This window comes from Rhodococcus sp. SGAir0479, assembly GCF_005484805.1.
GTDB lineage: Bacteria > Actinomycetota > Actinomycetes > Mycobacteriales > Mycobacteriaceae > Prescottella.
The window spans coordinates 3951646-4066564 of the sequence record NZ_CP039432.1 but is presented as its reverse complement, the minus strand read 5'-3'; the positions used below and the strand labels follow the sequence as shown (position 1 = coordinate 4066564).

Genomic DNA, 114919 nt, shown 5'->3' with positions numbered 1-114919 from the left:
CCAAGCCGGCACCGAGCAAGGCCGCGAAGGACACCGACGACGTCGTGGTGAGCGCACCGACGCCTGCGCCGCCCGTCCGCACCGACGAGGAACCCCTCTCCCCCACCGGCGCGGTCTACCACGAGATCCCGCCGGACCTCATCGAGCCGAACCCGAAGCAGCCGCGCTCGGTGTTCGACGAGGAGGCGCTGAGCGAGCTGGTGCACTCCATCCGCGAGTTCGGATTGATGCAGCCGATCGTGGTCCGCCGCGTCGGACCCGAGCAGTACCAACTCGTCATGGGCGAGCGACGCTGGCGGGCCAGCCAGATCGCCGGGCTCGACACGATTCCGGCGATCGTCCGTGAGACGACCGACGAGTCGATGCTGCGGGACGCCCTGCTGGAGAACATCCACCGGGTGCAGCTCAACCCGCTCGAAGAGGCCGCCGCGTACCAGCAGCTGCTCGAGGAGTTCGAGGTCACCCACGAGGAGCTGGCGGCTCGGATCGGCCGCTCGCGTCCGGTCGTGACCAACATGATCCGTCTGCTCAAGCTGCCCATCCCCGTGCAGCGTCGGGTGGCCGCGGGGGTGTTGTCGGCCGGGCACGCGCGGGCACTGCTGTCGCTCGAGGCCGGCGCCGACGCGCAGGAGGTCCTGGCGGCCCGCATCGTCGCCGAGGGCATGTCGGTGCGCGCCACCGAGGAGGCCGTCATGCTCGCCAACCGCGAGGGCCCCTCCCCTACCCCACCGGCGAAGCGCAGGCCGATCCAGATGCCCGGTCTCCAGGACGTTGCCGAGCGGCTGTCGAATTCGTTCGACACCCGCGTGACGGTGAGCCTGGGCAAGCGCAAGGGCAAGATCGTCGTGGAGTTCGGTTCGGTCGACGACCTCGAGCGCATCGTGAAGATGATGGAGCAGCAGGCCGAGGCCTGATCGCTCAGCGACGATCCGGCTACGATTCGTCACCGTGACGTTACGTCCCCCGGTGGCCCGTCGGCATCCCCAGGGGGCTGCGGCGATCTCGAACCGCCGGCGGGCCGAACGGGGCGGGTGTCGCCGACGCGCCGACGACGGAACTATCCCCTATTCTGAAGGGGATAGTTCCGTCGCGGCGGGTGAGATCTCCCCCGAGTTGTCTGGAGGCTGGGGGCATGGAGGCTGGCGTTCACGGTGTCGACTAGCGTCACGTCCCTCGCCCTGGACGGTCTCGACAAGCTCTCCTCGCACGCCCGGCGATGTGTCTTCTGGGAGATCGATCCTGCGGCAGTCCGCGCGGCACGCGAGGGCGGCAACTTCTACGATCCCGAGTTCGAGAAGGAAGCATGGCTGTCGATGGTCATGCTCCAGTGGGGCTCGTGTGGTCAGGTCGCACTGGTCGACGACAAGCCGGCCGGCTGTGCGCTGTACGCACCGCCGAGCATGGTGCCGCGGGCCGACCTGTTCCCCACCTCCCCCGTCAGCGCCGACGCCGTACTGCTGACCACGATGCGCCTCGAGCCCATCGGCGACGAGCACGGTCTCGGGTCGACGTTGATCCAGGCCGCGGTCGGGGATCTCGTCCGTCGTGGTGTCCGGGCGCTCGAGGCGTTCGGGATCCGCGGCGACGAGACGCCCAGCGACGTCCCGTCCGCGACCGCGGCCCGGGAATGCTCCCCCCAGGAATGCATGATCAGCGCCGACTTCCTCGAGGACGTCGGATTCGAGGTGGTGGCCCCCCATCACCGGTTCCCGCGACTGCGGCTCGAACTCGACCGCGACCACCTGTGGAAGGCGGACGTCGAGGCGGCCCTGGATCGGCTGCTGGAGGCCGCGTCGCTGTCCGTGCTCGATCTGGGCCAACGAAGCCCTGTGGGAGCCTGCTAGGGCCCGTTACGGGGCCCGTCCGCTGCTGCGGTCGGTGGGCCCTGCGGGGCGACGCTGTCCCTACCGGGCGCGGTCGGCGTCCGCGAGTTCCTCGGCCAGCAGTTCCGCGAACGTGAACGTGCCGGTGGGTGCGTCGTCCTGACCCAGCAGGTACAGGCGCTTGACCGCGATGAGAATGGCCTCGGCGATGACGTCACGCTGACGGGGATCGGTGAGCACCGCGACGTCGGAATCGTTTGTGAGATAACCGATGTCGACCTGAACCGTCGGCATCTTGGTGAGGCGCAACAGATCCCACGTGCGTCCGTGAGTCCTGCAGTCCCGCAAGGGAGTTCGCGCAACTACCTCGCGCTGGATGAACCCCGTGAGGATCTGGCCGATCATCGACGTGGAACCGTGCGAGTTCCCGAAGTGGAAGCTGGCGACACCGCTGGCAGCCGGGCTGGCGTGAGCGTCGCAGCGCAGCGCGATCATCATGTCGGCGTCGAACCCGTTGGCCGTCTCGGCGCGTTCGGCCTCGGTGGGGTTGGCGTGCTGCGGACGCGACAGGAACGTCTCCATACCCGTCGCCGCCATGCGACCCTCGAGCCGGCTCGCGAGGTCCCACAGGATCTCGGCCTCGCTCACCGGTCCCCCGGGGGTCTGCACGATCCGGCCGGTGTCGGCACCGCCGAGTCCCGGGTCGATCACGATCCGCTTGCCGCTCAGCTGCGGGCCGGACCGCCGGACCAGCTCCTCCTCGCTGATGGCGTGCGGGGAGCCGCCCGAGACCCGGGTCCCGAGCAGCTCGAGCGACCGCAGGGTCGCCGGGCCGCAGATGCCGTCGGCGGCGATGCCGATCTCGCGCTGGAACGAACTCAGCGCCTCGTGCGTCTTGGGACCGAAGTAGCCGTCGACGCGGCCGATGTAGAAGCCGAGGTCCTGCAGCCGGGTCTGCAGATGGGCGACGTCGTCGCCGTACAGCGGCGCGGACAGCTGGTAGATCAGCGTCCGGGCGCCGAGGCGGTACGACGCCTCCTTGAGGGAGCGGTAGGTCGCCGGGCCGACGATGCCGTCGACGAGCAGCCCACGCTGCTGCTGGAAGGCGCGGACCGCGGAGTCGAGGTGGTGGTCGAAGACGGCATCGGGTGAGACCCAGTGCGAGCCGTTCACGGTCTCGCGGTGGGTGTCGGCTGCCCCGTTGTGGAGGAAGCCCAGGCCGGTCAAAGTACCCCGAATCTCGGCGACGGCGGGGCCGTGATCGCCGTGACGGAGTAGCTGCATGCTCGCGGGCCTTTCGTTGCGGACGTCGATCGATTCTCTCAGACGGCTCCGGAGGGTCGGCAATCCAGTAGGCCACAGTGTGACGAGGCTGTTGTGGCAGCCGCGCCACACTGTGGCCGGAAATCCGGGTTTACCGGGCCGAACGGAGCGCGCCGGGGTCAGAGGACGTCGGCGAGGTCCTGGAGAAGAGCGGCCTTGCCCTTGGCGCCGACGATCGTCTTCACGGCCTTGCCGCCCTGGAAGAGGATCATCGTCGGGATCGACATGACCTGGAAATCGCGCGCGGCGCCCGGGTTCTGGTCGATGTCCAGCTTGGCGACGGTGAGCTTGTCCGCGTGCTCACCTGCGATCTCGTCGAGCACCGGGGCGACCATCTTGCACGGGCCGCACCACGTGGCCCAGAAGTCGACGAGCACGGGCTTGTCGGAGTCGAGAACCTCCTGCTTGAACGAGTCGTCGTTGATGGTGATCGTGTTCGCCACGTGATCCTCCTGGGATCTTGTCCGTCGGGTTCGGGTTTCGGTGGAGCGGGTCAGGCGTCGACGGCGACGGGTTCGCCCGCCGCGGCCAGGGTGTTGTCGGTGATGTCACCCTGGTCGGCCAGCCAGCGCTCGGCGTCGATCGCCGCGGAACAGCCGGTGCCGGCCGCGGTGATCGCCTGGCGGTAGGTGTGGTCGACGAGGTCGCCGGCGGCGAAGACGCCCTCGGCGGACGTCGAGGTGGTCGGCGACTGCACCTTCACGTAGCCGGCGGCGTCGACCTCCACCTGGCCCTTGACGAGTTCGCTGCGCGGATCGTGGCCGATCGCGACGAACATGCCGGTGACGTCGAGCGTGGACTGCTCGCCGGTGACGGTGTCGCGCACGACCAGACCGGTGACGCTGTTCTCGCCCAGCACCTCGACCGGCGCGGCGTTGGTGACGAAGCGGATCTTCTCGTTCGCCTTGGCGCGCTCGAGCATGATGCGGGAGGCGCGGAACTCCTCGCGGCGGTGCACGATCGTGACGCTGCGCGCGAACTTGGTCAGGAAGGTGGCCTCCTCCATCGCGGAGTCGCCACCGCCGACCACGACGATGTCCTGGTCGCGGAAGAAGAAGCCGTCACAGGTCGCACACGCGCTCACGCCGCGGCCGAGGAGCTTCTCCTCGCCGGGGACGCCGAGGTAGCGGGCCGCGGCACCCATCGCCAGGATGACGGCGCGGGCGTAGTAGGTCTCACCGTTCGCGACGACCTTCTTGACCGGGCCGTCGAGCTCGATCTCCTCGACGTCCTCGGTGCGGATGTCGGCACCGAAACGCTTGGCCTGCTCGCGCATCTCGTCCATCAGGTCCGGGCCCATGATGCCCTCCCGGAAGCCCGGGAAGTTCTCGACCTCGGTGGTGGTCATCAGCGAGCCGCCGAACTGGGTGCCCTCGAACAGGAGGGGCTCGAGTTCCGCGCGAGCGGCGTACACACCGGCGGTGTAACCGGCCGGTCCCGAGCCGACGATGATGAGGTCACGGACCGTGGTCGGAGTAGTCATGCGGGCCTTTCCTGTCCTGTGGTGCTGTCCTGCGAGCGTTCGTTTCACCGTTGCTCACGCGATGTCGCCGGTGACGGCGCGGCTCACGGAGTCGGTCAGGTCAACAACAGATTAGTGGGTGTTGTTCCCGGGACGCGGGTGCCGCACGGGGCGGGCACTGTCTGACGTTTCACGTGGAACATCCGATGTGCGCCACCTCATTCGCGCCCGCGCGGTCGGCACCTCGGGCGCGCCGGTCAACCGCGACGGGCGGCGAGTTCGGTCACGAAGGGCCCGACGAGATCGGCCGCGTTCCGGCGCACCGACTCGAGGTCTTCGCCGCGCTCGACCTGCCGGCTGGCCGCGTGCAGGACGGCGTTGACGAGTTCCGACATCGCCGCCACGTCCCGCACCCCCAGCTCGCGCAGGGCGTCCGACAGCGGGGTGTACAGGTCTTCGTGCATCGCGCGGCTCTTGGCGTCGAGCTCGGGTCCGGGCGCGATCTGCGCGAGGGCGGTCGCGATGGCGTGCTCCCCCTCCGCGACCAGCGTGAGGTTCGCGTCGATGTAGGCCAGCACCCGCTGCTCGGGGCTGTCCGCGTCGGCCATGGCCGCGGCGACCCGCGTGGACCAGCGCGGGAACGCGTCCTCGATCAGGGCGTCGAGCAGGTGCTGACGGGACTTGAAGTACTGGTACATGCTCGAGCGGGCCAGCCCGGCCCGGGCGGCGACCTCCCCGAACGACGGGATGTCGGTGGCGCCCTCGGCGAGCACCTCGCGGGCAGCGTCGAGAAGGGCGCGCTGCTGCGCGGCGCGGTGCTCACCGACCGTCGGCGCATTGATCCGCGGCACGTGCCCTCCTCGACTGCTGATCTCGTCTAGCTGCTGCTCTCGCTCCGGCGGGGCGTGAGCCGTCCGTCCGTCATCTCCACCACCCGGTCGCAATAGTCGAGCACATCGTAGTCATGGGTCACCATGACGGTGCCGACGCTCGATTCGCGGGTCTCGCGCGCGAGCAACTGCACGATCTCGTGGCTGCGCGCGCGGTCGAGCGCCGCGGTCGGCTCGTCCACCAGCAACAGTGACGGCGTCGACGCCAGTGCGCGGGCGATACCCACGCGCTGCCGCTCACCGCCGGAGAGCTGGTCGGGTCGGCGGTCGGTCTTGTGGCCCAGGCCCACCTGTTCGAGCAACTCGATCGGGTCGCGGAAAGTGCGGCCCTTGCGGTGGCCGAGGCGGGAGACCAGGCGCAGCTGGTCGGCCGCGGTGAGCGACGGGATGAGATTGCCGCTCTGGAACACGAACCCGATGTGTTCGAGGCGGAACCTCGCCGCCTCGGCGCGCTTCATCGCCAGCAGGTCGTGCCCGCCCACGCGCACACTGCCCGAGTCGGGGGCGGTGAGGGCTCCGGCGACGGCCAGCAGACTCGACTTGCCCGAGCCCGACGGCCCGACGACCGCCACCATCTCGCCCGGGCGGACGCTCAGGCTCACCGCGTCCAGTGCGGTCACGGTCTGTTCGCCGTCACCGAGGCGCAGGTGCGCGTCGACGATCTCGAGGGCGGCGGTCTCGACACGGCTGTCGGTCGCGGTGCTCACGGCAGTTGTCCTTCCTGGTTCGTTCCGGGGGCTCATCGCTGTCCTCCCAGCGCGTTCAACGGATTGACCGATGCGATGCGGACGATCGCGACCGCCGCCCCGATCAGACCCAGGACGATCAGCAGCACCGCCGCGACCGCCACCGCGGCGGGCTCGAGCAGGAACGGCACTCCCCCGCCGATCAGCGACCCGAATCCGTAGCCCACGGCGGCGCCGACGGTCACCGAACCGAGCAGCAGGATCAGCGCCTGTGCCAGGCCGTCGCGCAACAGGTAGCCGGTGGAGGCGCCCATCGCCCGCATCACGGCGATCTCGTGCTTGCGCTGGATCGTCCACACGGTGAAGAACGCGCCGACGACGAGCGCGGAGATCGCGTAGAGGAATACCTTGATCAGGTCGAGCGTCATCGTCTCGGCACTGAAGCCCGGCGACGCGGCGAACGAGTCCTCGAGGGACACCGTCGACGTCCGCGCCGCGGCGTCCCCGGCGGTGTAGTCGAGCTTCACGCCGGGCTGTGCCTTCAGCGCGACCGCGGTGGACTCCGTCAGCGCCTGCGCCGGAACGGTCTCGCCGGGACGCACCCCGGCATGCAGCTCGCGCCACGTGTCGATCGGCAGATACGCGACGTCGACGTGACCGAACGTGCGCTTGTCGTCGGTGACCCCGACGATCTTCAGTTCGGTCCCGAGCCGGTCCACGGTGACGGTGTCACCGAGTTCGACGCCGGTGTCGAGGGCGCTCCTGCCGATGACGATGCCGTTCGGCTCGCCCAGCGTGGTGCCGTCGGCGACGGCGGGCGCGAGGAACGAGTCCACCGGGACGCCGAACAGGGCGAGGTCGACCGGCACGTCCTTGTCGTTGTGCGCGTTGACGAGCATGTTGCCGAACGGCTGCGCCTCCGCGACGCCGGGCTGCTCGCGCCACGCCTGCACCTGCGTGTCGGTGACGACGCTGCGCGAGAACGCGGAGTCGGTCTTGGTGCCCTCGTTGAAGGCGAACCCGTCGACCGGCGTGGCCTTCAGGCCCGAGACGCCGTCCTCGACGAGGCCGGAGGACAGCCCGGACAGCAGCACCATCAACACGGAGATGAGGGCGATGACGCCACCCATGAGGCCGAATCTGGATCGCGCGAACCGAAGTTCGCGCAGGGCGAGGAACATCTTGAACTCCTGGTCGGTGTGGGGTGTCGATGTGACCGACGAGGGATGAGTCCAGCACTCGATGTTCCCGACGGCCTGTCGGTAAATATACCAACGCGGTGTCGGGAACTTTTCCGGCGGCCGTCCGGTGGGGTGGAGTTACCGCGCCACCCGGGCGGCGCCGTCCGGTCCGGGGGCCGTCACCGACGCGGCCACCGCCGCCCGGGCCGGACGCCAGGCCAGCCCGAGATCGGACAGCGTGCACGCGTCGTCGGTAGGGGTGGCCGCGGTGAGCAGCCACGCCGCCTCGTAGCTGAAGCCGGCGCTCACCGGAGTCACGGCACCGAGGACGTCGGCGATCCGGCCCATTGCCCGGAAGAGGCTGGGCTGCAGCGGGATACGGCGGATCCTTTGACCCGAAGCGGTCTCGAGGATGTCGACGATCTCGTCGAACGCGATCAGCTCGCCGCCGCACATGTACCGACGCGGACCGCGCCCCGGCCGCATCGCGGCCGCGTGCACGTCGGCGACGTCGCGCACGTCGATCATCTGCATGCCGCCGCGCAGTCTCGGCGCCACCCCCGCCGCGATCATGGGCGCCCACCCGGTCGCGGTCACCCCGCGCATGCCGCCGAGTCCCGGACCCACCACGCTGGACGGGTACGTGATGACCACCGGCGCGCCCGCGTCCTGCAGTGCGCGGGCGATGCGGTCGGCGGCGGCCTTGGTGCGCCCGTACGCGCTGCGGCCGGGTGCGGTGGGGCTGTCCGGTCCGATCACGGGGTCCGGGGACGGGAACAGCGCGCTGTAGCTCGCGACGTGCACGATCGGATCGAGCCCGAGGAACGCCGCCCGCGTCAGCAGGGATGCCGTCGCGGCGGTGTTGACCTCCCACATGAGGGTCTCGCGGCGGTTGTCGGTCCCCACCACGCCGGCGGCGTGCAGGACCGCGTCGCAACCGCCCAGCAGGGCCGCGATCACCGCGGCGTCGCGGATGTCGCCGCGCAGCACCTCGACCCGCCCGGTTCCGTCGTCGAGGACGGCGAGCGCGTCGGCTGCGGACTCGTCGGGATGGACCAGCAGGCGGATGTCGTGGCCGTCGCCGAGCAGCGCCCGCGTGGTGTGGGCGCCGAGGTAACCGGTGCCGCCGGTGACTGCGATCTTCATATTCGACCTCCCCAGGAGCGCATTACGGTACCACTGGACCCGTAACGGGGGAATGGCGCGAGGGAACGGTCGTGTCCGACAATGCGAGGCGATGAACGCACACGCAACCGGAACCGGGCGGCCGCGCGACCCCCGCATCGACGCCGACGTCCTCGCGACCACCCGGCAGATGCTGGTCGAGGTCGGCTGGGAACAGTTGAGCATGCGCGGGATCGCGGCGCGCGCCGGAGTGAGCCGGGCGGCGCTGTCCCGCCGGTGGGTGTCCAAGGCCCACCTCGTGCTCGACGCATTGCTCGGTGCCACACCCGATCTGGAGCCGTTCGAGGGCACCGACCGGACGGGCTGGATCGACTGGGTGATCACGGGCAGTGGGCAGCTGTTCTCCCGCCCCGACGTCCGGGAGGCGCTACCGGGGCTCCTGGCCGCGCTCCGCGACCACGAGGACCTGCGTACCGCGTTGTGGCAGGGATTCAGTGGGCCGGCCGCGGAACTGTTCGCCGCCCACGGCGCCGCCGACGGTTCGGACGCGGCCGCCACCCGCGAGCGGGACCTGTTGGATGCCAAGGCAATTCTCGTCCTGGCTGCGGGATCGGCGTTGTTCTCGAGCCTCATCGCCGAGGCGGACGACACCCCGGCCCTCCGGGCGCGGATCCGGGAGCTGCTGATGCCGGTCGCTGAGCGCCCGCTCCCCCCGAGCACGGAGAAGTGAAGCCGCTCAGCCGATCACGGTCCGAGCGAGCAGATCCGGGCTCCCCGCGGCGCAGGCCCCGCCGACGACCAACGCGGTGAGCGCGGGCGGCCTCGGTCCGGCAACGAGCAACAGGACGGCCTCCGTCCCCCGGAACTCCACGGCGCGCGTTCCCAACACCGGCAGCGACGGCTCGATTCCGTTGGCCTGCAGACAGGCCGCGCGGGTCTGCGGGTCGGTGAGTCGTCCGGCACCGTCGGCGCCCGGCGCATCCGGGCCGCCCATGAGCGCCAGGACCGTGGGGCCGTCGAGATGGTCGCCCAGGTCGGTGACCGCAGGTTCGGTCGGTTCGGGTGTGGGCGTCGCGAGTGCCGACGGCACCGCCCGTTCCGGTCCGTCGACGGCCGAGAGTGTGAACACGACGCCGATCGCCGCGGCGGTCGAGGCGACGGCGATCGAGATCCAGGTGCGCGCGCGTCGTCGGGACCGGGCGTCCGCGAGCGCCGACACGGGCGCCGTGGTGTGGACGAGAGGTGAATTCTCCCGTGCCAGAGCCACTTCGATCCGCGCCGCGACCGCCGGCGGCACGGGTGTCTCCACGGTGTGGTCGCGTCCGACCGCGCGCAGTTCGGCGGACACGCCGTCGAGGGCGGCGAGCACGTCGAGGGCCGCGGGATCCCGGCGCACGCGCGGCCACAGGCGGGCACTGACGTCCTCGGGAAGGGCACCGGCGTGCAGGTCGGCGAGCAGCTCCGTCGAGAACGGTGGGCCCAGCTCCTCTCCGCCGTCGTAGACCGCCATCCCACCTCCTACCCTGCCGGTTCCGAAGGCACGGTTGTGCCTTCAATTAGTTCAGACGCGGGGCGATCACGATCGGTTCCCCACATCGCGCAAGTATTCCAAATGCGTTGCCAGCTTGGCCCGTGCTCGCGCACAGCGGCTCTTGACCGTTCCCTCCGGGACACCGAGGCGGCGGGCGGCATCGGCCACCGAATACCCCTCCATGTCCACGGCGACGATCGCGGCGCGCTGATCGGCGGGCAACAGTTGCAGGGCGCGATCGACGAGCAGTGCGGTCTCGCGTTCGGCGATGTGATCGCGCTCGTCGTGCGGATCGACCGTCTCGTCCGCCGACAGCGACACCGTCGGTCGGGCCCGGTTGCGCCGGATCCGATCCAGGCACGCGTTCACCACGAACGCGTACCTGGGCGTTTGTCGCTGTTGACTTTTTGAGGTCTCGTACGAATACCACTGCGTGACAGCATTTTTCTACGTTGGCCGCGTTGGCTATCATTGGCATGTTGCGAGAGGACTGCGGACGCACTGCGGACGGAATCCTGGGATACTCGTCGCATGAAGTCGTGCGCGATGACGTGGTGGGAGAAGCCAGCAGAGCATCGTTCTAAGCGGATGCAGCGCGAGGACGAGGAATGGGCTTCGAAGAACGGCCCGGTAATGGTTCGCCGAACCGGTGAGCCGAGAGAAGCAGCGGTGATCGCCGAGGCGTGATCGGCCGGCGGACCGGCCCGAGCTATTGCCGAGCCACGAAGTCTGCGACCGGCCGGGAGAAGAACTTCTGAACTTCCCCTGCGGGGCTCGTTCGGATACGCATCCCCATCAGCAGCGCGCCGATCTGTTCGACGCGAGGGAGCAGCGCTGGGGGGATGGGACCGTACGGATCTCGCTTTAACTCTGCCTGCTGCTCTGGGGACAGGCGCGACCACGCTGCGGCGAAGTCTTCGGTCATTGCAGAAAGGTACCGCGGCGCACCGACAGACTGCTTTCCCGTGCTAGACGGTGCTCGACACATAAGATTTTCGCATGAGCGCCCAAGGAGTCGACACCTTCATCAGTGAGCCCCAGCGGCCCCGCCAGTGGGGGCCGTGGCGGCTGGAAGCCGCCACGTACCAACTCGTAAACGTCGATTCCGACGCGGGCGAGTACAGGGTGGACCTCCTTTCCTGTACCGACTCGGCGGAGGTTCTGGACTGGATTGCTCAGATTGCAGGGAAGGGCTGGGGTTCTAAGCCAGAAACGATTGCTGGCCTGGTTCTTGCCATCGATGACCTGATCCACATGCAAGCCACAATCTGTGGGTCCGGCGTGGGTAAGGAAATCGCGAAGGATGAGGTGGTGAAGCGCGTCGACGGATTCGCCGCCTCCCCGAACTTTGAACAGGTCTTGTTCAGGGCCGCGGAGGAGGACGAGGGCTAGGTCTCAACCGTGGTTGAGCGACTTGCCCGGTGTGCCCCTTTTTGGTGATTTCACCGAAAAGGGGCGTGCGTCAACCCAAGAAGTGCTAGTGCCAGACTTGCGTCGTGAACGCGTCCTCGCAGCAATCCCTACCGGCCCACGACGTCTCATCAGTCCGCTACATGTCCGCCAAGCAACTCGCTGAACGCTGGGCAACGAACACGATGGCCGTATACAGGCAGATCGAGAGCGGGCGCCTTTCCGTTCTTCGCCTCGGACGATCCGTCAGGATCCCCATCGAGGAGGTAGAGCGCTTCGAAGCGAAGAACACCTTCACGCGCGAACGTTGGGTGGATTGATGGCAAGCAGGCATCGGCCTGAGAGCGAGACGGTCAGCGCTGCGACCCTCGTCGCGATGGAAGCTTTTTACCGCGCCGGAGGGCAGTCCGCGCTGCGCGACGGCGACATGCCCAAGGTCATCGACGCTTTCCGGGCGGTGGTAGAAGTCATCCTGCGCGGCAGCGGACCTGCAGCCTCGGCTACAACGACGACTCAGGCCAAGGCGCTGCTGTCAGCTGACCAGGCGGCCGAGGTCCTCGGACTCGGCACATCGACCGTGCGGGCCATGATGGCGTCCGGACGCCTTAAGTACGTGCGTGTCGGCAAGGGTCGAAAGATCTCGCCACAGGAGATCGACAGGTTTATCAGTCAGCACGAGAAGTTCGCTGGCGAAGAGGAATGACTCAGTGAGCAGCCACGGCGCGTGGTGCTACAAAGTCGCGCGTGGTCATTTTGACTACGCGCGTGGAGGCCGAACCCGCCACATAGCGGATTTAATCCCCGCAGACAGGCTGGTGAGAAAACAAGGGGAGGCACCATGCGGTTCCAAGGACTTCGAACCGTGTCGTCGTGTGACGATGCGGAACGGGCCCCGAGCGGTGGGTGCTCGGGAATTTAGCCAAAGATCGTCTTCGCTGCCACTCCAACCGCGATCGAGATGATGACTAGGCAGCAAAGAGAGACGAGTATCAAGTCGAGCACCAGGCAGGTGTTGTATGTCCTGGGATGCGCGGCCATGTGCACTTGGCACCGCTCCCGCTGCGTCTTGTCGTCCGCGCCCACACGGTCTGCCACCCAGAAAAATGTCTTTAGGAACGGCCGCATTCCGAGAAATGTGACCAGAGTCGCTGAACCTGCGTCGAGACCGCCGCCTCCGGGCAGTCGTACGTCATTCGCGCCCACAGCGTCGTCATCGGTCTTAAGCGGTTTGCGGTCGCCTCCGACCCGACCCAGATTTCTGAGCGCGACTACCCTGTCTTCCTTAGCCTCATCGGCCCGTCGTGCCGGCGGGATCTCCGTTTCAGGATCGCGTGCTTCGTCCTGGCTAGCGCCCCCGCCGTTGGTCGAGGAGACGTCTGTTTTCTCGACCAACGGTGCCGAGTCATCCATTCTTGAGGAGGTTCAGTCGATAGCGCATAGCATCAAGTGACACCTCAAACTTCGCCGCGAGCTCCATCGGAGTCATCGACGGGTTACGTTCCAACTCTCGACTGATCTGATCCGCAGGCATCAGCAGGCTTCCCGCGAACTCGTTTGCGTACACTTCCGGCGCCGTTCCACGTCCCGCGTCACTCCTGCGGTCAACGAACGCGAGCTCGGTCCCATCGATCTTCGATGTGTTGTCTACGTAGTGACCGATCTCGTGAGCACAGGTAAACCTCAGGCGATTGAGCGGCTGGTCCGCGTCGAGGTAGATGTCAGCAGAGCCATCGGGCGCGCCGATGATCATGCCGAAGCAGTCGCTTTCGAGAGAGGCAGAGTAGACCTTGATCCCCATCGCGCCAGCCACCTTGATGGGGTCAACAGGGAACACACCATCGTCCCAGTACTGGTCGAGCACAGCCCAGGCATCGTTACGTGCTCGCTCGCGGATCTGAGCGACTGTTTCTACGCTCATCGTTGTGGTCCCCCTTCCATCATCGGGTGCTTTATCGAAACGCTCCATCCACAAGAACGCTGAGTTATCCCCAGGAGCTTCCTTCGGCTTCAGCTTGACTGTAGCGACAATGTATGACATGGCGTCGGATTTGGGTAATTGGCAGGTCACGTGGTTGGCGACGGCCACCCTGTAAGGGCGGCAGATGCGTGGTTGTGATGACCATGCAGAACACCCCCGGGTGATGAGGGCCGGAGGTGTTCTAGTTGCTCAATCCTGCGGCGGGTACGTGGTGTGTTCGACGATGTGCATGCCATCGAGGCTCGGGTTCTTGAGTTGAAAATGGATGTGGTGCATGCACTTGACGACGTCTTCGAGGGAGACGCTCGGCAAGTCGATCTGACGAACGGGCAGTGAGCCAGGATCGATCCCCTGCTCCATCATCTCCTCGTATTTGCGGACATCGCCGCGAGCCCGGTCGACGACGAAGACGCTGACGTTCCAGTCGGGCTCGGCTCCATGGCTGGTGGCCCACATGTCGACTGCAACGATGGTCGAGTCAGTGCCGTCGACGCCGGCTAGCTCGCTCAGGCTTCCACTGGCCGCGATCTTGCTGTCCTCGGCAGCAGATGTTCCAGTCCAGTCCCTATACGGCGTCGTCGCTGGTTCCACCTGATTCCCGGTCATTCGCTGCACCCCTTGCGCGTGTTGATCTTGGTGATGAGCGGCCAGTCTAGGGGTGCATCCTGACGTAGACGGCAAAGCAACGGCCGAAGCGCTGACCGTATTTCAGTTCCGGTCGGGTCCGTCGACGGGAGAGCAGTTGGTCGTCGGTGGTGAGTTCGACCAGGATCGAGCCAAGCCGACCTGCCTGGTCCGCTTCGTCTGATATGAATCCCGGCATGAATGCATCGATTCGTGGGGCGGCAGCGGTTGGTCTGCTGGCGATTTTCGTGGCGGGGTGTGGATCGTCCACTGCGGACAACGTTGACCGTCACACCGCGAGCGCGACGGTGCCAACATCTGCAATGGTGGGTACACCGGAACCCACCGCTGCCGAAGCAGCGGATCCGATGAGTGAGGCCGCGCTCCGCGAGACACTTGACCGGCAGTACGGCACGGTTCAGCGAAGCGACTGGCAGGGTATGCATTCCTTCTACTCGCCGCGGTGCCAGCTGGCGTGGCCGAGCGATCGGGTTGCGGCTGCGGCCGAGTCTGAGTATCGGGGTCGAGACTTCAGCGGTCCAGAGCAGTACCTGATCACGATGAATGGGTCGGTAGCCACAGTCGTGGTGAAGTCCTTTGACGGCAAGGGGACGATGGAGCCCATGACTTGGTCATTTATCAACGGCTCTTGGGTGTACGACGCCTGCTGACCGGGGAGAATCATCTCGGTACAGGACCCCACGTCACGGAGCCGGATCAAACCTTTCCTGCTCTTCGATATAGCGATCGGAGATGCGTCCACGTGGCCCCACGGCCCGCATCGCCCCGGAATCCGTTGTGCCGACACCCTCTAGAACGGCTCCCCTGGGTGGCGTCGAAAATTTTTGAACCCTCCGCGCGGATTTGCGCCCTCCCCCGAGGCGGCGTGAAAGAAGGCGCCGAGGTGGGGGCCCCTGGGGGTGGGTGCATCACTCTCAGCGGGCGGGCGTAACGGAGGATTCGGGCGTGGCGATGAGCACTTGACTTTGATTCGATGCGAGCCAGCCTGGGGGATTCTTGATCGACGAAACGCGCGCCAAGGCGGGGAAGTCGCGGTTGTACTTCGTCTTGGGCGGGGTCGCGGTTGCGCTTCTGGTGGCGGGTCTGCTGATTGGTCTGTTGGCGGGATCGCGTGGCGGCGACGAGCCGGAGTCGCAGCCTGCGCAGCCGCCAGTGGAGTTGGCTCCGTCTGGGGAGGCTCAGTTCCTGGCGTTTCTTGCGAAGGGTGGTTTCACCTACGACAACCCTCGTCCGATCCTCGCGGCTGGGTGGTATGTCTGTGCGAGTGTCTCTGATTTCGGAGACGCGAGTGGCAATCCTTCGCAGCAGGAACGGAGGGCGAAGCTGGAGGTTCGCGACTTGTACCACCTTGAGAACGTTGAGTCTTCGCGTGTTGTAGTGGGCGCAGGCCTTTATCTGTGTTGACGGCAATTAGGCCGCGCGGAGACTGAGACCCCGCCGGCCCTCATATCTGGCTGGGTCCGCGTTCGGCCCGGGCCCTCGGCCGTCTGACACGAACGGAGCGCCCGCCAGGTGTGTAATGGCGGGCGCTCCGATGTCTAGCTGGCTCGGTTCCGTTTGCGTTCGAGGTATGTCATGCGTCCGGACTCGACAGACCCGCCGGCCGCCTCGCGCTGCCCTCCACCCTGGCGGCGGTCTGGAAGTGGCATCCGGCGCTTGGCCCAGCCTGGGTGGTCGGCGACCACTCGGGTCGTGGCTTCTGCCACCTTGTCGGGGTCGATGGTGCCGTCTTCTCCGCGGAGCTCGTCGAGCTTGATGCCGGCCACCCAGAGGTCCTTCGGGTCTGCGAGCTTGGTCGCGGCCTGTTCAGCTTCTCTGCGTTCGTAGATGTCGAGGCGTCCGCGGAGGGTGTCGAGTTCCTCGGTGGTGGTGCGCAGTTGTGTCTCGAGTTCGTCGTTGCTGGCGCGGGGGCTGTCGAGGGTGTCGGTGTCAGTGTCGGTGTCCGAGGTTTCGGCATCTGCATCGCTGTCGTCGACTGTCTCGGAGGTTTCGCGGTCGTCCTCGTCGCCTCCATTGTCAGCGTCGGCGTCCTCACCAGCGGTGGGGCCGACGCCGCCGGGGCCAGCTCCCACGAGGAAGCGGAGCGAGTCGAGGGCACAGGGTTCGGGGAGCATCAGAACATTCCTTTCAAGTGGTCGCGGGTAGCGGTGACGTGGGGGCAGTTGCGGGTGCGTCCGTGTTCGTCGCAGAGCCATGCCCAGTGGCGCCGGCTGCTGCCGTAGACGCGGTGGCCGCGGACGCGGACCTCGTTGTCTCCGACGAAGGAGAGGACTCGCCACTGCTGGGCTTTGTGGACTCGGACCTTGGTGGTCTCCGGACCGCCTGCTGCGGTGGTTGTGGTCATGCAGTCCCCCGCGTCTTGGTGGCGTGGCCTTGGATGACTCGTGCTCCCTTGCGGGCGTTGCAGGAGACGCAGAGGACTCCGAGGGGCCCGTCTGGTGCGCCTCCGAGGGCGATGGGGGTCAGGTGGTCGGCGGTGAGGCGGTCGCTCGGATGGGCCGGCACCTCGAAGCCGGGGCACCAATCGCCGTGGACGGCTCGGTGCGCGTCGACCGCGGTCTTGCGTCGTTTCCGTTCGGCTGCGGTGCGGGTGACCTTGGTTGGGGTGGTGGCGCGCTGGTGGGCGTCGCGGGCCCGCTGATGCTCGGAGCAGCGGTTCCCCTTTCGGATGATGGCTGGGCAGCCGGGTTCGAGGCAGACGCGGGCGGTGGCTCTCGGCATGGTGGTTTCTCCTCGTGGTCTGTGGGTGGGGGTAGAGCGGGGCCCGACTGTGGATGGACTACGGTCAGGCCCCGCCCGGGTGGTGGGGGCGCACTACTGCGCTCCCCTGTTCGCATGTGCGGTTAGCGATCGGGGTTATCCCCAACCTCCGATCGTGGACTCGGCTCGGACGAGCCTGCGTGCTTCGCGGCCGGCCTCGTCCATCGCCTCTCGAAGGTCACTTCCATTGATGTTCTCCACGTGCAGCACAGGCCCGCGGGGGGTATCGACGATGCGATCAAGTCGGGTGAGCATCGAGTCCAGCTGTCCCGGCGAAACTCCGGAGCTCGATGCCTGCGCCCGCAGGGCAGCGAGATCACGCATGTCGACCTCATACCGCCGCCGATCCGCCGCGGTCTGCACCCACTCCGTTTCACCGGACAGGTTCAGCGCCGCAGCGCCACTCGGGAGAGCGCCACCCATGTCCCTCAAGAACGTCGGGACCGTGCGGGCCATGATGTCCTCGACCCACTCAGGTGTGCCCGGCGTCGCGGCGGGCGTCAACAACTCCTGCGGTGGCGTGTTGGCCGGCAGAGGCAGATTGAACTGCTTGATCATCGCCTGCACCCAATCCTGCGTGCCCGGAACTTCTGGGCCTTGGCGTGCGATCTCCGCGTCGGAGAACGACATCGGTGTCGGGAGGATGCCGCCGAGGTCCGAGGCGGTGAACTCCAGTACTCGCCCGCTGGGTACGCCGAAGAAGTCGAGAGTGTCGCTGAGCGTTTCGGTGACCGCCCCCTTGGCGGCGTTGCCGATGATGTCGCGGATGGTGCTCGAGTCGCCACGCTGCTGCTTCTGCTCGGCCGCGAGGGCGTTCATCGCCTTCTGCAGGTCGGTGTCTGCCCGATCGCGATCCTTGTCGGTCGCGTCCGGATCGTCATACACCTCGTTGCGCTTCTGCTCAGCCTCGTCGATCGACCACTGCAGTTCCTTCAACCGGATCTGCTCGTCCGTGAACGAGGTGGTCAGATCCGGTGCCGGAGGGGCGGGGGTGGCGTTCGCGCCAGCCTCGGCTGCGCGCTTCTTCGCCTCGAGGTCGCGCACCCGCTGCTCAGCGCGAGCGACCTTGCTGTCCGCCTGGTCGCGGTCAGCCTGCGACTTCTTGCCGTTCGCGAACGTCTTGTCGCGCGCTTCCCTCGCCTGCGTGATCGCGATTCGAGCCGACTCGAGTGACAGCTCGTCCTTCTCCGTCCAGGTCGCCTTCTTCTCCTGACGGCCGTACACCCCGAACCCGACACCGGATCCAGAGCTATCGCCGGGAGGGTTGAACTGCGACGCCGGCAGGTGGTACTGCTTCTCGAACTGCGAGTCTGTCGGCCGGGCAGCGTTGCCGCCGTACTGGACACCATCGGAACTCGACTCGAACGGGACACCGTCGAGCATTGATGTCATGTGCGAGTTGGGTCCGCCTCCACCGTTGTGGACGCCGATGTTCAGCGCCGACGACGGGCCCATGCCGGGGCGGAAACCAAGAGACGGGAAATCTGACTCGGTGGTGTACCAGCGGGCGAACTTGTCGAGGCCCTTCAGCAGCGCGTAAGCCAGGCCTGAGTAGCTCGAGCAATCCCACGACGGGTTACCGACCTGCCCGTACCCATACGGCTTGCCGGCCTCGGCTGCGAGCCCGGCATGAGCTCGCTGGGCGGCGATTCGGCCGCCGTTCTCGAAGCCGGGGAGCTTCGGGAACGTGCCCGCGTTGATCATCGCCAACTCGCGATCGTACTTCTCCGACATCGCCGAGCGGATGACCCACTCTTCGCCGTTCACCTTCGCGATCGGCACACCGAGCGGGTTCACCGCGAAGATGTCGTCGACCGCGGAACGGGCCGGCATCCGCCCGCCACCCGCGAAGCCCGGCAGACGACCACCCGACTGTTGACCGGGGAGAAGAAGCCCGGCGAGGTCCGACGGCCCCGAGGCAGGTGCCGGCCCAATCGCCTGAGCGTAGATGCCGACAGCGACACTCTTCGACGAGTTGTTTGCGATCCACTCGTCGAGCTTCAGAGTTGCGGGATCGGTATTGGCGTCGACGGTGACCGACCGTGGGTTCGCAGTCAGGTCCCGCAGGCTGGCGTCGACGGTATTGATGTTCGTCAGCGCCTCGGTGATCAGGGCGATCACCTTCGGGTCCGATGTAGTTCGTGACAGCTCCTCGAGATCGGCCAGCGTGATCCGTTTGCCCTCGGTGAGCTTGTCGCGGATGAGGGTGACACCCGGCGTCGCCTCGGCACCGGAGAGCTTGTCGAGCAACTCGCGGGTCTGCTGCTCAGTCATGTCGAACTCGGTCTTGTCGGCGCTGATCCCCGGCTGTGCCTTCGCGTGCGACAGCAACTCGACGAGCCCGATCATCTCGTGCAGCTTGGCCTTCGCCTCATCGGTGTTGGCGGTGACCTTGAAGGTGCCGTCCTTCATGTCCTCCACAGTCATGTGGTGGATTTCCTCAAGACGCTTCTTCGCGTCGGCGGTCAGCCCCTTCACGACGACGGTCTTGTCGTCCGGGACGGACTCGACAGTCGCGCCGAACTGCGACATAGCATCCCGCAGATGCTGCGTAATGGGAATCTGCTCGTTCAGGGCCGCATTCGTCCCGAGGACGGCCTCCCGTGCGGCGTCGAGACTGCCGCGCTTCTCGTTGATGTGCTGAGTCAGGGTGATCGCCGACTCGTCGACCGCATCCATCCCGGTCTTCAGCTTCTCGAGATCAGGCAGCGTGGCACTGAACGGAAGCTTCGCCGACGCGAGAGCCGCCTGCCGATCGTTGTACGTCTCGATCCGCTTGTTCAGCTCGTCGAACGCATTACCTTCACGGAGGAGCCCGGACATCAACTCATCGCGGCTGATCCCCGCTTCCTGGAAAGCGTTCAACCGCGCCGATCCGACACCCTGGGTCGCGTGCTCGCGGGCTGTACGGGCGATCCTTTCGTAGGCCGCCTTGTCGCCCTCGATCGACTGGACGTAGTCGCCGGGCGCGAGCCCATACGACGTCAGCCGGTCGAGGTAGCCGCCTTCCTGCCCTTCCTTCGCGATGCTCGTCCGGGTGGCCTCGGTGATCTTGCCGGTCTGTGCGTCCAGAGTTTCCGCGAGTGCCTTCTCGGCGGCTTCCTGCTCGCGTGCCTTCTGCGCTGCGTTCGCATGGTCCTGCGCCAGATTCCCCAGCGCGATGCCGGCAGCTGCAGCGGTCAGCGACAGGCCAATACCGACCGGGCCGCCGAGCGCGCCCGTGATGCCGGACAGGATGCCCTTGACGCCGCCGGACTTGGAGTTGAGGGTGCCGAACGCGCCGCCCAGGTACCCGACTTCCTTGCCCGCCAGCGAAGCGAGTCCCTGCTGGAGTCGCACCTCGTCGTTGAAGCTGCGAAGGTTGGTCAGCAAGGTGCCGCCCGTCGACTTCGCAAGCCCTTCGAATCCGCTTACCTTCAGCATTCCGATTGCGCCGGCCGCGGCGAGTACCGGGACGGGTAGCCCTGCGATCGCCGACGCCACGTCACCGACGAATCCGGCGACAGGCTTGAGCTCGCCACCGAAGTCGGCGGCTACCGCACCGGCGTTCTTCAGGCCGTCAATCATCCCCGGGGTGACGTCGCTGATCGTGTCGGCGGCGCCCTTTGCGAACGATTCGAGTGGTCCGTCGATCAGGTCGTACAGCTCGAGCGCGAGCGTCTCTGCCGAGTTCTGCACCGATGCAAGGGCACCCGGAAGGCCTTGCGTCTTCGCAGCGGCAACGTCAGCGGCCGCACCTTGGCGGTCGATCGCCTCCCGCATCGCATCCCAGTTGGCGACGCCGTCCTTGGCCGCGATCGACGCCATACGCATCGCGTCCGAACCGAACAGGGTCGCGGTCGCCGCCTGGTACTGCTCCTCGGTCATCTTCCCCGAGGCGGTCTTCAGTTGCTCCAGCAGAGAGCGCATCCCGACGAACTTGCCGGTCGTGTCGTAGACCTTGAGGCCGAGCTCTTCGATCGCCCCCTGAGCGGGGTTGCCCTGGTCAGTCAACGCCTGGAGCGACGTCTTCAATAGGGTGCCAGCATCAGATCCCATGATGCCCGCCTTCGCGAGCATGCCCAACGTCGCGCTGGTGTCCTCGGCTGAAACACCGAATCCGTGAGCTACGGTGGCTGCTTGCTGCATACCGTTGGCGAAGTCGGTCATCTCGCCCGATGCGGCGTTCGAGACATTCGCCAGCACGTCAGCGATATGGCCTGCATTGCTGGCATCGAGACTGAACGCCTGCAAAGTCTGGGACTGAATCTCCGCAGCTGTCGCGGCGTCGATCTGTGCGGCAGCAGCGAGCTGCAATGTGCCCTTCGCGGCGTCCATTGCCTGAGCGACAGTGAACCCACCCTTAGCAAGTTCGGTCATCGCGGCGGCAGCATCCGACGCCGACGTATTCGGCAGCGACGCATCGTTACCGAGTTGCTTAGCCCGCTCACTGACCTGGGCCATCTGGTCGGCCGTAGCCTGCGAGACAGCCTGCATCGTGTTCAGGGTGTTGGTGTAGTCGTTGCCGAGGGCGATGACCTTCTGGAACGCCGCACCAGCTCCGATAGCGACACCGATCAACCCGCCGATCTTGGACGCTGTGCCGACCGCGCCGCGTAGTCCAGTTTCGAGTTTCGTGTTGAAGCCCCGGGTATCCGGGGCGACCTCGATGTCAATTCTTCCGCCCGGCATCATTCACCTCCCGGCTTGTTGGGCATCGCTCGTCGGGCGCGCCGCTTCTCGATCTCGACTGCCGTGTCCTCCGCGGAGACCCCGACCCTGCGCAACTGTGCTGCCATCGCCTGGACTGCGTCGTGGCCGAGGAAGACGAGCGCTTCCATCGCGACGACGGGAAACACGGGACCCAGTCGGGCTTGGATCTCGCCGACTCTCCTCTTGACTTCCTGCCGGGTGCCCTCCCCAGCCGCGGCCGCAACCAACTCCGACACAGCCGCCGCATGTGACTGCACATCGGTTGTCGCGATGGGCATACCGTCCGCACCCACGATCAGAAGCGGGTCAGACGGGACCGCGCTCACGCCAGCACCTCACGGGCCGTGCGCTTCCGCTTACGCTTGGCGACCTTCTCAGCGGCCGATCGGGCTTCTGCCTGCCGGCGTTCGGCGATGGCGCGCCGCTCGGTGAGTGCTTCGTCGACGAGCTCCTCGGCGCGTCGACGGGCCTCCTCGGGGGTCAGGTAGGGGTGCTCGTTTTCCACCGCGACAGCGACAGCGGCAACCGGGTTCGGCATCTTCCACAGCGGCTTCGTCGTCTTCGCCTTCGCGGCTTCGGCAACACGCGCGTCGTAGAGCTCCTCGACAGGCTTCCACAGGGAGTCGACGAGCCGCTTGGAGGAAGAGTTCAACCCGAACGGGAATTGCGCGAATCGAGCCAACTGCACGGCGTCCGCGTAGCTGATCTCCTCCGGCGCCGGAAGGCGTTGCAGCCAGGCAAGGTCGGGGGCTTCGAGCGCGGTGACCGTGGGCGGATAGACCGGCGCCGACCGGGCGGCGTCGTCACGCGGATGCCGCACCGTCGCTCTGTCCGGGTCCTGTGCCTCCATGGCGGCCAGGACACCGTCCAGCCACTCCTTCACGGGAGCGGGATACGGGGGTGCGTTCAGTCGGGTGGGCTTGCCGGCGTCAACCAGCCTCTTCACACGCCCGCGATTCATCTCCGTGTTGTCGAGAGTCAGGAGGCTCAGGAGGGTCTGGGATGATGGAATTTTCGTCATGGTGGGTTGTCCTTTCGTCGTTGTTGTCTGGAGAGGTGAGGCGTTCGAGTTCGGCGACCGGGATTCGCTTTGTGTTCCCAAGCGACACCGCTTTCAGGTCACCGCGGCGAACCATCCGCTTCACGGTGCTCAGCGACACCGACAAAGCCTGTGCTGCATCGGTATACGTCACTGCCACCACCTCCGAGTTCTGATCGTGCTGCCCCCGCAAGTCCGCGTCACCTTGTGAACCTCTCTGACCTCTCAGGGCACTCGAAGTAGCTAAGGACTCGATGGCCTGTAGCTCGGGAGGCAGTGCCAGACCAACCGATCGGGACCAGGCCGCGTAGCGGCGAAGCGCGTGCGCAAGGTGTCCAGCCACAACCGAATCGAGGGAGAGAAGCACCAGAGCGGCGCCCGGTCGCGCTGGTCGAGGCATGGGTCGGTCACGCATGAAAGACGTCCTTTCAGGGAGTTTTTCGGGGCCCTGGCTCGCGCGCGTGACAACATTTCAGGTCCGCGAACTGCGAGTGCCCTCCCCCAAGGCGCACAGAATCAGGCCGGCGAGGGGGGTGGGGGTGGGTGGGGAGGCATCGGAGTGAGCCTCCCCACCCGGACAGGCGGTGGCCGCCCTAGGGGCGTGCGGGAGCGTTCGCACTCAGGGGGATTCGATGGTCGGGGCATCGCTGGCTGCGGTGCCGCGTGAGTTGTGGGCAGTTCAGCCGGACGCGGCGCCGGCCGGGACTCTTACGGCGGGCGCGGTACGTGGGTGCGAAGTTAGTCATCGGATTCCCGTCACGAGTTGCGGGCGTCGACGGTGGCAGCGAGGTCGAGAAGCGCGGCGGCGAGCTGCCGGGCCTCCCGAGTGGTCATGGACCAAGGGCCGAGCTCGATCTGCTCACCCAGGCCGTTGACGTATGTTGCCGCGGTCGTCACGCGCTCGTACTTGTCGTCGACGTCGTGGTGCAGATCGAGGGTGTGACGCGCGATCAGGAAGCGGGTGACGTCACCGGGCGTCGGGTGCGCGGGATCGTCGGGTAGTTCGCCCCAGCTGCCAGTGGCTGCACTCGGTGCGGGCGCGTCCACGGCCTCGGGTGTCACCGCGGTGGCAGTGGCCGCGTTGCGGTAGGCGTCGTCGAGCATCTGTCGATAGCCCAGTCCGGGGGCGAGTTTTTCGACCGTCGCGAGGGTCGGGTCGAGGATGTAGTGCGTCATCGTGCGCAGTGCCCCTGCTGCGACGTAGCCGAATGCGTCGGCACCAATCTTGTTGAGCCACCGAACAGATGACTCGTCTAGTGCCTGCTCGTCGTGGCTGTTGCGTGCCATGTCATAGGCGAGGGCGATGGAGTCAGATTGCATCTGGTCGATGTTCATCATGGCGATAGGCGCGCCGGTGGCGTCGACGAGCATGGCGTTCTCGGGCAGCGGATTCGGGGTCTGGTGGTTGGTCATGTCGTGGCCTTTCGGGTGTGGGGGCTGTTCGGTGTTGAAACCCGATCAGCTCGGTTGGTGAAGCGGTCGGGACAGCTGGTGTGTGGGCAGCTGCGGCAAAGTGTTTCGGCGGCAGCTCGGTGCCGGGGTGTGGCGGTGCCGTCAGCGATGGCGTCGTAGAGCGCCCAGCGGCCGATGCATGGGGCGCCTGCACGGTTCGGTAGGTCGGTGAGGATTTTTGCGAGCAGGGTGACGCAGTCGGGGTCAGGTTTTCGTGGGGTCATTGGTAGGCCCGTGGCTGCTGATCTGGCGTGCGTGCCAGGTGGGGGCGGCAGCGCAGGCATGGAATGGGTCGACCATCTAGGTCCTCACCCAGCCATCCGCTGCGGCATCGGGGGTCGTGGGCTGGTGTGACGGCATTCGTCACGGCTGCCTCGTTGTCGACGGGTTCTCCAGTCCGATCGAGGGTCATGCTGCATCACCTCCAAGGGGTGCAGTGGCGGGTTGTGTACGGCGCTCGCAGTCGGGGTGCATCGCCTTGCCGGCAGCGGCTCCGTCGAGCGGGAAGGTGCAGACCGGGCACCGTGCCGGGCCAGTCGGATCGCCGGTTGGGCCATTCACGCGAGCGTGGCCCGACTGTGAATCCGCGCCAGTTGGGCCAGCGTGTTTCCGCTGGTCACGCCCAGTTGGGCCAGTTGGGCCACTCTGTCGTGCATGAGGGGCTGTCGTGTCGGCGGTGGCCCGACTGGGAAGCGACCAAGTTGCGGTGCGCGGGAAGCCGGACATCTCCGAGTGCACGCCGATCTTTTTGGCGGCTCGCTTGACGGTCCGCTCGGCGAACTTGAGCTTGGTCGCTTCGATGAACACGTCCTTGCGGGGTGCCGATCCCTGCTCGGTGAGGTAGTCCTCGAGCCACTTCTCGACTTCGGTCCGGTCGTCGTCTTCGTCCTCGGCTCCAGTGAGCAGTTCGCGGGCGTCGCGGTCGGTCTCGCCCAGCCAGTGCAGCGCGCCGACTTCGGTCGGGCCGTCGTCGGTCGGCACGGTCGTCGAGATGATTTCGGCCTCCATGGATCGTGTGCGCGGGGCCAGGTTGCCCTTGGTGTTGGTAACGATCAGATGCCCGCTGTCGTCATCGAGGGCGACGGAGAGCACCGAGCGGGCGACCTGAGACCAGGCGATCGACCCGAGGATCAACTTTCCTGTGTCGGCACCGTCGCGCTTGCCGAAGTGGCACAGCCCGAACACCACACACCCCTGCCGGGCTGCGAGCTGCGCGAGCGGTTCGAGGTACTGGCGGACCGCGCGGTCGTCCTTGCCGGACAGCTCAGACGACATGCTCGAGGTGGCCGCGTCGAGGACCACGAAAGCCACCTGGTGCTGCGCGATGACTTCCTCGAGCGCGAGGGTGTCCAACGGCAGGACCAGAGTTCCCGAGTCGGTGTGCGAGGTCTCGACGTCAACGAAGATCACTCGCTCCATGTCGGCCCCGGCCGCGAGTAGGCGCGGGGCGACGGTGAACTCTCGTGAGTCCTCGGAGTGGACATAGAGCACGGTGTGCGGGGTGCCCCTCAGTTCGCCGTCGAGCTGACCGCGCGTGATCTGGGCGCACAGGGCCGCGGCAATAGTGGACTTGCCCAGGCCTTCCCGGCCTGCGAGCAGGGTGAGCGATCCGGCGGGAATCCAGTCGTCCATGACCCATCGGACGCGCTGCATCTTCACGTCGGATCCACGGGTAACCTTGAGTCGCCGGCCGTTGCCGTTGCCCTGGTCGAGGATCTGGAACTCGTCGATACCGTGACCGGCCGCGATGTGGTCGGCGGCGTCCTTCCCGCTGGCGGCGGTGACCACGACGACACCACCCGCGATCGGGTCCAGTAGTTCCCGGACCTGCGCGGCGTGCCGATGCCCGGGCTGGTCGTCGTCGGCGACGATGACAACTGTGTGCCCGGTCAGTGGTGTCCAGTCGAACAGGTTCGCCTTGCCCGCCCCCATCGCGTTGCAGATGGCGACCGCGCCCACTGACTCGAGCGCAAGGACATCCTTTTCGCCCTCGACTACATAGACCGGGGTGCCGGTCGGGTGCTCGTCGAGGCGCTCGGCACGGAACAGGTCGCGTCCCTTGGTATTTCCGGTCTGACGGAACGCCTTGCGTCCGTTGTCCTTGTAGCTGCGGCGCACCCGGCGTCCGTCACGGTAGGAGTAGGTGGCGCCGTTCGCGTCGTCGAACAGGTCCCGCATCGACAGCCCGACCGCGTCGAGTACCGCGGCCTTGTCGTCGGCGTGGGAGTTCATGAGGACCTGTCCGTCGATCTGACGGAACGTCACAGACCGGTCAGCGGGCGAGTGGCCGGGCGCCTGCGCCGACGCCGTGTCTCCTGCACCGTCTTTCCATACAAGCCCATGGGATTGCCAATGGTGTCTGAGTCTTTCGAGTGCGGTAGTCGTGGTGGGCACCATGTGCGCCTCTTTCGGTAGGCCGGGCAGGTGCGAAGTTTTCGCACCTGCCCGGTAGGTCAGTCCTGTGCGGCGCGACGAAAATCCGCAATGATCCAGGCGACTGACTGCATGGCAAGGAGTGCGGCAAGTGCGAGCTCGGTGGTGGTCATGCACTCACCGCCCCCTCGTCGCAAACCCGAATGTCGAGGCCGTCTGTCTCAATGACGTACTCGGCTTCGCTGCGCTCATTCGTCACGAACCACAGTCGCCAGCCGGGGACGTCAGCGACATAGACGCTGCCGACCGCGCGGCCTCGTAGCCCACCCGACGCGAACTTTCTCGCGACGTCCTGGTCAGCAGTCCACGCCCATCCATCGCGGAACTCTCGTGGGGCACCGCGGTACAGCCGGACTACTTCGGGGCGCTCTGCTTGCCGACCGTCGATGGTGAAGACGGTGTCTTCGAGGATCGCCCGCCAGGTTTCCTCGTCGAGCGCGCCCTGCGGGTATTCGGCGGACGTCCAGACCTTCGGAACGATGACGCTGAGGGTCTCGTGGTCCAACTCGTTGTCTACCCATGCGTCATAGAGGAGTTCGGGGCCGTGTACGCGCCCTGCGCGGGTGACCTGAGTCATGAACGCCTCTACCGCCGGGGAGAGAGACAGATTCGTGGACATCACTCGTCCTCCGAGGTAGTCATGGACTCGCGCGCCGTTGCCACGGCCAGGAGGATCGTGCGTGCGAGTTCCTCGGCTTCATCAAGGGTGAGCGAGTACTCCGAACCCGCGATCTTTTGGCGGCTGCCGTCGGCTGCCGCCCACCGCTCGAGACCGATGTGGGGCTCACGCGCGGTGAGGCACTGACGGATGTCGACGTATGCAACGGCGAGCTCGAGGTGCCCTCGCCCCTTCCCTGGAATGCCTGGGTGCCGGCGAAGAGCCACACTCGCAGGTGCCGAGATCATGGTTGCAGAGTGGGCGGTTGCGCCGCGGTAGGCGACCTCCTCACACCACGCGGGTTTCCGGTCTTCGGGAACGAGGCTGTCTGCTGTGGCAGCCGTGATGCCATCGTTACTGGCGTGCCACTGGTCGAGTGCTGGGGTATTCGATACAGTCGTCATCGTTGAATCCGTTCCTTCTTGGGTGTTGGCGCGGTTCTCGTTGCCCTCGTTCCCGGTTGCAGCCGGGGCGGGGGTTTCTTTCTCGGTGATTTGGCGGGGCACTACGCGACACCGCCGCGGACGTTGTTCGATTCCTGCGCTGCGAGCCAGTCGTTCAGACCTGAGAGCGGGTAGACGACCCTCTTGCGCCCAAGCGTGTGCGATCTCGGGCCATCCCCCGTGTGTCGCCAGAATCTAAGGGTCCCCTCAGGGATCCCGGTCATCGTGCTGACCTGCTTGGTTGTCAGGTAGGTCTCGCGGCGTTCTGTCTTTCCGGCGCTGCTGCGGTCCATGAAAACCTCTCTGGGGTTCAGTTCCAATTCAGAACTGAACAACAGATATCACGCATCGCCAACAGGTGCAACCTCCTGCGGGTACGATCCCCTCATGGGTTTTAGCGAAGAGGGCTTCCGAAGGCGGGTCAAGTTTGAGCGGGAACGACGTGAGTGGACGCAAGCCGAACTCGCGGACCAGCTCAATGCCCGTGGAGGCACGTTCGGCAAGTTCTATCCCTCCACGATCGCGAAAATAGAGAACCCGGCCGGAGACAAGCCTCGAGCGATTCGGCTTGACGAGGCTGCGGCCCTAGCTGACGTCTTTGGGGTGGGCATCGACGAGATGCTAGGCGCGAGAAAGTCGTTCGATCGAAAGGCTGCTCTTGAGCACCTCGGCGACGTTGCTGCGCGAAGCTACTCCCAAATCTCCGGTGCCACAGCTGCCGTCATGGAGGCCGTGGCAGGACTGCGCCTCTCGCCGGATGATCTCGAGGAGTTGGCCGTGCTTCTAGAGAATGATCTTCTGCGCCAAGATGATCCGGCAACAGACAAAAAAGCGATCCTCGCGCAACACACGGCCCTGCTCTTCCGGCAGGAAAGCAAGGACGCACTTCGCACCCTCAGCGGCGTCACAGCCCTCGCTCGTCTTCCCGAATCTGAAGTGGACAGGTACTGGAAGACTCACAACGAAGCTGTTGAGAAGGCGTACGCGGCTGAACAAGGTATCGACGTGCCGCACAACGAGGACGACTGTTTGAAAGCGGTTTCTGATGACCTCGACTCCTCGTCGTAATCGCCGTGCCGGGGTCGAGGACCGGTGGTTCAAGACCGCCCGCCTCGAGGGCGGAGAGTCAGCGAAGGTTGAGTCGGCGAACCACGGCAAGGGCAAGCGTTGGCGCGCCAGGTACGTCGACGACGAGGGCCGCGAGCACGTCAAAGGTTTCGAGCGGAAGATCGAGGCGCAGAAGTGGCTCGACGAGATCACCGCCGCGCAGGTCACCGGCAGCTACGTGGACCCCGTCAGAGGACAGGTGACGTTCGGATCGTTCTACCGCGAGTGGTCGCAACGCCAGGTGTGGGAGACGAACACACGACGGAACATGGACCTCACCGAACGCAGCGTGCCGTTCTCGAACATCGCAATCGGAGAGCTGCGCGCCAGCCACTTCGAGGCGTGGGTGAAAGCGATGCGCGACCAGCCACTCGCCGCCCAGACGATCAAGGCCCGCATGATGAACGTGCGCAGCGTCCTGAAAGCTGCGATCCGCGACCAGGTCCTCGCCAAGGATCCCAGTGCCGGCGTCTCACTCCCCCGCCTCCGCCGTGCTGAGGCCGCGATGGTCATCCCGACGAGCGAACAGGTCGGAGCGCTCGTCCGGTCGGCGCCAGAGGGCTTCGAGGCGTTCATCGCGTTGTGCGCTTTCGCCGGCACGCGCGCGGGCGAGACAGCGGCGTTCCGCGTCTCCGACTTCGACTTCCTGCGCCGCGAGATCGCGGTCTCCCGGCAGGTGCAGCGAGTGAGCAGCGGTGTCGTCGAGCTGCGCCCGCCGAAATACGGCAGCGAGCGCGTCGTGGCCGCGCCAGCCGCGCTCCTCGATCTGGTGGCTGAACACATCCGCGTGCATCGTCCCAGCGGTGCGCCCGATCGCTGGCTGTTCCCAGGGCTCGGCGAGAACCCCCTCGAGAGCAACATGGTCGGCACCCGATGGCGGAAGACGAAGAAGGCGGCCAGCGTCGAGCTGAAGCTGCACTCGCTTCGCCACTACTTCGCCTCCGGGCTGATCGCCGCGGGATGCGACGTGGTGACTGTGCAGCGGGCGTTGGGGCACTCGTCGGCGTCGGTCACGCTCGACACCTACAGCCACCTGTGGCCGAAGGCGCAGGATCGCACCCGCAAGGCTGCCGAGGGCTTGTTCGGGGAGGCGTTGGGACCTACTGCGGACGGTCTGCGGACGGAGCAGGGTTCTTAGGCCGCTGACCTGCATTCGCAGCCATTCACCACGATGGTGTGCAGCCAGCTGCGCACCGCCGCATCCGCCCGGAACGATCCCGCCGTCCGATGCGCCGACAGCAGCGCCTCCTGCAGCGCGTCGGCCGCGTCCTCGACGGTGTAGCTCGTTCTTCTCGCAACGTGCCAGAGATGGTCGTAGTGCCGGCTCAGCAACTCGGCAAACGCGCTTCCGTCCCCCTGCGCGTGCGCTGCCAAGAGTTCTGCATCCGACAGACCAGCTTTGGCGATCCCCCTGAAGATTCGCACCGGCGGATGTTAGCCGATCGATTGCCTGCCGTCGCGGCACGGGCGGCGGCCGCCGCTCCGGTGGCTCCCCGGTCAGGAGGCTGCGGTGAAGGACACCTCGGCGATCCCCGACTGGTTCTTGCCACCGGACGTGCTCAGATCGGTGATCCACACCAGGACGTTCTTGGTGGCGCTGTCCGACTTCAACGGGACCTCGGTCACCCCGTCCTGCAGGGTGGCGTTACCGATCACCCGCGTCTGGTCGAGCGAGGTGTTGGTCGACGGCGCCGTGCGGATCTCCACCTGCGTGCCCGGCGTCGACGACGTGATCTTCATGCTCGTCAGCTTGGCGGCGTCCGGCAACGTCACCATCAGCCCCACTCCGGACTTGAGCGCCGGGAACGGCTGGTAGTACGCGTCGGTGTTCCACGCCGTGGCCGGGTTGCCGTCGATCGCCAGGCCCGCGTTGGCGGCGTTGTCGGGCGTGCCCTGCGGCGAGAACACCGCCGCGGACGCCGGGACGACGGCCGCCGCCGCGGCGGACGGTGCCGCCGACGACGACGCCGCCGAGGACTGCGGCGCCTCCGAGGTGGTGGTCAGCCCGAAGTTCTGGTTGGTCAGCGGCTCGTCGGAACTGCCACCCGTCAACAGGTTCGCCAGCCACCAGCCGATGAGGGCGAGCACCAGCACCGTCAGCGCGCCGAGCGAGACGAGCGCGATCAACGTGCGGTTCGACTTCTGCTTCTCCGCGGCGACGGCCTCCGGGTCGGCCAGGGCATGCCCCTCGCTGCCCGGCACCCGCTGCCCCAGCCGCAAGGCCGGCATGAGGTCCGTCTTCTGGTCCACCACCGTCGCCTGGTCGAGGATGTGCTGCACGGTCGCGGCGGCGCGGATGCCGCTGTCGCCGCCCAGCGCCCGCACCGCTACCGCGGAGATCTCGAACGGAACCTCGGGCCGGACGGCCCGGGGTTCCACCGGTCGGCCCGACTCGTCGCGGTCGGCGGGCGGCATGCCGGCGGCCGACTCCGACCCCGGGTCGCCGAGCGGCCAACGATTGGTGATGAGCGCGTAGAGCATCGCGCCGAGACCCTTGACGTCCGCGGCCGGGTCGGCGTCGGACAGCGTGCCCGGGAAGGCCAGGACGGCGTCACCGGCCGTGCTGATCCGGATGCGGTCGGGATCGTCGATCGACAGTGCACTGCCGCCGCGGTGCGCGGCCTCGGCGGCGGCCGCGAGTGCCCGCACCGCCCGCGCGGCGCCGACGGGCGACGGATCCGTCTCGGCCATCTCCTTCAGCGACCGGCCCGGCGTCCACTCGGCGACCACGATGCCGCCCGAGCTGCCCCGGACGACGTCGAGGACGCGGGCGAGACCGGGCGAGTTGATGCGGCCCAGCCGCAGCGTGCGCGACAGGATCGCCTGCGGGCCGTCGGGTCCGGACGCGGCCGGACCCTCGACGCGCTGGTCGGCATCGACGAACGTGAGCGCGACCTCGCGGTCGAGCTTGATGTCGAGGGCCTGCCAGAACTGGAGGCCGCGGGCACCGCCGTGCGGCGCGAGCAGCCGGTACCGGCCACCGGCCACGGAGGCGCCGGGCACCAGCTGCGGACCGCGCAGCGGGCGGCGTGGTTCGGGAGCAGCTCCGGTGACGCGCAGAGGCGGCAACTGCGGCGACCCGATGGGGAACACACCGGTGTCGACGTTCAGGTCCCGGCGCCGACGGCGCTCGGTCGGTCGTTCACCTTCGATATCGGAAGATGCTGCGGCAGAATCGTGTTCGTCCGACTCGTTCGACGGGGCGGTCTGCTCGTCCGTCGATCCCCCACCCGCGACGTCCGCAACCTTCGTGGTGCCGTCCTCGACGGCGGTGACGTCTGTGCCGGGCTTCTTGTCGGCACCGTCGTCGTCGCTCACCCGTGCTCCTTCTATGAACTCGTCGGGGATGTAGTCCTCACCGACGTATGCCTCGCTGCGACCAGCGTACGGGAGACCATCAGGTCTATCGAGGGCGCGCGGCAGGTCGCGGATCACCGGAATCAACTCGGTATCAGGGTCGTACGCCGCCGTCGTGGACGCGTCGGCGGGCTCGGCGGCGGTGCGGCTCCGCAGGCCCGGGATCCGGCGTTGCACCGCCACGGTGATCGCCAGGATCTCCGGAATCTTCGCGAGCCACATCAGGACGAACGTGACAGTCAGCATCAGGGCACCGGTGACCGCGACACGGATCATCGCGCCCGGGCCGCCGAAGTTGTCCGACAGCCGGTCCAACCCCAGCAGTCTGTCCGCCGCGAACATCGCCACGGCGCCGGCGCCGGACGCCAGCAGCACCACCCACACGGTCTTGCCGACGTTCGCCATCCTCAGGTCGCCGAGGCTGCGGTGCAGCAGGAAGCCGCCGATGCAGGCGCCTGCGACGAACGCGAGACCGTTCGCGGCACCGAGCAGCACGACCACCTGTTGATTGTTCGACGCGACCAGCGGGGTCAGCGCCGACAGGCCGATCTTGACCCCGGTGATGCCGAGGATGATCCAGGTGGGGGTCCACGCCTGCTCGCGGGCGTAGAACACCCGCAGGTGGATGAGCACCAGTGAGTACGGGATGAGCGTGAACGCCGACCAGCTCACGGCCTCGCCGAGACGTTCGGCGTTCCCGGCCCCGAAGTTGCCGTAGCCGTACAGCGCCTGCCCCACCTGCGGGCCGGCGAAGGTGAGGAACGCGATCACCGGGATGAGCGCGATCATCGTCAGGCGGGTCGCGACCGACAGGTCGTCCACCACGGCCGGGGTGTCGTCCGCGGCGGCGTTGCGGCTCAGTCGCGGCATGATGGCCGTCAGCACGGTGACACCCAGGACGCCGTACGGCAGCTGCAGCAGCAGCCACGCGTTGTTGTAGATCGCCGGTCCGGCCTCGTCGGCGTGCGCCGAGATGCGGGTTGCGAACACCATGCCGGCCTGGCTGATCAACACGTACAGCACGATCGCGACGGCCATGCCGCCGAACTGCTTGAGACGGTCGTCGATCCCCCACAGCGGGCGCAGCGAGATGCCCTGCCGCCGGATCGCCGGGATCAGGCTCGTCGCCTGCGTCACGACGCCGGCCGTCACACCCAGGCCGAGCAACAGCAGGTGCGGATCGCTGATGCGAACCGGATCGAGCGAGATCTCCCCCGGCACCAGCCAGTACGCGGCCAGGATCGAGAGCACGACGACGTTGTTGAGCACCGGGGCCCACGCGCCCGGCTTGAACTCCTGCCGGGTGTTGAGGATCGCGGTGAGCAGCGCCGAGAGCCCGTAGAACAGGATCGCCGGCAGCAGCAGGAAGCACAGCGCCGTGGTGAGCGCGGTGTTGACCTCGCCGTCGTCCGGCAGGAAGACGTGGGTGGTCAGCAGCGGTGCGGCCGCCGTCGCGAACAGCGCGGCGGTCCCCAGCAGCGCCAGCGCGGCGGTGAAGAGTCTTCGTACGAACGCCGCACCCTGGTCGGGGTCCTCGCGTTCGGCGCGGACCAGCACCGGGACCACGATCGCGGTGAGCACGGCGCCGAGCACCAGCTCGGAGATCATGTTCGGGATCTGGCTGGCCACGGTGAAGGCACTGGCGACGGCCGGACCCAGCGCCGTCAGCAGCAGCAGCTGCTTGAGGAAACCGGTCATGCGGCTGATCAGCGTCGCGAAGGCGATCGATCCGGTCGCGGCGAGCAGACTCTTCTTCTTGTCCGGCTCGGCCACCGGTTCGGCCGCCGGCTCGGCCACCGCCGTCGGTGTAGGCGCGGGACGCCCCGGCGCGGGGCGGGGCGGCAGCGGGCGCTGCTGCCCGGGCGGACCCGTGCGCGTCGGCATCGGGCGCGGGACGCCGGGACCGGCGGGAGGAAGGGGACGGGCGCCCGGCGGCATCGGACGCGCACCGTACGGCGGCGGGCCCGGGCGCGGCGGCAGCCGGCGCGGATCGACCTGCTGCGGTGGCCGGGGTCCACCCTGCGGCGGACGGGGGCCGCCCTGGCGCGGTGGGCGGGGAACGTTCGGGGGCACGGCGCGCGGCGGGCCGGGCTGCGGCTGTTGCTGCTGCGGCCGGCCGGTGGGCGCGGGACGCGGTCCGTCGTGCTGGTCGGGCCGTCGGGGTCCGTCCTGCCGGTCGGGGCGAGGCGGCTGCGCGGGGCCGGGCCCGCGTTCCCAGGGCGCCGGACGAGCCGACGACCGATAGCCCTCGCCGGGAGAGTTGTCGGTCATGGACGTTCATACCCTTCGTCGGCTCTGTCGGGCTGGCCGCGGAACCGGTGCCACAGTCGGCGTCCGGCAAGGAACAACAGGAGCGCGCCAGCACCCGCGGTAATTATCGCCAAAGCCTGTCCGTACGCGTTCGACCGCACCGTGACGGACGTCTGTTCGCCCAGGCTCTGGCCGCTTTCGGTGGTGAGGGAGAGATCGACCACCATCGTGCGCGAATCGGAGACCTCGGCCGGTACCTGCAGCGAGCGACTGCCGCGGGGCGGCAGTTGCTGCGGCCCGATGTCGGTGATGTGCATCTCCGGCGGCGCGTCCACCTGCAGGCGGACGTCGACGGCCACCGGCAGGTCGTTGCGGGCCACCAGCAGCAGCGGACTCTGCTCCGACGCGAGGGTGTAGACGCCGCCCGGGGCGAGGATCGTGACCGCGCGGTACATGCCGTCGATCGCGACCGCGACGTTGCCCACCCGCACGTGCGCGGCCTGCTCGGCCGCCGTCGTGGTCGCGGTGTTCTCGTCGCGGCGCCCGGACAGACTCATCGCCCGCAGCAGATCCTCGCGCAGCGGCGCCATGAACCGGGTCGGGGTCAGCGGCACCTGCGGGTCGTCGACCAGCGCCGCCTTCATTTCGTCGATGCGCGGGGCCTGCACCTGCACCCCCTCCTCGATGGAGTCGGGGGTGCCGTCGACGATCGCCCGCTGCGGGTACACCAGTTCCGCCGGCTGAGCGGTGGTGGGCCGCTGCTCGACGACCCGGCCGAGGGGGCGGGCCGTGGCCAGACCGGAGCGCAGCAGCGTCGAGACCGTCGACAGCACCGCGGCCGCCTCGTCGCCGTCGGCCGACCACCGCTGCGGGGGCGCGATCAGCATCGACCGATCCGACGCCCGGTTCGCCGCGGAGGTGTCGTCCCGCTTCTGCAGTGACATCCAGGTCACGGCGCCCAACGCGTCCTGCAGGCGGGCGGTGCGCGAGTCCCGGTCGAGGTTGTAGCGGGCCCGCTCGGGGACGTACGAGGGGGTGTGGGGGTCCGCGCCGACGGCGGCCAGCGCGGCCGCGGCGGAGACGTCGAACAGCGCGGCGTCGACGGCGTCCGTGCCGTCGAGCGCGACCTTCCGGCCCGCGCCGGGCGGGGTCTCGACGGCGTTGGCCGCGAGCAGCGTCGTGGTGCGCCCGAGTCCCTGCAGCATCCGGGCCGAGCCCTCGTCGAGTACGCCGGCGTCGGGCCAGGTGATGTTGCGCTGCGAGGTCACACCCAGGATGGAGTCGACGATGTCCGCCGGCGACAGCAGCGCGCTGGAGGTGAGGGAATCGTCGCCCACCCGGGCGAGCGCCGACAGGTCGACCTGCGCGAACGGCACGGCCGTGATGCACATGCCGCGGGCCAGCGTCTCCAGCCGGTCGAGCCAGGCCGCGGCGGCGTCCCGGCCGGACCCCTCGCGCGCCGGGCCGCCGGGCTGCGCCGGATCGTCGACGACGAGGTAGCCGCGCGTCATGTTGCTGACCGTGATCAGCAGGTCCGGGTCGACGGCCAGGCACATGCTGTCCGCGAGTTTGCGGTCCCGGTCCACCTCGGGCCCGGTCGCGAACTCGGCCGCGGCCAGCAGCCGGTCCAGCCGACCGCCCTGGGAGAGCGAGCCGGCGAGGTCGTCGTCCGCCAGTCGCACCTTCTCGGTGACGGATCCCGGAACTCCTGCGGCCAGCTGGGGCTCGTCCGCGAGCGGCCACAGCATCGTGACCGCGAGCGGGTCGGACGTGTCGGGCGGCACCGGGGCCGTCGCGGACGCGGAATCCGTACCCTGCGGCGCGGTGTCGTCCGAACCGGCGGCCTGCGGCAGCCCCAGCACCGGGAGCAGGAATCGGGCGTCGTCGAGCCGGGCCTGACCGCCGTACGCGGGGCTGCCGTTGACGTTGACGAGCAGGGGGTAGACGCCCGGCTCGGTGATGTCGAGGGACCACCCGGTCTGCGAACGCAGCGGCAGCGACAGCGTGAACTGCCTGCCCTCACCCTCGTCGAGACTCTCCGCGACCTGGACGAACGGTCCCACCGTGTCGAACTCGCCCTGGTCGAGGTCCAGCGACGTGCGCAGCTCCTCGCTCGAGTCCACCGCGACGGCACGCTGCAACCGGACCCCGATGTCGGTGACCGGACGGTCGCCGACGTTCGTGACGGTGCCGGTGACCGTGACGTCGGGTTCGGTCGTGGTGGTCACCGCGGTCGGGGTGACGTCGTCGATGCGCAGTTCGAGGAACTCGGGTGGGGTCCGGGACTTCGTGACCGGTGCCCGGGTCGTCGACGTCGGCGTGGACGTCTGCCCGGCCGCGGGGCTCGTCGTGGTCTGGGCCGCGGCCGCGGCGGTCCCGAACGACAGCGCACCGACGGACACGGTGCCGAGCAGCATCAGGACGAGGGTCAGCGCCGTGAGGATCGAGGCACCGGGTCGTCGCCATGCCGGACGCGATGCCACTGTCATTCCGCGTCGGACCCCCCGGCGCGTGTGGGTTCCATCTCCGCGATGAGTTGCCCGGCGATCTCCGCGAGTTTGCGTTCGTCGGCGTACGCGAGGCGGGAGTCCAACTCCGACAGCGGCACCCAGGCCACCTCGGTGACTTCGATGTCGGCGTCCGACAACTCACCCCCGAGCGAACGCATCAGGTAGTGGTGCACGGTCTTGTGGACGCGTCGGCCCTCGGTGACGAACCAGTAGTCGATGCTGCCCAGCGAGGCGACCACGGCGCCGCGGATGCCGGTCTCCTCGGCCACCTCGCGCATCGCGGTCTGCTCGGCGGTCTCGCCCTGCTCGATGTGTCCCTTCGGCAGCGACCACAGCAGCCGTCCGCGCCGGTCGGTGCGGCCGATGAGCGCCGCGCACAACTTGTCCCGGGGACCGCCCAGACCGTCCACGACGAGCCCGCCGGCGGAGGTCTCGCGCACCGTCCGCATGTGCGGCGTGGCCGACCCGGTGCCTGCGCCGCGCCGCCGCGAGGAGCGGCGGTTACGGTTGGCACGTTCGGCGGCGGACACCTCATCGATCGTAGTTGACAGAATGCACACGGCCGGACTCCCACGCCAGCGTGAGTGGGGCGTCACTTGGACGTGCGGTTCGCCGTTTGCCGACCTCGGTAAGGTTTGCTGACGTGAATGCCCCCACCCCCGACGCCGACCGGCGTGCCCGACTGCTCCGCGGTGCGCACGAGACCCTGAGCGCCTTGTCGGACGTGCTGACCCCGCTGGGGGCGCGGTTCGCCGCGGCCGGACACGAGCTGTACCTGGTGGGCGGCAGCGTGCGCGACGCCGTTCTGGGGCGGCTGGGAACCGACCTCGACTTCACCACCGATGCGCGGCCCGAGCAGGTGCAGCAGATCCTGCGCGGCTGGGCCGACAACCAGTGGGACACCGGCATCGCCTTCGGCACGATCAGCGCCGCCAAGGGCGACGACCAGATCGAGATCACGACGTACCGCACCGACACCTACGACGGTGTCACCCGCAACCCCGAGGTGCAGTACGGCACCACGCTCGAGGAGGACCTGGTCCGCCGCGACTTCACGGTCAACGCGATGGCGGTGCGCGTCGACGGCAGCGGGACGTTCGAGTTCGTCGACCCGCTGAACGGCATCGACGCGCTGCTCGCGGGTGTCCTCGACACCCCGGCCGCCCCCGAGATCTCCTTCAACGACGATCCGCTGCGGATGCTGCGCGCGTGCCGGTTCGTCTCGCAGCTGGGGTTCACGCTCGCGCCGCGGGTGCAGCAGGCGATCGTCGACATGGCCGGGCAGATCGACCGCATCACCGCGGAGCGGGTGCGCGCCGAGCTCGACAAGTTGATTCTGGGCGAGTACCCGATCGACGGCATCAACGTCATGTGCGAGACCGGGCTGGCCGACCGGGTGCTCCCCGAGATCCCGGCGATGAAGCTCGAGATCGACGAGCACCACCAGCACAAGGACGTGTACTGGCACTCGCTGACCGTGCTCAAGCAGGCGATCGACCTCGAGGACGGTGACCCGGATCTGGTCCTGCGCTGGGCCGCCCTGCTGCACGACATCGGCAAGCCCGACACCAAGCGCAACGAGGCCGGTGGCGGCGTGAGCTTCCACCACCACGAGGTGGTGGGCGCCAAGCTGGTCCGCAAGCGGATGCGCGCGCTCAAGTACTCCAAGCAGATGGTCGACGACGTGGGCCAGCTGGTGTTCCTGCACCTGCGGTTCCACGGCTACGGCAAGGGGCAGTGGACGGACTCGGCGGTGCGCCGCTACGCCACCGATGCCGGGGACCTGCTGCCGCGGCTGCACAAACTCGTCCGCGCCGACTGCACCACCCGCAACAAGCGGCGGGCCGCCGCTCTGCAGGCCACGTACGACGACCTCGAGGTGCGCATCGCCCGGCTGGCCGAGCAGGAGGACCTCGCACGCGTGCGCCCGGATCTGGACGGCAACGCGATCATGGAGTTGCTCGGTATCCCGGCCGGACCCCAGGTGGGCAAGGCGTGGAAGTACCTCAAGGAGCTGCGGCTCGACCGCGGACCGCTCGACCGCGACGAGGCCGAAGCCGAACTGCTGAAGTGGTGGGCCGAACAAGCCGAGGGGTGATTCGTCGCATCTGCGGGCACACATGTTTGAGAAAGCCGCAGATGCGGACCTACACTTCGGCAATGCCTGACATCCGGATCCGTGACGCGGCCCAGCTCCTCGGTGTCAGCGACGACACCGTCCGGCGGTGGGTCGACGCCGGCACCCTCGACGCGCACAAGGACGACGCCGGTCGGATGGTCGTCGACGGTGGTCGGCTGGCCGAGTTCGCCCGCGCCAACGCCGCCCCGTCCCCCGAGAACCCGCTCCCGGTGGGCAGCTCGGCCCGCAACCGGTTCGTCGGACTGGTCACCCGGGTGGTCGTCGACGGCGTGATGGCGCAGGTCGAGATGCAGTGCGGCCCGTTCTCGGTCGTCTCGCTCATGAGTGCCGAGTCGGCGCGGGAGCTGAAGCTCGAACCCGGCAGCGTCGGGGTCGCGGTGGTCAAGGCGACGACGGTGATCGTCGAGACGCCCGGAGTGACGGCGTGAGCCGGGATCGCGCCGGGCTCGTCGCGCTGGTCGCCGTCCTGGCCGCCGTGCTCGCCGGGTGCAGCGGGAACTCCACCGAGGCGGGTACCCAGACCACCGAGCCCGAGTCGATCACAGTTTTCGCCGCGGCGTCGCTGCGGTCCACGTTCACCGAACTGGGGCAGCGCTTCGAGGCGCAACACCCCGGCACGCGGGTGGTGTTCAACTTCGCGGGGTCCTCGGAGCTGTTCACCCAGCTCGACCAGGGCGCACCCGGAGACGTGTTCGCCTCCGCGGACACCGCCAACATGACCAAGGCCCGCGGCGCCGGTCTGACGGCCAACGACCCGGTGAACTTCGCGACCAACGTCCTCACCATCGCGGTGCCCCCCGGCAACCCCGCGCACGTCACCTCGTTCGCCGATCTGGCCCGGCCCGACGTCAAGGTAGTGGTGTGCGCCCCGCAGGTCCCGTGCGGCAACGCCACCAAACGGGTCGAGGACGCCACCGGCGTCAACCTGAAGCCGGTGAGCGAGGAGTCGTCGGTCACCGACGTCCTCGGGAAGGTGGTCACCGGTCAGGCCGACGCCGGCCTGGTGTACGTCACCGATGCCGCGGGCGCGGGCGACAAGGTGACCGCGGTGCCGTTCCCCGAGGCGGCCAAGGTCGTCAACACCTACCCCATCGCGACACTGCGCGAGTCCGGGCACCCGGACCTGGCGGGCCAGTTCGTCGACCTCGTCATCGGGCGCGACGGGCGACAGGTACTGAGCCGGGCCGGATTCGGAACGCCGTGACGACGCGCGCGCGGGTGCGGGTCCCGGCCGGACTCCCGGCGTGGATCTACCTTCCCGCGGTCGTCGGCGGTCTGCTGGTGGTGCTGCCGCTCGTCGCGATGCTCGTGGGCGTGGACTGGGCCGATTTCGGTCAGCTCGTCACGTCCGAATCGTCGCTGGCCGCACTGGCGTTGAGCGTGAAGACGGCGTCCGTCAGCACGCTGCTGTGCCTGCTGCTGGGGGTGCCGATGGCGCTGGTGTCGGCGCGCTGCACCTTCCCCGGCCTGGCCGCCTTGCGGGCGCTGGTGCTGCTGCCGCTGGTCCTGCCGCCCGTCGTCGGCGGGCTGGCGCTGCTCTACACCTTCGGCCGGCACGGACTGATCGGCCGGCACCTCGAGGTCGCGGGAATCCACATCGCGTTCTCGACGACGGCGGTGGTGCTGGCGCAGACGTTCGTGGCGTTGCCGTTCCTGGTGATCAGTCTCGAGGGTGCCCTGCGTACCGCCGGCCGCCGCTACGAGGCGGTGGCCGCGACGCTGGGGGCCCGTCCCACCACGGTGCTGCGCCGCGTGACGGTGCCGCTGGTGCTGCCGGGACTGATCTCCGGCGCGGTACTGGCCTTCGCCCGCGCACTCGGCGAGTTCGGCGCCACCCTCACGTTCGCCGGCAGTCTCCAGGGCGTCACCCGCACGTTGCCGCTCGAGATCTACCTGCAGCGCGAGACCGACCCCGAGGCCGCCGTGGCGCTCTCGCTCGTGCTGGTGGTCGTCGCCGTCGCGATCGTGCTCGCGGCCCGGACCCGGCGCGGCGCGGGGGCGATGTGAGCGGGCTCGAGGTGCGCGCGCGCGTCGCGTCACGGGACCTGGACGTCGAGCTCGCGGTCGCGCCCGGCGAGGTCCTCGCGGTCCTCGGACCGAACGGGGCAGGCAAGTCCACCCTCCTCGACGTCGTCGCCGGCCTGCTCGGACCCGACGACGGACGCGTCGTGCTCGACGACCGGACCCTCACCGACACCGCGGCCGGGGTCGCGGTACCGCCGCATCGGCGCTCGGTGGGGCTGCTGGCCCAGCAACCGCTGCTGTTCCCGCACCTGAGTGTCCGCGAGAACGTCGCGTTCGCACCGCGCAGCGCCGGCCGGGGGCGCCGCGAGTCGTTCGCGGCCGCCACGCGGTGGCTCGCGGAGGTGGACGTCGCCGCCTTCGCGGACCGGCGGCCGCGACAGTTGTCCGGGGGTCAGGCGCAGCGCGTCGCGGTAGCCCGCGCGCTGGCGGCCGAGCCCGATCTGGTGCTGCTCGACGAGCCGATGGCCGCGCTCGACGTCGGGGCCGCCCCGGCCGTCCGTTCGCTGCTGCGCCGGGTCCTGCGGACGGGCGACCGCACCGCCATTCTGGTGACTCACGATGTGCTCGATGCACTTTCGCTCGCCGACCGGGCGGTGGTGCTCGACGGTGGTCGCATCGTGGAGGACGGGCCGGTGGACCGGGTGCTCACGCGTCCCCGCAGCGCCTTCGCCGCCCGGATCGCCGGAATCAATCTGCTCGCCGGCAAGGTCGGGGCAGACGCCCTGGACACGCCCGCGGGCCCGGTGCACGGCGTGACCGACGACGGGTGCGTGCCCGGCGACAGCGCCGTCGCGGTCTTCGCACCCACCGCCGTCGCGGTCCACCGGGTGCGGCCGGAGGGAAGTCCCCGCAATGTCTTTCGCGTTCGTATCGCGGAGATCGGCGGGCACGGTCAGGTGGTCCGCGTGCGCGGCCGCGACCACCACGACGGCTCGCCCGGTCTCGTCGCCGATGTCACCGCCGGTGCCGTCGCCGACCTCGACCTCGCCCCGGACGACGACGTGTGGTTCGCCGTGAAGGCCACCGAGGTTGCGATCTATCCCGCCGACTGAGCACGGGTGACGTTCACCCGACGGGCGGGGTTGTCCACAGCCCGCGACGGTGGGTGTCCGGCTGTGGACAACTGCCGTCGACACGGCCGAGTGGGACCGCCGCTGCCGTAACGTCCCGGTGCAAGGGGCATGGACGGGGGTGGCGATGGAGCAGGTGTGGGTCGAGCCGGCGCGGTTGATCGACGCGGCGGTGACGGTGAGGGCGGCCGCAGGTCGGCTGGCGGACGCAAAACCATCTGTGGCGGAGGTCGATTCGGAACTGCCGGCGTCGCTGGTCGCCACCGCGTGCGGGGAGGGGAGCCGGTCCGCGGTACGCGTCCTCGACATCGTCGGCGAGCGACTGCGTGCGTGGTCGGCAACGGCGGAGGAGACGCTGGCGGAGGTCACCGGGACGGACGCGGCCACCGCCCGGGCGCTCGACGGCGTGGGCGTGGACCGGTGACGGCGCCGTCGGTGTCGCACGCCGGGGCATGGGGTCCCCAGGTGCTGGTCCGGCAGGCGCAGCAGTGGCGGCGGGCCGGTGCGTTGCTCGACGTCGGCATGGACGACGTCGGGCGCGCCGTGGACGCCACCGGAGACTTCTGGGGCGGTTCCGCCGCGGACGCCGCGCGGGCGCAGGCCGCGGAGATCCGCGCGATGGGGGCCAGGACGGGATCGGTTCTGCACGCCGCGGCGCTGGCGGCCGACGAGGCGGCGGTGCACCTCGGCCGGGCGCGGGACGAGGTGCTGGACGCCGTCGGGGCGGCCCGCGCCGAGGGTTTCGAGGTCGGCGACGACGGCACGGTGGGGGTCGCGCCCCCGATGGCGGCCGTCACGCTGGGGTACGGGATGGCCGGGGCGCTGGCCCGGGAACGGCTGCGGCGGCGCGCGGGGCAACACGGCGCGCTGATCGGCTCGGCGCTGGGCGCGCTCGGTGCGGCCGACGGACGTGCCCGCTCGCGCGTCGTGTCGGCGTTCGCCGAACTCCCCCGCGAAGGCGAGGAGGAGACCGGATGGGTCGGTGTGCTGCCGGTTCCGATTCCGCCACGGACGCGATCGACGGCGGCCGCCGATCGCGCGTGGTGGGACGGACTCTCGGCGGCGCAGCAGCAGACGGTGCTCGGCACTTCTCCCGACGTCGTCGGGAGTCGGGACGGGTTGCCTGCGCAGGTGCGGCACCACGCCAACGTGGCCCGTCTCGCGAGCGAACGGGTCGCGCTGGAGGACGCGAGAGAGACTCTGGCACAACGCGCTTCGACGATGTCCGGATTCGAGGCGACGCTGGCGCGACGCGAGCTGGTGGACGTGACGAGCCGGCTCCTCGATCTCGACGTGGTCGAGGACGTCCTGCGGGCGCAGCCGGACCGCCTGCTGCTGCTGCTCGACACCCGCACCGGGGAGCAGGTCCGGGCCGCGGTGGCCGTCGGTGACCCGGACGACGCCGATCACGTCGCGGTCACCACTCCCGGGATGAACGCCGGTGTCCGCGCGACGCTCCCCGCGATGACGGAAGAGGCGGCGGCGCTGCGGGACGAGGCGCAGACGCTGCTGCGGGACACGGCCGGGCGCGCGGACGAGACGGTGTCGGTGATCGCGTGGCTCGGCTACGACCCGCCACGGGCCGCGGGCAACGTGACCGACGTCGCGGCCGGCGGGATCGCGGTGGCCCAGGAGGCGCGCGCCCGCGCGGGCGCCCGCGACCTCGCGCGGTTCTACGACGGACTCGGCGCGGCGCACACCCGCTCCGATCCGCACCTGACCGCCATCGGGCACTCGTACGGTTCGGTGACGGCGGGACTGGCGCTCGTCGAGCCCGGGCGGCACCCGGTGGACGACCTCGTCGTGTACGGCTCACCCGGTCTCGTCGGCGTGCAGACGCCGAGCGATCTGCGGTTGGGTCCCGGACACGCGTACGAGATGACGGCCGCGGACGACGTGATCGCACACCTCGACCGCTTCGGTCCCGGTCCGCTGGGCGGCGGTCCGTACGCGATCGACGGATTCGTCCATCTCGCAACCGAATCCGCAGTCACCCCCGACGGAGTCCACCGCGACGGCGCGACGGGACACAGCCAGTACCCCCGGCTGGGGGACAACGGGCGCCTGCGCACCAGCGGCTACAACCTGGCGGCGGTCGTCGCGGGTCTGCCGGACCGGGCGGTGCTCGTGGGCGCCGGGCCGAACGGAACCGTGTGACGCCGCCGTGCATCCACCCGGATATGGGAGCACTCGAGTACTGGTTCGGCACCGGGGACGGCGACCCGAGCACGTGGACCTCGGCGGCAGATCTCGACCTGGGCGGGGCCGGCCTGCTCGACGCGGTGCGGTTGGACTTCGACGGCGACGCAGCCGTGGACGACGCGATGTGGGACTTCGACGGTGACGGGACCGTCGACCGGGCGGTGCTCGACGTCGGCTCCCGCTACGCCCGGTACTTCGCCGACCCCACGCACACCGGGGTCTGGGGGCACGAGGTGTCGGCGGCCGGGCCGGCCCCCCGTCCCGGACCGGCCCCCGAACCCGGCCCCGCATCCGAACCCGGCCCGGGGCCTGCGCCGACCGGCTGGCGCACGGTGGACCACGACGGCGACGGCGCGACCGACGACGCGGTCGCGGACTTCGACCACGACGGGACGCCGGACGTCGTGCTGGTCTCCACCCGCGACGACGGCCGCTACGACACGGTCCTGGTCGCGGAGGACGAACCGGACCGGCTGTCGGTGCGTCTCACCGACAGCGACGGCGACGGCCGCCTCGACTCGGTGCGCCGCGACATCCCGTGACGGTCAGCGCGTCGTACGCCGCGAGTTGAGCGCGATCGCCGTCAGTCCCAGCGCGTACACGCCGGCCCCGGCGAGGACCAGCCCCAGCGAGTGCCCGTCCGGGGCGACCACGGTGGCCGCGGCCGCGAGGGAGGCACAGAACGCGATGTTGAAGACGGTGTCCTGCAACGCGAACACCTGGCCGCGACGGTCGTCGTCGATCTCGATCTGCATCGCCGCGTCGCCGGTGAGCTTGACGGTCTGGCCGGCGAAACCGAGCAGGAACGCACCCACCAGCAGCAGGGGCTGCGACAACGACGCGATGAGCGTGGCCTGCACGACGGTCGCGAACCCGAGCGCGACGGTGACCGTGCGGGGGCGGTCCAGGCGGGGGATCAGCCACGGCGTCGCGAGCGCGGCCACCAGCATCCCGGCGGCGGTGGCGCCCACCGCGACACCGAACCCGGCGAGCCCGCCGGGCAGCGCGGACCCGGACGCCGGATCGCGCAGGATCAGCACCATCAGCAGGGTGTTGATGCCGAACACGACGCGGTGCGCCCCGATGCCCAGCATCGCCGTCGTCACTCCCGGCGCCGCCCACACCGCCGTCGCGCCGGTGCGCAGCCCCGCCAGCACCGCCGCCACGGTGCCGGGCGTGCCGGGGCCGCCGACGTCCGGCTCGGCCGGTCCGTCCGGCTCGGCCGGTCCGAGGGCGTGCAGCGCGAACCCGCTCACCGCCCACGCCGCGACCACCGACCCCACGGCGCCCGCCGCCACCGCGACCCCGGAGCCGAGATCGCCCTCGCCCACCGCGCCGATGATCGCGACGGCCGTGCCCGCTCCCAGTGCCGAGAACACCGACGCTGCGGTCGCGAGCACGGAATTGGTCGGCACCAGCCAACTCTGCCGCACCACGTGTGGCAGGGACGCGGAGACGCCGGCCAGCACGAAGCGGCTCACGCCGATCGTGGCGAGCGCCAGGATCAGCAGCGGTGTCTCCCCCGCCCCGCTGAGGAGCAGGACCGCGATCACCAGGATCAGACTGCCGCGCAGCAGGTTTGCCCACAGCAGCACCGCGCGGCGGTCCCAGCGGTCGAGCAGGGCGCCCGCGAAGGGGCCGAGCACCGAGTACGGCAGCAGCAGCACCGCGAAGCCGGCCGCGATCGCGAGTGGTTCGGTCCGGCGTTCCGGGTTGAACAGGATCGCGCCGCCCAGTGCGGCCTGGAACAGCCCGTCGCCGAACTGGCTGGCGAAGCGGACCGCCGTCAGTCGGGCGAGGCCGGGCGAGTGGCGCAGTGTGGTGGCGGCGGTGGCCCACGACTCCCGAACCGAACTCCATCTGCGCACACGCCGACCCTATCGGCCGGCTGTCGCCGCCAGCTCGGTCCGCCACCACCGCACGGTCTCGGTGGCGGCCTGCGCCAGCGGGGTCGGCGCGAGGTGCAGCCGCCGCTCGCTGCGACGGCTGTCCATGACGTACGGGGCCTCGAACTGGTAGAGCATCTCGGCCAGTTCCCGGGTGGGGCGGTGGACGGTGCCGAGCGCGCGGAGCAGACCACCCGGCAGTGTCCCCACCTTCGGCGGCCGCACCTGCGCCGCGTGCGCGTACGCCTCGACCATCTGCCGCTGCGTCACCGCAGGCGCGGTGGGCGCGTGGAGCACCGAGTTCCACAGCGCCGGGTCGTGCGCCGCGGTGATCATCGCCGCCGCCAGATCGGGCACGTACGTGAACGAGTGCTCCACGTCGGCCCGTCCCAGCACCCGGATGGTCTTCCCGTTCAACACCGACGGGACCACCCGCTCCCCCGCGTGCGCGGTCCGGACACGCGGACCGAAGAAGTCGGACGCGACGACGCTGACGGTCGAGGTCGGGTGCGCGGCCCGGGCCGCGAGCAGCCGGGTGCGGACTCCGAGCTTGCCGCTCGTCGCGTCACGGGGACCGTCCTCGGTCATCACCCCGTCGGGACGCCCGTACGAATAGAGGCTCTCGGGGAACACCACGACGGCACCGACCCGGTGCGCCGCGTCCATGACGGTCTGCTCGGCGGCGGGCAGTTCCCTCTCCCACGCGCGGACGTCGTATGCGGAGCCGTGGATGCAGTGGAACACCGCGGACGCCCCCTCGAGTGCGGGTCCCAGGGCGGCGGCGTCGGAGACGTCCAACTTCCGACGTTCGATCCGCGGATGATCCGGACCGCTGCCCGAGCGCGTCAGCACCCGGACGTCGTGGCCGGCCTCGGCGAGTTGCTCGGCGACGGTCCAGCCCACGGGGCCGGCTCCGGTCACTACCTGCAGGTTCGACATGGCGTGCTCACTTCCTCGAAAAGTTTTCGGTTGTCGAGAGCACTGCTCTCGTTTCTGAGACTGCGCTCTCTCGCCAGCCTTGTCAAGAGCAGTGCTCTCTTTTGTTGACAGTGCTCTCTAGGCTCGGGCAGGGTGGGGACATGACGACCACGCCGCGCGAACGCGCCCGCGAGCAGACGCTCGCCGAGATCACCCGCATCGGGCGCGAGCACCTCGCGACGGAAGGCGCGGCGGCGCTGTCGCTGCGGGCCGTCGCCCGGGACCTCGGGGTGGTGTCGTCGGCGGTGTACCGCTACGTCGCGAGCCGCGACGAGTTGCTGACACTGCTGGTCGTCGACGCCTATTCCGAGCTGGGCACGGAGGTGGACACCGCTGTCGCGGCCGTGCCGGCGGACGACCATCGCGGGCGGTTGCACGCGCTCGCCCGGGCGGTCCGGGCCTGGGCGTTGCGGGAGCCGGCCCGGTACGCGCTGCTGTTCGGCAGTCCGGTGCCGGGCTACCACGCCCCGGCCGATCGCACGACCGGCCCGGGTACGCGCGTCGTCGTCGGGCTGATCGCCGTCATCGAGGACGCGCACCGGGCCGGTGCGATCGCGCTGCCGGCCACGCCGCTCGACCCGGGACTGGCGGGCGATCTGCGGCGCATCCGCAGCGAGATGGCGCTCACGATCCCCGACGAGCTGCTCGCCCGCGGCGTGACGGCCTGGGCGGCACTGTTCGGTGCGGTCAACTTCGAGGTCTTCGGGCAGTATGGCGCCGACACCTTCGCCGATCCGGCGGCGCTCTTCGAGCATCACCTGGTGGTTCTCGATCAGATTCTCGGACTCGCGTGAGGTGCCCCGAGGTGGTCGACGACACGTCGCCCGCTATACCCCCACGGGTATAAAGTGTGAATCGAACGACCCCTCCGGGGGTCTGGAGAAAGCGAGCAGAGTGGCTCTACTGTCGAAGCTGTTCCGCAAGTCGTACGGCGTCGTCGACGTCCACGAGGCACGGGCACTGGTCGAGCGGGGCGCGGTCCTGCTGGACGTGCGGTCCGGTGCCGAATGGGAGTCCGGGCACGCGCCCGAGGCGACCCATCTGCCGCTGCACGAGGTGATCGAAGGTGGCCGCGACGCCGTCGGCGACCGACCCGTCGTCGCGATCTGCCGATCGGGCGGCCGGTCGGCCACGGCGGCCCGCGTGCTCGCCCGCGCGGGTGCCGAGGCGTACTCGGTGCGCGGCGGGATGGACGCGTGGCGGCGTGCCGGCCTGGACGTCACCGCCTGACACCGCACATTCGAAAGGTGACCCGACATGGCACTTCCGAAGCATTCCGGCTGGTCCATCGAACGGATCGTGCCGCTTCTCGGCGGCTCGGTGGTGGGCGCGAGCCTGCTGCTCGGGCGTGAGCACTCCCCGAGGTGGCGCGGCCTGACGGCGTTCGCCTCGGCGAATCTCGTCCTGTACGGGGTCGTCGGCTGGTGCCCCATGAGCCTGTTCCTGCAGAAGCTCGGGGTCCCGCGCGCCGTCGCGTGCCCGGTGCCCTCCGCCGACCGCGACAACCCCGCCGCGTAGACGCGACACGATCGACCGATTCAGTGCCTCCCGAATCGGCCTCGTCGATGAGATGATGGCCGAGTGGCGCACTCGGACGAACCTGAGGATCGCACTGCGTCGGCGCAGCCGGGGGTGCGGCCGGGCAGCCTGCTGGTGTCGACGCCCGACCTGTTCGAGGCGACGTTCCGCCGCACGGTCGTCTACATGATCGAGCACAACGACGCCGGCAGCCTCGGTGTCGTGATCAACCGCCGCAGCGAGACGTCGGTGCAGGAGATCCTGCCGCAGTGGGCGCACCTGGCCGCGGACCCCAAGGCCGTCTACGCCGGGGGCCCGGTGACGCGGGACGCCGCCCTGTGTCTGGCGACGCTGCGGGTCGGCGCGGACATCTCGGGGATCCGGGGGCTGCGCCGCATCGACGGCCGGGTGGCGCTGGTCGACCTCGACGCCGACCCCGACACCGTCGCGCCGGTGATCGAGGGGCTGCGTGTCTTCGCCGGGTACGCCGGATGGAGCCTGGGGCAGCTGGACTCCGAGATCGATCAGTACGACTGGATCGTGGTGTCGGCGTTGGCCTCCGACGTCGTCAGCCCACCGCGCGCGGACCTGTGGGCGCAGGTGCTGCGTCGCCAGCCCATGCCCATCGCGCTCCTGTCGACGCACCCCGTCGACATCGACCTCAACTGACCGCTCCCCCGCATGCCTGAACGGGAATTCACGGCACACGTGCGGGTCGGTCGCGTGCCGCCGTTTCCCGTTCGCGCGCCTCCGACCGGTCTAGTCGACGAGTGCGCGCCGGACCGCCTCGATCGCCAGGGTCCGGGCCACCACCGTCGCCCGACAGTCCCGCAGGCTGTCGAGCATCAGGAAGTCGTGCACCATCCCGCCGACCCGGACGGCCGTGACGTCCACGCCCGCCGCTCGCAGCTTCGCGGCGTACGCCTCCCCCTCGTCGCGCAGGACGTCCGCCTCGTCGGTGATCACCAGGGTGGTCGGCAGCGCCGCCAGTCGCTCCTCCGACGCCTGAAGCGGCGACGCGTACACGTCCTGCCGCTGCGCAGGATCGGGAATGTACTGGTCCCAGAACCACTTCATGCCGTCGCGGGTGAGGTAGTAGCCCTCCGCGAACTGGAGGTACGACGCGGTGTCGAAGTCGGCATCGGTCACCGGGTACAGCAGCACCTGGGCGCGCAGGGGCACCTCACCGCGTTCGACGGCCATGAGCGCCAGCACCGTGGCCATGTTCCCGCCCACCGAATCGCCGCACACCGCCAGGCGGGAGGTGTCGAGGCCGTACTCGCGGCCCTGCGCGGCCACCCACCGGGCGACCGCGTAGTTCTGCTCGATCTGCACCGGATACTGCGCCTCCGGGGCGCGGTCGTACACCGGGAACACCACGGCCACCCCCGCCCCGACGGACAGTTCGCGCACCAGTCGGTCATGGGTGTGCTCGTCGCCGAAGACCCAACCGGCGCCGTGGATGTAGATCAGGACGGGTAGATCGCCGGACGCCTCGACGGGTCGCAGGATGCGGGTTCGGACCGTCCCGCGGGGGCCCGCGTCGACGTCCACCCACTGCTCCTCCACCAGTGGCTTCGGTACGTCGGCGCCGGACTGCAGGTCCGCCAGGATCTTGCGACCCTGCTCGGGCGGCACCTCGTAGATCCGTGGGTGCGGGGCGGTCGCCTCGGTCAATTCCTTTGCGGCCGGCTCCAATACGGGATCGGGTGGATCGGGCAGTCGGGACATCGCGAGCTCCTTCACGTAGGCCACCGGCCGCGTACCCGGTGGGCCGAGCCGCGAAACGGCGCGGGGCGCTCGTCAGTGCGCGAAGTGGCGGGCCTTCGAGTGGATGGCGACGCCGTCCTGGCGCAGGTAGTCGCAGACGGTGACGATGTCGTCGAACAGCAGGCGAGCCAGGTCGGCGCTGAAGCCTTCCCGGACCACGACCCGGAGTACCGCGACGTCGGACGCGTCGTCGGGCATCGTGTACGCGGGCACCTGCCAGCCGCGGGCGCGGAGTTCGTGGGAGATGTCGAAGACGGTGAAGTCCTGCTCGCCGGTGAGCTCGAAGGCCAGGACCGGGATGGCGGAACCGTCGCTGATGACGTGGAAGTCGCCCTGCTCGGCGAGTTTGCCGCTCAACCACGTCGCGGTACCGCGCAACGCCTTCATGATGTTGCGGTAACCGGAGTGGCCGAGGCGCAGGAAGTTGTAGTACTGGCCCACGATCTGGTTGCCGGGGCGCGAGAAGTTGAGCGTGAAGGTGGGCATCTCGCCGCCGAGGTAGTTCACCCGGAACACCAGTTCCTCGGGCAGGTGCTCGCTGTCGCGCCACACCACGAACCCGATCCCCGGGTACGTCAGGCCGAACTTGTGGCCGCTCACGTTGATCGACACCACCCGCGGAATCCGGAAGTCCCACAACACGTCCGGGTCGAGGAACGGAACCACGAAGCCGCCGCTGGCGGCGTCCACGTGGAGCGGGACGTCCGGCCCGCCGCTCTCGGCCAGCCGGTCGAGCGCAGTGGCGATCTCCTCGACGGGCTCGAGTTCCCCGGTGTACGTGGTGCCGAAGATCGCGACCACCCCGATCGTGTTCTCGTCCACCGCGGCCGTCACCTCCTCCGGGGTGATCACGTACCGGCCGCGCTCCATCGGCAGGTACACCGGTTCCACGTCGAAGTAGCGGCAGAACTTCTCCCACACCACCTGGACGTTGCTGCCCATCACCAGTTTCGGGCGCGATGCGTCGAGTCCGTCCCGTTCACGGGCCTGGCGCCACCGCCACTTCATCGCCAGCCCGCCGAGCATCACGGCCTCACTCGACCCGATGGTCGAGACACCGGTCGCCGACGCGGGGTCGGTCTCGGACAGACCGGGCGCGTGGAACAGTGCCGCCACCATGTTGACGCAACGCTGTTCGATCGCCGAGGTGGCCGGGTACTCGTCCTTGTCGATGAGGTTCTTGTCGAACGTCTCGGCCATCAGGGTGCCGGCCTCGGGATCCATCCACGTGGTGACGAAGGTGGCGAGGTTGAGCCGGGAACTGCCGTCGAGCATGAGTTCGTCGTGGATGAACCGGTACGCGGCCCGCGGATCCATGTCGTCCCGGGGCAGCCGCAGGGCGGGCACCGGATCCGTGGCGATGCGGCCCGTGTAGGCGGGCATGATGACGTCGCGGGACTCGTGGTGGTGATGGTGGTTGCTCACGTTCGCCTCCGAAGAGATCGCTGCCACTGCCGACACTGGGGCTCACTCGGGACACTGTCGAAGCTGTCCTCCATTGAACCCCAGCGGCCGCGGCGGCGGGCGCGAACGCGATGCGGTCAGGTGGAGACCGGCTCCGGATCCGTCCGCTTGGCGTAGCGCTGGGCCAGTGCGGCGCACACGATGAGCTGGATCTGGTGGAAGATCATCAGCGGCAGCACGATGAGGCCGACGGGCTGCCCGGCGAACAGCACCGACGCCATCGGCAGACCCGTCGCCAGACTCTTCTTGGAGCCGCAGAAGACGATCACGATGCGGTCCGGCAGCGAGAAACCGAGTCGTTTGCCGGCGACCGCGGTCACCCCCAGCACCACCACCAGGATGAGGATGCACACGACGACCACCGCGGCGACCTCGAACACCGTCACGGTGCTCCAGATGTGCTCCTTCATCGACTCACTGAACGCCGAGAACACCACCAGCAGGATCGATCCCCGGTCGACGAGCTTGGTCGGCTCGGCGTAGCGCTGCAGCCAGTCGATGACGAGCGGGCGGATCAGCTGGCCCACCAGGAACGGCAGTAGCAGCTGCAGGACGATGTCGATCACCGACGAGAAGTCGACCGTCGCCTCCCCGGTCGTGTTCATCAGCAGGATCACCAGCACCGGCGTGATGAAGACGCCCAGCAGGTTCGAGAACGACGCGCTCACGATCGCGCCCGCGACGTTGCCGCGGGCGATCGAGGTGAACGCGATCGACGACTGCACGGTCGAGGGCACCAGGCACAGGTACAGGACGCCGGTGTACATCTCGTCGGTGATGACGGTGGGCACCAGGATGCGCAGAGCCAGGCCGATGAGCGGGAACAGCACGAACGTCGCCGCGAACACGACCGAGTGCAGGCGCCAGTGCTTGAGCCCCTGCAGGGCCTCCGCCGGCGACAGCCGCGCACCGTAGAGCAGGAAGAGGAATCCGATCGCGATCTTGGTGGCCCAGTCCAGGACGGTCTCGCCGGTGCCGGATACCGGGAACAGGGTGCCGAGGACCGCGACCACGATGATCGAGAGAATGAACCCGTCGATGTAGAACCTGCTCAGAAACCTCACCGCTCAACGGTATATGGACCCGAATCGATCATGAAAGTTGTTCATTGCGTTAACTGTGATCGCGATTCGTGATAGGCAGGGTGCGTGTTCGATCCCGTTCTCCTGAAAACGTTCCTGGCCGTCGAGCGGACCGGCGGCTTCACGGCCGCCGCCCGCGTCCTCGGGCTGCGCCAGTCCACCGTCAGCGGGCACATCGCGCGGCTCGAGAAGGTTGCGAGCCGGGAGCTGATCACCCGCGACACGCACACCGTCGAACTGACCGCCGACGGCACCGCGATGGTCGGTTTCGCCCGCTCGATCCTCGACGCGCACGAGCGTGCCGACCGCTACTTCGCGGGCTCGACGCTCACCGGCCGACTTCGGTTCGGGGCCGCGGAGGACCTGGTCGCCAAGGGGCTGCCGCAGATCCTGCGAGACTTTCGGCGCACGCACCCGCTCGTCGATCTGCAGCTCACCGTGGGGCTCAGCCGCGCCGTGCACGCCGAGCTGCGTGCCGGCGACCTGGACCTGGCGTTCGTGATGCGGCGCCCCGGTGAGACGCACGGAGAGCTGGTGTGGCGGGACCGGCTGGTGTGGGGCGGGACGGCGGAGTCCCGGTGGGACCCGGGGACACCGGTGCCGCTGGTCGTCTATCCCCCGCCGAGCATCACGCGGGCGTGCGCGCTCGACACACTCGAGGCGGCGCGGCTGCCGAGCCGGGTCACGTGCCTGGCGAACAGCCGCGCGGGCCTGCGGGCCGCGGTGCTGGCCGGACTCGGGATGATCGTGCACGCGAACTCGCTGCTGCCGACGGAGCTGCGGCCCGTCGGCGACCGGCTGGGCCTGCCCGATCCGGGCGATGTCGAGTTCGTGCTGCTGGGCCGGCCCGGACCGCCCAGCGATCCCGAGACGGCGCTCATGGAGGCTATCCGGGCGTCCGCGCTGTGACGGCGATCAGGGGCGCGCGGGCCGCCGGTCGGCGAGGCTGTTGAGCGCACCGGCGATCTCGTCGGCGCGTGGGGTGGTGACGGTCAGCCGGTCCCCGTTCGCGAACGTGACGAGTACCGCCGGTCCGGTGCGGGTGACGACACCGTAGTTGCCGGGACCCTTCCGCTTGAGCCCCCAGCCCCCGAAGTCCTGGAACGGCCGGATCTCCACGACACGGGCCGAGAGCACCTCGTCGGTGCCGTACTCGATCGCGGACATCCCCATGTTCTGCACGCGGATGCCGTCGGCGTCGACGACGAGACGGAACTGCAGCAGCGCCACCCCGAGCACGACGATCGGGACGTAGATCCACAGCGGCCACCACGCGCCGGCCAGCCAGCACACGAGAGCCGCGGGCGCGGTGACGGCCAGTCCGGTCGCGAGCAGCCCGCCCGCGGACATCCCGACCTGGTCGCTCACGGGCAGGTCCACGGCTCGGCGCGGCAACGAGGCCGGGGGCGGCTCGGTGGCGACGGACCGAACTCGCTGATCGCGCAGCCGCGACGCACCGATCAGGCCGGCGACGGCACCGGCCACGACGCCCGACACGATTCCGGAGACCGGCAGCGGCGAGTCCGTGGCGGCCGAGGCGTCGAGCTGCTCGACGACGGTGGTGATCTGCGCGGCCACCATCAGGCCGACGACGGCGAGGCCGACGATCAGCATCACGCGCCGCGTCATCAGCTGGGCCTGCGCGAGCGCGGCGATGGCGCAGCACCCGCCGCCCACGACGACCACCAGCGCGGCGACCGTCCACGCGCTCGCGACGGGGCTCATGTACCCGTCGGGCGAGTCACCGGACCAGTGGGTCGCGATCTCGTCGGGCAACCGGGGCTCGAGAACGTAGGTCAGGACGACGCCCGCGGCCGCGGCCAGCACCGGCAGCACGATGCCGAACAGGACGCCCGCCGGATCGACGACGCGTGCGCCGTTGGTGGGTGTGGTCACACCCGGGATTCAACCAGTCAGGCCGGTTCGCAGGCGCCCTTGAGGCTGCACGCGCCGCAGGAGGTGCCGCAGCCGCTGGTCTCGGGGACGGCCGCGGCCGCGCGGGAACCGAGGGTGCCGCCGGCGGCGGTGAGGAGGAAGGCGGCCACGACGGCGACGATCGCCGCGGCGACCGGCAGGACGCCGTCGAGCAGCACGCCCGCCAGGCCGCCGATCACCAGCACGCCGGCAGCGGCCAGCATCGTGGGTGCGGCGACCTTGTTGGCCAGCGCGAACGTCTCGTCGTCACGCAGGGATTCGGGGGTGCGCACACCGGCCCACCGGTTGCGCCCGAGTCGACCGGTCAGTCCGGCGACACCCAGTGCGCCGATGGCGACAGCGGCGACGAACAGGACCACAGCAACAATGACCACGCGTCCACGATAGGCCCGGTCGGACGGGAGTGTGCCTGCGGGGCCGACCAGGCTTTACCCTGGTTGGCGGAATTCCCGTCATCCAAGTAGATAGCGACCACAGTGACCGAGCCAGTTCAGCACGCCCCCTCCCCCGACGACTCGACGCCGCAGCACCGCTACAACGCGGAGCTCGCCGGCCGGATCGAGAAGCGCTGGCAGGATCTGTGGAGCGACCGCGGGACGTTCGACGCGCCCAATCCGGTGGGGCCGCTGGCGCCCAAGGACGGATCCCCGGTCCCGGCCGACAAGCTGTTCGTGCAGGACATGTTCCCGTACCCGTCGGGCGCGGGTCTGCACGTCGGTCACCCGCTCGGGTACATCGCCACCGACGTCTTCGCGCGGTACCACCGCATGCAGGGCCGGAACGTGCTGCACACCCTCGGTTACGACGCGTTCGGTCTGCCGGCCGAGCAGTACGCGGTGCAGACGGGCACGCATCCGCGCACCACGACCGAGGCGAACATCGCGAACATGCAGCGTCAGCTGCGCCGCCTGGGCCTCGGTCACGACGAGCGCCGTTCCGTCGCGACGACGGACGTGGACTTCTACCACTGGACGCAGTGGATCTTCCTGCAGATCTACAACGCCTGGTACGACACCGCGCAGGGCAAGGCGCGTCGCATCTCCGAGCTCGAAGCCGAGTTCGCCTCGGGTGAGCGCACTCTCGAAGACGGCCGCGACTGGGCGTCGCTGGACGCGGTCGAGCGCAGCAAGGTGCTCGACTCGTACCGCCTCGTCTACCACTCGGATTCGATGGTCAACTGGTGCCCGGGTCTGGGCACGGTGCTGGCCAACGAGGAGGTCACCGCGGACGGCCGCAGTGAGCGCGGCAACTTCCCGGTGTTCCGGAAGCACTTGCAGCAGTGGATGATGCGCATCACCGCGTACTCCGACCGGCTGGTGGACGACCTCGAGTACCTGGACTGGCCCGAGAAGGTCAAGTCCATGCAGCGCAACTGGATCGGACGCTCGCACGGTGCGCAGGTCAAGTTCGACTCACACGGCCACGACATCGAGGTGTTCACCACCCGCCCGGACACGCTGTTCGGTGCCACGTACGTGACGCTGGCCCCCGAGCACGAGCTGGTGGACCAGCTGGTGGCGGCCGAGTGGCCCGCGGGCGTCGACCCGCGCTGGACCGGCGGCGCCGCCACCCCCGCCGAGGCCGTCGCGGCGTACCGCGCGTCGATCGCCGCCAAGAGCGATCTCGAGCGCCAGGAGAACAAGGAGAAGACCGGCGTCTTCCTGGGCGTCTACGCCGTCAACCCGGTCAACGGGCACGAGCTGCCGGTGTTCATCGCCGACTACGTGCTCACCGGCTACGGCACCGGCGCCATCATGGCCGTCCCGGGCCACGACCAGCGCGACTGGGAGTTCGCCACGGCGTTCGGCCTCGACATCGTGGAGGTCATCGAGGGCGGGGACCTGTCGGAGGCGGCGTACACCGGCGACGGTCCGTTGGTGAACTCCGAGTACCTGGACGGGCTGAGTGTCGCCGACGCCAAGAAGGCCGTCATCGCCCGGCTCGAGGCGGACGGCGTCGGGACGGGCACCATCCAGTACAAGCTGCGCGACTGGCTGTTCGCGCGTCAGCGTTACTGGGGCGAGCCGTTCCCGATCGTCTACGACGAGCAGGGTGTGGCGCATCCGTTGCCGGAATCGGCTCTGCCGGTGGAACTTCCCGAGGTCGAGGACTACGCGCCGGTCTCGTTCGATCCGGACGACGCCGCTTCGGAACCGTCGCCGCCGCTGGCGAAGGCGGTGGACTGGGTCAACGTCGAACTGGACCTCGGCGACGGCCTGAAGAGCTACCACCGTGACACCAACGTCATGCCGCAGTGGGCGGGCAGCTCGTGGTACCAGCTGCGCTACATCGACCCCACCAACAGCGAGCAGTTCGTCGCGCCCGAGAACGAGGCCTACTGGACCGGCCCGCGCCCGGACGTCCACGGCCCGGGCGATCCCGGCGGCGTCGACCTGTACGTCGGCGGTGTCGAGCACGCGGTGCTGCACCTGCTGTACTCGCGGTTCTGGCACAAGGTGCTGTTCGACCTGGGCTACGTCAGCTCGAGCGAGCCGTACCGCCGGCTGTACAACCAGGGCTACATCCAGGCCTACGCGTACACCGACGAGCGCGGTGTGTACGTGCCGGCCGCGGAGGTGACCGAGGAGGGCGGCAAGTTCTTCCACCAGGGCGCCGAGGTCGAGCGCGAGTACGGAAAGATGGGCAAGAGCCTCAAGAATTCCGTTGGGCCGGACCAGATCTGCGACGAGTTCGGTGCCGACACCCTGCGCGTCTACGAGATGGCGATGGGTCCGCTGGACACCTCTCGGCCGTGGGCCACCAAGGACGTCATCGGCGCGCACCGGTTCCTGCAGCGGGCGTGGCGCACCGTCGTCGACGAGGAGACCGGCGACGTGCGCGTCACCGACGCCGAGCCGTCGGAGGGCACGCTGCGCGCCCTGAACAAGACGATCGTCGGGGTGAGTGAGGACTACGCGGCGCTGCGCGACAACACCGCGGTGGCCAAGCTCATCGAGTACACCAACCACCTCACCAAGGTGTACCCGGCCGGCGCCCCGCGGGCGGCGGTGGAGCCGCTCGCGCTCATGCTCGGCCCGGTTGCCCCGCACCTCGCGGAGGAACTGTGGTCGCGGCTGGGTCACACCGAGTCCCTCGCCCACGGCCCGTTCCCCGTCGCCGACGAGAAGTGGCTGGTCGAGGACACCGTCGAGTACCCGATCCAGGTCAACGGCAAGGTCCGCAGCCGCATCGACGTCGCCACCGACGCGTCGAAGGAGGACATCGAGAAGATCGCCCTCGCGGACGAGAAGATCGTGGCCCTGCTCGACGGCAAGGACCCCCGCAAGGTGATCGTCGTGCCCGGCAAGATGGTCAACGTCGTCCTCTAGTCGCAACAGCAGAGAAGGGTCCCTTCGCGCGCTCCCAGCGCGTGAAGGGACCCTTCAGCTGTTCACGGACGGGCGGTCAGCACTCCGACGGGGCGGGCTCGCCCCGCAGACGGGCGTCGACCCAGTCGAAGGCCCCGGGATTGCCGAGTGCCTCGCCCAGGAAGTGCTCGCCGGGGACCTGGCGGTAGACGGCGGCGACGCCGTGGCCGCACTGCTCGTCGAACAGATTGCGCGCGCCGAGCGCCGGGATCCAGAACTCCTGGCCGCCGTTGTAGATGTACAGCGGCGTGCCGGACGTCAGGTCGGCCATCTTCGTCTTGGCGTAGATGTCTTGCGCGACATCGGAATCGAGCGCGTCCGGAATGTTCGCGAGTGCCTCGGCCGGGATCCCGAGGACGCCCGACGCTCCGAGGTTGATCATGCACTGGTCCTTGATGGACGACAGGCCGGCGCGTCGGCCCAGACCGTTGATCAGCGGCAGGATCTCGGTGTTCTCGCGCGAGATGCCGAACGCCGCGGCCAGGAACAGTCCGCCCGCGAGGTTGCCGTTCATGGTGCGTCCGAGCATCTCGAAGTCGGCCGGTACGCCGCCCATCGCCGCGCCGACGATGTCGGAGGCGAGTTCGGGGGCGTACGAGTCGATCAGCTTGACCGCGCCGTGCGTGGCGATCGATCCGCCGGAGTAGCCCATCATCGCGAGCCTGCTGGCGCCGAACTCGGCCGGGAACTCGCTGCGCATGCCCCGGATGCTGTCGAGGATCGCGTGTCCGGCGACGTAGGGCTCGCCGTAGGCCATGCGCGGGCCCTCGTGGTCCACGATCAGCACCGCGTACCCACGCTCCTCGGCACGGGTGGTGACCGGGCGGATCAGTTCGAGGAAGTTGGTCGACGGTGTGATTCCGTACGCGAGTGTGTGTGACGGTGTGCAGGCCCGCCCGAGGCTGTTGATCGGCACGTTGTTCACCAGTACCGGCCGCGGACCCGGACCGGGCCACGGGGTGGCCGGCACGACGAGCGTGGCGGTCGCGAACGACGGCGCGCCGGACGAGTCGGTGGACTTCACCTTCATCTGCCGGACCTCGCGCACCGGCCCGCGCAGCAGTCCACGGGCGACCGGCGTGACGTCCCGGGTCTCGATCACCTGACCGTTCGCCATGCCGGGCAGGCCCGCGGGGTAGTCGTCGAAGAACGGGTCGCCGACGGGGGCGGGCAGCATCCCCGCGCGGAGGGTCTCGAGCGGCGGCGGCGCCAGATCGGGTTCGGGCACAAGCGATCCGACCGCGCCCGGGATCCAGGAACCGAACGCGGACCGTGCGAGCGACGCCGTCCCCCACGATCCCGTGATCGGGTTGGTGCCGTTCGATCCGGTGCCGTCCGAGCCGGTGCCGTCGGTCAGCGATCCGGGGCCGATGAACCCCTGTCCTGCCGCGCTGCCCGTCGAGCCGACGCCGCCGATGCTGGTGTCCGGCAGAGCGCTGCCGCTCGACTGGGCGGCCGCGGTGCCGGCGGCGCCCGTCCCGAGCACGACACTCACCGCGAAGGCGATGACGATCGCCGGACCCCAGAATCCCCCACGCTGGTTTGGCATGCGCCGGAACCTACCCAAGGCACTTCGTGCCCGTGCGCGTTTTCGGTGGACCCGGCTACCGAAACGGCGCACGGGTGCCGGAGGCGCCTCAGTAGTAGACGGCGATCGGCCCGTTGGGCCCGCTCATGCACGCGACCGGGGTGTCGAAGACCCGGCTGAGCGTCTCGTCCACCAGAATCTCTGCGGGCGTACCGAACTCGACCACCTGGCCGTTCTTCATCGCGCAGATCCGGTCCGCGTAGTGCGCGGCGAAGTTGATGTCGTGCAGCACGATCACCACGGTGCGGCCGAGCTCGTCCGCCACCTTGCGCAGGTGCTTCATCATCTGCACCGAGTGCTTCATGTCGAGGTTGTTGAGCGGCTCGTCGAGCAGGATGTAGTCGGTCTCCTGACACAGCACCATCGCCACGTAGGCGCGTTGGCGCTGCCCACCCGAGAGCTGGTCGAGGTAGCGGCCCTCGAGTTCGGTGAGTCCGAAGAAGTCGACGGCGCGGGTGATGGCCTCCTCGTCGGTTCGGGTGATCCGACCCCCGAGTGCGGGAACCGGCCGAGGCCCACCAGCTGGCGCACCGTCAGGCGGGTGACGAAGTGGTTCTCCTGGCGGAGAATCGAGACGATCTTCGCGAGGTCCTTCGAGCGCGTACGGGTGACGTCGTGGCCACCGATCTCGATGCGGCCGGCGTCGGGTCCGAGGAGGCGTCCGATCATGGTCAGCAGCGTCGACTTGCCGGCCCCGTTGGGGCCGACCAACGCCGTGATCCCGCCCGCCGGGATCTCCAGGTCGACGGGCCCGATCGTCACCGAAGCGCCGTAATCCTTGCGGACTCCCTTGATTTCGATCACAGCCTGCCCTTTCGCAGAATCACGACGAGGAACGTGGCGCCGCCGACGGCCTCGATGATGATCGACACCGCGCCCTGCGCGTAGAAGATGTTCTTGAGCGCGAAGTAGGCGCCGGTGAGGATGACGAACGCGGTGAGCACGGCGACCGGGAAGACGAACCGGTGGTCGTGGGTACCGGCGAACTGGTAGGCCAGCGTGGCAACGAGGAAGCCCAGGAACGTCATGGGCCCGATCAGGGCGGTGGACACGGCCATGAGCACCGAGACCAGGAACAGCACGATCATCACCTCGCGGCGATGGTGCAGGCCCAGGTTCGTGGTGACGTCGCGTCCCATCGCGACCAGGTTGAGCCGACGGGCCCGCCACCACAGGGCGCCCGCGGCCGCGACGCACAGCGGCACCGCCAGCGGCAGGTAGGCGACCTCGGCGTTGGAGATCGATCCGAAGAGCCGCGCGGTGAGGACGTCGAACTCGCTGGGCGTGAGCAGGCGCTGCATGAACGCCGACACCGATCCCAGTCCGCCGCCGAGGACGATGCCGACCAGCAGCATCACCTGCATGTTTCCGTTCCTGCCCGACAGCAGCCAGCCGTAGAGCACCATCGCGAACGCCACCATGAGCAGCAGTTGCAGCGCGAATTGCGGCACGCCCTGCAGCGCCGTCACGCCGGCCGCGCCGAGGAAGAACACCGACGCCGTCTGGATGGCGACGTAGAGCGCCTCGAACCCCATGATCGACGGCGTGATGATCCGGTTGTTCGTCGCCGACTGGAACGCGACGGTGGCCACCGCCTGGCACACCGCGACCACCGCGATGACGACCAGACTGGTGGCCCGCAGCTCGGCGATCCGCCAGAATCCCGGGGATCCGATGGGCATCGGGTTCCCCCATGCGAGCAGGCCGAACGCGAACGCCACTGCCAGGGCCGCCAGCACGCCCACGGCGAGCCAGTAGCGGCGGCGGTCCCGCGGGGTGGCGAAGGCGCCCGACCCGGTGCGCGGGCGGGCGACCGGGGCCTCGGTGACGGCGGGGAGCGGCTGGATCTCAAGCATGGCGGCGGCTCCGCAGCAGCATGGCGACGAACACGACGGCGCCGACGACGCCGAGGATCAGGGAGACCGGGACCTCGAACGGCGCGATGACCGTCCGCGCGATCAGGTCGCAGACGGTCACGATCGCGACGCCCAGCAGGCACACCCACGGCAGGTTGCTGCGCAGGTCGTCGCCGCGGATCATCGACACGATGTTGGGGACGATCAGCCCCAGGAACGGCAGGTTGCCGACGACGACCGTGACCACGCCGGTCGCGACGGCGATCAGCCCCGTCCCCAGCAGGATGATGCGGTTGTAGTTCAGCCCGACGTTGGTGGCGATGTCCTCGCCCAGGCCGGCGACGGTGAAGCGATCGGCCGCGACGAACACGGCGACCGCGACGACGGCCACGATCCACAGCGCCTCGTACTGACCGCGGATGGCCGAGGTGAAGCTGCCCGCGAACCAGATACCCAAGCTCTGCAACGAGTCGGTGGTCAGCGCGAGGTAGGAGGTGATGGCGCCGACGACCGCGCCGAGCATGATGCCGACGATCGGCACGATCAGTGACGACGTCAGAGCGACGCGTCGCAGGAACAGGAAGAAGATCATGGTGCCGACGAACGCGGCGACGATGGCGCCGATCATCCGCGGCATCAGGCCGGCGCCCGGCGCGACGATCATCATGATCATCAAGCCGAGGCCCGCCCACTCGGTGGTGCCGGTGGTGGTGGGTTCGACGAACCGGTTCTGCGTCAGGAGCTGCATCACCAGTCCGGACATGGCCATCGCGGCACCGGCCAGGACCAGCGCGGCGGTGCGCGGAATGCGAGTGATGTTGAACATCTCCCAGCCGGCCTCGCCGTCGAAGATGTCGAACACGCCGGTGAACAGCGAGAGGATCAGCAACACGCCGACGCCGAGGAAACCGAGCAGCAGTTTCCAATCGAACAGGCGGCCCTTGTCGGCGGGCTTGTCGCGGACCGGGACGGTCGGTGCACTCATCGGGGGGTCTTCCGTGCGGTGATCGCGCCTACCGTCCCGTGGTGCCGGCTCCTGGCGCGGCACCACGGGACGAGGCACGGGATCAGCTGTTGCTGGTGTTCTTCTTCTCGAGCAGCTCGGCGAGCGAGTTGAAGAACGCGGTGTAGGTCTGGATGCTCTCGTTGGTGTACGTGTCGGCGGGCATGTAGATCACGTTGCCGCTCTTGACCGCGTCCACGTTCTGCAGGGCGACCGAACCCTCGATGACCTTGGCGGCCGGCGTGAAGCCTTCCTTCTTCGCCTCGGTGGTCGCGGCGTCGCGGTCCATGACGATGATGAGGCCGGGGTTGGACTGCGCGATGGCCTCGACCGAGATGTCGTCGCCCTTCTCGCCGGTGGAACCCTGCGGGACTTCGAGTGCCGGCTCGAAGCCGAAGATGTCGAACATCGGGCCGATGGTGCGTCCGTCGTGGGGGGCGACGTAGCCGATCTTGCCGCCGGAGACGATCACGCCCATCACGGACGTGTCGGTGCCGTAGGCCGCCTTGACGCGAGCGATCGACTTGTCGAACTCGTCGTTGAGCTGCTGCGCCTCGGACTGCTTGTCGAAGACCTCACCGAGCACGGTGGTGCCGCGCTTGAGTTCCGTGTCGAGCGGCTGATCCTTGCGCGGGGTGACGTCGACGATCGTGGCGTTGGGGGCGAGCTTGCCGAAGTCCTCGCGGAACTGCGCGAAGCGGTTGCCGTTGATGATCAGATCCGGGTCGGCGGCGACGATGGCCTCGAGGTTCGGCTCGCGGTGCGTGCCCAGGTCGACGATGTTCGAATCCTGCTTGTACGAGATGGTGTCGGGCATCAGCGCGACCGCGCCGGCCTTCAGCGGGACGCCCCACTCGTCGAGGGTCTGGAAGGTGGTGTTGTCGGTCGCGACGACCGCCCGCGCCGGCACGGTGACCGTCTGCTCGCCGAAGTTGTCCTCGACCGTGACCGTGGTGGTTTCGCCCTCCGCGGGCGCGTCGTCGTTCGTGCTCGAGCACGCGGTGAGGACGAGGGCGGCCAGCGCGGCGGCAGCCGCGCTCCGGTACAGCCGGGTCGCTTTCATCTGCAGAATCCTTGCTTCGTACTGAGGGGGATGTGTCGCACGGCACCTCGGCGGCGCGGCAGTGGTGAGCCTAACCTAACGATCGAAAAAGGACTATTCCGGCTCCGTGGTCACGCCGCACCGAGTACGAGTGCCGGCAAGTGTCCGGTGGGCGGGATTCGGCGATGCCCCGCACATGCGGGGCGGCATAACCTGCCGCCGAAACAGGACTCATCCGGTTAGGGGTTTGAGCGAGCATGGCATCCGCAGAAGACATCAAGAACACCGTCGCCTCGTACATGAAGGCACTCGAGAGCAAGAGCGCCGACCAGGTGGCCGCGCTGTTCGCCGAGGGCGCCACCGTCGAGGATCCGGTCGGCACTGAACCCAAGCGCGGCGTCGAGGAGATCCGCGCCTTCTTCAAGGCGATCGAGGCGATGGACCAGACCGCCGAGCTGCTGACGATCCGCGTCGCCGGCAACAGCGCGGCCTTCCACTTCCGCACCGTGTCGAAGGTCGGCGGTCAGACCTATGTCATGGAGCCGATCGACGTGATGACCTTCGACGACGACGCCAAGATCACCAGCACCCGCGCGTACTGGGCGCAGGAGGACATGATCGTCGGCTGACGCGCAGCGCGGTCGGTGGGGTGTGGTCCGGCGTCTCGACGCCGGGCCGCACCCCACCGCCGTTTCGTGGGCGTGCCCGGACGGCTTGTCCGCCAACGGTTGTCGCGGCGTCCGTCGGTCGAACAGCCGCATGGCGATTGACCGACACCACCTGTCTATACAAGACTGGACAGGTGGGAGCAGGTACCGAGGAAACCGTGGACGACGGACCGTACTCGTTCGGCGCGGCCGTGCGCCGCACCTCGCGCGACGACCGTGTGACGGTGCGCTGGCGCAACGGTCAGGGCACCACCCAGGTGATCGCCGAAACCGAGTGGTGGCGGGTGAGTATCGCGGACGAACCGACGTCGTCGACCTTCTCGGTGATCGAGGGCTACGACCGGCTGATCATGCCGCTCGGCACGGTTTCGATGGAGCTGAGCGGAACGCCGTCCGGGGCAGAGTTCGCCCCGGACGGCGTGGCCCGTCACGTCGTCGCACCGTTGCAGACGTTCGCGTTTCCGGGTGAGTGGGCGCCGCGGGGGCGGGTGGACACGCCGACCCGTGCGTTGAACGTGATGGTCCGGCGCGACGCGGCGACCGCGACGATGCGACTGGGCACCCGGCCCGGGGAGGCCGATCCCGCGGCGCTGCTGGTCCTCGTCGATCCGGTGACCGAGGAGGCGATCGTGGTCCCGCCGGGGTCCACCGATGCCTTCACGGCGGGTGATCCGTGCGCGGTGGTCACCGTCACGACGTTCGGGCGGTCCTGACGAGCGCTGCGCTCACCGTGCCACGGGCCGCAGGACGATCTCGGTGGGATGGGCGTCCCGCGGCGTCTCGACGGCGCTGCGGACCGCCTGCGCCACCGTCCGGGTGGTGAGGAAGGCGTCGGGGTCGTACTCGTTGCCCTCCGCGGCGACGATCGCGCGCTGCATGTCGGTGTCGATCCGCCCGGGGTGGATCGACGTCACCCGCAGCGCGGGTTCCTCGAGGCGCAGCGCGTCGGCGAACGCGCGCAGTGCGAACTTGCTGGCCGCGTACGCACCCCAGCCGGCGTTGGCGCGCAGCCCCGCGCCCGAGTTGATCAACACTACGTGCCCGTTGGCCGCCCGCAGCGCGGGCAGCAGCAGCCGCGTCAGTTCCGCCACCGCGACGACGTTGGCCTCGAGCGTGCGGTGCCACGCGTCGACGGACGTCTCCGCGATCGTCCCCAGGTCGGCCACGCCGGCGTTGTGGACCAGTACGTCCAGCCGGTCGATGTCGGCGACGGCGTCCGCGACCGCGGGGTAGTCGGTGAGGTCGACGGGCCACGGCGCGGCGGCCAGTTCGCCGACGATCGGTTCGAGCGACTCGGCGCTGCGTCCACCCAGGATCAGCTGGTGGGTGGGAGCGAGTTCGCGGGCGATGGCGGCACCGAGGCCGCGGCTGCCGCCGGTGACGAGGGCGGTCGGACGCTGGGACGACATGCCCCGAGCGTAGACCGATGATCACCGCCGGCGCGGATAACGCGATAAAGGTTGTGCACAACATTGTTGTGGTCTACATTCGTCGGTGTGACCGACGATCTCGCGCTGGACCGGCAGGTGTGCTTCGCGCTGTACTCCGCGTCCCGCGCCACCACCGCCGCCTACCGCAGCCTGCTCGCCGACCTCGGCATCACGTATCCGCAGTACCTGGTGATGCTGGTGCTCTGGGAGCGGGACGGCCGGGGTGTCCAGGAGATCTGCCACGCCCTGCAGCTCGACACCGGCACGTTGTCGCCGCTGCTCCGACGGCTCGAGGCCGCCGGGCTCATCGACCGGCAGCGGCTCGGCGGCGACGAGCGGCGCGTCACGGTCCGGCTCACCGAGGCCGGCGCGGCGCTGCGCGCCCGGGCGTCGGACATCCCGGCCCGGCTGGCGCGGGCCACCGGCCTCACCGGGCCCGAGCTGGAAGGGCTGCGCGACGTCCTCCTGGCTGTCGGCCGCAACCTGCACTCCACCGAGTTCGACAATCCCCCGACCGCACCGACCCCCTTGTCCGACAACCGAGAAGAGGCACCGTGAACATCGTCTACACCGCAGAAGCACTGGCCACCGGCGAGGGTCGCAACGGCCACGCCCGTTCGTCCGACGGGCGCCTGGACCTGGACCTGGCCGTTCCCACCGAGATGGGCGGCAGCGGTAACGGCACCAATCCCGAGCAGCTGTTCGCCGCCGGGTACGCCGCGTGCTTCCACTCCGCGCTCCAACTGGTTGCGCGCCAGGCCGGCGCCGATGTCACGGACTCGGCGGTGGGTGCGCGAGTCGGCATCGGCCCCAACGGTTCCGGTGGCTTCGCACTGGCCGTGACGCTGGAGGTCTCGCTCCCCCACCTCGACCGCGACGCGGCACTCGCGCTCACCGAGAAGGCGCACGAGGTGTGCCCGTACTCGAACGCCACCCGCGGCAACATCGAGGTGACCCTCACCGTCGCCGACGACGAGTAGCCGTGCCCGGCACCGGCCCGGGAGGCACCATGGAGTCATGGAGAATCCCGGGCCGGTGCAGGCATTGCGAGAGATCGCGTTCTGGCTCGAACGCGATCGCGCCGACACGTATCGGGTGAAGGCGTACCGGCGGGCCGCCGACGTCGTCGCCGATCTGGCCGACTCGGAGTACCGCGAACACGAACGGCGGCGCGACTGGACCACGCTGCCGGGCGTGGGTGCCAAGACTGCCGGTGTCATCGAACAGGCGGTGGCCGGCGAGGTGCCCCGCTACCTGGCCGAACTGCGGGACGCGGCCCAGCCGATCGGGTACGGCGGCGAGTTGCAGGCAGCGCTGCGCGGCGACCTGCACGTGCATTCGGACTGGTCCGACGGCGGTAGCCCCATCGACGAGATGATGCGGACCGCGGCGACGCTCGGGCACGACTACTGCGCACTCACCGATCATTCGCCGCGACTGACCATCGCCAACGGCCTGTCCGCGGAGCGCCTGCGCACCCAGCTCGCGGTGGTCCGCGACCTGAACCGGGAGCTGGCGCCGTTCCGCATCCTCACCGGCATCGAAGTCGACATCCTGGACGACGGTGCGCTGGACCAGGATTCCGATCTACTGGACGAACTGGACGTCGTGGTGGCCAGTGTCCACTCGCACCTGCGGGCCGACCGCAGCGAGATGACGCGGCGGATGCTCGCCGCGGTACGGAACCCGCGGGTCGACGTGCTCGGCCACTGCACCGGGCGGCTGGTCGAGGGGTCGCGCGGCGGCCGACCCGAGTCGAAGTTCGACGCCGAGAAGGTGTTTCAGGCGTGCCGCGAGCACGACGTCGCGATCGAGATCAACAGTCGTCCGGAACGGCGCGATCCGCCGAGCCGGTTGATCGATCTGGCCGTGGACATCGGCTGCCTGTTCGCGATCGACACCGACGCCCACGCCCCCGGCCAGCTGGCGTGGCAGGGGCTGGGCTGCGAGCGCGCGATGCGGTGCGGCGTCGAGCCCGAGCGGGTGGTGAACACGTGGCCGGCGGACGAGTTGCTCGCCTGGACGCGCGCCGCGGTCGGCTAGGTCGCAGAATGGACCGATGATCGACCCCGGTTTCACACCGACCCAGCTCGCGGCCCGTGCCGCGTACCTGCTGCGCGGCAACGACCTGGGGACGATGACCACCGCTGCGCCGCGGCTGTATCCGCACATGTGGAGCTGGGACGCGGCGTTCGTCGCGGTCGGTCTGGCGCCGCTCAGCGTCGAGCGCGCGGTGACCGAGATGGACACGCTGCTCTCCGCGCAGTGGAGCAACGGGATGATCCCGCACATCGTGTTCGCGAACGGGGTCGACGGCTACTTCCCCGGCCCGGCGCGCTGGCAGTGTCGCGAACTTGCCGGGCACGCCCCGATCGGGATCGACACTTCCGGCATCACTCAGCCGCCCGTGCACGCCATCGCGGTCCAACGCATCCTCGACCACTCCCGCCGGCACGGGCGCACGACGCGGGCGGTCGCCGACGAGTTCCTCGACCGCAGGTGGCCGGACCTGATGCGCTGGCACCGCTGGCTCGCGCACGCGCGCGATCGCGACGGGAACGGACGCCTCACGCTCTACCACGGGTGGGAGTCCGGAATGGACAATTCGCCCCGATGGGATGCGCCGTACGCCAACGTCGTTCCCGGTCCCGTACCGCCCTATCGGCGCGAGGACGTCACGATCGTCACGGATGTCGCGCAGCGCCCCAGCAACGGTGAGTACGACCGGTACCTGTGGCTGCTCGAGGAGATGAAGAGCGTCCGCTACGACGACGACGCACTGGCCGACAAGATGAGTTTCGCCGTCGAGGACGTGTTCGTCAGTGCCGTGTTCGCGCTGGCGTGCGACGTGCTCGCCGTCATCGGTGAGGAGCACGCACGGCCGCATGCGGACGTGCGCGAACTGCACGGGTGGGCCGACCGGTTCCGTGCCGGTGTCTTCGCGACCACCGACGAGCGAGGCGGTGCGGCAAAGGATTTCGATGTCCGCAGCGGTCGGTGGATCGCCACCGAGACGATCGCGATGTTCGCGCCCCTGCTGTGCGGTGGGCTCGATCGGCACGCCGAGCGGGCATTGCTGCACACCTTCGAGGGGCCGCGGTTCTGCACCCACCCCGATCTGCGCTACGCGGTGCCACCGTCCACGTCGCCGGTCTCGCGGGACTTCCGGGCCCGCGAGTACTGGCGCGGTCCGGTGTGGCCGGTGATGACGTGGCTGTTCTCGTGGGCGTTCGCGCGGCGGGGATGGGCGGAACGCGCGACGATGCTCCGCGCGGAGGGGCTGCGGCAGGCCGCGGACGGGAGCTTCGCCGAGTACTACGAGCCGTTCACCGGCCGCCCGCTGGGAAGCATGCAGCAGTCCTGGACCGCGGCGGCGGTGCTCGACTGGCTGGGCTGACGCCTGCCGCGCCGACCGGTCCTGGGAATCGGCTGGGAGAATGTGAACATCGAGAGAAAATCCGCGCGCTCGGTTTGCAAGTCATTTAGTCTCGGGCAATGCCGAGGAACCCCCGCCGCTCCCTGCCCCGTGCCGCCGCGCTGCTCCTGGCCGGGGCGGTGACCCTGGCGGCACCCGCCGTCGCCGTCGCGAACCCGCAGGGCGTCGACGTGGCGTCGTGGCAGCACCCGAACGGTGCCCCCATCAACTGGTCGGCGGTGCGCGGCGCGGGCTACGAGTTCGGCATGGTCAAGGCCACCGAGGGCCTGTTCTACACCAATCCGTTCTTCGCCCAGGATTCGTTCGCGATGCGGATCGCGGGCGTGGCGCGCGGCGCCTACCACTACGCGGATCCGTCGGCGTCACCCGAGGCGCAGGCCGCGTTCTACGCGGCGAACGCGTTGGCGGTCAACCAGATCGGTGGGCTGCCGCCCGTGCTGGACCTCGAGAGCACCGGCGGCCTCGCGGCCCCGCAGTTGATCGACTGGACGCGCCGCTACCTCAACACGGTGCAGGCCCTGACGGGTCGCCAGCCGATCATCTACACCTACCCCAACTTCTGGCGCACCGCGATGGCGAACACCACCGAGTTCTCCAACTACCCGCTGTGGATCGCCGATTACAACGGTGCCAACTATCCCGGCCCGCTGCCGGGCGGATGGAAGAACTGGGCCTTCTGGCAGTACACCGACAGTGGCCGGATCCCGGGCGTGGGCGCCGCCATCGACCTCAACGTCTACAGCGGGTCCATGGGTGATCTGAACATGTACGCCCGCAACTTCTTCGGGAGCTGACCGCCGCAGCGAGGTCGGCGACGCATCCAGCGCGTGGTACCGGCTCAGCCGCCCGGCCGCAGCTGGCCGGTGACTCGGTACAGCCGCCACATCTCCGGTTCGGTGCCGCCGTCGTTGCGCATCTCGAGCACCAGCGCACCGACGCCACCCGAACCGGTCTCGAACATCGTGGGATACCGGCGGTTCACGGCGTCCGCGACGCCGCGCTTGGCGTTCGGGACCGCCAGGATGTACTGGACTCCGTGGCCGGCGGGGTCGTCGAGGATCCGTGCGAAGTCGGTGTCCGACGTGATCACGAACTGCTTGGGGTTCTCCGAGGCGGTCACCACGGCGAAGCTCTCGACGGTGTCGAGCAGTACCGACCCCTCCGGCAGGCGGAGGCTGTCGAGGTAGTCGGCGATACGGCGCTCGGAGCCGAAGGTGCGCAGGATCGCCAACTCGTCGGGGTCCTGGCGGCCGGGCACGATCGCGCTCGCGATCGAGTGCTCGAGCGCGGCCAGGCGCGGGTTGCCCATCGCGGCCGTGGTGACGGCCGTCGACCCCACCAACAGGCACACCGCGAACGCGACGAGCGGTGACGGCCCGGGGTAGGGCGGGATCGGTTTCGGGTCCGCCGCGAAATGCCCCGGGCGATGCGAGACGACGGGCGCGCGGAGCGGGGCGAGCAGCACCACCAGCACGAACGCGAACGGGATGATGGTGATGTAGAAGCGCAGGAACGGGAACGTCGAGTTCATCAGGTACAGCAACGACTGCGTGCCCAGGACCGCACCGAAGACGGTGAACGGCACCAGGATCTCGGCGTCGCGCCGCCGGACCGCGAGCACCGCGGCGATCACCAGCAGGAGCGGAACAGCCGGTCCCAGCACTGCCATCTCCGTCAGCGAGAACATCGCGCGCCCGACCGGGGTGCTGGTGTCCCCACCACCGGACTGCTCGAGGATGGCGCTGTTGCCGTACACCGACGAGAACTGTTGGAACGCCGCCCCGGTGATGAGCCAACTGGTGAACGACCACGCGGCGAAGGCCGCGAACCCGGGGCCGACGACGATCGAGACGTCGACCGCGGCCGCCCACCAGCGGTCACCGCGGGCGGGATGCAACTCCACGGGACGGTGCCGGAGGACGGTGACCAGACCCACGAGCGCGCCGGCGACGATCATCGGCGCGATCGCGTCGTACCGAGTGAGGTAGGCGAGCGCGAACGCGATGCCCGCCGCAATGAGGTCGTGAACACCGTCGCTGCGGATCCACCGGACGAGCCGCCGCACCGCCCAGCACACGAAGAACACGAACGGCGCCTCGCTCATGCCGTTGGCGGCGTACATCACGATCAACGGGTTGAGTGCGAACAACGCGGTCAGCACGACGACCAGTACCGTCGGACATCCGCGGTCGCGCGCGATCCCGCGGATCTGGATCACGGCACCGGCCATGAACGCCGCCGACATCACCGCCGCCGTGAGATTCCAGCGCAGCAGTTCGGGCCACCAGTGTCCGAGGAACCCGAGGGGTAGCTGCGCGAACGCGGTGAGCGGGGTGAAGACGAACCCGATCGCCGCGAGGTGCGGGTCGCGGCTGAGGAGTACGCCGGAGACGGCCGCGACGCGGGAGAGCGAGTCGGTGAAGATGAAGCCCACACCGAGGTTCATCCACACACCCGCCGCGAGATACCCGGCGAACAGAATCGCGTACAGCAGCCACGGCTTGCGCCGCGCACGGTCCGGCGGCGGGGTGTCGGGCCCGGTTCCCTCGTGCGGGGGCGCCGGACGCAGCGCCGTCGACGTCACGTCCGCCGGCGGCGCAGCCACACCGTCGCGCCGACCACGATCACGGCGAGCACCACGGTCCCGGCGGCGATCGCGACGATCGTGCCCGTCCCGACGCCGGTGTCGGCGTCGTCCTGGGGTGCGGCCGCGGCCTGGGGCACGACGTCGGTGACCTTCACGCCGATCGTGAACGGTTGCGCGTCCCGCGGACCGATCAGGGCGTCACCGGTGAGCCGCGGGAACCGCGACGGGTCCGCCTCGAGCGACGCGAGCAGCGCGTCGAGGTCGCGGGGCTCGCCCGTGGACGTGGCCAGCACGACCGTGCGGCTGCCCTGTTCGATCACCTGGAGCGAGCCGTACGGGGTGGTGCCGCTGACGCCCTGCAGGGCCAGCAGCGCCGGGTCGGCCGACGCGAGCGGCTGCCGCACCGACTGCGGCAGGTTGCCGTCGGCGGCCACCAGGATCGCCGGCAACGAGTCGGCGGCCGCCTCGGTGAGTGGACGCACCCGCGGTTGCAGTGGCAGGTAGCTCACGTCCTGCATCTGGACGAGCAGCTGGTTGGCGCGGCGCAGGTCGCCGAGATCGTTGTCGCCCAGGCCGACGTCGACGGTGGGCAGCAGCGTCTGCGGCAGCGACGCGAACCCGCCGGGCACGGGCGGGGTCGCGGGCTTGGAGGAGACGGTGCTGCGCGGGTCGACGGTGAGCGACGACGTATCGCTGGTGCCGCACTGGAAGTCGCCGGTGATGTCGAGCGCCACCGTGAGCGTCATGAACCGGGACAGCAGCGTGTCCGGCACGTTCACCTGCAGGTCGAACGCGCCCGAGGCGTCGAGCGGCGCGCTCGCCAGCTGCGTCTCGCCCATCCGGACGGCGAGGATGCCGTTGCGCGAGGGCGGCAGCGGTACGTAGGTGCCGAGCAGGTGCGCGGACAGCTCGCGGACGGGCCGGCCGAGCTGGGTCTGGTTGATCTCGATCGGGACCTCGATGTGGTTGGCTCCCGACGCGGTGAGCGAGCCGATCTTCAGCTGCTCGAGCGTGACGACGTCCTGCGCCACCTCGGGCACCTTCTCGTCGGGCGCCGTGATCGCGCGGCTGGCCGCCGCGTAGCCGTCGAGGTTGGCGACGAACAGCGCCACCTGCGACGACAGGTCGGTCTCGTTCCCGGCGATCCGCAGCACCGGGGCGCCGGCGGGCGTCCCCTCCAGGCCGATCCCGGCCTCCGACGCGCCACCGACGACGACCGTGCGCTCGAACGGCGTCGGCGCCACGCCGGGCAGGCCGCCGCCCACCGGCAGCTCCTGGATCTCGACGCGGACCGGTTGGCTGCCGTAGTGGTTGACGACGGCGGTGCTGAGCGTGAGTGCGGCGTTCTGATCGGACCGCGACGTGGGATCGGCGACGAAGATGGTCAGCTTCCGCAGGACCGGAGGCAGGAACTCGGCCGGTGACGCGGGCTGCTTCTCGACCCCGGTGTACGTGGTCGTGGCGTCCCGCAGCGTCATCGGGGCGAACTGGCTGCGGTCGTAGCAGCGGTCGTCGATCGGGACATAGTGGCTGGTGATGGCGAGGGTGACCGCCCGGTCGGCCACCGGCAGGCCGTCGAGCGGCACCGACAGCGGGATGCCGTTCTGGTTGGCGGCGGGGACCTCGACGCGCTGGACCACTCGGTCGTCCGAGCGGAACTCGAGCCATCCCTGACGGAAGTCGCCTGGCGTGGTGAGGTTTCCGGTGAGGCGGCTGGCCTGCAGTCCGTCCGGGACGGGCAGCGTGACCGTCAGCGGGACGTCCGAGGTGAACCGGAGGTCGGTGGGGCGACCCAGCTGGGGGAACGGCACGGTCTGGCCGGCGGCGGCCGGTGCGTCGTCGGAGTCCTGCGCGGCTGCAGTGCCGGCGCCGGGCAGGAGGGCGCCGATCGTCACGAGCGTGCCCGTGACGAGGGTCGCGAGTATGCGTCGGCGCGGCGCCCCGGTGTCTACCATCGTTCTCTCCAGATCGTCCTTCGTCGTGCTGCCGGCATCCGGTCGAGCGTATCGACGAACGGTCGGCTGAGCGAAGGAAGCGGAATCCGAAACACCTTGTGCGCCGCCGCGGTCCGACCGACCGGCCCCAACGCTCACCTTCACCCGCTGACATCTAACCACGCTCCCCACCTGAACGGTGGTTCAAGATCGAACTACCCGCGGGTATGCTTTCCGGGGGTATCGGTCGGGTGCCGAGACCGGTCCCTGTGCGTAACATCCCCCTCGCCTTCCACATGAGTCAAGATGGAACGGCCGGCGGTCCGGTGCGGCCGCGTCACCCGACAATCGCGAAAAGGTCTCGACTGCACATGAGTTGGAGCGAGCGGGGAGGAAATCGACCATGACGCATGCCACTTCGGGTGTCGACACCTCGCCCACCGAACCCGGTGACGGTGCCGCGGATGCTGCCGGAGCGCCGCAGCACACGGGTGCCGGGAAGCATTCGGAGGCAGCACCGTTCACCGGCACGTCCATCCTCTTACGCTGGCTGCTCATCGCGGGCTGCTCGCTGGCCGCCTTCTGGCCCTCGGTGCTGCGCACCGTCGACGACATCCGGGGCGGCGACTTCCTCGGCTACATCCTGGCCATGCCGTTCCTGGCCGCCGTCGCGGCGGTGGGCATCACCCGGCGCCGGGAGGGGGAACTACCCATCCACGACCGGCAGATCGACAGCCTGGTCGGTGGGATCGCCCTCGTCGTCTCGGTGGCCGTCCAGTGGCTGCTGCTGCCCCGCTACGAGGAGCAGTTCGCTCTCCTGCGGATCGACCTGCTGTCGTGGATGCTGTTCGTCATCGGTTCCGCGGTCCTGCTGTTCGGGTTGCGACCCGTGGGCCGGTACTGGCCGGTCTGGCTCCTGCTCCTGCTCGTCGCGCCGCTCCCCTACCGCATGGCCGTGGTGATGCTGGGCGGGCAGTCCCAGCACGTGAGCATCGTGCTCACGGTCCTCGCCGCCGCTGCCACCGCGATCGCGGTCGGCCGGACCCGGCGCCGCGGCGTGATCGGGGTGGTCGGCACCGTCGCGATCGGTCTGGCGGTGCTGCTGTTCATCTGGTTCGTCTTCCCGGACGCACCCCGGGCCGTGCTGCAGTTTGTCCCGGCCGGAGCCGCGGCCGTGATCGTGGGCATCGGCATGTACGTGCAGTACGGGTACTACTTCACGGACCGGCGCGCGGCCTACTCGGTGGCACCGCATCGGTCCGCCGCGGTGCGCACCGGGCTGGTCCGCTCCGGTCTCGTCGTCGTCGCCGTCGCGTTCGTGCTCTCGCTGATCTCGCTGCCGGCTCCGCCCGCCACCGTCATCGCCGACGGGCCGCACGGCGCCGGACGGCAACTGGCGGTCCCCGCCGGGTGGACCCAGGAGCGCAGCGAGGACTTCGACTGGGCCAATCGGTTCTTCGGCCGCCGTGCCACGCTCGTGCGGCAGACGATCGTCGCCGACGAGGGCAAACCGGACTGGGACGCGCAGTCCCGTCCCCGGCGCGTCGTCGTCGACACGCTCGACACCCGCCGTCCGGCGACGCTGGCCGTGTACCCGACCGACACGCTCTACCGACTGGCCGACGCCCGCCGCAGCCCCGTCCTGCCCGTCGACCTCGGCCACGGCGTGCAGGGCGAGCTCTCCACGATCGTGGACGAGCAGGCCCTGCTCACCTGGAGCCTGCTGTCGTTCACGTGGACGCGCGGGGAGGTGACCCAACGCGTCAACCTCGTGACGGTCGACGACCATCGCCCGGACGCGATCTTCCCGCAGCCCACGCCGTCCATGGCCACCGACGTCACCAACACGTTCAACGTGCTGATCCGCGGCAACGCCGTGACCGTCGACGAGAACTCCGAGTACAAGGACCGAGAGATGCTCACCGCGGTGGGTACCGACCTCGTCGACATGCAGTGGAAGGCGGGCGAGGCATGAGCGTGACCGACGCGGTGGACGACGACTTCAAGGCCGCGGCGCTGCACGACGCGGTCGACGGACTGCGCGAACGCCGGCCGCTGGCCTCGGCCGCGGTGGCGTTCGTGCCGTGGCAGCGCAACCTGGGGATCGCGCTGGCGCTGGCGGTCGCGGTGTGCGCGGTGTTCTTCCCGATCGTGACCTTCACGGTCGTCATCGCGGTGTGCACGTTCGCGTACGTGGCCACCATGATCGACCGGGTGCTCATCTTCGCGCGCGGGCTCGACCGGGACGCGATCGTCACCGTCACCGACGAGGACGCGCGCGCGATCCCCGACGACGAGTTGCCCACCTACACGATCCTGGTCCCGGCCTACGACGAGACCGAGGTGATCTACGACCTCGTCTCCGGGATGACCGCACTCGAGTATCCGCGGGACAAGCTGCAGGTGCTGTTGCTTCTCGAGGAGGACGACCACGGCACCGTCGCGGCCGCGAAGGACGCGATCTCCGTGCCCGGCGGTGAGATCGTCACGGTGGTGCTGGTTCCGGAGGCGCAGCCGCGCACCAAGCCGAAGGCGTGCAATTACGGGCTGCATTTCGCGACCGGCGAGATCGTCACCATCTACGACGCCGAGGACAAGCCCGACCCGCTGCAGCTGCGGCGAGTGGTCGCCGCGTTCGCCCGCCAGCCCGACGACGTCGCGTGCGTGCAAGCCAAACTGGCGTTCGACAACGGCCGGCAGAACCTGCTCACCGGCTGGTTCACCGCCGAGTACGCGGTGTGGTTCAACTTCCTGCTGCCCGGCCTGATGAAGACCCGATCCCCGATCCCGTTGGGCGGCACGTCGAACCACCTGCAGCGCTGGGTGCTCGACGAGATCGGTGCCTGGGACCCGCACAACGTCACCGAGGACGCCGACCTGGGAGTGCGGATCGCGGCGTCGGGCTACTCGACCGCGGTGCTCGACTCCACCACGATCGAGGAGGCCAACAGCGACCCGATCAACTGGATCCGCCAGCGATCGCGCTGGTACAAGGGCTACCTGCAGTCGTGGCTGGTCCACACCCGCCGCCCGCTCGAGGCGTGGCGCTCGCTCGGAGCCGTCAGCTTCATCCGTTTCACGCTGCTGCTCGCCGGCACCCCGATCATCGCGTGCCTCAACCTGGTGTTCTGGTTCATCACCTTCACGTGGCTGCTGGGCCAGCCGCTCGTCGTCGCCGACGTGTTCCCGCCGTACATCTACTACTGCGCGCTCGTGTCGCTGGTGTTCGGCAACGCGGCCGCGATCTACATGAACATCGTGGGCTGCCGCGAGTCCGGGAACTCCAACCTGCTCCTCGCGTGCCTCACGGTGCCGATCTACTGGCTGATGATGAGCATCGCCGCGACCAAGGGCTGCTGGCAGCTGCTGCGCAACCCGTCGTACTGGGAGAAGACCTTCCACGGCCTCGCGACACCCACCCCGGCGGCCGCCACCGCCGCCACCGACTCCCCCGCCGGGTCCACCACCGCGCCCGCCCCCTGACCCGGTCTGCCCGCGTCCTGCCCCGCGTTTCGCGCACTTGTCGCGGAGTTCCGGCCCCCGCCGGCGCGACAAGTGCGCGAAACGCGCGGGATCAGCCGAGGGTGTTGAAGCCCGCCATGAGCGGGAACAGCGGGTCGTCGACGCCGATGTCCATGGTGCACTCGTTCAGTCGCGGGTCCGGGACGAACGCCCACAGCAGTGCGCCCGCGGTGCCCGCCGCGCGCTGCCCGGTGATCTTCCGGCCGATGCTCTCGGCCCGGTCGTCGAGCGACTCGCAGGAGCCGGCGTTCTCACCGATCTCCGCGACCAGCAACGGCTTCCCGGCGGCCGCGGCCTGATCGATCCGGCGGGCCAGACCGTTCCACTGGTCGCCCGGCAGCGGGACGCCGTCGGCGCCGTAGTCGTGGTACTGCACGAAGTCGACGTTGTCCGACTCGGTCACGTACTGGTAGTCGTCGCCGCCGGTGCCGCACTGACCGCCACCGAGCAGGCCCGCGGTGACGAGGTGGTTCGGCGCGATCGCCTTGAGCTCGGCGCCGGCCTCCTCCATGAAGTCACGCAACACCTGCGCGGCGTCCGGCGGACACGTGCGCACCCACCAGTCGCAGTTGCCGTTCACGCACTCACCGGAATCCGGTTCCCCCACCAGTTCCCACGCCGCGACCGCCGGAGAGTCCTTCCACCGGTTCACCGCCGTCTGCATCCAGTCCTGGAAGCTCAGCCGGGTGCCGTTCTCGTCGTCGGTCTTCCATCCGTCCACGTACCACGACCGGTCCTTGAACCGCTCGCTCTCGCACGCACCGTCCTGGGCGGAGAGCACCGGAATGAGCATCTGGCCGGTGCGTTCCGCCTCGGCGAAGACGGCGTCCATGGCGGTGAAGTCCGGTTCGCCGGTGAACTTGTTGATCGCCAGTTCCTGGAACGCATCGAAACGCGTGAGCGAGTTCGGGGGCAGGGACTCGAAGTAGGACGGCAGGTCGACCATGCCGCCGCAGCCGCGGTTGATCGCCCAGTTGGTCGACAGCTGGTAGGCGTTGAAGCCCGCCGGCCACCACTTCTGCCCGTCCAGATACAGTCCGTCAGAGGCGGCCTCGACCCGCCCCTGCGCCTGCGCCTGTGGTGCCAGACCGGCTCCGCAGCTGGCCATCGTCACCACCGCCAGCGCGGCCAGAAGTAACCATCTCAGTCTCGGTGTCGTGTTCAAAGCTTCCTCGCTTCGTCGACGCGTGGGCGCTACAGGGATCGAGTGTCCATCCCCGTCGGACGATCCACGTGTGGGGGAACCATGCGCGCAACACTTTAGAGAACTTCGGACAGGAAGGTCTGTAGTCGTGGGGTGCGAGGGTTGTCGAACATTTGATCGGGACTGCCGGCCTCGACGACCGTGCCGCGGTCCATGAAGACCACGGTGTCCGACACCGACCGCGCGAACCCCATCTCGTGCGTCACCACGACCATCGTCATGCCGCCCTTCGCGAGATCGGCCATCAACGCCAACACGCCCTTGACCAGTTCGGGGTCGAGCGCCGACGTCGCCTCGTCGAAGAACATCACCTGCGGCTTCATCGCCAACGCGCGGGCGATCGCGACGCGCTGCTGCTGTCCCCCGGACAGGTTGCCCGGACGCGAGTCGGCCTTGTGCGCCAGGCCCACCAGCTCGAGCTGCTCGAGCGCGAGCGCGCGGGCCGCCTCCTTCGAAAGCTTCTGCAGCTTGCGCGGGCCGAGCGCGATGTTGTCGGCGACCGTGCGGTGCGGGAACAGGTTGAAGTGTTGGAACACCATCCCGATCCGTTGACGCAACCGGTCGGGGTTGTCGCGCAGCACCGAGCGGCCGTCGAGCAGAACGTCACCGGCGTCGGGCTCGTGCAACCGGTTGAGTACCCGCAGCAGCGTCGACTTCCCGGAGCCGGACGGCCCCACGACGGTGACGGTCTTGCCGGCGTCGACGTGCAGGTCCACCCCGCGCAGCACCTTGTTGGTGCCGAACGCCAGGTGCAGGTCCGTGCCGGTGAGGGAGACCGACTCGGCTGCCTTGTCGTTCACGCCGTCACCCCCTCTCCACGACGATGGCCTGCTCGAGCTCGTCGAGCGTGCCGGAGGTGTCGGCGCGGCCGGTCCGCAGCCGTCGGTCGATGTAATTCACCAGGTGGGTCAGCGGGATCGTGAGCGCCAGGTAGAACAGGCCGGCGGCCACCAGCGGCGACAGGTTACCGGTCTGGGCGTTGAGATCGCGGCCCACCGCGAACAGCTCGCGCTGGGTGACCAGCAGGCCCAGGAAGTAGATCAGCGACGAGTCCTTGATGAGCGAGATGAACTGGTTCATCAGTGCCGGCAGCACCCGCCGCACGCCCTGCGGGATCACCACCAGTGCCATCGACCGGCGGTACGAGAAGCCCAGAGCCCGCGCGGCTTCCATCTGTCCCGCCTCCACGCTCTGGATACCCGAGCGGAAGATCTCCCCGATGTAGGCGGCCGCCAGCAGCGACAGTGCGGCGGCACCCAGCCAGTACGGGTTGTTACCGGTCATCCCCTTGACCACCGGACCGACCCCGAGCCCGACGAGCAGGATGATCACCACCGCGGGGAGCCCACGGAAGATGTCGGTGTAGACGCGGGCCGGCCAGCGCAGCCATCGGGTGCGGGAGATGCCGGCGACCGCGAGCAGCATGCCCAACACGGTGCCGACGATGCCCGACGACAACGCCAGGATCAGGGTGTTCGGCAGACCGGTGCGCAGCAGGTCCGGGAACGCGCGCTTGTACAGTTCCCAGTCGAAGAAGGTGTCGCCCAACTGCTGCAAAGTCGAGCGCGGTTGCACCGCCGCGGGCGGGGCCTCGGTCTGCTTCTCCGCGGCCAGCGCCGCGAAATCGGGGAGCTGCGGCTCCGGCGCCGCCTTGCTGCCCGGCTTCCAGCCCTCGGGCAACGCGCGCGGCACCCAGTCCGAGTACAGCCGCGCCCACGTGCCGTCGGCGACGACCGCGTCGAGGCCGGAGTTGAGCGCGTCGATCAGCGGCTGGTGGTCCTTGGCGACCGCCCACCCCACATAGTTGTTGAGGCTGAACGTGTTCTGCACGATCGACGTCGGATCGCCGGGCGCGATCGCGCCCTCCGCCTGCTGCGAGGGCGCCACCCACGCGTCGATCTGTCCGGTCTTGAGGTTGGCGTACGCGGTGTTGTAGTCGGGGAATTTTACGGGGTCCAGCCCGAGCGTGTTGACGACGTAGTCGTCCTGCACGGTCCCCTGCACCACACCGATGCGCACCGACGAGTTCAGGTCCGAGAAGCTGGTGATCGCACTGCCGTTGGGGACGACGAGGGAGAAGTAGCCGAAGTCGTACCCGTTGGTGAAGCCGACCAGCTCGCGCCGCGCGTCGGTGGTCGTGATCGACGACGACCCGACGTCGAAGCGGTGGCCGGCCACCTGCGCGAGCAGGCCCGCGAAGTCGGTGCCGACGAACTCGACCTGCAGCCCCAACTTCTCCGCGACCGCCCGCAGCAGTTCGTTGTCGAACCCGGTGAAGACGTTGTGCGAGTTGACACAGATGCTCGGCGGCGCGTCCGACAGCGTGCCGACCGTCAGCGTGCCGGGCTTGACCAGGTTCAGCTTCGCCGGGTCGATGTCGCTGAGCGGCAGGGTGTTCGCAGTGGTGTACCGGTCCTCGGCGGCGGCCGCGGCGGCACTGTCGAGGTTGGTGGGCAGCGCCGACGCACTCCCGACGCCCGGCGGCGCGCACAGGTCACCGGTGGACGTCGAACTGTCGGACGAGCACGCCACCAGGGCGGCGAGGGGCAACAACAGCACCAGCAGGACGGCGAACGCGCGGGGTCCCCGGCGGGCGGAAAGGGTCATCGAGGTGGCGGGGGCTACGCGAGCCCGGAGAGCTGCTGCGGGGTGTGCTCGTCCCGCCACGCGACGGCGTCGCGCAGTTCGGTGAGGTCGTAGTCGGGGCCGCTCGCGTTCACGGTGAACAGCGTGACACCCGCGTCGACGTAGGCCGCCGCCTCGTCCACACCGTGCCACCACGTCGACCGCTCGATCTGCTGCGGGTCGCGCTGCACGTCCCCGCAGTGCTCACCGAGGATCGCGGACTTGCGGGCGAATTCGTCCCGGTCGCCGAACCCGTGCCAGATGTCGGCGTACTCCGCGACCAGGCGCAGCATCTTCTTCTCGCCGCTGCCGCCGATCAACAGCGGAATCCGCCGGGTCGGCGGGGGATTGAGCTTGTCGAGGCGCCCGGTGATTCGCGGCAGGTACTCGGTGAGCAGCTTGATCCGCGAGCCCGCGGTGCCGAAGTCGTACCCGTACTGCTCGTAGTCCTTCTCGAACCATCCGGCACCGATACCGAGGATCAGCCGGCCGCCGCTGATGTGGTCGACGGTGCGGGCCATGTCGGCCAACAGGTCCGGGTTGCGGTAGCCGCCGCCGGTGACCAGCGCACCGATCTCGACCCGTTCGGTCTGTTCGGCCCACGCGCCCAACATGGTCCAGCACTCGAAGTGCGCGCCGTCCTGATCGCCGTACAGCGGGTAGAAGTGGTCCCAGTTGAAGACGACATCGGCGCCGGCGTCCTCGGCGCGGAGCACGGCGTCGCGGATCTTGCCGTAGTCGGGAGCGTGCTGGGGCTGCAGCTGGATACCGATACGCACGGGACGGGACATGCGGAACTCCTTCGCGCCGGGACTGGCATCTCACGGTATCCCCGTGCTCGGCCCGCTGCACGGGTTGTGCGCGCCCACCGACCCGGGTGCGCAACCCGGAGGAACCGGCCGCACACCGGCATCCGCCGGTTGATGTTTCCGACACTTCGGACGCCTATGCTGTGCCCGCACACCCGTGCACCCTGACTCGGATCGTCCGGCACGTTCCTGCCGGTGAAGGGACTGCTCACCATGGCTTCGGTGACTTTCGACAAGACCACGTGCCTGTTCCCGGGCGCCACGACCCCCGCGGTCGACAAGCTGGATCTGCACATCGAGGATGGCGAGTTCCTCGTGCTCGTCGGCCCCTCGGGCTGTGGCAAGTCCACGTCGCTGCGCATGCTCGCGGGCCTCGAGGAGGTGTACGAGGGTCGCATTCTGATCGGCGACCGCGACGTCACCGGCCAGGAGCCCAAGGAACGCGACATCGCGATGGTCTTCCAGAACTACGCGCTGTATCCGCACATGTCGGTGGCCGAGAACATGGGTTTCGCGCTCAAGCTCGCCAAGACCCCGAAGGACGAGATCAAGCGCCGCGTGCAGGAGGCGGCCAAGATGCTCGACCTCGAGCCGTACCTCGATCGCAAGCCCAAGGCGCTCTCGGGCGGCCAGCGGCAGCGCGTCGCGATGGGCCGGGCGATCGTGCGGCAGCCGCAGGTCTTCCTCATGGACGAGCCGCTGTCAAACCTGGACGCCAAGCTGCGCGTGCAGACCCGCACCCAGATCGCGCAGTTGCAGCGCCGTCTCGGGACCACCACCGTCTACGTCACCCACGACCAGGTCGAGGCGATGACGATGGGCGATCGGGTCGCCGTGCTCAAGGACGGTGTGCTGCAGCAGTGCGCGCCGCCGCGCGAGCTCTACAGCCGTCCGGTCAACCAGTTCGTCGCCGGCTTCATGGGCTCGCCGTCGATGAACATGCTGACGCTGCCGGTCACCGACGCCGGTGTCGTGCTGGGCGAGACGGTCGTCCCGGTTTCCCGTGAAACCATCGCCGAGATCCCCGAGGGTCGGGTGGTGCTCGGTATCCGGCCCGAGCATCTGGAGCCGGCCCCGAACGGCGAGGGCATCCCGATGGACGTCGACGTCGTGGAGGAACTCGGCGCGGACGCGTTCGTGTACGGCCGCACCGGCCTGGGCGGTGCGGACGAGCATCAGCTGGTCGCGCGGGCGGACTGGCGGAAGCCGCCGCGTCGCGGGGACCGGGTGAATCTGCACGTCGAGCCGTCCGAGGTGCACCTGTTCTCGGTGACCGACGGCCGCCGGATCGGATGATCCTGACCGGTCCAGTGCGGGGGTAATGACCGAAATCGGTACCCGTTCGTGCCAGAGTAAGCGGCGACATATGCCTCGGTCCGGTGGAATGCACGTCACAACGCGTTCCCTCCGGAGCCGGATACGTCTATCTGAAAGGTGGACCATGCGTTCTTTCAACACGCGCTCGCGGGTCGCGGTCGCGGCCTCGGCCGTCGCGCTGCTCGCGCTCGCCGGCTGCTCGAGCGACGACGGCGGCAGCACCAGCGCCGACGCCGCCGCGACGCAGAACCTCGACGGCCGCGGTGCGATCTCGTTCGCGATGGGCAAGAACGACACCGACAAGCTGCAGCCGGTGATCGAGAAGTGGAACGCGACCCACCCGGACGAGAAGGTCTCGCTCAAGGAGCTGCCCGGCGAGGCCGACGAGCAGCGCAACAAGCTCGAGCAGTCGCTGCAGGCCGGCAACGCCGACTACGACGTGATGGCGCTCGACGTCGTCTGGACCGCGGGCTTCGCCGCGAACGGCTGGCTGCAGCCGCTCGAGGGTGACCTCGCGATCGACACCGACGCGCTACTGCCGGCCACGGTCGAGTCGGCGACGTACCGCGGCAAGCTGTACGCGGGCCCGCAGAACACCAACGCCCAGCTGCTGTACTACCGCACCGACCTGGCGCCGCAGGCGCCCGCGGACTGGAAGGCGCTCACCGACAGCTGCCAGGTCGCGAAGGACAAGGGCGTGCAGGACTGCCTGGTCACCCAGCTCAAGCAGTACGAGGGTCTGACCGTCAACACCACGCAGTTCATCAATTCGTGGGGCGGCGCGGTCGTCGGGTCCGACGGCAGCACCCCCGAGGTCGCGTCGACGGAGTCCAAGGCCGGCATCCAGGCCATGGTCGACGCCTACCAGGCGGGCCAGATCGCGAAGCGCTCCACCGGCTTCACCGAGGAGGAGACCAACCTCGCGTTCGTCGGTGGCGAGTCGATGTACGCCTACAACTGGCCGTACATGTGGGACAACGCGGAGAAGGACGGTTCCAAGGTGAAGGGCAACGTCGGCGTCGCGCCGATCGTCGGCCCGACCGGTGCCGGCGCCTCCACGCTGGGCGGCTACAACAACGGCATCAACGTCTTCTCGAAGAACAAGGCGACCGCGCGTGACTTCGTCGCGTTCGTCCAGAACGAGGAGAATCAGATGTCGTTCGCGGACGCGTCCTTCCCGCCGGTCCTCAAGTCGGTGTACGACGATGCGGGTCTGCAGGCCAAGTACCCGTACCTGCCGGCCCTGAAGGCCGCGCTCGAGAACGCGAAGCCGCGTCCGGTCACGCCGTACTACACCGCGATCTCCAAGGCCATCCAGGACAACGCGAGCGCTGCCCTGAACGGCAAGGTCACGGTCGATCAGGCGGTCACCGACATGACCGCTGCGATCAACAACGCCGCCAAGTAGGCGCGTTCGAACACGAGAGATCAGGTAACGCACGATGGCTGACTCTGCTGAGCTGAGGCGAGCAGACGAGGCCCGCGCCGTGGTCGGGGTCGACGACCCCGACCACGGCGGTCGCGCTTCCGGGCGCGAGGCGTCCGACACCGGGCGCACGGGTCACGACGCACCGCGAGAGGTCACACCGCGCAAGAAGCGCGATTTCCGACCGATCTGGCTGATCGCTCCGACGATGGTGATCCTGGCCGTCGTGATCGTGTACCCGGTCGCCCGCGCGGTCTACCTGTCGTTCCAGGCGAACAAGGGCATCGACCCGGACACCGGCCGGTTCACCGACGGCGGGTTCGCCGGGTTCAAGCACTACCTGCAGTGGCTCGTGCAGGACTGCGGTTCCGGCTCGGGGACGTGTCCCCCCGGCACCCTGGCACACGACTTCTGGTCCGCTGCAGGCGTCACGATCTTCTTCGCCGTCGTCACGGTCGCGATCGAGGTGCTCCTCGGTCTGTGGATGGCGACGGTCATGGGCAAGACCTTCTGGGGTCGCTCCCTGCTCCGCGCGAGCGTGCTGATCCCGTGGGCCATCCCCACCGCGGTCACCGCGAAGCTGTGGTTCTTCATCTTCGCCGAGAACGGCATCGCCAACAAGCTGCTCGGCACCTCGATCGCGTGGACCACCGACCCGTGGGCGTCGCGGTTCGCGGTCATCATCGCCGACGTCTGGAAGACGACGCCGTTCATGGCGTTGCTCATCCTCGCGGGTCTGCAGATGATCCCGCAGGACGTCTACGAGGCCGCCAAGGTCGACGGCGCCAGCGCGTGGCAGCGGTTCACCAAGATCACGCTCCCGCTGGTCAAGCCGGCGCTCATGGTTGCGGTCCTGTTCCGCACCCTCGACGTGCTGCGCATGTACGACCTGCCGGCCATCCTGTCGGGCACGTCCGGCGCAACCCCCAACACGACGCTGTCCATCCTGGTGATGGCCGACATCCGGCAGGGCAACTTCCAGAGCGCGTCGGCGCTGTCGACGCTGATCTTCCTGCTGATCTTCGCGGTGGCGTTCGTGATGGTGAAGTTCCTCGGCGCCAACGCGGTGCGCACCCAGGACGAGCAGCGGAAGGGAGCTGATCGATGATGGGCCGTCACAGCAGGGCCGACGACGACGTCGAGGCGCAGGCCGACACCCCGGTGGAGGCGTCGACGACCACGACGACCACGGCGACCACGGCGGCACCGGCCGCCGCCGTGCCCCCGGCGGAGCCGCGCGTGTACGACAAGCGCCGCCGCACCGACCGCGGCAAGCTCGCCCGCACCTATCTCGGGGTGGCGATCATCCTGATCTGGGGACTGGCGCCGTTCTACTGGATGGTCGTCACCGCGTTCCGGCAGGTCGACCACACCTTCGACACCACGCCGTGGCCCACGTACCTCACGCTCGACAACTTCCGGGCGGCGCTCTCGACGGAGAAGGGCAACGACTTCCTCGGCGCCATCGTCAACAGCCTGATCATCGGTGTGGTGACGACGGCCGTCGGTCTGCTGCTCGGCGTGTTCGCGTCGTACGCCCTCGCCCGCATCGAGTTCCGCGGCAAGTACGTCGTCACCGGCATCATCCTGGGCGCGTCGATGTTCCCGACCGTCGCGCTCATGACACCGCTGTTCCAGCTGTTCGGTGACATGGGCTGGATCGGCCAGTACCAGGCGCTGATCATCCCGAACATCTCGTTCGTGCTGCCGCTGACGATCTACACGCTCACGTCGTTCCTGTCGGACCTGCCGTGGGAACTCGAGGAGGCCGCCCGCATCGACGGCGCGAGCCGCTTCCAAGCGTTCCGGCTGGTGATCCTGCCGCTGGCCGCGCCCGCACTGTTCACCACCGCGATCCTGGCGTTCATCGCGACGTGGAACGAGTTCATGCTCGCGAGCCTGCTGTCGACGGAGAAGACCGAGCCGGTCACCGTCGCGATCGCCCGGTTCGCGGGCGCCAACTCGTGGGAACAGCCGTACGCGGCGATCATGGCGGCCGGCACGCTCGTGACCATCCCGCTGGTGATCATGGTGCTGCTGTTCCAGCGCCGCATCGTGTCGGGCCTGACCGCCGGTGGCGTGAAGAGCTGACATGACCGCGCGACATGGGTAGGCCGCCGCGGGGCCGCCAGCCCCTCGAGATGCTGATCGGCATCCTCGGGTTCTTCACGTTCATGGCGTTCCTGGCGGCCGTCGTGCCGATCGTGCGCGGCGAGCCGTCGGTGACGGCGTCGCTGGTGCTGCTGGCGTGCGTCGTCGTCCTCGTCGCCGCGATCGTCCTGCACCGCCGCACCTGATCTCCGCTTTCCCCCTCCCTCGCCCCCTCCTCCTTCCGCGTTCTGCGCACCTGTCGCGCCGAATTCGGGCGTGGATCCGCGGCAATGCGCACAACGCGAGGGTGGGGTCGGCCGCAGCGCCGGGTATGCGAGGTCCGTCCTCGCGGCTGGGTCGTTCGACGTGCCGCGTGCGCCGTCAGGTGCCACTATCGGGGAACGACCGGATTCGATCGACCCCGGTTGGGGGCGCGGTCGGATCGCCGATTGCGGACCGGAAGTTGCCTGCGTGAGTCCCACGAGCAGCCCGACACCCGAACAAGCCGAGCACGCCCGACGCCGGCCCCGACACCGCCGCCGCACGATCGTGCGCATCCTCGCCGTGGTCGTGATCGCCCCGCTCGTCGCGCTCGGCGCCGCGTACCTCCTGGCCGACGTGCCGAGCCCGGACGAGATGCGCCCCAACCAGGTCGCGACGGTTCTCGCGTCCGACGGCTCGACCGTGGTGACGACGGTGGTGCCGCCGGAGGGCAACCGCACCGAGGTGCCGCTCGAGACGGTTCCCGGGTCCGTCCGCAACGCGGTGCTGTCCGCGGAGGACCGCGACTTCTACTCCAACCCCGGGTACTCGATCTCGGGGTTCCTGCGGGCCGGACGGGACAACGTGCTGGGCCGGGAGAGCGCCGGCGGCGGGTCGACGATCACGCAGCAGTACGTCAAGAACGCGCTGGTGGGCACCGACCGCAACGTGGCCCGCAAGGCGCGGGAGCTGGTGGTCTCGGCGAAGATGGCCCGGCAGTGGTCCAAGGACGAGATCCTCGCCGCGTACCTCAACACCATCTATTTCGGGCGCAACGCGTACGGCATCGGGCAGGCTGCCACCGCGTTCTTCGGCAAGCCCGTCGACCAGTTGACGCTCGCCGAAGGGGCGGTGTTGGCCTCGGTGATCCAGAGCCCGTCCGCCCTCGATCCCGCCACCGACCCCGAGGCGCTGCAGGAGCGGTGGAACTACGTGCTCGACGGCATGGTCGAGATGGGTGTGCTGGCGGCGCCCGAGCGGGCCGCCATCGTGTTCCCGGAGGTGCTGCCGCAGGCCCCGCCCTCCCCCTCCGACACAGCCGGACCGGAGGGCCTGATCCGGGCGCAGGTGACCCGGGAGCTCGAGGCGTCGGGAATCAGCCGACGCGACATCGACACCGGCGGTCTGCAGATCACCACGACGATCGACGCGAAGGCCCAGCAGGCCGCCGTCGACGCGGTGGGCCGGACGCTCGACGGGCAGCCCGACCAGTTGCGCGCCGCGGTGGTGTCGATCGATCCGCGCTCGGGCGCGGTGCGCGCGTACTACGGCGGCACCGAGGGCACCGGTTACGACTTCGCGCAGGCCGGGCTGCAGACCGGGTCGTCGTTCAAGGTGTTCGGCGCCGTCGCGGCCCTGCAGGACAAGGTGCCGCTCACCACGCCGTTCAGCAGCGCGCCGCTGACCGTCGGCGACCTCACCATCGAGAACGTCGAGGGCGAGACGTGCGGTACCTGCAGTCTCGCGGAGGCGCTCAAACGATCACTGAACACCAGCTACTACCGGCTGGCGCTGTCGATGGAGAACGGTGCCCAGAAGATCGCCGACGCCGCGCACCAGGCCGGGATCCCCAAGCGTGTCCCGGGCCTCGACTACGACACCCTCACGCAGTTCGGTGGTCCCCCGGAGACCGGAATCGTGCTGGGCCAGTACCAGACCCGGCCCATCGACATGGCGTCGGCGTATGCGACGCTCGCGGCGTCGGGCAAGTTCCGCGCACCGTACTTCGTGCAGAAGGTGGTCGACGCCGACGGCCGGGTGCTGCTCGACCGGGCGCCCGACGGTGGCGAGCAGCGGATCGACCCGGCGATCGCCGACACCGTCACGCAGGCGATGGGGCCGATCGCGGCGTACTCGCGGGGCCACGGCCTGGCGGGGGGACGCCCGTCGGCCGCCAAGACCGGCACCGTGCAGCTCGGCGACACCGACGAGAACAAGGACGCCTGGATGGTGGGCTTCACGCCGTCGCTGTCGACCGCGGTGTGGGTGGGGACCCCGGACGGGACGGCGGTCCGCACCAGCTGGGGCGGCGCGGTGTACGGCTCCGGGCTGCCGTCGGACATCTGGAAGGAGACGATGGACGGCGCGCTGGCCGGGACGCCCAACGAGCAGTTCTCGGCGGCCCAGCAACCGCCCGGCCGGCAGGCCGGTGCACCTGCGACGACGGACAATTCACCACCGCGCACCACCGACCGGGACGAGACGCAGCAGGCGCCGACGCGGCAGCGGCCGGTGCAGACCTACGACGAGGAACCACAGTGGACCCCGCCCCCGTCCCGGGCGGTCCCGCAGGCGCCGGTCCAGCAGACACCACAACAGCAGTGGAACGAGCCCGCCCCCCAGCAGCAACAGCAGCAGGCGCCTGTTCCCGTTCCACAGGCGCCTGCTCCCCCTCCGGTCCCGGCGCCGCCCCCCGCTCCGGCGCCGGGAATCCAGGTCCTGCCGGGGGTCACGATTCCGCTTCCCGGCTGAGTCCGACCGGCGGGAGCCGGACCCGGATCGTTTCCGTGGGTCAGCCCGCGGCGACCAGTCCGTCGCCGTCGTGGGCGGCGCGCACCGTCGCGGCCGCCGCCGGCACCTCCACCTGCTCGATCCGGCGCGGCAGCAGGAACGCGACACCGGCACCCACCAGGGCGAAGGCCGCGCCGATCCAGAACGCCACCTGGAAGCCGGCGTTGTCGTAGAACACCGCGCCCTGCAGCGTCGCCTGGATTTCCGGCGGGAACGCGACGATGTGCGAGTTGTTCATCACCGCGAACGCGACGACCGGCAGGATCGCCGGGAACACGGACTGCGAGACACCCACCATCGACGCGGAGCTGGCCTGCAGCTGCGGCGGCACGGCCTCGATCAGCAGGTTCGGGATCGAGGCGTAGCCCATGCCCATGCCGAAACCGAAGATGGCACAGATGATCATGACGACGGCCTTGGCGTCGTGGGTCTGCGCGATGAGCGCGAATGCCAGTGCGTTGAGCAGCAGGCCGGTCACCAGCAGCGGCCGCGGACGCATGTTGCGGCCGACGAGGGTGCCGACGAGCAGACCACCGAGGACGACGGCGCCGCCGATCGGCACCTGGTACAGCGCGAAGCCCTCGGCATCGACACCGAAGCCGTAGCCCAGTCCGAACAGCGCCGGAGTCATGACCATCATGGGCAGCAGGATGGTGAACAGGCCCGACGAACCGTAGACCACGCCGGCGCTGATGGTGGTGAGCAGCACGGGACGCTTGCCCAGCACGTCGAGGTCGATCAGCGGTTCGGCGATCATCCGAGCGGACACCACCCAGCCGCCCAGCAGCACGATGCCGCCGACGAGGTAGGCGAGGGTGCCGCCGTCGGTCCAGCCCCAGCTGGGACCGAAGCTGACCGCGATGAGGATGCCGGCGATACCGCCGCCGAGCAGTACGGCGCCCACCAGGTCGATCCGCGAGCGCAGACGCACGTTCGACTCGGGCGTCGTGAGCTGGATCAGGCCGCCGAGCACGATCAGGCAGACCACGAAGAACCAGAAGATGGCCCGGAAGCCGAAGTCGTCGAGCAGCCAACCGGTGAGGAACGGTGCCGCGATCGCGATCAGGCCCATACCGCTGGTGGCGATACTGACTGCGAGCGCAACCGTCTTCGGTGGGAAGACGTCGCGGATCAGCGAGTAGCTGAGGAACAGGGTCGGCACCATCAGGCCCGCCAGGCAGCGGCCGGTGATCATCATGGCGTACGACGTCGCGATGGCCGACAGGAACGAACCGACGAGCGAGATACCGACGCAGGCCAGCAGCATCTTGCGCTTGCCGTACATGTCCGCGAGCTTGCCGATCAGCGGCGCCGCCATGGCGCCCACCAGTAGGAATGCGGTCAACAGCCACGCGCCCTGCGTGGTCTGGTAGTGCATGGAGATCGCCGGCAGGGCCGTCGAGATCATCATGTAGCTGACCGCGAGCAGCTCGAGCAGCAGCACGATCGAGAGCAGCGAGAGTGCGAGGCGGAAGCTCCAGCCGTCCTCGCTGTGCCGACCTGTGGGGTCGGTGGGCGACGGCATCGCGCCGCCGGTCGGGGTGGTGACCATCGGTGAAGTCCTTTCAGACACCGGTAGGTGGCAGACCCAAATGTTTTGGGCTGCTAAAGGGGAGAGACTCCGGAGCAGATGGACGTGCAACCACGTCCACCGTGCACCCTCGGCCGGCTGACGGTGCCCTCACATCACACTGATGCCCCGACAGTGATGCCAGTCACATGTCCGTTCAGTGGGATATTTCGCGGCGGCGCCCGGATCGATGCGCAACCTAACGAAATGGGTTCGCGGCCAGTGTCATTGAGCGGCGTCCTGCCGGGTTCGGTTCCTGTCGAACGTTTTGTCCGTATTGCCGTGGCGCGCGGATTCGTCAACACGCGGCGTGCTGTTCGGCCGCGCAGGCCGCCGCCGCGCGACGTGCGTGTCGCCCCAAATGCGGCTCGAAGCCGCTGGGCAGTGCGAAAATCCGGAACCAGTGCACTGATTGAGACGGAAGTTCGATTGTGAATTCAACCAACACCGGGGGTGCCGGGGGTCGGCATTCGGTCCCCGATGCTCCCAAGCCCCGGCGTCCCAAGCCGCGGCGAAGAGGCCGCCGGATCGCGCTGTACGTGAGCCTGGTCGTCGTTCTGCTGCTGATCGCCACGCCGGTGGTTGCCTTCGGTATCGCCTACCGGGGCGCGGACGTCCCACGGCCGGCGGACATGCGGACCAACCAGGTGTCGACGATCCTGGCGTCCGACGGCAGTGAGATCGCGCGGATCGTGCCGCCGGAGGGCAACCGTATCGAGGTCACGATCGACCAGATTCCCGTCTCGGTGCGCAACGCCGTGCTTTCGGCGGAGGACCGCGACTTCTACTCCAACCCGGGCTTCTCGGTGACCGGCTTCGCGCGCGCGGCGCGGGACAACGTGCTCGGCCGCGACAGCGCCGGCGGCGGTTCCACCATCACGCAGCAGTACGTGAAGAACACCCTCGTCGGGTCCGAGCGCTCGGTGACGCGCAAGATGAAGGAACTGGTCATCTCGTCGAAGATGGCGCGGGAGTGGTCCAAGGACGAGATCTTGGCCGCGTACCTCAACACGATCTACTTCGGTCGCGCCGCCTACGGTGTCGCGGCCGCGTCCAACGCCTATTTCGGCAAGCCGCTCGCCGACCTCACCGTCGCCGAGGCGGCCGTGATCGCCGCGGTGATCCAGAGCCCGTCGAGCCTCGATCCGGTCACCAACCCGGAGGCGCTGCAGGCGCGGTGGAACTACGTCCTCGACGGCATGGTGACGATGTCGACGATGACGCAGGCCGAGCGCGACGCCGTGCAGTTCCCGGCGGTGTTGCCGTCGGCGCCGGCCGCGGACTCCGGTGAGGCGCCCGGCCCGGAGGGGCTGATCCGGACGCAGGTGCTGCGCGAACTCGCGGCATCCGGAGTGAGCGAACAGGACCTCAACACCGAGGGGCTGCAGATCACCACCACGATCGACCCCACGGCGCAGCGGTCGGCGCTCGACGCGGTCGCCGACACCTTCGAGGGCGAACCCGAGGACCTGCGCACCGCTGTCGTCTCGATCGACCCGAAGACCGGTGCGGTGCGCGCGTACTACGGCGGCACCGACGGCAAGGGCTTCGACTTCGCGCAGGCCGGCCTGCAGACCGGCTCGTCGTTCAAGGTGTTCGGGCTGGTCGCGGCTCTGCAGCAGGGCATCCCGCTGTCGCAGATGTACGACAGCTCCCCGCTGAGCGTCTACGGGGTGACGATCACCAACGTCGAGGGCGAATCCTGCGGCAAGTGCACCATCGCGGAGGCGCTCAAACGTTCGCTCAACACCAGCTTCTACCGGCTCACGCTGTCCATGGAGGACGGCGCGCAGAAGATCGCCGACGCCGCCCACGAGGCCGGCATCCCCGAGAAGATCCCGGGCTGGCAGGACCCCACCCTCACGCAGGACGGCGGTTCACCGGAGAACGGGATCGTGCTGGGCCAGTATCTGACCCGGCCGATCGACATGGCGTCGGCGTACGCGACGCTCGCGGCGTCGGGCATCTACCACCAGCCGTACTTCGTCCAGAAGGTCGTGACGGCGGACGGTGTCGTGCTGCTGGACCGGCCGGCACCCGAGGGCGAGCGGCGCCTCGACGCCGCGGTCGCCGACAACACCACGCAGGCGATGCTGCCGATCGCGTCGTACTCGCGTAGTCACGGCCTGGCCGGTGGTCGCCCGTCCGCGTCCAAGACCGGTACCGCGCAGCTGGGCGACACGGGCCGCAACAAGGACGCATGGATGGTCGGCTACACGCCGCAGCTGTCCACCGCGGTCTGGGTCGGTACGGCCGACGCCACGGCGATCGAGAACAGCTGGGGTGGACCGGTGTACGGCTCCGGGCTGCCGTCGGACATCTGGAAGAAGACCATGGACGGGGCGCTCGAGGACGCACCGGTCGAGAAGTTCCCGTGGCCGGACCCGATCGGTGGCCAGGCCGGTGTGCCGTCCTACACCGGCGTCGGCTCGGGCAGCGGCACCTCGACGCCGAGTTCGTCGAACGCTCCCGCGCCGCCGCCGGCCGCCCCGCCGGCGCCGCCCGCGGCTCCGGCTCTGCCGCCGCCCCCTCCCCCGCGCGTGATCGAGATCCTGCCGGGCGTGAAGATCACGCTGCCGGGATAGCGGCCGGGCCCGGCGTCAGCGCGCCGGTAGCGCCGCGATCGCACGGTCGACGACGTCGTCGACCGTGAAGACGGGATCGGTGGTGCGGTCGATCGCGAGGCTCTCGACCATCGACCACCAGCCGCGCAGCAACATTCGGGTGGCCGGGTCGGGCTCGGCGCCGGTGGCCGCGAGGGTGCGTTCGACCATCGTGTTCTTCATGTGCTCGCGGATCTCCCGGATCTGCGGGTCGGCGCCGAAACCGCCGTGGAAGAACGACTGGTAGTTGTCGCCGTGCCGGTCGATGAACGAGACGAACGCGTGCACCACCGCGCGCAGCTGGTCCGCGGTCGGATCGCACGGGTCGGCCACCGCCGCACGCAGCAGCCGGCGGGCGGCCGCCGCGACCACCGCGACGTAGTAGTCCTGCTTGGTGGGGAAGTACCGGAACAGCAGCCCCCGGGAGATGCCGGCCTTCTCGGCGACGTGGTCCACCGACAGCGCATGGATGGGCCGGGTCGCCAACTCTTGCAGCCCGATCGCGACCAGCTGGCGCTTGCGTTCCTCGGGCGGCAACCGGCGCCGCGTCGCCGGTCCCGGCGTCTCGGTTCGAACGGACAAGAAAGCCACCATCCAGGTTCTTGATTGCGGGGCGAGTCTACGTCTAGGTTAACTGAGCAATGCTCAGTTAGTCGACGGCTGGGAGGCCGGCATGGATTTCGCCCCGAGCGCGCGGTCGCAGGAGTATCTCGACCGGCTGCGTGAGTTCATCGCGACCGAGGTCGCGCCCGTCGAGGCCCGCCTGCGGGCCCAGCGGGTGGCCCCGTTCGCGCAGCGCGCCGACGTCTCCGGTTCCGCGACGTGGCAGGTGCCCGACGAGTTCCGGGCGCTGCAGACCGCGGCCCGCGAGCGCGGGCTGTGGAATCTCTTCCTGCCCGACGCCGAACTGGGCGCCGGGCTGACCAATGTCGACTACGCGCCGCTCGCCGAGGAGATGGGCCGCTCCCCGTTCGTCTCGTCGGTGTTCAACTGCGACGCTCCCGACACCGGCAACATGGAGGTGCTCTACCACTACGGCAGCGACGCGCAGAAGGAGCGCTGGTTGAAGCCGTTGCTGGACGGGAAGATTCGTTCGGCGTTCTGCATGACCGAGCCGGACGTCGCGTCGTCCGACGCCACCAACATGGCCGCGACCGCCGTCGTCGAGGGGGACGAGGTGGTGCTCAACGGCCGCAAGTGGTGGAGCACCGGCATCGGCGGCCCGGACTGCAAGGTCCTCATCTTCATGGGACTCACCGACCCGGAAGCGCACCGCTATAAACGGCATTCGATGGTACTGGTCCCCATCGACACCCCCGGTGTGAAGGTCGAGCGGATGCTCTCGACCATGGGGTTCTACGACGAGCCCGGCGGCCACGGGGAGGTCTCGTTCACCGACGTGCGGTTGCCGCTCGACGCGATCATCGCCGGTCCCGGAAGGGGATTCGAGATCGCGCAGGGCCGGCTCGGGCCCGGCCGTGTGCACCACTGCATGCGTCTGGTCGGTCTCGCCGAGGCCGCGCTCGAGCTCGCGATCCGCCGCGGCACCGAGCGCGTCGCGTTCGGTAAGCCGCTGATCAATCTGGGCGGCAACCGCGAACGCGTCGCCGACGCCCGCATCGCGATCAACCAGCTGCGACTGCTGGTGCTGCACACCGCCTGGCTGCTCGACACGCAGGGCATCGCCGGGGCGCGGTCGGCGGTGTCGGAGATCAAGGTCGCGGCCCCACGCGTCGCGCAGCAGGTGATCGACTTCGCGATCCAGATCCACGGCGGTGGGGGGCTGTCCGACGACTTCCCGCTCGCCGGTGCGTGGACGGCCGCGCGGGCGCTGCGGCTGGCCGACGGTCCCGACGAGGTGCACCAGGGGCTGGTCGCCCGCTTCGAACTGGGCAAGTACCAGTGAGCCCGCAGACGTCGGGGCTGCCCGACAACGCCCGTACCGTGCGCGACGAGGACGCGTTCGACGTCGCCGCCGTCTCGGCGTGGTTGCGCGGCACCGCGCCGGGTGAGTTCGAGGGCGTTCCCGAGGTGCGGCAATTCGCGGGCGGCGCGTCGAACTTGACCTACCTGCTGCGCTACCCGGATCGCGACCTCGTGCTGCGCCGTCCCCCGACCGGTGCCAAGCCGTCGTCCGGGCACGACATGGTCCGCGAGTTCCGCATCCAGTCGCTGCTGGCGCCGGTGTACCCGCACGTGCCTGCGATGGTGGGGTTGTGCACCGATCCGTCGGTGCTGGGCAGCGACTTCTACGTGATGGAGCGGGTCGAGGGCACCATCCTGCGATCCGCTCCCCCGGCCGAACTCGGCCTCACTCCCGAGAACACGCGCGATCTGTGCCTGCGGGTGATCGATCTGCTGATCGAACTGCACGGCGTGGATCCGGCGTCGTCGGGGCTCGACGAATTCGGCCGTGGCACAGGATACGTCGCCCGTCAGGTGACGGGATGGACCAAGCGGTACGGCGCCGCCCGCACCGACAACGTCCCGGACTTCGCTCGGGTGACACGGTGGCTCGCGGACAATCAGCCCGCGGATGTCGGGTCGGCGGTGATCCACGGCGACTTCCGGCTCGACAACGTCGTGCTGGGTGACGACCTGCGGCCGCGCGCCGTCCTGGACTGGGAACTCGCGACGGTGGGCGATCCGCTCATGGATCTCGGTTCCAGCCTCGCGTACTGGGTGCAGGCCGACGACCACCCGATGCTGCAGGCGACCAAGAGGCAGCCGTCGGACCTGCCCGGCATGCTCACGCGCCGGCAAATCGTCGAATACTACGGCGAGCGAACGGGTTTGCCGACCGACAAGTGGCGGTTCTACGAGGTGTTCGGCCTCTTCCGGCTCGCGGTGATCGCGCAGCAGATCTACTACCGCTACCACCACGGCCAGACGACCAATCCCGCGTTCGAGCACTTCTGGATCGCCGTGGGATATCTCGACACCCGTTGCAACGAACTGATCGACACGGAGGGTACGTAGTGGGTAACCGCACGCCACGCAAGAACATTCTCATCACCGGTGCCAGCTCCGGTCTCGGTCGCGGGATGGCCCGCGAATTCGCCGCCCGTGGCCGCAATCTCGCGCTCGCGGCGCGGCGCACCGAGCGGCTCGAGGAGCTGCGCGACGAACTTCTGGCGGCGCACCCGCATATCACCGTGGCGATCCGGAAGCTCGACGTCGACGTCCCCGACGAGGTCTTCGGCGTGTTCCGGGAGTTCGACGAGGAACTCGGCGGCCTGGACCGGGTGATCGTCAACGCCGGACTCGGCAAGGGACAACCGTTGGGCACCGGCTATTTCCGTGCCAACGCGGCGACGGCCCGCACCAACTTCCTGGGTGCACTCGCGCAGAGCGAGGCGGCGCTCGAGCTGTTCCGCCCGCGCAACGCCGGCCACGTGGTGCTGATCTCGTCGGTGAGCGCGATGCGCGGCATGCCGCGCAATCTCACCACGTACGCCGCGTCCAAGGCCGGGGTCGCGGCACTCGGTGAGGGCATGCGCGCCGACCTCGCGAAGACGGGCATCGACGTCAGCACCATCTTCCCCGGGTTCATTCGCTCGGAGATCAACGAGAAGGTGAAGAAGGTTCCGCTCATCGTCGACACCGAGACCGGCTGCCGCGCACTGGCCGCCGCGATCGAGAAGGAGCCGCACAAGGCGTACGTGCCGGCGTGGCCGTGGCTACCGGTGTCGATGGCGATGAAGGTGCTGCCCCTGTCGGTGGTCTCCCGGATGGCGTGACGGGCGACCGCGCCGTCACAGCACGAGGCGCTCGCCGCGGAACCGCCGCCGCATCCGGCGATCGTGCGTGACGACGACGACCGTCCCGGCGAACGCGTCGACGGCCTCCTCCAACTCCTCGACCAGCGCCGGCGACAGGTGGTTCGTCGGCTCGTCCAGCAGCAGCAGGTCGGCGCCCGAGGTGGCGAGCAGCGCCACCTCGAGGCGTCGACGCTGCCCGTAGGACAGCTCCCCGATCGCCCGGGGCAGGTCCTCGGGACGGAACAGCCCCAACGAGAGCAGTTCTGCCGCAGCATCCTCCGGGTGCCCGGGCCGCCGGGCGGCGTAGGCCTCCAGCAGCGTCGCACGGGCGGGCCACGACTGCGGCGCCTGTCGCAGGTATCCCACCCGGGCGGATACCGCGACCGTCCCGGTGTCGGCTGCGACCTCGCCCGCGATCACGTCCAACAGGGTGGTCTTGCCGGCACCGTTCGGGCCGGTGACGAGCAGCCGGCCACCGCGCGGCACCTGCAGTGCCGCGACGGCGAGCCGGTTCCCGACGCGGACGTCGGCCAGGCGAATCGCCGGCGCCTCGGGTGCCGCGGTCTCGGACACGGCCAGCGACGGGGTGAACCGCAACGGCTCGGTCGGTGGTGCGACGGCCCGGGTCGTCAACTGTTCGAATCGCTGCTTGGCGTTGCGGATTCGGCCCATCGCACCGTGATCGCGTCCCCGGGCCCGGAACGCTCCGTGCCCGAATCCGGCCTTGTCCCGCTTGCGCGGAATGGCCGCCAACCGCACCGCATTGGCGTCGACCAGCCGGGCATTGCGTGCGAGTTCGGACCTCCAGTCCTCGTACTCCTGCAGTCGTCGCCGGCGCTCGGTGGCCTGCGCGACGAGGTACCCGGCGTACCCGTCGCCGTACCGGCGCACCGTGCGGTCGGCGACCTCCACGATCACCGACGTCATCCGGTCCAGGAACGCGCGATCGTGCGTCACGGCTACGACGGTGCCGCGGTGGGTGCGCAGACGCTCCTCGAGCCAGGCGACGGCGTCGTCGTCCAGATCGTTCGTGGGCTCGTCGAGCAGGAGCAGTTCGGCGTTCGAGGCGAGGGTCGCCGCCAGCGCGAGCCGGGCCTGTCGTCCGCCCGAGAGGGTGCCGAAAGGCCGGCCGCGATCGAGGTCCGGCAGACCGAGTGCGCCCAGACCGACCTCGACTCGTTCGTCGACGGTGTACCCGTCCACACTCTCGAAGAGTGCTGTCGCACACGCGTACTCGGACAGGAGAACGTCGAGCTCGTCGGACGACGCGTGCGCCATCTCCCGTTCCAGCCGGTGGATCCGGGCCTCGAGGTCCCGGACGTCGCGCAGGACGAGGTCCACCGCGGTCTGCACGGTGGCGTCGTCGGGCAGCTGCAGGGCTTGTGCGGCGTAGGCGATCCCGCCGGGCGCGACGACCCGGACGTCACCGTTGTCGGCGCGGATCCGGCCGGCCAGCAGCGCGAGCAGCGTCGACTTGCCGGAACCGTTGTCACCGACGACGCCGACCTTCGAGCCGGGCGCGATGGTGAGGTCCACGGTGTCGAGGACGACGCGGTCGGCGAAGCGCTTCGAGACCGAGTGCAGGGAGAATTGTGACGCAGGCATGGGCGTGCTCCTTGTGCCCCGGAGAACCGGGGAGATCGGGGAAAGGTGCCCTCGCGCAACCCGATCGACCGAGCCGATCCGGAGATTCTGCGCGCTCAGGACCCGTCGCGGAGCATGCTCGACGCGACGTCCCGATCTAGTGATTCAGAGTGCCCACGAAAGCCACCGTAGCATCGGCGGCACGATCGGCCCAGTGTTTTTCGGCCGGGCCGACGGTCGGGCGCCTGTCCCGGAAGACACCTGTGGCGGTGGTCGAAACGAATCGACCACCGCCACAAGTGCTTCGAGCAGAGACTCAGGCCTCGATGATGAACGCCTCGAGCTCGGTACGAGCCTTGTCGTCCGCCATCTGAACCGGCGGGGACTTCATCAGGTACGCCGAGGCCGGCAGGATCGGGCCGCCCAGGCCGCGGTCCTTGGCGATCTTCGCGGCGCGGATGGCGTCGATGATGATGCCGGCGGAGTTCGGGGAATCCCAGACCTCGAGCTTGTACTCCAGGTTCAGCGGGGCGTCGCCGAACGCGCGACCCTCGAGGCGGACGTACGCCCACTTGCGGTCGTCGAGCCACTCGACGTAGTCCGACGGGCCGATGTGGACGTTGCGATCGTGGATCTTGCCGGCCAGCGGGCCCTCGAGGTTCGAGGTCACGGCCTGCGTCTTCGAGACCTTCTTGGACTCCAGGCGCTCACGCTCGAGCATGTTCTTGAAGTCCATGTTGCCGCCGACGTTCAGCTGGTAGGTGCGGTCGAGCACCACGCCGCGATCCTCGAACAGCTTCGCCATCACGCGGTGGGTGATGGTGGCACCGACCTGCGACTTGATGTCGTCGCCGACGATCGGGACACCGGCCGCCTTGAACTTCTCGGCCCACTCGGGGTCGGAGGCGATGAAGACGGGCAGCGCGTTCACGAACGCGACGCCGGCGTCGATGGCGCACTGCGCGTAGAACTTGTCGGCCTCCTCGGAGCCCACCGGCAGGTAGGACACCAGGACGTCGACCTGCGCGTCCTTGAGGGCCTGCACGACGTCGACGGGCTCGGCGTCGGAGACCTCGATGGTCTGCGAGTAGTACTTGCCGATGCCGTCGAGCGTGGGGCCACGCTGCACGGTCACGCCCAGCGGCGGGACGTCGGCGATCTTGATGGTGTTGTTCTCGCTGGCGAGGATCGCCTCGGAGAGTTCGAACCCGACCTTCTTGGCGTCGACGTCGAAGGCGGCGACGAACTGCACGTCGCGCACGTGGTACTGGCCGAACTTGACGTGCATCAGACCGGGGACGGTCGAGCTCTCGTCCGCGTCCTTGTAGTACTGCACGCCCTGGACCAGTGACGAGGCACAGTTGCCCACGCCCACAATGGCTACGCGCACCGCAGTGCTGTTGTCACCCATGGTCGGGTTCTCCTTCTTTCTTCTTGGGTGCTGCTGTTGATGATTGTTCTGCGGCGATCAGCTCGTTCAACCACCGCACCTCGCGTTCGCTCGATTCGAGCCCGAGCTGATGGAGCTGCCGGGTGTAGCGGTCGATCGATCCGGTGGCCCGCCCGACGGCGTCACGGAGGCCTTCACGGCGCTCCTCGACCTGACGTCGCCGACCTTCCAGGATCCGCATCCGCGCCTCGGCGGGGGTGCGGCTGAAGAAGGCGAGATGCACGCCGAAGCCGTCGTCGGTGTAGTTCTGCGGGCCCGTGTCCGCCACCAGTTCGGAGAAACGCTTCCGGCCGGCGGGGGTCAGCTCGTACACGCGGCGAGCGCGGCGCTTGACGGTGCCGTCCTCGCCCGAATCCTCGACGATGAGGCCGTCGGCCTGCATGCGGCGCAGAGTCGGATACAGCGAGCCGTAAGAGAACGCACGGAACGCGCCGAGCAGGCCGGTGAGGCGCTTGCGGAGCTCGTAACCGTGCATGGGCGACTCGAGGAGCAGCCCGAGAATCGCCAACTCGAGCATGAGCACACCCCCCTGAGCTTCCCGAACATAACCGACAGATGCGATTGCTGACTATATCGCACCGATATATACCGTCACAGTACCGCGGGAAACGCGCAGGTGGAAGAGCTATCGGTCGGCCCGGTGGATCTCGAGGATCTCGCCGTTGAGGGTCGTGGTCAGGGTGCCGGACTGTCCGGTCTTTTCGTTCCAGAGGTATATCGCCACCGCCGCGCCGTTCTCCTGCGGTTCGATCTGCAGGTGTACGGAGGTCGGGTCCGGTACGGCCAGGGTTTGGTCGGCCCCGTTCACCAGGCCGATCAGCCGTGGCAGGGACGGCCGCAGGGGCGCCAGGTCCATGGGTATGCCCTCGTAGAAGCGGTTCGACGGAGCGGGATCGTCGAATGTGCGGTCCTCATACCAGTAACTTCGCGACTGAGCGGGCGCCTCCGGGTCCTGCCGGGCCACGCGCGCGTAGTCGGGATACACCGTCACCTCGTCCGCCTGCAGGTCGCCGAACCGCTGCTGGACGTCGTCGAGGAGCCTCGTCAGGCCCGCCACGGTGAGGAGGTTCTCCGATGTCCGCGGCGACGCGGAACCGGACTCGTCTCCGTCGGCGACCCGCGCCACGACCACGCCGACGATCACGAGGACGGCGACCACCGCGGCGCCCACGCGCCATCGCCGCTTGCCGTCGCCGTTCGTCGTGGGCATCGACGGCTCGAGCTCGCTCGGAACTTGCAGGTCGGTGACCAGGGTGCGCAGGTCGCCGAGGGTGCGGGCCTGGGCCGCGGATTCGAGTCGGGCCCGGTGCTCCGTCTCCGACAGCTGCCCGTTCCCGAAGGCGTCGTCGAGGACGCCGCACACCACCTGCCGGTCGCTGTCACGGGCGCGCAGGCGCATCGAGTCGACGGTCGTTCCCCGCACGTTCGTCACCTCAGGCCCCCTCGAACGGAACGGCCTCGGTGACCTCACCGCCGAGCGTCGCGTACAGGTGCCCGGAGCGTTTGGCGCTGTCCTCCACGTAGACCAGGACCTGGGGAACGGCGGTGATCGGCTCAGGTCGCACCACAATGTGGTCGACGGAGCCCGCCGGGACGTTCAGTAGCGCGGGCGCCCGACCGAGCAACTCGCCGACATCGAGGTCGGCGAGGTCGAGCGGCGTTGTATCGGAGGCACGATTGGACGGCGATCCCGACGGCTTGAATCCGCCTTGGTATCGCCACTTCTGGGCGAGGTGCGGCTGGTCCGGCAGTCCTCGGGCGAAATCGGCGAAGTGCCGATAGAGGTTGAGCTCGTCGACGCTTCGGTCGCCGAACTTGACTTCGAATTGCCGCAGGAACTCCGCGATGCCGTCGGCTGTGAGGGTGTCGAGCGGCGTGACCGTGATCGCGGCCGGTTCCCCCGACGTAATCGGCAGCGGCACCGGTGCCTGCGGCACCGCGACGACATCGCCCCCCTCGGATCCCCCGTCGTCCCCGCGGGTGGTGACGTAGACGATGCCGCCGACGACCACGAGCGCCGCGGCAGCGACCGCGGCGAGGCGACGCAGCGCCGGACGGTGGCCTGCGGACTGGGCCGGCGGGCGGATGGCTTCCAGAAGGTGATCGGGAATCTGCAGGTCCGCGACGAGGCCGCGCAGTTCGCCCAGCGTCTTGGCCTTCATGGCGGCGGAGGTGCGGGTCTGGTATTCGGTGGGGTCGAGCTGCCCCTCGCTGTATCCGGCGTCGAGCAGGCCGCACGTCTGGGCACGGTCGATGTCCCGTGCGCGGGTGGTGGCGTTCGGCTGGGGAGGCACCCGAGTGATCCTAGGAAACCTTCCGGTGCGGGGCGCATCCTGCTCGGCACCGCGCGGGAGGCATGTCAAGGCCTTGTGTCGGTCCCCACGTGCGGCTACTCCCGCTCCACCCTGTGGTCGGCGGGCGCACGTACTCTGGTCTCCGTGCGGATACAGCGGCAGGTCGTGGACTACGCGCTGCAGCGCCGGTCTCTGCTCGCCGAGGTCTACTCGGGGCGGACCGGCGTCAGTGAAGTCTGCGACGCGAGCCCTTACCTCCTGCGCGCGGCCAAGTTCCACGGCCGTGGCAGTTCGGTCAAGTGCCCGATCTGCCGCAAGGAAGAACTGACCCTCGTGTCCTGGGTGTTCGGCGACAAGCTGGGCCCCGTGTCGGGTTCGGCCCGGACACCCGAGGAGCTGGTTCGGTTGGCCGCCACCGAGGAGGAATTCTCGGTGCACGTGGTCGAGGTGTGCCGCACATGCAGCTGGAACCATCTGGTCCAGTCCTACGTTCTCGGTGCGGTCCCGGCGCCGAAGCGGCCGAGGTCCTCCTCGTCCCGCTCGCCCCGCCGGCGTACCGCCAGTGAGTAGGAAGCCGACAGCTGTGCCCACCGCCCGACGCAATCGAGGACTGCCCACAGTCACCGGACTACTGGAGATTCGTACGTGAGTTCCCCCAAGAACCCGCAGGGTGGCCGGCCTTCCGGACCGCGCCGCCCCAACGGGCCACAACACAGTGGACGACCGGCCGGGCAGCAGCCCGGCCGTCCTGTGAGCGGACCGGGCGGCCCGGCTCCGCGCCGCAACCCGGGTCCGCCGCCCGCCGGCCGTCCCGGCCCGCGGCAGGGTCAGGGTGGGCGTCCGCCGCAGGGTGGCCGTCCCGCGCAGGGGGGCCCGCGTCCGGCGCAGGGTGGGGGCCGTGGCCCCGGCGGCCGTCCGCCGGTGGGCCCGCCGCCCACCGCTCGCAAGTCCGGTGGCGGTTCGGGTGGCGAGCCGCCGAAGCCGCCGAAGAAGACGTCCTCCAACCGGTGGAAGATCGCGCGCCGCACGGCGTACGCGGTGGTTGCGGTGGGTCTGGTCGTGCCGATTCTGGCGTTCATGGTCGCGTATGTCTTCGCGGACGTTCCGCGGCCCGGCGACATGAAGACCAATCAGGTCGCGACGGTCCTCGCTTCGGACGGGTCGACCGAGATCGCGCGCATCGTGCCCCCGGAGGGCAACCGCACCGAGGTCACCATCGACCAGATTCCCGTCCACGTCCGGAACGCGGTGCTCGCGGCCGAGGACCGGGACTTCTACTCCAACCCGGGCTTCTCGGTGACCGGCTTCGCGCGCGCGGCGCGGGACAACGTGCTCGGCCGCGACAGCGCCGGCGGTGGTTCCACCATCACGCAGCAGTACGTGAAGAACGCGCTCGTCGGGTCCGAGCGCTCGCTCACGCGCAAGATGAAGGAGCTGGTCATCTCGTCGAAGATGGCCAAGCAGTGGTCCAAGGACGAGATCCTGGCCGCGTACCTCAACACGATCTACTTCGGTCGCGGCGCCTACGGAATCGCGGCCGCGTCCCAGGCGTACTTCGGTAAGCCGGTCGAGGAGCTGTCGGTCGCCGAGGGCGCCATGCTGGCCGCGATCATCCAGCAGCCGTCCGGGCTCGATCCGGAGTTCAATCCGACCGGCGCCCAGTCGCGCTGGAACTACGTCCTCGACGGCATGGTCGACAGCGGCACTCTCAGCGCCGCGGATCGCGCCGCCGCCCAGTTCCCGCAGGCCATCCCGTCGGCCGAGGTGGACAACGGCAGCGGCGGCAGCGGCCCCGAGGGGCTGATCAAGCAGCAGGTGCTGCAGGAGCTGTCGGCGTCGGGCATCAGCGAGCAGGACCTCAACACCGAGGGCCTGCAGATCACCACGACGATCGACCCGCAGGCACAGAAGTCGGCCATCGATGCCGTCGACACCTACATGGAGGGCGAGTCGCCCGACCTGCGGACCGCCGTCGTGTCGGTGGATCCGAAGTCCGGTGCGGTCCGCGCGTACTACGGAGGCGCCGACGGTGCCGGCTACGACTTCGCGCAGGCCGGTCTCCAGACCGGCTCGTCGTTCAAGGTGTTCGGTCTCGCCGCCGCGCTGGACCAGGGCATCCCGCTGTCGCAGATGTACGACAGCTCCCCGCTGACCGTCAACGGCATCTCCATCGGCAACGTCGAGGGCGAATCCTGCGGCACGTGCACCATCGCGGAGGCCCTCAAGCGCTCGCTGAACACCAGCTTCTACCGGATGATGCTGCAGATGGACAACGGTCCGCAGGCCATCGCCGACATCGCACACAAGGCCGGTATCCCCGAGGAGATCCCGGGCGTGGGCAAGTCGCTCACCGAGCCGGACGGCAACGGACCCAACAACGGCATCGTGCTGGGCCAGTACCAGTCGCGGCCGCTCGACATGGCCTCGGCGTACGCCACGCTCGCGGCATCGGGCGTCTACCACGAGCCGTACTTCGTGCAGAAGGTCGTCACCTCCGACGGCACCGTGCTGCTCGACCGCGGCACGCCCTCCGGGGAGGATCGCCTCGACCCGGCGGTCGCCGACAACACCACCGCCGCGATGATCCCGATCGCCTCGTACTCGCGGGGCCACGGCCTGGCGGGCGGGCGCCCGTCGGCGTCCAAGACCGGCACCGCGCAGCTCGGTGACACCGGCGCCAACAAGGACGCGTGGATGGTCGGTTACACGCCGTCGCTGTCGACGGCCGTGTGGGTGGGCACCGAGCAGGGTCTGCCGCTGGAGAACAGCTGGGGCGGCATGATCTACGGATCGGGTCTGCCGTCGGACATCTGGAAGGCCACGATGGACGGCGCGCTCGACGGCACCGACGTCGAGAAGTTCCCGACGCCGGACCCGATCGGCGGTGTCGCCGGGGTGCCGTCGTACTCGGCGCCCGCGGCTCCGAAGACGACCACGGCCGCGCCGTCGACCACCGCGCCGACGACCACCACGCAGCCGCCGCTCGAGATCACCACGAGCAACGTCGAGATCCTGCCGGGCGTGACGATCCCGATTCCGGGTCTGGCGCCCGGCCGGACCACCGAGCCGACCCGGACCGAGGCGCCGAGTGAGTCGACGCCGGAGGAGCAGGAACAGGATCCCGCCGCCGGCGGCGGGGCGGTGCCGCGCGGACAGCAACGACCCGTCCCGCAGCCCGCCGGCTGACCGCTCCCGGTAGCCTCGCGGAGTGGCGGAAAGCACAACGGGTGGTACGGAAACCCGAGACGGCGGCGAGTTGGTGTCCCCGGCACCACTCGCCGCCGATCGGCGTTCTGCGGACTGGCGGGACGTGCCCGGTCACACCGATCCGCTCACGTCCCGGTTGTCGGCGACGATCGGCGGGCCCGTCGGCCGCCACGCGCTGATCGGCCGCACCCGTTTCTTCACCCCCGTGCGGGTGATCCTGTTGCTGGCGATCGTGTTCCTGTCCCTGGGCTGGTTCACCAAGGCGGGCTGCATCCAGCAGGGGCCCGTGGGCGCCGACGGCGCGCTGGGACTGGACTGGAGCGGCAACCGCCAGTACGTGGCGATGTGCTATTCGGACACCGTCCCGCTGTACGGCGCCGAACACCTCGACGAGGGCGCCTTCCCGTACAAGAAGTGGTGGGAGGAGCCGCTGGCGGACGGGTCGCTCCAGCGCCGGTACATGGAGTACCCGGTGCTGTCCGGGCTGTACCAGTACGGCTCGATGATCGTCGCGAAGGCCTGGCACGGAACGCCGTGGCTGCCCGGCGGTCTGCAGGTGGTGATCTACTTCAACGTCGTCGCGCTCGGGTTGGCGGTGGCGTGGCTGGTGACGGTGTGGGCCAGTGCGCTGCTGGCCGGCCGGCGGGTGTGGGACGCCGCCCTCGTCGCGTGCTCACCGCTGGTGATCGTGCACGCCTTCACCAACTTCGATCTGCTCGCGACCGCCTTCGCGTCCGGCGGACTGCTGGCGTGGGCGCGTAGACGTCCCGTGCTGGCCGGGGTGCTGCTGGGGCTCGGCGGGGCCGCGAAGCTGTACCCGCTGATGCTGCTCGGTCCCCTGCTGGTGCTGTGCCTGCGGGCGGGCCGGATGCGGGACTTCTGGCGCACGGCGGGAGCTGCCGCGGCGGCGTGGGCGGTGGTGAATCTGCCCATCGCGCTGCTGTTCCCGCGTGGCTGGGCGGAGTTCTTCCGGCTCAACTCCGAGCGGGGTGCCGACCCCGACTCGGTCTACAACGTGATCTCGTCGTTCACCGGCTGGACGGGATTCGACGGCCCGCTCGCGCCCGGCGAGTCCCCGAGCGTGCTCAACGCCGTGTCGCTGCTCGCCTTCGTCGCCGTGTGCGCCGGAATCGCGTACGTCGCCCTGACCGCGCAGCGCCGTCCGCGGGTGGCGCAACTGTGCTTCCTGCTGGTCGCGGGGTTCCTGCTCACCAACAAGGTGTGGAGCCCGCAGTACTCGCTGTGGCTGGTGCCGCTCGCCGTGCTGGCCCTCCCCCACCGCCGGATCCTGTTGGCGTGGATGACGATCGACGCGCTGGTGTGGGTGCCGAGGATGATGTACTACCTGGGGGTCGCGAACAAGGGACTGCCCGAACAGTGGTTCACCGGCGCCGTCGTGCTGCGGGACGTCGCCGTCGTCGCGCTCTGCGTGCTGGTGCTGCGGCAGATCTACCGGCCGTCGGAGGACCTGGTGCGGTTCGGCTTCATCGACGACCCCGTCGGCGGCGTCCTCGACCAGGCCGAGGACGCCCCACCGCGGTGGTTGCCGGCGTCGTTGCGTCCGCGGGTGCCGGAGCCGGTGTCCCGGACCGCGGGCAGCGTGTCAGATCCGTAACGCCGTGAACGGCTCCACCGGGATGTTGCGGACCACGAACCACACGGCCAGCACGACGAGCACGGCCGGAGGTGCCCAGCGCGGCCGCCGACCCGTCCGGACCGGGCGTGCGCGCAGACGTCCCCACGCCCACACCCCGTACGCCGCGACGGCCACCACCAGTGCCGCTACCCCGACTGCGTTGTAACGCAACGCATTCGGGATGTCGAGGTGGACGAGCGCATACAGCATGCGGGTGCCGCCGCACCCCGGGCAGTCGATGCCCAGCAGCGCCTTCGTGGGGCAGGCCGGAAGCACGCCGCCGGGGGTCGTCGGGTCGGCCCAGGCGACAAATCCGCACGTCGCGGCCGCCGCGGCCAGCACCGCGATCGGGGCGGCGAGACGTCGTGCAGTGCCGTGCGGCGGCGGGAGTGTGGTCATTCGAGGGGTCCTGGTTCGGGCCGGCGGACGGTTCCGGCCGCAGCATAGAGGTCGCGCGTGTGGGCGTCGCTCGCCCGGCCGGGCACAGTTACCTTCGGCGGGAGCGGCGGTGCCGGAGCTCGTCGCAGCGGCGCCCGCACCAGCAGGCAGAAGAACACCAGCAGCAGCGCCGCCTGGCTCCACACACCGAGCCGGACGACGAGTTCGGTGGTGGTGTCACCGGATCGGGTGAGCGCGTCGAACCATCGGAAGATCCCGATCCCCACGGCGAGATCGGCGGCCAGATACGCGCCGACGAGACCCCACGGCACGCGCTGCAGCACCAGGAACGGCAGCAGCCACAGCGTGTACTGCGGTGAATGAACCTTGTGCAGCAACATGAATGCGCACAGCATCGCGCCGCTGACGCCGATCCACGGGTAGACGTCGCGGCGTTCGAATTCCTTCCATCCCCACCACAGGGCCAGCCCGAGGGCCGCGCACAGCAGCATCGGCGAGACGACACCCACCACTTGGTGGTACGCGTCCGAGCCGCGGATGCCGCCGCCCATCAGCGGGCGCAGACCCCAGTACCAGATGCTGTTGCTGGTGATGTCCGCCTGCCGCTGTTGCTGGAACGTGAACGACGCGCGCCAACCGGCGGCATCGGCCACCGCGAACGGCACGTTGATCGCGACGACCGTCGCCGCGGCGGACCCCAGCACGGCGAGCGCGCCCCGGACGTCGCGGCGGTCCCGGACTCCCCCGGCGGTCAGGACGAACAGCGCCAGCGGCAACACGAACAGGCCCGGATAGAGCTTGAGGCAGAAACCGATGCCCAGCAGCACGGCCGCGAGCACCCCCCGGGTGCGCACCGACCATCGCCGGGACGTCACGACGGCGATCGCGGCCACCGCCACCGCGACGACGGGCAGTTCCCAATTGTGGAACGCGTACAGCAGCAGCGGCGGGGACGCGGCCCACAGCAGCGCGGCCCGCCCCGCGAGCCGGCCGAGCAGCCACGCGGTGAGCAGACCGAACGGCGCCAGCAGCAGCGCCGAGTGGAGCAGGAACGTGGCGTCGGTGTGAGCACCCAGCGCACCGAGCCACATCAACGACCCGCTCAGCACCGGGTACTCGACGGTGCCGGGCACCAGCAGCCCGGCCGGGGTGATACCGCCCGAATACGGCGGGAGGTGCAGGTCGAGGCCGCGGCCCAGCCAGAGCAGCTGGATGTCGGAGTAGCAGACGTCGCTGTCCTTGATCCGGTCGAAAATCAGGCTGCGGCCGTCGGGGGCGAAGGGCGGGCCCGCGCAGCGGGCCTTGCCGAGGTAGGCAACGACGAGGGCGAACAGGCAGGCCGTGACGACCGCGGCCATGGTTCCGGCCCGGACTCTCGCCTCCGTCCGCATGCCGTCCAGCGTAGGGCGATCGGCGGGTCGTGTGGGGTGGCCGAGTTCCGGCGTGCGGCGGGCGGAAGGCCAATTTCGCAGGTCACAGGGGCCTCGTGTACCCTGCAAAGGTTGCTGACGCAACGACCCTCCTGCCACGGACAGTCCGTGGCCGTTTCACAGTCCATAGGAGGTGATGAGGTCTTATGCGTCATTACGAACTGATGGTCATTCTCGACCCCAGCCTGGACGAGCGCACTGTCGCCCCGTCGCTGGATACGTTCCTCAACGTCGTCCGTAAGGATGGCGGCAGTGTCGACAAGGTCGACGTGTGGGGTAAGCGTCGTCTCGCGTACGAGATCGCCAAGAACGCCGAAGGCATCTACGCGGTCATCGACCTTACGGCCGAGCCGGCCACCGTCAACGAGCTCGACCGTCAGCTGGGGCTGAACGAGTCGGTGCTTCGTACCAAGGTCCTGCGCCACGGCAAGTGATTTCCGTGTGATTCGGGCCGAGGTGCTCGGACGGCTACTTGTCCGAGCCGGCACCTAGGCTCTCGAACAACAGGAACTCCACACACAGCAGGAGGAACCACATGGCAGGCGACACCGTCATCACCGTCATCGGAAACCTGACGGCTGACCCCGAGCTTCGTTTCACCCCCGCGGGTGCAGCGGTCGCGAACTTCACGGTCGCGTCCACCCCCCGCACCTTCGACCGTCAGACCAACGAATGGAAAGACGGCGAGGCGCTGTTCTTGCGCTGCAACATCTGGCGCGAGGCGGCGGAGAACGTGGCGGAGAGCTTGACCCGCGGCTCGCGAGTGATCGTGAGCGGCCGGCTCAAGCAGCGCTCCTACGAAACTCGCGAAGGTGAGAAGCGCACTGTCGTCGAGCTCGAGGTCGACGAGATCGGCCCCTCGCTCCGTTACGCCACGGCCAAGGTCAACAAGGCCAACCGTGGTGGTGGCGGAGGCGGCTTCGGTGGCTCCTCCGGCGGATCCGGCGGCGGACGCCCGGCGTCCAACAACTTCAGCCAAGGCGGAGACGATCCGTGGGGTAGCGCGCCGCAGGCGGGCTCCTTCGGAGGCTCCCAGGGCTCGGACGACGAACCGCCGTTCTGATCCGTAACCGATCGACAGCATCCAGAAAACGGAGATAGACATGCCGAAGCCGCCGCTGCGCGACAAGGTTATGAAGAAGAAGGTCTGCACGTTCTGCAAGGAAAAGAACACGCAGATCGACTACAAGGACACGACGCTGCTGCGTAAGTACGTCAGCGATCGCGGCAAGATCCGCGCTCGCCGTGTCACCGGCAACTGCGTCCAGCACCAGCGGGACATCGCGGTTGCCGTCAAGAACTCGCGTGAGGTGGCCCTGCTGCCTTACGTCTCGACGGCCCGCTAGGAAAGGGAGGGACGACATGAAGCTGATTCTCACCGCTGACGTGGACAACCTCGGTGCGCCTGGCGACACCGTTGAGGTCAAGGACGGCTACGGCCGTAACTTCCTGCTCCCCCGCGGTCTGGCCATCGTCGCCACCCGCGGTGCCCAGAAGCAGGTCGAGGGTATCCGTCGCGCCCAGGACGCGCGCGCGGTCCGTGGTCTCGATCACGCCAAGGAGCTCAAGGCTGCCATCGAGGGCCTCGAGGACGTGTCGCTGTCGGTGAAGACCGCCGGTGACTCGGGCAAGCTGTTCGGCTCCGTCACCGCGGCCGACGTCGCAGGCGCCCTCAAGGCTGCCGGCGGCCCGGTCGTCGACAAGCGCAGCCTGGAGCTGCCGAAGGCTCACATCAAGAGCACCGGCAAGCACCAGATCGTGGTCAACCTGCACCCCGAGGTTGCCGCCAAGTTCAACCTGAACGTCGTCGCCGCGTAGTCGACCCGTTCTATGGAGGGCCCCGTGGACACTGCGTCCGCGGGGCCTTTCGCATGCCTGGGGAAGTCCTGTGGATAGATTCGCCACCCGGTGCCGTTTCTGTGTGCTGGGCCATACCGAGGTTGGACGTTTGTTTACCCAACACGCCCGGCTTGTCAACTTGGCCGACACGCCGCGCAGCGCGCAATCCACAGGGTTGTGAAAACGAAAACCGCCCTCTACCTGCAAATTGTTCAGTGTGATATTGGTCTGTCCCCAGGTTATCCCCAGTACTCCCCAACCGGTTAACAAGGTGTGGGTGCAGCGTCCCCAGTTCATCCACAACTGTGTACACAGGCGGGTTTGGTGGACTGCTCCCCGACCCCTAACGTCGTCGCGAGCGTGTCTCTCGAGTCGCCCGCGAGGCGGCCCGGATTTGTCGGGGTGCGCGGGTACAACAGTGGTGAGAGGCGCCGTCCCGGCCGCCGTCGAGGCGGTGCGGGACGGGTCGAAGTTGGTCGCGGGGAAGGCGGTCGCGTGGCGGTTGTAGATGATCGTGGGCATTCCGAGTACCCGGGACCCCCGGAGGAGCCCAGCGAGGAGTTCGGACGGCAGCCTCCGCACGACATGGTGGCCGAGCAGTCGGTGCTCGGCGGCATGCTGCTGAGCAAGGACGCCATCGCCGACGTCCTCGAGGTGCTGCGCCCCGGCGACTTCTACCGCCCCGCCCACCAGTCGGTGTACGACGCGATCCTCGATCTCTACAGCCGGGGTGAGCCGGCCGACCCGGTCACGGTCTCCGCGGAACTCGATCGTCGCGGCGAACTGCGTCGCATCGGCGGGGCCCCCTACCTGGTGACGTTGACCCAGACGGTGCCTACCGCGGCCAACGCCGCCTACTACGCCGAGATCGTCGCCGAGAAGTCGATCCTGCGGCGTCTCGTGGATGCCGGTACCCGGATCGTGCAGTACGGCTACGCCGGTTCCGACGGCCAGGACGTCGCCGAGGTGGTCGACCGGGCGCAGGCCGAGATCTTCGAGGTCACCGAGCGCCGCACCACCGAGGACTTCCTGCCCCTCGAGGAGCTGCTGCAGCCCACGATGGACGAGATCGACTCCATCGCCAGCCGCGGTGGAATCTCACTCGGCGTGCCCACCGGATTCAGTGAACTCGACGAGATCACCAACGGGCTCCACGCCGGCCAGATGATCATCGTCGCGGCGCGCCCCGGCGTGGGTAAGTCGACCATCGGGATGGACTTCATGCGGTCGTGCTCCATCAAGCACGGCATGGCGAGCGTCATCTTCTCGCTGGAAATGAGCAAGACCGAGATCGTCATGCGTCTGCTGTCGGCGGAGGCGAAGATCAAGCTCTCGGACATGCGCTCGGGCAAGATGTCCGACGACGACTGGACGCGTCTGGCGCGGCGGATGAGTGAGATCAGCGAGGCGCCGATGTTCATCGACGACTCCCCCAACCTGACCATGATGGAGATCCGCGCGAAGGCGCGCCGGCTCAAGCAGAAGCACAACATTCGGCTGATCGTCATCGACTACCTGCAGCTGATGTCGTCGGGCAAGAAGGTCGAGTCCCGCCAGCAGGAAGTCTCGGAATTCTCGCGAAGCCTCAAGCTGCTCGCGAAGGAACTCGAGGTTCCGGTGATCGCGATCTGTCAGCTCAACCGTGGTCCCGAGCAGCGCACCGACAAGCGTCCCCAGGTCTCCGACCTCCGCGAGTCCGGTTCGCTCGAGCAGGACGCCGACATGGTCATGCTGCTGCACCGCCCCGACGCCTTCGAGCGGGACGACCCGCGCGGCGGCGAGGCCGACATCATCCTCGGCAAGCACCGCGGCGGTCCCACTGCCACCATCACCGTCGCCCACCAGCTGCACTACTCGCGCTTCGTGGACATGGCGCGGGGATAGGTTCGTCCCCCCCCGCAAGCTCCGGGGCTGCGTGCTCGCGGACCGACGGGTGCCTGTAGGTGCCGCTCAGCCGGGAGTCGTCGGCGGATGCAGCGTGCCGTCGACGACCTCCTCCGCGACGTCGTGGAGCGGTCGGCCGTGGGTGCGGCGTATCGGCGAAGGACATCGAAGGCCTCCGTCGGGGTGCATCCGACTCCCCGAGCGAGCATCCCCTTGGCCTGCTCGATGACGACCCGACTGGTCAGTGCGTGTCGTAGTTGAGCGGCCTCCTCCTGCGCGCTGCGTGCGGTGCGCTGGTGGAGCAGGCCGACGGCGGCGATGCGGACCAGTGCGCGGGTTGTCTCGACATCCTCCGCGCGGAGTCGGCCGGGGGCGATGCAGCACATGTTCAGTGACCCGATCACCCGGTCCCCCAGCTGCAACGGAACGGCGTGGACGGCTCCGAAGCCGACCGTTCCCGACAAGTGCTGAAAGCGCGGCCAGCGCGCCGACGCCGTGTCGCGTGCGAGGTTGACGAGCGGACGTCCCGTGGTGAAGCAGTCGTAGCAGGGGCCACCCGCATCCTCCAGCTCCAACTTCTCGAGCGTGCACACCGCCTCGGAGGTGCACGCCACCGACTCGAGACGTCCACGCTCGTCGGCGAGGAGGATCCCCGCCGCGTCGATCCCCACCAGTTCCACCGTGCGGTCGGTCAGGATGCGAAGTACATCGACGGTGTCGAAGCCCGGAGCGAGGGCCTCCGCCACTTCTCGGAGCGCCCGGACCAGTTGTCCTTCACTCATGGGGTCCGGGTCTCTCCGGCCGTTCGTCGCGCCACGATTCCAGGCTATCCACACCGAGCGCTGTCGGCATCAAGCACTTTGGTCGGTGGCGCACGTTTGGTCGCTCTGGCAAAATGGGAGACCGGTCACGATGTGACCCCGACGCCAGATGCGTCGTTTCCACCACCCCGGACCCGGTGGCGCGGTCGGCACGTGCGAGCGAGAAGCCCCCATCGCTGGTCCGATATCGGGCACTCGCCGAGCACGTCGGCAATCCTCGCGCGTCGACCGGTTCGTCCCTCGGACGTGCCGCCCGACGCGACACGACAAAGTGCACTCCGATGGACGAGCAGGCGGAGCCGATGTCAACCACGAGCAAGTCCCTTTCGATGGAAATCGCTGTCCCGGAACCTTTTCCGTTGTCATCGATGCAGTACGAGGTCTGGCTCGCGCAGCGACTGGCTCCCCATCTTCCGTACTGCATCGCTCAGTACGTCGAGTTCCGAGGTGATCTCGACCTCGATCTCCTCCGCCGGGCGGCTCTGACGGCGGGACGCGAAGTACAGTGCGCGTCCCTCCGGTTGATCGAGATCGACGGGCAGCCCAGGCAGGTCGTCGACCCCGCGCTGGACAACTCGGTGGGGTTCATCGACTTTCGTGGTGAGCCGGAGCCCGCGGCGGCGGCGGATGCGTGGATGCGCGAAGACCGGTCCACGCCGGTGGACCCCACGCACGCGCTGGGGCTGTCGTCGATCTTGCAGGTCGGCGACGCGAAGTATCTGTGGTACAGCAGAGTTCACCATGTCGCATTGGACGGGTATGCCGCAATGACGATGGTCAACCGCATCGCGGTCCTGTACTCGGCGGCGGTGGCCGGGCGCGAACCGGAACCCTGCCGGGCGGCCGACCTGCGCACCCTGTACGACCTCGACTGTCGGTACCGGGCGTCGAGCCGATTCGAGGCGGACCGCGCCTACTGGATCGAGCGGTTGCGAACG

The 114919-nt window shown here is 69.0% G+C and carries 105 protein-coding genes and 3 pseudogenes (2 of these 108 running past the window's edge); 51 read left to right on the top strand and 57 right to left on the bottom strand.

What is annotated here, in order from left to right:
* Both E7742_RS18760 and E7742_RS18755 read left to right on the top strand, forming a co-directional pair.
* Positions 1 to 914: the 3' portion of a ParB/RepB/Spo0J family partition protein gene (locus E7742_RS18760; protein WP_137800321.1), read on the top strand. Its footprint begins 196 nt before the window's first position; only the last 914 of its 1110 coding nucleotides appear in the window; its start codon lies beyond the left edge, outside the window; it ends in the stop codon at positions 912 to 914.
* 237 nt (positions 915 to 1151) lie between these two features.
* Entirely contained in the window at positions 1152 to 1844 is a 693-nt protein-coding gene (locus E7742_RS18755) for a GNAT family N-acetyltransferase (protein ID WP_137800320.1), read from the top strand.
* Between the two features lie 60 nt (positions 1845 to 1904).
* On the opposite strand, the gene E7742_RS18750 is transcribed toward E7742_RS18755, so the two are convergent.
* From E7742_RS18750 to E7742_RS18720, 7 genes are all read right to left on the bottom strand, one after another.
* The gene (locus E7742_RS18750; protein ID WP_137800319.1) at positions 1905 to 3107 is read right to left on the bottom strand and encodes an N-acetylmuramoyl-L-alanine amidase; all 1203 of its coding nucleotides are present in this window, start codon (positions 3105 to 3107) and stop codon (positions 1905 to 1907) included.
* Between the two features lie 158 nt (positions 3108 to 3265).
* Positions 3266 to 3643 carry a thioredoxin gene (trxA, locus tag E7742_RS18745; RefSeq protein WP_137800318.1) on the bottom strand — a complete coding sequence of 126 codons (378 nt, stop codon included), beginning with the start codon at positions 3641 to 3643 and terminating at the stop codon, positions 3266 to 3268.
* Positions 3640 to 4629, bottom strand: a complete 990-nt coding sequence (trxB, locus tag E7742_RS18740; RefSeq protein WP_137800317.1) for a thioredoxin-disulfide reductase — start codon at positions 4627 to 4629, stop codon at positions 3640 to 3642. The genes trxA and trxB overlap by 4 nt, the downstream gene beginning before the upstream one ends.
* 236 nt (positions 4630 to 4865) lie before the next feature.
* Positions 4866 to 5459 carry a TetR/AcrR family transcriptional regulator gene (locus E7742_RS18735; protein WP_137800316.1) on the bottom strand — a complete coding sequence of 198 codons (594 nt, stop codon included), beginning with the start codon at positions 5457 to 5459 and terminating at the stop codon, positions 4866 to 4868.
* 26 nt (positions 5460 to 5485) lie between these two features.
* Complete coding sequence (locus E7742_RS18730) at positions 5486 to 6241, bottom strand: ABC transporter ATP-binding protein (RefSeq protein WP_137800315.1); 756 nt, start codon at positions 6239 to 6241, stop codon at positions 5486 to 5488.
* A complete protein-coding gene (locus E7742_RS18725) occupies positions 6238 to 7365 on the bottom strand; it encodes an ABC transporter permease (RefSeq protein ID WP_137800314.1) in 1128 nt (375 codons plus the stop codon). The genes E7742_RS18730 and E7742_RS18725 overlap by 4 nt, the downstream gene beginning before the upstream one ends.
* Before the next feature lie 138 nt (positions 7366 to 7503).
* A complete protein-coding gene (locus tag E7742_RS18720; protein ID WP_137800313.1) occupies positions 7504 to 8511 on the bottom strand; it encodes an NAD-dependent epimerase/dehydratase family protein in 1008 nt (335 codons plus the stop codon).
* A 91-nt stretch (positions 8512 to 8602) separates the two neighbouring features.
* On the opposite strand from E7742_RS18720, the gene E7742_RS18715 reads away from it, so the two are divergent.
* On the top strand, positions 8603 to 9220 hold the full coding sequence (locus E7742_RS18715) for a TetR/AcrR family transcriptional regulator (RefSeq protein ID WP_137800312.1): 618 nt from the start codon (positions 8603 to 8605) through the stop codon (positions 9218 to 9220).
* Between the two features lie 6 nt (positions 9221 to 9226).
* On the opposite strand, the gene E7742_RS18710 is transcribed toward E7742_RS18715, so the two are convergent.
* Together E7742_RS18710 and E7742_RS18705 are read right to left on the bottom strand one after the other, a co-directional pair.
* Positions 9227 to 10000, bottom strand: coding sequence for a hypothetical protein (locus E7742_RS18710; RefSeq protein WP_137800311.1), 774 nt, complete (start codon positions 9998 to 10000; stop codon positions 9227 to 9229).
* A gap of 66 nt (positions 10001 to 10066) precedes the next feature.
* A pseudogene (locus tag E7742_RS18705) lies at positions 10067 to 10402 on the bottom strand (sigma-70 family RNA polymerase sigma factor); the annotation flags it as partial.
* Between the two features lie 618 nt (positions 10403 to 11020).
* On the opposite strand from E7742_RS18705, the gene E7742_RS18700 reads away from it, so the two are divergent.
* From E7742_RS18700 to E7742_RS18690, 3 genes are all read left to right on the top strand, one after another.
* Positions 11021 to 11413, top strand: a complete 393-nt coding sequence (locus E7742_RS18700; protein WP_137800309.1) for a hypothetical protein — start codon at positions 11021 to 11023, stop codon at positions 11411 to 11413.
* Positions 11414 to 11517: 104 nt separating this feature from the next.
* Positions 11518 to 11751, top strand: a complete 234-nt coding sequence (locus tag E7742_RS18695) for an excisionase family DNA-binding protein (RefSeq protein WP_137800308.1) — start codon at positions 11518 to 11520, stop codon at positions 11749 to 11751.
* Positions 11751 to 12134, top strand: a complete 384-nt coding sequence (locus tag E7742_RS18690) for a helix-turn-helix domain-containing protein (protein WP_217497511.1) — start codon at positions 11751 to 11753, stop codon at positions 12132 to 12134. The genes E7742_RS18695 and E7742_RS18690 overlap by 1 nt, the downstream gene beginning before the upstream one ends.
* Positions 12135 to 12346: 212 nt before the next feature.
* On the opposite strand, the gene E7742_RS18685 is transcribed toward E7742_RS18690, so the two are convergent.
* From E7742_RS18685 to E7742_RS18675, 3 genes are all read right to left on the bottom strand, one after another.
* Positions 12347 to 12841, bottom strand: coding sequence for a hypothetical protein (locus tag E7742_RS18685; RefSeq protein ID WP_137800307.1), 495 nt, complete (start codon positions 12839 to 12841; stop codon positions 12347 to 12349).
* Positions 12834 to 13517, bottom strand: a complete 684-nt coding sequence (locus E7742_RS18680; RefSeq protein WP_254699064.1) for an ImmA/IrrE family metallo-endopeptidase — start codon at positions 13515 to 13517, stop codon at positions 12834 to 12836. Before E7742_RS18680 ends, E7742_RS18685 begins: the two co-directional genes overlap by 8 nt.
* A gap of 81 nt (positions 13518 to 13598) precedes the next feature.
* Entirely contained in the window at positions 13599 to 14015 is a 417-nt protein-coding gene (locus E7742_RS18675) for a hypothetical protein (protein WP_137800306.1), read from the bottom strand.
* Between the two features lie 215 nt (positions 14016 to 14230).
* Here E7742_RS18675 and E7742_RS18670 point away from each other — a divergent pair, with 215 nt between their 5' ends.
* The gene (locus E7742_RS18670) at positions 14231 to 14704 is read left to right on the top strand and encodes a hypothetical protein (protein ID WP_137800305.1); all 474 of its coding nucleotides are present in this window, start codon (positions 14231 to 14233) and stop codon (positions 14702 to 14704) included.
* An 888-nt stretch (positions 14705 to 15592) separates the two neighbouring features.
* On the opposite strand, the gene E7742_RS18665 is transcribed toward E7742_RS18670, so the two are convergent.
* From E7742_RS18665 to E7742_RS18610, 12 genes are all read right to left on the bottom strand, one after another.
* Positions 15593 to 16168, bottom strand: a complete 576-nt coding sequence (locus E7742_RS18665) for a hypothetical protein (RefSeq protein WP_137800304.1) — start codon at positions 16166 to 16168, stop codon at positions 15593 to 15595.
* Positions 16168 to 16398, bottom strand: a complete 231-nt coding sequence (locus E7742_RS18660; protein ID WP_137800303.1) for a hypothetical protein — start codon at positions 16396 to 16398, stop codon at positions 16168 to 16170. Before E7742_RS18660 ends, E7742_RS18665 begins: the two co-directional genes overlap by 1 nt.
* The gene (locus tag E7742_RS18655) at positions 16395 to 16775 is read right to left on the bottom strand and encodes an HNH endonuclease (protein ID WP_137800302.1); all 381 of its coding nucleotides are present in this window, start codon (positions 16773 to 16775) and stop codon (positions 16395 to 16397) included. The genes E7742_RS18660 and E7742_RS18655 overlap by 4 nt, the downstream gene beginning before the upstream one ends.
* A 135-nt stretch (positions 16776 to 16910) precedes the next feature.
* On the bottom strand, positions 16911 to 21488 hold the full coding sequence (locus tag E7742_RS18650) for a phage tail tape measure protein (RefSeq protein WP_137800301.1): 4578 nt from the start codon (positions 21486 to 21488) through the stop codon (positions 16911 to 16913).
* Positions 21485 to 21832, bottom strand: a complete 348-nt coding sequence (locus E7742_RS18645) for a hypothetical protein (RefSeq protein WP_137800300.1) — start codon at positions 21830 to 21832, stop codon at positions 21485 to 21487. The genes E7742_RS18650 and E7742_RS18645 overlap by 4 nt, the downstream gene beginning before the upstream one ends.
* Positions 21829 to 22527 carry a hypothetical protein gene (locus E7742_RS18640; protein ID WP_217497570.1) on the bottom strand — a complete coding sequence of 233 codons (699 nt, stop codon included), beginning with the start codon at positions 22525 to 22527 and terminating at the stop codon, positions 21829 to 21831. Before E7742_RS18640 ends, E7742_RS18645 begins: the two co-directional genes overlap by 4 nt.
* Positions 22436 to 22945 (bottom strand): helix-turn-helix domain-containing protein, encoded by a 510-nt coding sequence (locus tag E7742_RS23790; protein WP_368076970.1) that lies wholly within the window; start codon positions 22943 to 22945, stop codon positions 22436 to 22438. The genes E7742_RS18640 and E7742_RS23790 overlap by 92 nt, the downstream gene beginning before the upstream one ends.
* A gap of 356 nt (positions 22946 to 23301) precedes the next feature.
* Positions 23302 to 23958: a hypothetical protein gene (locus E7742_RS18630; RefSeq protein ID WP_137800297.1), complete on the bottom strand. Its 657-nt coding sequence runs from the start codon at positions 23956 to 23958 to the stop codon at positions 23302 to 23304.
* Between the two features lie 447 nt (positions 23959 to 24405).
* Entirely contained in the window at positions 24406 to 26229 is a 1824-nt protein-coding gene (locus E7742_RS18625) for an AAA family ATPase (protein ID WP_254699063.1), read from the bottom strand.
* A 310-nt stretch (positions 26230 to 26539) separates the two neighbouring features.
* Positions 26540 to 27049, bottom strand: coding sequence for a hypothetical protein (locus tag E7742_RS18620; RefSeq protein WP_137800295.1), 510 nt, complete (start codon positions 27047 to 27049; stop codon positions 26540 to 26542).
* Positions 27049 to 27492 (bottom strand): hypothetical protein, encoded by a 444-nt coding sequence (locus E7742_RS18615; protein ID WP_137800294.1) that lies wholly within the window; start codon positions 27490 to 27492, stop codon positions 27049 to 27051. The genes E7742_RS18620 and E7742_RS18615 overlap by 1 nt, the downstream gene beginning before the upstream one ends.
* 101 nt (positions 27493 to 27593) lie before the next feature.
* Complete coding sequence (locus E7742_RS18610) at positions 27594 to 27824, bottom strand: helix-turn-helix transcriptional regulator (protein ID WP_137801301.1); 231 nt, start codon at positions 27822 to 27824, stop codon at positions 27594 to 27596.
* A 94-nt stretch (positions 27825 to 27918) separates the two neighbouring features.
* Between E7742_RS18610 and E7742_RS18605 the strand changes: the two genes are divergently transcribed.
* A complete protein-coding gene (locus E7742_RS18605) occupies positions 27919 to 28599 on the top strand; it encodes a helix-turn-helix transcriptional regulator (protein WP_137800293.1) in 681 nt (226 codons plus the stop codon).
* Complete coding sequence (locus tag E7742_RS18600) at positions 28577 to 29776, top strand: tyrosine-type recombinase/integrase (RefSeq protein WP_137800292.1); 1200 nt, start codon at positions 28577 to 28579, stop codon at positions 29774 to 29776. Before E7742_RS18605 ends, E7742_RS18600 begins: the two co-directional genes overlap by 23 nt.
* Positions 29777 to 29793: 17 nt before the next feature.
* On the opposite strand, the pseudogene E7742_RS18595 reads toward E7742_RS18600, so the two are convergent.
* From E7742_RS18595 to E7742_RS18580, 4 genes and pseudogenes are all read right to left on the bottom strand, one after another.
* Positions 29794 to 30063, bottom strand: a pseudogene (locus E7742_RS18595) (sigma factor); the annotation flags it as partial.
* Positions 30064 to 30135: 72 nt separating this feature from the next.
* On the bottom strand, positions 30136 to 33879 hold the full coding sequence (locus E7742_RS18590) for a lipid II flippase MurJ (protein WP_137801300.1): 3744 nt from the start codon (positions 33877 to 33879) through the stop codon (positions 30136 to 30138).
* 383 nt (positions 33880 to 34262) lie between these two features.
* Positions 34263 to 36734 (bottom strand): DUF6049 family protein, encoded by a 2472-nt coding sequence (locus E7742_RS18585; protein WP_137800291.1) that lies wholly within the window; start codon positions 36732 to 36734, stop codon positions 34263 to 34265.
* Positions 36731 to 37315 (bottom strand): NUDIX hydrolase, encoded by a 585-nt coding sequence (locus E7742_RS18580; protein WP_441346864.1) that lies wholly within the window; start codon positions 37313 to 37315, stop codon positions 36731 to 36733. Before E7742_RS18580 ends, E7742_RS18585 begins: the two co-directional genes overlap by 4 nt.
* Before the next feature lie 83 nt (positions 37316 to 37398).
* Here E7742_RS18580 and E7742_RS18575 point away from each other — a divergent pair, with 83 nt between their 5' ends.
* The 8 genes from E7742_RS18575 (at position 37399) to E7742_RS18540 (ending at position 44734) form a co-directional block, all read left to right on the top strand.
* A complete protein-coding gene (locus E7742_RS18575) occupies positions 37399 to 38853 on the top strand; it encodes a CCA tRNA nucleotidyltransferase (protein ID WP_137800289.1) in 1455 nt (484 codons plus the stop codon).
* A gap of 62 nt (positions 38854 to 38915) precedes the next feature.
* On the top strand, positions 38916 to 39323 hold the full coding sequence (locus tag E7742_RS18570) for a TOBE domain-containing protein (RefSeq protein ID WP_137800288.1): 408 nt from the start codon (positions 38916 to 38918) through the stop codon (positions 39321 to 39323).
* Complete coding sequence (gene modA / locus E7742_RS18565) at positions 39320 to 40099, top strand: molybdate ABC transporter substrate-binding protein (protein WP_137800287.1); 780 nt, start codon at positions 39320 to 39322, stop codon at positions 40097 to 40099. Before E7742_RS18570 ends, modA begins: the two co-directional genes overlap by 4 nt.
* Positions 40096 to 40902 (top strand): ABC transporter permease, encoded by an 807-nt coding sequence (locus tag E7742_RS18560; RefSeq protein ID WP_137800286.1) that lies wholly within the window; start codon positions 40096 to 40098, stop codon positions 40900 to 40902. The genes modA and E7742_RS18560 overlap by 4 nt, the downstream gene beginning before the upstream one ends.
* A complete protein-coding gene (locus E7742_RS18555) occupies positions 40899 to 41972 on the top strand; it encodes a sulfate/molybdate ABC transporter ATP-binding protein (RefSeq protein WP_137800285.1) in 1074 nt (357 codons plus the stop codon). The genes E7742_RS18560 and E7742_RS18555 overlap by 4 nt, the downstream gene beginning before the upstream one ends.
* A 145-nt stretch (positions 41973 to 42117) precedes the next feature.
* Positions 42118 to 42414 (top strand): hypothetical protein, encoded by a 297-nt coding sequence (locus E7742_RS18550; RefSeq protein WP_137800284.1) that lies wholly within the window; start codon positions 42118 to 42120, stop codon positions 42412 to 42414.
* Positions 42411 to 44147 (top strand): alpha/beta hydrolase, encoded by a 1737-nt coding sequence (locus E7742_RS18545; protein WP_137800283.1) that lies wholly within the window; start codon positions 42411 to 42413, stop codon positions 44145 to 44147. Before E7742_RS18550 ends, E7742_RS18545 begins: the two co-directional genes overlap by 4 nt.
* 23 nt (positions 44148 to 44170) lie before the next feature.
* Positions 44171 to 44734, top strand: coding sequence for a hypothetical protein (locus tag E7742_RS18540; protein WP_137800282.1), 564 nt, complete (start codon positions 44171 to 44173; stop codon positions 44732 to 44734).
* Between the two features lie 3 nt (positions 44735 to 44737).
* On the opposite strand, the gene E7742_RS18535 is transcribed toward E7742_RS18540, so the two are convergent.
* Together E7742_RS18535 and E7742_RS18530 are read right to left on the bottom strand one after the other, a co-directional pair.
* A complete protein-coding gene (locus E7742_RS18535) occupies positions 44738 to 46060 on the bottom strand; it encodes an MFS transporter (protein WP_137800281.1) in 1323 nt (440 codons plus the stop codon).
* Between the two features lie 9 nt (positions 46061 to 46069).
* Positions 46070 to 47017 carry an NAD-dependent epimerase/dehydratase family protein gene (locus tag E7742_RS18530; RefSeq protein ID WP_137800280.1) on the bottom strand — a complete coding sequence of 316 codons (948 nt, stop codon included), beginning with the start codon at positions 47015 to 47017 and terminating at the stop codon, positions 46070 to 46072.
* Between the two features lie 140 nt (positions 47018 to 47157).
* On the opposite strand from E7742_RS18530, the gene E7742_RS18525 reads away from it, so the two are divergent.
* The 4 genes from E7742_RS18525 to E7742_RS18510 all read left to right on the top strand — a co-directional run bounded on the left by E7742_RS18525 (position 47158) and on the right by E7742_RS18510 (position 49243).
* On the top strand, positions 47158 to 47850 hold the full coding sequence (locus tag E7742_RS18525; protein ID WP_137800279.1) for a TetR/AcrR family transcriptional regulator: 693 nt from the start codon (positions 47158 to 47160) through the stop codon (positions 47848 to 47850).
* A 100-nt stretch (positions 47851 to 47950) separates the two neighbouring features.
* Positions 47951 to 48286 carry a rhodanese-like domain-containing protein gene (locus E7742_RS23545; protein ID WP_254699062.1) on the top strand — a complete coding sequence of 112 codons (336 nt, stop codon included), beginning with the start codon at positions 47951 to 47953 and terminating at the stop codon, positions 48284 to 48286.
* A 27-nt stretch (positions 48287 to 48313) separates the two neighbouring features.
* Complete coding sequence (locus E7742_RS18515; protein WP_137800277.1) at positions 48314 to 48574, top strand: YgaP family membrane protein; 261 nt, start codon at positions 48314 to 48316, stop codon at positions 48572 to 48574.
* 63 nt (positions 48575 to 48637) lie between these two features.
* Positions 48638 to 49243, top strand: coding sequence for a YqgE/AlgH family protein (locus E7742_RS18510; RefSeq protein ID WP_137800276.1), 606 nt, complete (start codon positions 48638 to 48640; stop codon positions 49241 to 49243).
* A 90-nt stretch (positions 49244 to 49333) separates the two neighbouring features.
* Here the strand turns inward: E7742_RS18510 and E7742_RS18505 are convergent, their stop codons facing one another.
* The 3 genes from E7742_RS18505 to E7742_RS18495 form a co-directional block, all read right to left on the bottom strand.
* On the bottom strand, positions 49334 to 50305 hold the full coding sequence (locus E7742_RS18505) for an alpha/beta hydrolase (RefSeq protein WP_137800275.1): 972 nt from the start codon (positions 50303 to 50305) through the stop codon (positions 49334 to 49336).
* A 72-nt stretch (positions 50306 to 50377) separates the two neighbouring features.
* Positions 50378 to 51727, bottom strand: a complete 1350-nt coding sequence (locus tag E7742_RS18500) for a glutamate decarboxylase (RefSeq protein WP_137801299.1) — start codon at positions 51725 to 51727, stop codon at positions 50378 to 50380.
* A gap of 158 nt (positions 51728 to 51885) precedes the next feature.
* Entirely contained in the window at positions 51886 to 52872 is a 987-nt protein-coding gene (locus tag E7742_RS18495) for a bile acid:sodium symporter family protein (protein ID WP_137800274.1), read from the bottom strand.
* A gap of 84 nt (positions 52873 to 52956) precedes the next feature.
* Between E7742_RS18495 and E7742_RS18490 the strand changes: the two genes are divergently transcribed.
* Positions 52957 to 53799: a LysR family transcriptional regulator gene (locus E7742_RS18490; RefSeq protein ID WP_137800273.1), complete on the top strand. Its 843-nt coding sequence runs from the start codon at positions 52957 to 52959 to the stop codon at positions 53797 to 53799.
* A gap of 6 nt (positions 53800 to 53805) precedes the next feature.
* On the opposite strand, the gene E7742_RS18485 is transcribed toward E7742_RS18490, so the two are convergent.
* Positions 53806 to 54786 carry a DUF1648 domain-containing protein gene (locus tag E7742_RS18485; RefSeq protein WP_137800272.1) on the bottom strand — a complete coding sequence of 327 codons (981 nt, stop codon included), beginning with the start codon at positions 54784 to 54786 and terminating at the stop codon, positions 53806 to 53808.
* Positions 54787 to 54803: 17 nt separating this feature from the next.
* Positions 54804 to 55199, bottom strand: a complete 396-nt coding sequence (locus E7742_RS18480) for an SdpI family protein (RefSeq protein ID WP_137800271.1) — start codon at positions 55197 to 55199, stop codon at positions 54804 to 54806.
* Positions 55200 to 55301: 102 nt separating this feature from the next.
* Here E7742_RS18480 and leuS point away from each other — a divergent pair, with 102 nt between their 5' ends.
* On the top strand, positions 55302 to 58154 hold the full coding sequence (leuS, locus tag E7742_RS18475; protein ID WP_137800270.1) for a leucine--tRNA ligase: 2853 nt from the start codon (positions 55302 to 55304) through the stop codon (positions 58152 to 58154).
* A gap of 76 nt (positions 58155 to 58230) precedes the next feature.
* Here leuS and E7742_RS18470 read toward each other — a convergent pair whose 3' ends face one another.
* The 5 genes and pseudogenes from E7742_RS18470 to E7742_RS18450 all read right to left on the bottom strand — a co-directional run bounded on the left by E7742_RS18470 (position 58231) and on the right by E7742_RS18450 (position 63703).
* Positions 58231 to 59742, bottom strand: coding sequence for a lipase family protein (locus E7742_RS18470; RefSeq protein ID WP_137800269.1), 1512 nt, complete (start codon positions 59740 to 59742; stop codon positions 58231 to 58233).
* 88 nt (positions 59743 to 59830) lie between these two features.
* Positions 59831 to 60585 (bottom strand): annotated as a pseudogene (locus E7742_RS18465) (iron ABC transporter ATP-binding protein).
* Positions 60582 to 61637 (bottom strand): iron chelate uptake ABC transporter family permease subunit, encoded by a 1056-nt coding sequence (locus E7742_RS18460; RefSeq protein WP_137800268.1) that lies wholly within the window; start codon positions 61635 to 61637, stop codon positions 60582 to 60584. Before E7742_RS18460 ends, E7742_RS18465 begins: the two are co-directional and overlap by 4 nt.
* Complete coding sequence (locus E7742_RS18455) at positions 61630 to 62622, bottom strand: ABC transporter permease (protein WP_137800267.1); 993 nt, start codon at positions 62620 to 62622, stop codon at positions 61630 to 61632. Before E7742_RS18455 ends, E7742_RS18460 begins: the two co-directional genes overlap by 8 nt.
* Before the next feature lie 82 nt (positions 62623 to 62704).
* Positions 62705 to 63703, bottom strand: a complete 999-nt coding sequence (locus E7742_RS18450) for a siderophore ABC transporter substrate-binding protein (protein WP_137800266.1) — start codon at positions 63701 to 63703, stop codon at positions 62705 to 62707.
* A gap of 236 nt (positions 63704 to 63939) precedes the next feature.
* On the opposite strand from E7742_RS18450, the gene E7742_RS18445 reads away from it, so the two are divergent.
* Both E7742_RS18445 and E7742_RS18440 read left to right on the top strand, forming a co-directional pair.
* Entirely contained in the window at positions 63940 to 64311 is a 372-nt protein-coding gene (locus E7742_RS18445; protein ID WP_022598643.1) for a nuclear transport factor 2 family protein, read from the top strand.
* A 197-nt stretch (positions 64312 to 64508) separates the two neighbouring features.
* Positions 64509 to 65063, top strand: a complete 555-nt coding sequence (locus E7742_RS18440) for a HutD family protein (protein WP_254699061.1) — start codon at positions 64509 to 64511, stop codon at positions 65061 to 65063.
* A gap of 12 nt (positions 65064 to 65075) precedes the next feature.
* Here E7742_RS18440 and E7742_RS18435 read toward each other — a convergent pair whose 3' ends face one another.
* Complete coding sequence (locus E7742_RS18435; protein ID WP_137800265.1) at positions 65076 to 65759, bottom strand: SDR family oxidoreductase; 684 nt, start codon at positions 65757 to 65759, stop codon at positions 65076 to 65078.
* Positions 65760 to 65846: 87 nt separating this feature from the next.
* Here E7742_RS18435 and E7742_RS18430 point away from each other — a divergent pair, with 87 nt between their 5' ends.
* The 5 genes from E7742_RS18430 to E7742_RS18410 all read left to right on the top strand — a co-directional run bounded on the left by E7742_RS18430 (position 65847) and on the right by E7742_RS18410 (position 70010).
* Positions 65847 to 66338: a MarR family winged helix-turn-helix transcriptional regulator gene (locus tag E7742_RS18430; RefSeq protein WP_137800264.1), complete on the top strand. Its 492-nt coding sequence runs from the start codon at positions 65847 to 65849 to the stop codon at positions 66336 to 66338.
* Positions 66335 to 66760 carry an organic hydroperoxide resistance protein gene (locus E7742_RS18425; protein ID WP_137800263.1) on the top strand — a complete coding sequence of 142 codons (426 nt, stop codon included), beginning with the start codon at positions 66335 to 66337 and terminating at the stop codon, positions 66758 to 66760. Before E7742_RS18430 ends, E7742_RS18425 begins: the two co-directional genes overlap by 4 nt.
* A gap of 37 nt (positions 66761 to 66797) precedes the next feature.
* On the top strand, positions 66798 to 67823 hold the full coding sequence (locus tag E7742_RS18420; protein WP_137800262.1) for a PHP domain-containing protein: 1026 nt from the start codon (positions 66798 to 66800) through the stop codon (positions 67821 to 67823).
* A gap of 16 nt (positions 67824 to 67839) precedes the next feature.
* Positions 67840 to 69177, top strand: coding sequence for a glucosylglycerate hydrolase (ggh, locus tag E7742_RS18415; RefSeq protein WP_137800261.1), 1338 nt, complete (start codon positions 67840 to 67842; stop codon positions 69175 to 69177).
* Between the two features lie 98 nt (positions 69178 to 69275).
* Positions 69276 to 70010: a glycoside hydrolase family 25 protein gene (locus tag E7742_RS18410; RefSeq protein WP_175420528.1), complete on the top strand. Its 735-nt coding sequence runs from the start codon at positions 69276 to 69278 to the stop codon at positions 70008 to 70010.
* Between the two features lie 44 nt (positions 70011 to 70054).
* On the opposite strand, the gene E7742_RS18405 is transcribed toward E7742_RS18410, so the two are convergent.
* Positions 70055 to 71821, bottom strand: coding sequence for a glycosyltransferase family 39 protein (locus tag E7742_RS18405; protein ID WP_441346863.1), 1767 nt, complete (start codon positions 71819 to 71821; stop codon positions 70055 to 70057).
* A complete protein-coding gene (locus E7742_RS18400) occupies positions 71797 to 73758 on the bottom strand; it encodes a hypothetical protein (RefSeq protein WP_137800260.1) in 1962 nt (653 codons plus the stop codon). Before E7742_RS18400 ends, E7742_RS18405 begins: the two co-directional genes overlap by 25 nt.
* A gap of 382 nt (positions 73759 to 74140) precedes the next feature.
* On the opposite strand from E7742_RS18400, the gene E7742_RS18395 reads away from it, so the two are divergent.
* Entirely contained in the window at positions 74141 to 75712 is a 1572-nt protein-coding gene (locus tag E7742_RS18395) for a hypothetical protein (RefSeq protein ID WP_137800259.1), read from the top strand.
* Entirely contained in the window at positions 75709 to 77220 is a 1512-nt protein-coding gene (locus tag E7742_RS18390; RefSeq protein WP_137800258.1) for a glycosyltransferase, read from the top strand. The genes E7742_RS18395 and E7742_RS18390 overlap by 4 nt, the downstream gene beginning before the upstream one ends.
* A 91-nt stretch (positions 77221 to 77311) precedes the next feature.
* Here E7742_RS18390 and E7742_RS18385 read toward each other — a convergent pair whose 3' ends face one another.
* The 4 genes from E7742_RS18385 to E7742_RS18370 all read right to left on the bottom strand — a co-directional run bounded on the left by E7742_RS18385 (position 77312) and on the right by E7742_RS18370 (position 81879).
* On the bottom strand, positions 77312 to 78367 hold the full coding sequence (locus tag E7742_RS18385) for a cellulase family glycosylhydrolase (protein ID WP_137800257.1): 1056 nt from the start codon (positions 78365 to 78367) through the stop codon (positions 77312 to 77314).
* A 152-nt stretch (positions 78368 to 78519) separates the two neighbouring features.
* Entirely contained in the window at positions 78520 to 79263 is a 744-nt protein-coding gene (locus E7742_RS18380; RefSeq protein WP_137800256.1) for an amino acid ABC transporter ATP-binding protein, read from the bottom strand.
* A gap of 4 nt (positions 79264 to 79267) precedes the next feature.
* Complete coding sequence (locus E7742_RS18375) at positions 79268 to 81070, bottom strand: ABC transporter substrate-binding protein/permease (RefSeq protein ID WP_137800255.1); 1803 nt, start codon at positions 81068 to 81070, stop codon at positions 79268 to 79270.
* Positions 81071 to 81084: 14 nt separating this feature from the next.
* Positions 81085 to 81879, bottom strand: coding sequence for an LLM class F420-dependent oxidoreductase (locus E7742_RS18370; protein WP_137800254.1), 795 nt, complete (start codon positions 81877 to 81879; stop codon positions 81085 to 81087).
* Positions 81880 to 82110: 231 nt separating this feature from the next.
* On the opposite strand from E7742_RS18370, the gene E7742_RS18365 reads away from it, so the two are divergent.
* From E7742_RS18365 to E7742_RS18340, 6 genes are all read left to right on the top strand, one after another.
* Entirely contained in the window at positions 82111 to 83193 is a 1083-nt protein-coding gene (locus E7742_RS18365; protein WP_137800253.1) for an ABC transporter ATP-binding protein, read from the top strand.
* Positions 83194 to 83338: 145 nt separating this feature from the next.
* The gene (locus E7742_RS18360; RefSeq protein ID WP_137800252.1) at positions 83339 to 84622 is read left to right on the top strand and encodes an ABC transporter substrate-binding protein; all 1284 of its coding nucleotides are present in this window, start codon (positions 83339 to 83341) and stop codon (positions 84620 to 84622) included.
* A 34-nt stretch (positions 84623 to 84656) separates the two neighbouring features.
* Positions 84657 to 85748, top strand: coding sequence for a carbohydrate ABC transporter permease (locus E7742_RS18355; RefSeq protein WP_137800251.1), 1092 nt, complete (start codon positions 84657 to 84659; stop codon positions 85746 to 85748).
* Complete coding sequence (locus E7742_RS18350; protein WP_254699350.1) at positions 85748 to 86731, top strand: carbohydrate ABC transporter permease; 984 nt, start codon at positions 85748 to 85750, stop codon at positions 86729 to 86731. The genes E7742_RS18355 and E7742_RS18350 overlap by 1 nt, the downstream gene beginning before the upstream one ends.
* Before the next feature lie 14 nt (positions 86732 to 86745).
* On the top strand, positions 86746 to 86937 hold the full coding sequence (locus E7742_RS18345; RefSeq protein ID WP_137800250.1) for a hypothetical protein: 192 nt from the start codon (positions 86746 to 86748) through the stop codon (positions 86935 to 86937).
* A 265-nt stretch (positions 86938 to 87202) separates the two neighbouring features.
* Positions 87203 to 89464 (top strand): transglycosylase domain-containing protein, encoded by a 2262-nt coding sequence (locus tag E7742_RS18340; RefSeq protein WP_137800249.1) that lies wholly within the window; start codon positions 87203 to 87205, stop codon positions 89462 to 89464.
* A gap of 40 nt (positions 89465 to 89504) precedes the next feature.
* Here E7742_RS18340 and E7742_RS18335 read toward each other — a convergent pair whose 3' ends face one another.
* Positions 89505 to 91028 (bottom strand): MFS transporter, encoded by a 1524-nt coding sequence (locus tag E7742_RS18335; protein ID WP_441346931.1) that lies wholly within the window; start codon positions 91026 to 91028, stop codon positions 89505 to 89507.
* Positions 91029 to 91504: 476 nt separating this feature from the next.
* On the opposite strand from E7742_RS18335, the gene E7742_RS18330 reads away from it, so the two are divergent.
* On the top strand, positions 91505 to 93658 hold the full coding sequence (locus E7742_RS18330; protein ID WP_137800247.1) for a transglycosylase domain-containing protein: 2154 nt from the start codon (positions 91505 to 91507) through the stop codon (positions 93656 to 93658).
* Positions 93659 to 93673: 15 nt separating this feature from the next.
* On the opposite strand, the gene E7742_RS18325 is transcribed toward E7742_RS18330, so the two are convergent.
* Entirely contained in the window at positions 93674 to 94258 is a 585-nt protein-coding gene (locus E7742_RS18325; protein WP_254699060.1) for a TetR/AcrR family transcriptional regulator, read from the bottom strand.
* 91 nt (positions 94259 to 94349) lie between these two features.
* Here E7742_RS18325 and E7742_RS18320 point away from each other — a divergent pair, with 91 nt between their 5' ends.
* The 3 genes from E7742_RS18320 to E7742_RS18310 are packed head-to-tail and all read left to right on the top strand — an operon-like array spanning position 94350 to position 97416.
* Entirely contained in the window at positions 94350 to 95582 is a 1233-nt protein-coding gene (locus tag E7742_RS18320) for an acyl-CoA dehydrogenase family protein (RefSeq protein ID WP_137800245.1), read from the top strand.
* Positions 95579 to 96655 carry a phosphotransferase family protein gene (locus E7742_RS18315; RefSeq protein WP_137800244.1) on the top strand — a complete coding sequence of 359 codons (1077 nt, stop codon included), beginning with the start codon at positions 95579 to 95581 and terminating at the stop codon, positions 96653 to 96655. The genes E7742_RS18320 and E7742_RS18315 overlap by 4 nt, the downstream gene beginning before the upstream one ends.
* Positions 96655 to 97416 carry an SDR family oxidoreductase gene (locus tag E7742_RS18310; RefSeq protein WP_137800243.1) on the top strand — a complete coding sequence of 254 codons (762 nt, stop codon included), beginning with the start codon at positions 96655 to 96657 and terminating at the stop codon, positions 97414 to 97416. The genes E7742_RS18315 and E7742_RS18310 overlap by 1 nt, the downstream gene beginning before the upstream one ends.
* Before the next feature lie 15 nt (positions 97417 to 97431).
* On the opposite strand, the gene abc-f is transcribed toward E7742_RS18310, so the two are convergent.
* The 5 genes from abc-f to E7742_RS18285 all read right to left on the bottom strand — a co-directional run bounded on the left by abc-f (position 97432) and on the right by E7742_RS18285 (position 102765).
* Positions 97432 to 99042, bottom strand: coding sequence for a ribosomal protection-like ABC-F family protein (abc-f, locus tag E7742_RS18305; protein WP_137800242.1), 1611 nt, complete (start codon positions 99040 to 99042; stop codon positions 97432 to 97434).
* A 295-nt stretch (positions 99043 to 99337) separates the two neighbouring features.
* Positions 99338 to 100432: an inositol-3-phosphate synthase gene (locus E7742_RS18300; protein WP_137800241.1), complete on the bottom strand. Its 1095-nt coding sequence runs from the start codon at positions 100430 to 100432 to the stop codon at positions 99338 to 99340.
* Complete coding sequence (locus E7742_RS18295; RefSeq protein ID WP_137800240.1) at positions 100425 to 100988, bottom strand: PadR family transcriptional regulator; 564 nt, start codon at positions 100986 to 100988, stop codon at positions 100425 to 100427. Before E7742_RS18295 ends, E7742_RS18300 begins: the two co-directional genes overlap by 8 nt.
* Before the next feature lie 108 nt (positions 100989 to 101096).
* Positions 101097 to 101894 carry a DUF1707 SHOCT-like domain-containing protein gene (locus tag E7742_RS18290; protein ID WP_137800239.1) on the bottom strand — a complete coding sequence of 266 codons (798 nt, stop codon included), beginning with the start codon at positions 101892 to 101894 and terminating at the stop codon, positions 101097 to 101099.
* A gap of 10 nt (positions 101895 to 101904) precedes the next feature.
* Entirely contained in the window at positions 101905 to 102765 is an 861-nt protein-coding gene (locus E7742_RS18285) for a DUF1707 SHOCT-like domain-containing protein (protein ID WP_137800238.1), read from the bottom strand.
* A gap of 165 nt (positions 102766 to 102930) precedes the next feature.
* Here E7742_RS18285 and E7742_RS18280 point away from each other — a divergent pair, with 165 nt between their 5' ends.
* From E7742_RS18280 to E7742_RS18270, 3 genes are all read left to right on the top strand, one after another.
* Positions 102931 to 103335, top strand: coding sequence for a DUF5318 family protein (locus E7742_RS18280; protein ID WP_441346930.1), 405 nt, complete (start codon positions 102931 to 102933; stop codon positions 103333 to 103335).
* Positions 103336 to 103803: 468 nt separating this feature from the next.
* Positions 103804 to 105951, top strand: a complete 2148-nt coding sequence (locus E7742_RS18275; RefSeq protein ID WP_441346929.1) for a transglycosylase domain-containing protein — start codon at positions 103804 to 103806, stop codon at positions 105949 to 105951.
* A 22-nt stretch (positions 105952 to 105973) separates the two neighbouring features.
* On the top strand, positions 105974 to 107587 hold the full coding sequence (locus E7742_RS18270) for a glycosyltransferase family 87 protein (RefSeq protein WP_137800237.1): 1614 nt from the start codon (positions 105974 to 105976) through the stop codon (positions 107585 to 107587).
* Here E7742_RS18270 and E7742_RS18265 read toward each other — a convergent pair.
* Both E7742_RS18265 and E7742_RS18260 read right to left on the bottom strand, forming a co-directional pair.
* Positions 107576 to 108007 carry a DUF2752 domain-containing protein gene (locus E7742_RS18265; RefSeq protein ID WP_137800236.1) on the bottom strand — a complete coding sequence of 144 codons (432 nt, stop codon included), beginning with the start codon at positions 108005 to 108007 and terminating at the stop codon, positions 107576 to 107578. The two genes, E7742_RS18270 and E7742_RS18265, sit on opposite strands and share 12 nt — an antisense overlap.
* Positions 108004 to 109398 carry a glycosyltransferase 87 family protein gene (locus E7742_RS18260; RefSeq protein ID WP_137800235.1) on the bottom strand — a complete coding sequence of 465 codons (1395 nt, stop codon included), beginning with the start codon at positions 109396 to 109398 and terminating at the stop codon, positions 108004 to 108006. Before E7742_RS18260 ends, E7742_RS18265 begins: the two co-directional genes overlap by 4 nt.
* A gap of 185 nt (positions 109399 to 109583) precedes the next feature.
* Between E7742_RS18260 and rpsF the strand changes: the two genes are divergently transcribed.
* The 5 genes from rpsF (at position 109584) to dnaB (ending at position 113160) form a co-directional block, all read left to right on the top strand.
* On the top strand, positions 109584 to 109871 hold the full coding sequence (gene rpsF, locus E7742_RS18250) for a 30S ribosomal protein S6 (protein ID WP_137800234.1): 288 nt from the start codon (positions 109584 to 109586) through the stop codon (positions 109869 to 109871).
* Between the two features lie 101 nt (positions 109872 to 109972).
* On the top strand, positions 109973 to 110500 hold the full coding sequence (locus tag E7742_RS18245) for a single-stranded DNA-binding protein (protein WP_137800233.1): 528 nt from the start codon (positions 109973 to 109975) through the stop codon (positions 110498 to 110500).
* Between the two features lie 40 nt (positions 110501 to 110540).
* Complete coding sequence (gene rpsR / locus E7742_RS18240) at positions 110541 to 110783, top strand: 30S ribosomal protein S18 (RefSeq protein WP_127917760.1); 243 nt, start codon at positions 110541 to 110543, stop codon at positions 110781 to 110783.
* A gap of 16 nt (positions 110784 to 110799) precedes the next feature.
* Positions 110800 to 111255 carry a 50S ribosomal protein L9 gene (gene rplI, locus E7742_RS18235; protein ID WP_137800232.1) on the top strand — a complete coding sequence of 152 codons (456 nt, stop codon included), beginning with the start codon at positions 110800 to 110802 and terminating at the stop codon, positions 111253 to 111255.
* A gap of 516 nt (positions 111256 to 111771) precedes the next feature.
* Positions 111772 to 113160 (top strand): replicative DNA helicase, encoded by a 1389-nt coding sequence (dnaB, locus tag E7742_RS18230; RefSeq protein ID WP_137800231.1) that lies wholly within the window; start codon positions 111772 to 111774, stop codon positions 113158 to 113160.
* On the opposite strand, the gene E7742_RS18225 is transcribed toward dnaB, so the two are convergent.
* The gene (locus E7742_RS18225; protein ID WP_137800230.1) at positions 113127 to 113942 is read right to left on the bottom strand and encodes a GAF and ANTAR domain-containing protein; all 816 of its coding nucleotides are present in this window, start codon (positions 113940 to 113942) and stop codon (positions 113127 to 113129) included. The genes dnaB and E7742_RS18225 overlap by 34 nt on opposite strands.
* 113 nt (positions 113943 to 114055) lie before the next feature.
* On the opposite strand from E7742_RS18225, the gene E7742_RS18220 reads away from it, so the two are divergent.
* Positions 114056 to 114919, top strand: the start of a protein-coding gene (locus E7742_RS18220; protein WP_137800229.1) for a non-ribosomal peptide synthetase. Its footprint extends 12000 nt past the window's final position; 864 of the gene's 12864 nt are visible here — the first part of the coding sequence; its start codon is at positions 114056 to 114058; its stop codon lies off the right edge, out of view.

Coding starts and splice junctions, on each gene's coding strand:
- E7742_RS18690 (WP_217497511.1), top strand. CDS start 11,751: ATGGCAAGCAGGCATCGGCCTGAGAGCGAGACGGTCAGCGCTGCGACC.
- E7742_RS18590 (WP_137801300.1), bottom strand. CDS start 33,879: ATGCCGACGCGCACGGGTCCGCCCGGGCAGCAGCGCCCGCTGCCGCCC.
- E7742_RS18570 (WP_137800288.1), top strand. CDS start 38,916: ATGCCTGACATCCGGATCCGTGACGCGGCCCAGCTCCTCGGTGTCAGC.
- E7742_RS18620 (WP_137800295.1), bottom strand. CDS start 27,049: ATGTCCACGAATCTGTCTCTCTCCCCGGCGGTAGAGGCGTTCATGACT.
- E7742_RS18395 (WP_137800259.1), top strand. CDS start 74,141: ATGACGCATGCCACTTCGGGTGTCGACACCTCGCCCACCGAACCCGGT.
- E7742_RS18670 (WP_137800305.1), top strand. CDS start 14,231: ATGAATGCATCGATTCGTGGGGCGGCAGCGGTTGGTCTGCTGGCGATT.
- E7742_RS18720 (WP_137800313.1), bottom strand. CDS start 8,511: ATGAAGATCGCAGTCACCGGCGGCACCGGTTACCTCGGCGCCCACACC.
- E7742_RS18625 (WP_254699063.1), bottom strand. CDS start 26,229: ATGAACTCCCACGCCGACGACAAGGCCGCGGTACTCGACGCGGTCGGG.
- E7742_RS18540 (WP_137800282.1), top strand. CDS start 44,171: ATGGGAGCACTCGAGTACTGGTTCGGCACCGGGGACGGCGACCCGAGC.
- E7742_RS18370 (WP_137800254.1), bottom strand. CDS start 81,879: ATGTCCCGTCCCGTGCGTATCGGTATCCAGCTGCAGCCCCAGCACGCT.
- rplI (WP_137800232.1), top strand. CDS start 110,800: ATGAAGCTGATTCTCACCGCTGACGTGGACAACCTCGGTGCGCCTGGC.
- E7742_RS18605 (WP_137800293.1), top strand. CDS start 27,919: ATGGGTTTTAGCGAAGAGGGCTTCCGAAGGCGGGTCAAGTTTGAGCGG.
- E7742_RS18300 (WP_137800241.1), bottom strand. CDS start 100,432: ATGGGTGACAACAGCACTGCGGTGCGCGTAGCCATTGTGGGCGTGGGC.
- E7742_RS18505 (WP_137800275.1), bottom strand. CDS start 50,305: ATGTCCCGACTGCCCGATCCACCCGATCCCGTATTGGAGCCGGCCGCA.
- E7742_RS18525 (WP_137800279.1), top strand. CDS start 47,158: ATGACGACCACGCCGCGCGAACGCGCCCGCGAGCAGACGCTCGCCGAG.
- ggh (WP_137800261.1), top strand. CDS start 67,840: ATGATCGACCCCGGTTTCACACCGACCCAGCTCGCGGCCCGTGCCGCG.
- E7742_RS18585 (WP_137800291.1), bottom strand. CDS start 36,734: ATGACAGTGGCATCGCGTCCGGCATGGCGACGACCCGGTGCCTCGATC.
- E7742_RS18435 (WP_137800265.1), bottom strand. CDS start 65,759: ATGTCGTCCCAGCGTCCGACCGCCCTCGTCACCGGCGGCAGCCGCGGC.
- E7742_RS18445 (WP_022598643.1), top strand. CDS start 63,940: ATGGCATCCGCAGAAGACATCAAGAACACCGTCGCCTCGTACATGAAG.
- rpsR (WP_127917760.1), top strand. CDS start 110,541: ATGCCGAAGCCGCCGCTGCGCGACAAGGTTATGAAGAAGAAGGTCTGC.
- E7742_RS18365 (WP_137800253.1), top strand. CDS start 82,111: ATGGCTTCGGTGACTTTCGACAAGACCACGTGCCTGTTCCCGGGCGCC.
- E7742_RS18715 (WP_137800312.1), top strand. CDS start 8,603: ATGAACGCACACGCAACCGGAACCGGGCGGCCGCGCGACCCCCGCATC.
- E7742_RS18460 (WP_137800268.1), bottom strand. CDS start 61,637: ATGCTTGAGATCCAGCCGCTCCCCGCCGTCACCGAGGCCCCGGTCGCC.
- E7742_RS18265 (WP_137800236.1), bottom strand. CDS start 108,007: ATGACCACACTCCCGCCGCCGCACGGCACTGCACGACGTCTCGCCGCC.
- E7742_RS18245 (WP_137800233.1), top strand. CDS start 109,973: ATGGCAGGCGACACCGTCATCACCGTCATCGGAAACCTGACGGCTGAC.
- E7742_RS18640 (WP_217497570.1), bottom strand. CDS start 22,527: ATGACGAAAATTCCATCATCCCAGACCCTCCTGAGCCTCCTGACTCTC.
- trxB (WP_137800317.1), bottom strand. CDS start 4,629: ATGACTACTCCGACCACGGTCCGTGACCTCATCATCGTCGGCTCGGGA.
- E7742_RS18725 (WP_137800314.1), bottom strand. CDS start 7,365: ATGTTCCTCGCCCTGCGCGAACTTCGGTTCGCGCGATCCAGATTCGGC.
- E7742_RS18750 (WP_137800319.1), bottom strand. CDS start 3,107: ATGCAGCTACTCCGTCACGGCGATCACGGCCCCGCCGTCGCCGAGATT.
- E7742_RS18710 (WP_137800311.1), bottom strand. CDS start 10,000: ATGGCGGTCTACGACGGCGGAGAGGAGCTGGGCCCACCGTTCTCGACG.
- E7742_RS18470 (WP_137800269.1), bottom strand. CDS start 59,742: ATGCCAAACCAGCGTGGGGGATTCTGGGGTCCGGCGATCGTCATCGCC.
- E7742_RS18455 (WP_137800267.1), bottom strand. CDS start 62,622: ATGAGTGCACCGACCGTCCCGGTCCGCGACAAGCCCGCCGACAAGGGC.
- E7742_RS18390 (WP_137800258.1), top strand. CDS start 75,709: ATGAGCGTGACCGACGCGGTGGACGACGACTTCAAGGCCGCGGCGCTG.
- E7742_RS18515 (WP_137800277.1), top strand. CDS start 48,314: ATGGCACTTCCGAAGCATTCCGGCTGGTCCATCGAACGGATCGTGCCG.
- E7742_RS18500 (WP_137801299.1), bottom strand. CDS start 51,727: ATGCCCGCCTACACGGGCCGCATCGCCACGGATCCGGTGCCCGCCCTG.
- E7742_RS18675 (WP_137800306.1), bottom strand. CDS start 14,015: ATGACCGGGAATCAGGTGGAACCAGCGACGACGCCGTATAGGGACTGG.
- E7742_RS18655 (WP_137800302.1), bottom strand. CDS start 16,775: ATGCCGAGAGCCACCGCCCGCGTCTGCCTCGAACCCGGCTGCCCAGCC.
- E7742_RS18360 (WP_137800252.1), top strand. CDS start 83,339: ATGCGTTCTTTCAACACGCGCTCGCGGGTCGCGGTCGCGGCCTCGGCC.
- E7742_RS18630 (WP_137800297.1), bottom strand. CDS start 23,958: ATGACCAACCACCAGACCCCGAATCCGCTGCCCGAGAACGCCATGCTC.
- E7742_RS18610 (WP_137801301.1), bottom strand. CDS start 27,824: ATGGACCGCAGCAGCGCCGGAAAGACAGAACGCCGCGAGACCTACCTG.
- E7742_RS18650 (WP_137800301.1), bottom strand. CDS start 21,488: ATGATGCCGGGCGGAAGAATTGACATCGAGGTCGCCCCGGATACCCGG.
- E7742_RS18225 (WP_137800230.1), bottom strand. CDS start 113,942: ATGAGTGAAGGACAACTGGTCCGGGCGCTCCGAGAAGTGGCGGAGGCC.
- E7742_RS18350 (WP_254699350.1), top strand. CDS start 85,748: ATGGGCCGTCACAGCAGGGCCGACGACGACGTCGAGGCGCAGGCCGAC.
- E7742_RS18260 (WP_137800235.1), bottom strand. CDS start 109,398: ATGCGGACGGAGGCGAGAGTCCGGGCCGGAACCATGGCCGCGGTCGTC.
- E7742_RS23790 (WP_368076970.1), bottom strand. CDS start 22,945: ATGCCTCGACCAGCGCGACCGGGCGCCGCTCTGGTGCTTCTCTCCCTC.
- E7742_RS18420 (WP_137800262.1), top strand. CDS start 66,798: ATGGAGAATCCCGGGCCGGTGCAGGCATTGCGAGAGATCGCGTTCTGG.
- E7742_RS18550 (WP_137800284.1), top strand. CDS start 42,118: ATGGAGCAGGTGTGGGTCGAGCCGGCGCGGTTGATCGACGCGGCGGTG.
- E7742_RS18385 (WP_137800257.1), bottom strand. CDS start 78,367: ATGGCCAGCTGCGGAGCCGGTCTGGCACCACAGGCGCAGGCGCAGGGG.
- E7742_RS18665 (WP_137800304.1), bottom strand. CDS start 16,168: ATGCTCCCCGAACCCTGTGCCCTCGACTCGCTCCGCTTCCTCGTGGGA.
- E7742_RS18410 (WP_175420528.1), top strand. CDS start 69,276: ATGCCGAGGAACCCCCGCCGCTCCCTGCCCCGTGCCGCCGCGCTGCTC.
- E7742_RS18400 (WP_137800260.1), bottom strand. CDS start 73,758: ATGGTAGACACCGGGGCGCCGCGCCGACGCATACTCGCGACCCTCGTC.
- E7742_RS18615 (WP_137800294.1), bottom strand. CDS start 27,492: ATGACGACTGTATCGAATACCCCAGCACTCGACCAGTGGCACGCCAGT.
- E7742_RS18660 (WP_137800303.1), bottom strand. CDS start 16,398: ATGACCACAACCACCGCAGCAGGCGGTCCGGAGACCACCAAGGTCCGA.
- E7742_RS18320 (WP_137800245.1), top strand. CDS start 94,350: ATGGATTTCGCCCCGAGCGCGCGGTCGCAGGAGTATCTCGACCGGCTG.
- E7742_RS18345 (WP_137800250.1), top strand. CDS start 86,746: ATGGGTAGGCCGCCGCGGGGCCGCCAGCCCCTCGAGATGCTGATCGGC.
- E7742_RS18335 (WP_441346931.1), bottom strand. CDS start 91,028: ATGCCGTCGCCCACCGACCCCACAGGTCGGCACAGCGAGGACGGCTGG.
- E7742_RS18450 (WP_137800266.1), bottom strand. CDS start 63,703: ATGAAAGCGACCCGGCTGTACCGGAGCGCGGCTGCCGCCGCGCTGGCC.
- E7742_RS18730 (WP_137800315.1), bottom strand. CDS start 6,241: ATGAGCCCCCGGAACGAACCAGGAAGGACAACTGCCGTGAGCACCGCG.
- rpsF (WP_137800234.1), top strand. CDS start 109,584: ATGCGTCATTACGAACTGATGGTCATTCTCGACCCCAGCCTGGACGAG.
- E7742_RS18600 (WP_137800292.1), top strand. CDS start 28,577: ATGACCTCGACTCCTCGTCGTAATCGCCGTGCCGGGGTCGAGGACCGG.
- E7742_RS18355 (WP_137800251.1), top strand. CDS start 84,657: ATGGCTGACTCTGCTGAGCTGAGGCGAGCAGACGAGGCCCGCGCCGTG.
- E7742_RS18700 (WP_137800309.1), top strand. CDS start 11,021: ATGAGCGCCCAAGGAGTCGACACCTTCATCAGTGAGCCCCAGCGGCCC.
- E7742_RS18375 (WP_137800255.1), bottom strand. CDS start 81,070: ATGACCCTTTCCGCCCGCCGGGGACCCCGCGCGTTCGCCGTCCTGCTG.
- abc-f (WP_137800242.1), bottom strand. CDS start 99,042: ATGCCTGCGTCACAATTCTCCCTGCACTCGGTCTCGAAGCGCTTCGCC.
- E7742_RS18530 (WP_137800280.1), bottom strand. CDS start 47,017: ATGTCGAACCTGCAGGTAGTGACCGGAGCCGGCCCCGTGGGCTGGACC.
- E7742_RS18295 (WP_137800240.1), bottom strand. CDS start 100,988: ATGCTCGAGTTGGCGATTCTCGGGCTGCTCCTCGAGTCGCCCATGCAC.
- E7742_RS18685 (WP_137800307.1), bottom strand. CDS start 12,841: ATGGATGACTCGGCACCGTTGGTCGAGAAAACAGACGTCTCCTCGACC.